Raw genomic sequence first — 115343 nt, 5'->3', positions numbered from 1 at the left:
GTACGCCGAAGGCATTTACTACCATGACGAAAACGGCATTTTTATAAACCTCTTTATTCCGTCGAAATTAACCTGGAAAGAAAAAGGAATCATATTGACTCAACGATCCCGATTTCCTGAAGAGGCTTCCACCCATCTCGCAATTCAAGAGATCAAGGACGGGAACGTGCCGCTTTACGTTCGTTATCCGTCATGGGCAACATCGGGGGCCGCAGTGACAATTAACGGGACCAAAGTGGAGATAAACCAAAAGCCGGGGAGTTACATCGTTCTGAAAAGAAATTGGAAGACTGGCGACGAAATTGACGTTACCTATCCGATGGCGTTGCATATGGTTGCAACAAATGACAATCCCAACCTTGCTGCGATCGAATACGGCCCGATCGTCCTGGCCGGAGCAATGGGGACTGAGGGAATGAACCCTCCGGCTCCATTTGCCAAAGATCAGCTCGATTATAGAAACGTCCCCGTTCCGCAAGATATTGATACGGCACTCAATGTTAACGGGAGAACAATAAACGATTGGCTGATTCCCGTGGACGGAAAGCCGTTGACTTTTAAGACGGTAAAAGCGGCTTCAAAAGAGATCACTCTGGTTCCCTATTACACAATCGATAAAGAACGCTATGTCGTTTATTGGAACCTGAAATAGCTCTTCTGCATTACGGCCTTTGTTCCATATATTATTTAAGAGAATCCCGTCCTTTGCGACGGAAGTTGTTCTTACGACGTGATAGCGAATGATATGATGAAGGGCGATGAGCGGCTGGAGCTGGTCTTGGATACCTGGCAAACGAATAATCGGGTGACGGAGTTTTTTTTCGAGCATCTGCCTCGCGAGTTATGGGAGATGAACATTCCCGGCGCGCCTCAAAAGTCCGTGCGAATGCTTGCCGGCCATATTCATAATAGCCGATGCATGTGGATAAAAATGGTCGGACGAAGGTACGGAATAAAACCCCCGGAAAGCGTTGACCGCCGTAGGGTCACCCGGCGCAACCTGCTCCGTGCATTAAAGAAGAGCAATGCCGTGGTCGTCGAATTGCTCAGGCGCGGCCTGAAGGGCGATGGAATATTGCGTATCAACGTGCCGTGGGCCAACATTCCATCCGATGTCGTGCACTTCATGACGTATCTTGCGGTCCACGAAGCCCACCACCGCGGACAAATTATTGTCGCGGCCAGAGCATCGGGCCTGCGGCTTCCGAAAGAAGTGACTTCCGGTCTCTGGCAATGGAAGAAATGGTCCAAGGAAATTCAAAGCCGTAGGACGGCCGGCGCCCGGCAGAGAAATAAACTGCAGTAATTTCCACCTTCGGAGTTCAGTTCTTTCGAGGATTTGCGTTTGCACAAAAAACCCCCGATAATGCACGCCGCGTTGTTCGGGTTGCTTCTGCTCCATGCGCAATCTTTGGCCAGCAAAAATCTCTCACTCTTGGTGATATGAGCCGACAAACCGTACTCAACTTCGTCGATGCAATTAACGAGCACAACGTTGAAAAGATCTGCTCGCTGATGACAGATGATCATAAATTCATTGATTCCCAAGGAATTGCTGTTGTCGGCAAGGTAAAAATGCGGGCCGGATGGACAGGATACTTCCAGCTTTTCCCCGACTATAAAATCGAGGTGACAGATATTTTCATCCGCGAAGACACGATCGCTGCTTTTGGATTTGCAGGCGGAACGTTCAAAGGATTAAGAGAGCAAAAAGGCAATTCCTGGAGACTTCCCGCTTCATGGAAGGCAGTCGTTAAAAACGAAAAGATTCAATTGTGGCAGGTTTACGCCGATGCAAAAATTCCTTATGACATCATCAGCAGATCGCAGAAACAGTGACCCCCCACATGCCGTCCGATGAAACCTTGGGGCACGACGTGCCGTTATACTGAGAAATGAAGTACTGCGCTGCTACCAGCCGCCGGCTTGCGCCCGTGCGAATCGCGAGGGGCGACAACAACTCAACAGGAACACACCATGTCCTTTCATCTCAGCGTTCTCCGAACACGCCTTCCGTTTTTTGTTCTGGCAATCAGTTCAATGACTATGGCTCAACGTCCGGTCTCTTCGCAATATCAACGTGACTCGCTCATTGCTGCAGCGAGGGAGATCATGGGCCTTCAAAAATACTGCGCTCTTATTACAATTGACTCACTCCATCGCGCCAATGTCAGAACAATGAATCCATTTCCACCGGAAGCCGACATGACGGTCTGGATGGCGACGAACAGCAGAAGCCGGAAAGCCGAAGAAATCCGTCGGAATCCTAACGTCTGTTTATACTATGCCGACCATGCCCAGGCACGCGGCTATGTGAACATGAAAGGGACGGCAATTCTCGTGGACGATTTGCAGGAGAAGCTTAAACGCAAAAGACAATACTGGACGCAAGCGTTTCCCGATTGGCAATACCTTCTCCTTATCAAAGTTATTCCCGAGGAGATCGAAGTCGTCAATTATTCAAAACATATTGTCAACGACAGCTTGACGTGGATGCCTCCGACGATCGGGTTCGCGAAGTAGCCGGAAAATTGCAGACATTCTTCCGGCATAATTGCCGGCCTGGACCATCCACGCCGAGTCTCCGGCGGCGAAACGAAGGACCTCTGAATTTGGCAGCTCTTATCAGACTTCACCTTCTCTTGCTGGCATCCGTTGCTCTTACAAGCTGTAAATTCGATTGGATGAGCGGCGATCCTTCAGTGTATGGAACCTGGCGGCTTGTCAAAAGGCAGGGAGCTTGGACGGGATCAATCTATGTTCCGGAGATTTCGGGTTATACCGCAAAAGTGATATTCCGGGAGAACGGCCTGGCTCAGTTCTATCGCAACGACACGCTTGTGAATGAAATACCATTTGCTCTCCTAAAGCAGAGATTTCCCGGGAGCAGAAGAGAGATCTTTATGATTCACTGGACACATAAAAATTTTCCCGACAGCCAATATGTTCTTTTCCCTGGAAACGACACGCTGCATTTGACGGGAAGAGAAAACGAGATCTCGCATTACTACTATGTCAAGGATGATCAATAGCTCTTCCAGACGGATATTGCGTCGCCGCATTGATGCGTGGCAGCGCACCGTATGAATCCTCTTCATTGATGCGGACCATTTGTTATCATGGGAAAAAAACAGCGGGCCCCACAAAATAGAACTATGACTCTCAGCAACCTCGAGCAACGGATGTACAAGAAACGCCTGCTCCGCCTGAATAAGCCGACGCCAGTGCATTCACTCGAGAACAAAACGATCAATCAGAATATCCACGAGGCGATCCCGTTTCTTCCATCCTCTTTTGTCGACCTCCTTTTTATCGATCCGCCGTATAACCTCACAAAGTCTTTCAACTCCAATTATTTTAAAGAAATGGCTCCGCAAGAATATGGTCTATGGTTTGAACCGTGGTTTGAGCGGATCCTTCCGGCATTAAAAACAACGGCATCGGTCTATGTATGCAGCGACTGGAGATCGTCGGGGATTCTTCAGCAAGTACTTCAGAAATTTCTTACTGTCCGCAACCGCATTACATGGGAACGGGACAAAGGCCGGGGCGCAAGGTCGAACTGGAAAAACAATACCGAGGATCTATGGTTCTGCACGGTGTCGGATGACTATACGTTCAACATCGATGCGGTCAAAATCAGGAAAAAGGTCATCGCTCCCTACACCGACGATGACGGGGAGCCTAAGGACTGGCAGAAAACCGGCAGCGGCAATTTTCGCCTGACCCATCCGTCGAACATCTGGACCGACCTTACCATCCCCTTTTGGTCGATGCCCGAAAACACAGACCATCCGGCACAGAAACCCGAAAAACTCCTGGCGAAAATTATCCTTGCAAGCTCGAATTCTGGCGACTTTGTTCTCGACCCGTTCGCAGGATCCGGCACGACGTCGGTCGTCGCGAAAAAGCTCGGGCGCCGGTATCTCGGGATTGAACTTGATGAATTCTATGCGTGTCTCGCAGAAAAAAGGCTCGCAAGGGCAGAAGCAGATAAATCGATTCAAGGGTACGCCGAGGACGTTTTCTGGGAACGCAATTCATTGCATGAGCAAAAATCTATTTCCGCCTCGGGTAAGCTTTCAAAAAATGGCAAAGCATCCGGCGGCCAAAACCTCAGACGAGCAAAGTAACGGTTCAATCCTGTCTACAGCGTTGGAACGAACGGGCCGATGAATGGACGCTTGGAACATTGCAGTGGCCTTTTCCTATGCTGCTTGGATAATATGAGTGAGCGAACCATGAACCCGTACACAAAGCACGATTCTTCCTCTACTCGTTTAGTGCGATGGATTGCAAGAGGAGTAAGCAGTGCAAGTGTGGGCGCCATTCTGGTCTTCGCCATTGGCGAGGGCTTTGACCCTCAACAGACCAGTCCGAAAGAATGGGTGCTTTTTCTTTTCTTCCCATTCGGCGTCGCTGCCGGGATGGTGATAGGTTGGTGGAGGGAAAATGTCGGCGCCGGAATTACATTCTTTAGCCTGACGATGTTCTATCTTACTCACTTTTTCTACCGGGGAATATTCCCTCACGGATGGGCATTCTTTGTTTTTTCGTCTCCCGGTTTGCTTTTCGTATTATGCTGGTATCGTTCGCGGAGAGACCATATTGCTCCCGCCGAGTGATTGCCAACTCTCCGCCAGACGGCCGGACCTTTCTTGATTCGTGCCATGCAAGAGGGATAAGATGAGCCTTCGGAATGCATCGTTAGCCGGTTATTTTATTCTGGTAGTGTCACTTGTCCTATTGGTGATCCAGAATGCCATTTTTGCTGCCGGTGTCATTCCAATATTCGTTCAGGGGATGGCTGTGATTATTATGGTGTGGGCCCGAACGACATTCGGCAGAAGAAGCTTTCATGCCGGCGCAGAACCTACCCAAGGCGGATTGGTTACTTCGGGACCGTACAAATACATTCGTCATCCCATTTACGCTTCAATTCTGTATTTCATGTGGGCCGCCATCTATTCGCATCCGGCAGACCTCACCATACTCTTGGGGATCATAGGTACGCTTGGGCTGTCGCTGAGAATCTATGCCGAGGAAAAGCTCGTCGTCGTTCAGTACCCGCAGTATGAGGAGTATGCAGCACGAACAAAACGAATTATTCCGTATCTCTTTTGATTGAATGATTGTTCTGAAAAGTAATATATTCAGTTTGTAGGGTCTCCATTCAACAAACATCGGAGGTGTTAATGTTTTATTTTTCCCTTGAAGTCATCGGCGTTTCAATTCTCGTATCATTATTTGCGACCTGGATAAAACTCGTCCCGCGGTATCCCGAACGAAAATACAACTTTCTACAACAAACACTCAACACAGGAATATTAAGCGTTCTTTTAACGGTCCTATTCTCATTCGAGATATATCCTTCCTGGACAATTCTCTTCGCTGCAATCCTTTTTGTCGTTTGGGTTTCAGTGAAGATCACCGGTGCGATAGTTTCGAAAGGGAGCGAACCTCTCGCAAAAACCAAAGATAGGAACGGATCTTCAATATAAAGCCAAAGCTATAACAGCCGACTTTGACGAGGCCGAGGTTCGATTCTTTAGCGGCGGCTTTTGGCGTGCAAAGGCAGTTCTTACCGCATGCAGGTAATGCCAGGCCCTTCCTCTATTCCTTTCCATTTTTTAAGAAGCTTCTTTTTTTTATTTCCCAAGTTGCAGAAGAAACTCCAATCTACTGAGATTGTCGTAAACTGTTAAAATTTTCAACACTCTTTTAGTTGAAAAATGAGAATATTCTAACAAATCATAGTTCCCCCCTACTTTGCATTGGGCACAGTTATTGCGTGATAAGTTCGTGCTTTTTGTATGAAAGCAAGTTATTTGAGAACATTGAATCATTTTTTGGAGGTTATCATGCGCAAGTTGAGACTAGAATTTATCTTGGCGCTCGTAGTGTTGGTTTGGGCCTTCCCCTTATACGGCCAGCATTCTTCAGGCGGCACACAGCCCACATATGTTGGATCCCCCGCGACAAATTGCCGGCCGTGTCACAACGGTACTACCGGGAAAATGGGGAAAGTTGACATTTGGTTGACGACCCTTCATGCAACGGCTTACGATTCGATCCCTGCATCCGAGCGTTCTTTTTTACAAAACTCCGTTTCGTGTCTCCCCTGCCACACAACGGGCTGGGACACCACGGTGACAATCGGCGGGTTCAGCGATTTCTTCCGCGACAATGCGCACACACATGCTGATACTCTCGGCATGCAGAATACCAAGAACGTCCAATGCGAAGATTGCCACAAGCCGTATTCGACCGGTATCGCGTACGATACGAGCTATGCAGCAGCGAAATGCGGACAATGTCACGGCGGCGATCCGCACACGCCGATTTACGAAGATTGGAAGAAATCAATGCACGCGATTTCCAAGTATACTTCAAGCGGCAAGCAAACGATGACCGCGACAAACACCCAATGCGCAGGGTGCCATACCTCCGAAGGAATGGTGCAGTGGTTTAACCAGACGACCATAACGCCGTCGATCGTTGTCGCCGATACAAGCATTTCGAATTCGATCGCTTGCGCGGGATGCCATGATCCGCACGGAAGCCCCAATGCCCATCAACTTCGCCTTCCCATCGCTCAGCTTTGCGAAAAATGTCATAATCCGGAATATCCGCAGGACAGCGTGGGTACGGCAGTCGGTAAAGCGGTCCATAATTCAACGGCGTACATGTTCGAAGGTAAAGGCGGATACGAATATCCCGGAAGCTTCTATCCATCTTCCGCACATACCACGGCACTCCCCAACAAATGCGTGACTTGCCACGTAGCAACAGTGACCCCGGCTTCCGTGACAGCGAATACGCCGGTGTATACGGGACACAGTTTTGTTCCGAGAAAAGAAGCCTGCGAGACGTGCCATGCCGATATCGACACAAGTTCCACGAATTTCGATTATCGAAGGACGCAGACAACGTGCGACAGTCTTGCAGCGGTCCTGGCGACCAAGCTTGCGACAGCGAAGAATAAAGCAGATTCATCGTCGCTCGGGTTCATGCATGCAAAATTCAACTACGACTTCTATACCGGCGACGGCAGCCATGGCATTCATAATGCTGACTACGCTAAAGGGTTGTTGATTTCCGCGATCACGAACTTCTCGCTTACCGGAGTTAGAATGACGGATCCGTCGGTTCCGGGAGTGTTCGATTTGAAGCAAAACTATCCGAACCCGTTCAACCCGTCAACGTTCATCGATTACGATTTACCGAAAGCATCGCATGTCACCCTGAAGGTTTTTAGCGTCACCGGACAGGAAGTTGCGACGCTCGTCAACGAGAATCATGAAGCGGGACATTTCACGGTCCAATTTAACGCCGGAACGCTTGCCAGCGGCATCTACTTCTACCGTCTGCAAGCCGGAGAATTCGTTTCGACAAAGAAACTCCTCCTGTTGAAGTAACGACCGAGGTCCCCTTATCGTCATTGTTCGTAGAGCAGTGATCGAAGAAGCCGCCTGAGCTGCATGAGGCGGCTTCTGTTTTTCTTGATTCTTCCTCCAATAAAAACTACATTCGTTGCACGTATCGACCGGTCGGGGGCGGACGTTCGAAGCCCCCTGTTTCGAAATTCGATGAAAGGGGCTCGTGGCTCTGTATGAGAGATTTTAACTGCGTACGATTGAATGTCGCTGCGATTCAATGACCTTTGAAGAGAAAAGACTTTATCACCAGATCCACCCGATAAAACTGTTCGTCGATCTCAGCACCGCCCTCGGCTCGACCTTCCTTTTGTGGCAGCGATCGGTCATTGCCGCAATTCTTCTCGGGTTCATTCCCTCCATGATGGTTTCCTTCGCGCTGATAAAATATGTCGATCTTGACTTTTACAAAAGCTCTATGATGGGACGGTACATCAACAGATATCTCAATTCTCGGAGCGTTGATGGATTAAGGTTCACCGGATTTTTTGTAATGTTGATCGGAGGATGGTATCACGATTTGCGAGTGCTTGCAATCGGATCGTGCATCATCGTTGCCTGCTGGTCGTACGGCCTCGTGATTCAACGTCTTCGCAATGCATTCAATAGACGACAAAAAGAACGTTAACTCCCTAAGATAATGGTCGCCATTGGGAAGACTCCATTATTAAAATTAGACCGCCTCTCCGAACCCGGCTGCGCGGAGATCTTTGTAAAATTCGAAGGGGCTAATCCCACCGGAAGCATGAAAGACCGCATGGCCCTCTCGATGATCGAGGGGGCGGAAAAACGGGGAGAGTTAAAAGCGGGGGGAACCGTCGTCGAATATACCGGCGGCAGCACCGGCAGTTCGCTTGCCATGGTCTGTGCTCATAGAGGCTATCATGCGCACTTTGTTTCGTCCGATGCGTTCGCAGAAGAGAAACTCCGGACGATGCGGGCGTTCGGGGCGATGCTCGACATCATTCCAAGCTCCGGCGGCTCGATAACGGCAGCGCTCATTGATTCGCTGGTCAAACGAGCGAAAGAGTTATGCAGGGAGCCGAACACGTTTCTGACCGACCAGTTCAATAACACGGACAACAAAAACGCCTATCACGCTATGGCCCGCGAAATATTGGACGTTCTTGGTAATTCGATCGATGAATTCATCACGGGCGTTGGAACGGGAGGAAGCTTCTCCGGGAACGCCGAAATTTTGAAACAAAGAATTCCGCACATCAAATGCATCGCCATTGAACCGCGAAGCGTTCGAGCTCTTTCAGGCGGGGATATTTCAGGAACCCATAAGCTCGAAGGAATCGGAGCTGGATTTGTGCCGTCAATCTGCAGATTAGATCTGGCCGATGAGATAATGCCCGTATCGGATGAAGATGCATACGAAACGGCCCGAGCACTGGCCCGGAAAGAAGGGATCTTTGGCGGAGCCACGTCGGGAGCAAATGTCTGGGCCGCAATTCAAAGGGCAAGGATCGTCGGCCAGGGGAAGAAGATCGTAACAATTATTTGTGATTCGGGCTTAAAATATCTTGACGGGGACTTGTATAGGGAATAATATGCATATTCACGATACCATTCGGGTGAAAGCCATGGACAGATTGAAGTCGATGAAAATGATGACGGCACTCATCCTTGCAATGCTGGCATTTTGGAATCCGGCATTCGGACAGCATGCTGGCGTTTCAAGTGAATCCTCCGGATTTGATTCGTCGCTGGCAAGAAGCCTCGGGGCCGACGAATACGGGATGAAACATTATGTGATGGCATTCCTGAAAGCAGGCCCTGTGAAGATCCAAGACCCTGCACAGAAGGCAGAACTTCAACGAGAGCATTTACGGAACATCATACGGCTGGCGAATCAAGGGACGCTGCTGATCGCAGGCCCGTTCCTTGACGACCAATCATTGAGAGGCATCTTCATTTTCAATGTCGAATCGATCGAAGAGGCGAAAAGCATCGCCCAAACAGACCCCGCCGTCAAGGCCGGCACATTAGTTCTCGAACTTCATCCATGGTACGGATCGGCCGCACTCGTTGAAATGCCAAGAATTCACAAACGCTTGGAAAAAAGGAGCGTCGCAGAATAGTATTCACTTTTCTCGGCACTTTTTTTATAGCGCAAACTGAGCGTACAATTTCCATCATAAAGGAGACTGAATGGCTACCATTACCGACGACTACATGCGAGAGATGCTGATGAAATCGCGGAATTACTCCATCGTCATTTTGAAAGCAACCGCGAAAAGAAGCGAACAGGGTGCGGAGAAAATCGTCTTTGAGCATGCCCGGAGGAATTTTTCGCTCCGCGCCGACGGCATCCTGCCAATCGTCTGTCCGATCACCGACGAGAGCGAAGTGCGGGGCATCGGCATCTTTAATGCGAGCCCTGCTGAAGTGAAACAAATTATGGACGGGGACCCGGGGGTGATGGCGGGTATTTTCACGTATGAAATTCATCCGGGTAAAAGCTTTCCCGGAGATGCCCTTCCGCGTTAACAACCCCCTGGTCTACCTTATCGGATGGCAATTCCTGACGCCTCAGCATCCACACATTTCTAGAAAATGGCGTAAATCACTCCCAGCTGAAGACCTTCTTTTGCCTGTGTTCTGAGCGACTGGTCTCTTTGATAGACCACCTGATAATCGAAGTGCACGTTCATGAAGGAATTGATCCTTGAATTGATCGTGTTGTCCCAGCGGACATCCCAAACGTCAAGACTTTCAAAACGTGAAAAGAGCCTTAAGCCGGTGTTCAGAATGACATTGTCGGCAACTTGAAGCTTCTCCTGAGTGACCGACTCAAAGCCAGTTTCAAATTTGAAGGCCTCTATTGTCTTCGTCGTTGAAGGATTGTCCGTGTATTGGCGAAACCGGTTCGTAAAGACCTCCTGGGAAGCGAAACCAAGCCTCGTCGTGAGCGATTGGAGTTTGTTGTACGTGAACCCTATGCTTTGAGTAACGTACCCGGGATCAAAAAAATCAGCCGTCGGCACCGGCGGGTTTGAGCTGTACGAATACCCCTGGGCTATCGTCGTAACGATGGAGTTGCTAAAGTATGGATCGGTCGCCCACCCGATGTCGAAGGACAACACGCTCTCCAAGTTAAAATCGTTATCGTTCGTGATCGAACCCTGCCCTCCTAATTTTGTTCTGCCATAACCGAGCTTCAACCGGTTGCGGACCGTCCACACCTCTCCCCGGTAGTCCAGTCCAAGATTGCCCGCCGCCGTCCAGGTGAATGCGTTTGACCCCCCCTGCGTCCAGTTGCTGAACGCGATCTGACTGATATTCAACCCAGTGATCACGGTCGGGATCCAAATGTTCATTGAGTCCCTTTTTAGGGCTTCGACCTTATTGACCATTTTGGTGGAATCAATTCCGTAAGCGTACACGGACGCGTTTATCATTATGAGAGAAAGGAACAATCTCACGCCAATCACCGCCTTTCGCGATTAGTAAAGAACCAGTTATTGTCAAGTTTGCTGGGATCTCGAAGGAACCTGGCCCCAACCCCTCGGATTCGGCAATCGGCACAAACCACAATTTCCATCGATGAAAAAAGTTACGGAATTTTATTTTCACCAGCAAAGAGCTTTTCCTGCTCTTGGAAAAACGGTTGCGTTTATCGCGGGGAACGACTAGATTTAGCACATCGATGGGGAAAAAGCATAAACTTCTTTTCCTGGTGTCATCCCTGAAATTGTCTGAACGGAATCGGTCAACTGTACGCCGAAGAGGCTTCTTTGATACTCACGAGAGGCTTCTCGAAAAAGAATATCTTTTGGCTCTCTTTTTATCTCATGAATAAGCAATCCGCATTCCATTTTCCATCACTATCGTGAGGAACGGTTTATGCCTGATATCCTGCATCGAGTTGGGATCAACGCGTCCCCGCAAAGAGTATTCGAAGCCCTTTCCACGATCGACGGGCTCCGCCGCTGGTGGACGACCGAAACCGCGGGGGACACAAACAAGGGATCCGTCATTGATTTCGGTTTCTGCGAAATGAAGGTGCTCGATTCCACGGCGGGAAAATTAGTGCGGTGGAGGTGCATTCGCGGCCCCGAGGGCTGGACGGGTACGGAGGTCAGCTTCAATTTGATTCGGAAGGATCAACAAACATTCGTACTCTTCAAGCACGCAAAATGGAAAAGACCTATAGAATTTATGCATCACTGCAGCACGAAGTGGGCCGTCTTTCTTCTGAGCCTGCGGGATTGGGTCGAGAGAGGCGAGGGACGTCCGGCTCCCTACGATATTAAGATCCACGTCGGCGATTAAAAGCGTCCGCTGGTTTCCCTATGAAGAAAATAATTGTGAGTATAGTTGTCGGTGGCATGCTCGGCATAGCGGGCGGGCGCTATGTATTCGTTGGTTCCGCATTAAGTCTGATTCCCTGGGGATTGGCCGGTCTCGCACTGGGATCTTGGTGCAGCAAGAAGGAATGGGCATATATCGGCGGATTCTACGGCTTCATTCTCTCGTTTGTCTTTATGGTCGCAGGGTACACGGGGGGCGAACCGTTGCTCGGTCGTTTGCCATTCTTTGCAATATTCGGCGGTGTCGGCGGCGTATGCGGCATTCTTCTCTCTTGGATCGGATTTACCCTTAGAAGAAAGTACAGTAAAAGTCCGTCGCGATCCTTCGCCAAATCATGACTGTTGCTATCCTCTTGCTGGCGGTGCTTCTCGGAGTCCTGCTCTTCGCTGCGCGAAAGCCCGATATCCTTGAATTCTGCCGCGAAATAGAGATCAACGCCCCGCCGGAGAAAATTTTTTCTCTGATCAACGATTTCCACTGCTGGCCGGAGTGGGCTCCTCAGGACACGGCGGACAGCTCAATGAAAAGGGCGTTCAGCGGACCGCCGAACGGCAGAGGTGCAGTGTCCCGGTGGACAAGCAACGGAAGTGCAGGCCGCGGGAAGATGGAAATTATTGAGTCTGCCCCTCCCGTGAAGGTCAAGGTGAACGTTGAGTTTGAAAAGCCGTTCAACGTCATCAACGTTAACGAGTTCATCATCGAGCCGGCTGGCAGTGCAACGAGGGTAACATGGAGAATGAAGGGGGCAATTCCTTTTCCTGCAAAAGTTATGAGCGTTGTCTTCCCCATTGATCGGATCATGGGGAAGCACTTTGAAGATGGGCTGCGTTCGTTAAAAACAGTCAGCGAGCGGCAAGATTTTGTCTCACAATAAACCGGGACCTTGAATCCGAAAGATGCAGAGATGTCGGTGCGGTGTTCAATGACGCCCTCCCTCTAACCATTTCTCTCGCAACAATGGCAACCATAATCAGAACGGACTCGGAAAATAAGGACTTCGTGAAATTGGTGCGCGAGCTCGACGCTGATTTAGCGAAGCGGGATGGCAAGGATCATGGATTTTATGCGCAATTCAATAAGATCGATAAGATCAAATATGTCGTGGTTGCGTATGAAGATGCAGTACCGGTCGGATGCGGGGCGATCAAAGAATATGCATCCGATACCATGGAAGTGAAAAGGATGTATACGCTCCCCAACCGGCGCGGGAAAGGAATTGCGACCGACGTTCTCAGGGAGTTGGAGCAATGGGCTGCTGAGCTGTCATACTCGAAGTGCATTCTTGAGACTGGGAAAAAGCAGCCCGAAGCGATCAGACTGTATGAAAAGAATGGATATTCCCGGGTACCAAATTATGGCCAATATGCAGGGATTGAAAACAGCGTCTGTTTCAAGAAAATGATCCTTCCGGAACAGCATTAGCTCCTTCAATGTTCAGATCGGACAGAAAATATCATGAGTAAAAAAACAGCATCGATTCTATTTTTAGCGGTGTGTTTACTCCTTGCGCTCCTTCTTCTCACGAAGACGATAACGACAACAGTCAGCGGATTTCTTTTTGCGATCGCTCTGGTGATATTCGGCGGATTGTCAAGAGGGATTCGATCAAAACAAGGATCTTTGTCTCTGAAGGAGAAGGAACACTCAAAGTGACGTGCGACTTAATTTGAACACTTCAATGTGCTCGATATCACCGTATCTTTCTTTGAAATACCCTTTCTTTAGCAGGGGTTGATGCTGCTGCGTGACAGGGAACTCACCATGTTATCCGCCGGACGGCCTAATATCAACCGGCCCCGCGGTTGCACCTCGAAAGGATCTCACTTCATGACGATGAATCGAACGCGTTCCGGCTGGTGCTTGCTAGCCTGCTTTTTGATGATATCTTCAATCTGTATGTCTCAACAGAAGTTTGATGTCGTCTATCTCAAGTCAGGAGGCAAGGTCATTGGAACTCTTGTCGAAAAAAAGGAAGGCATACCGGTCATCATTCAAATGCAATCGGGGGAACAGTTGACGATTCCCTGGGCCGATATAAAGTCGTTCGACGTTATTGTTGTCCATCCGCAGAAAATTGACTCTGCTGCAGCCACACAGGCGGTCGAGCTGCCGCCGGAGAATGCCTTGTATGCTGAGGCAGCCGGAGTAGGTCTGCTGTATTCGCTCAACTACGAGCGAATGGTCTCCGATAATGTCTCCCTCAGAATCGGATATTCCTCATGGTCGTTTACCCTTCCGTTCATTTTTGTGTCAGAGTCAGTTTCATTTACTGGTATTCCGATCATGGTCAATCTCCTCGAAGGCAGAGGAAATAGCAAACTGGAGATTGGAGGAGGTCTCCAGTTTTGCCAGGTGACCACAACAAGCAGTACCGTTGGTTTTTTCAACTCCGGGTCCTCCAGTACATCCGCAAGCACAGGGTTTACCCCTATCGGGGTCGCTTCCATCGCGTACCGGTATCAGCCGAACGGAGGAGGTCTACATTTTCGCGCCGCCCTGGATCCTCTGATAAGTTCCGGCGGAATCAAAATGACAATCGGTCTCAGCCTGGGCGCCTGTTTCTGATCTGCACGTGATGATCGAGGGGTTGGATAAACAAGCTTTCGTCAGCCGGCAGGATAAAAAAAGGTAATTTGTGCTTGTCGCCGCGTGTTATCCGGCATTCCTTTTTCTTCTTGATTCTGCCGGCGATTACCGCTACATTGCTCTGTGTGAATGAGCTTTGCAATTTGTCGGGGCTTTTGATTCTTTTCCGCTAGGAACTATCCTTTCTCCGCAAGAAAGTCTGGTAATGACGGCTCGGTGTTTCAGAAAACAAAATCCCAAGTTCTTCCCCTCGATCGCTGACATTTACAGTTCCATTCTCTCCTTCAGGTTCATCGGCCGCCTCTTGATTATCTCAAGTCCCATCCTGCTCTTCTTGTCGATTCCCCTCTTCGGACAAGCGGCCGGACCGCGCTTAGTGATATCGCATGTGACCGGCGGCTGTTACGTCTACACCACGTCACGGATGTTGGATGGAATCCTGATCCCTGCGAACAGCATGTATATCGTCACGGACAGCGGCACGGTGATGATCGACACGCCGTGGGATACAACGCAATTTCTGCCGCTGCTCGACTCAATCCGGATCCGGCATCGATCGAACGTTGTCCTCTGCCTGGCGACGCATTTTCACAGCGATAGAACGGCGGGGCTCGATTTCCTGAAACAAAAGAGAATTCCGACATTTTCTTCCAAATTGACGTTTGATCTGTGCCAAGAGCGTCATGAAAAACAGGCTGCGTACTTCTTCACAAAGGACACGACGTTCCTTGTGGGTGGTCATCGCTTCTTCGCCTACTATCCGGGCGAAGGACATACCAAAGACAACATCGTCGTTTGGTGCGATGATGAAAAGCTCCTTTACGGGGGATGTCTGGTTAAAAGCTCAGACGCAGGTGATCTTGGCAATCTTGCGGATGCGAATACCGCAGAATGGCAGGCCTCAATCATGAATGTGATTCATCATTTTCCGGAGGCGCGGTTTGTGATCCCGGGGCATTTTGGTTGGAAGGATAAACGGGGTCTTGAGCACACACTGAAGCTCCTGGAGGATTACAAGAAACAATCATCGAACTCACACTAACACCTCAGGGCACAATTATGGAAGACACGCACATGTTTGGACCATCATTCCTCGTCGGTATCGTTGTCATCTTGATTTTTATTATCGGGATCCGCATCATTCGGCCAACCCACCGGGGGCTCATCGAAAGGCTCGGCAAATATAAGAAATTTGCCGGCCCGGGGTTTCACTGGGTGATCCCGATGATCGACCGGATGTACTTGATCAACACGACAGAACAGATGATCGATGCCGAGCCGCAGGAAATTATTACGAACGATAATCTGAATGCGATGGTCGATGCACAGATCTATTACAGAGTGAAACCTGACGAAGAAAGCGTCAAGAGCTCGCAATACAATGTGAACAATGTCAATAACCAGATCGTGAACCTCGCCCGGACGACGTTGAGGAACATTATCGGCACTCTGACCCTCAAATCGGCCAACAGCGAGAGGGGGAAAATCAACGACGAACTGCACCGCATTCTGATCCAGGAGACGTCTTCATGGGGGATCGATATCGTCCGCGCCGAGCTTAAGGAAATCGACCCGCCGAAGGATGTCCAAGATACGATGAATAAAATAGTAAAAGCCGAGAACGAGAAGATCGCGGCGATCGATTTTGCCACAGCAGCAGAAACGACCGCCGACGGCGAAAAACGCGCGTCAATTAAAAAAGCTGAGGGGATCAAACAGGCCAAAATTCTCGAAGCTGAAGGAGACGCCGAAGCAATACGGCTGGTAAACGAGGCGGCCGACAAGTATTTTATCGGCAACGCACAACTGCTGAAAAGGCTCGATACGGTCCAGAGTTCCCTGGAACAAAACGCGAAGGTGGTGATCTCGGGAAATTCAGAGCTCGTGAACGTGATCGGCGACCTTGCGGGAGTGGTGCCGTTAAAACGTCTCCCGTCTGATCAAAAACCCGTGACGTAGCCGGCAACGAATGCCTCTGGCTGAAATCTTACATGAATGAGAAATCACAAATCGTAAGGCTGGTCAACGCGTTGGCGTGCGGAATTCTCCTTCTATCGTCCATCAGCGCGGCACAGACAGATTCGCTTGGAGTGCGCGAAGGGGTTCGCCGGATGGCTGATGCGATTGTCCGCGACCTGCACGGCGAAGGTCCGGCTGCATGGCTAAGGTATTTCTCCCATTCAGAGAATTTCTTTATGGCATCGGACGGACAGCTCTCATTTGCCAATACAGGCTGGAAATTGCGAAACGCCCACTGGTCGTCTCTGCATCACAGTCACTGACATCCATCTCCGTTGTCCTTAAAATAATATGCCAGGAATTTTTGCTGATAGATCGTTGAAGCCGACCGATAAGATGCTTTCGGAAACGCTTGGCAAGTCGTATGAATTGTGGCAAGCGATCAGAAATGCTCTTGCGGAGACATACGGACCGTTGACCGAGGAATGGAAATTCTACGGTTCAAATTCCGGCTGGACGCTCAAACTGCTGCTTAAAAAGCGGAACCTTTTTTTCTTTTTTCCCTCCAAAAAGTTTTTCAGGATTGCATTCGTCTTTGGAGATGATGCCGTGCGGCAAGTCGAGCACAGCAGTCTCCCTGCGGCGATGATTCAAGAGTTGAAGAATGCGAAACGTTACGCGGAAGGAAGAGGACTTCGGTTGGAGGTAAGAAAAAAAGCCGACGTCAACGATATTGTCACACTCACCGCAATAAAAGTGAGAAACTAGCGCACCGTACAGAAAAAGGGGAAGGAACGTCAATCGTATGGCAGCACATCAGGCCGCAGAACGATTTGAAGAGGTCATTGCAGTCCGACCTGAAGATATTGACCAATTCGATCACGTGAACAACGTTGTCTATGTGCGGTGGGTGCAGGAAGTGGCAACCGCCCACTGGAATGCAGCTGCAACTGCCGCCCAAAAAGAGACAATCGGCTGGGTTGTTGTCCGCCATGAGATCGACTACGTGAACTCGACCCGGCTGGGAGACAAGATTATTGCACGCACCTGGGTGGGGGCGGCCGAGAAGAACATTTTTGAACGGCACACAGAATTGCTTCGGGCCGCCGACATGAAAACGCTCGCGCGCGCCCGATCACTCTGGTGCCCGATCAACTTGAAAACATTTAAGCCGACAAGAGTCGACGCAGATGTTTATGAGCGATTTTCAATACCGGTCAATCATCCCTGACTGGCGGTAGTTCAATGTGTTCAGCTTGAGCTCTGGTTTGTGCCGTTCTCAATCCGCGCGCGGCGGCCATCTTCGATGCAAATGCGCGCACTTGAAAGGAATCATCATGAAGCAACAATGTCATATTTCATTTGTCTACGGAAGCTGGATCTTCGCCGTGTGCGGCCTTTGTTATTATGTGTACGAAAGGAGCTTTGTTCAAGCGGCCCTGTGGCCTTTATTCATTCTCTTTTTTCTTTGGCTCTACGTCCGGCTCTTCCCTTCTATTTCCCGCTACATGGGATACGGGTCTGTTGAAGATCGTCCCGCAGAACACGTGGCTCCTTCCGGAGTTAAAGTGACCCTCTATACGGGCCTTGGATGCCCCTTCTGCCCGATCGTCAAGCGAAGGCTGATCGAACTTCAGTCGCGAATGTCGTTTGAGCTTCGCGAAGCCGACGTGACCTTCAAACCGGAATTGCTCGTTTCAACAGGAATCCGCTCCCTCCCCGTTATTCAGATCGGCGAGGCACGGTGGATAGGAAACGGCACAAGCGCTCAATTGGCCGAGTTCATTACGTTGCATACCCCTCACCATGCGGAAGCGGCGTCGGTCCCTGCATAGCTACGATCAGCGGAGAGAACTTACCTGCTGTAACTGCGGCGGGAATATCAGATTGCAAACTCCGTAAAAATATGCTATCATAGTCACAGGGAATTTTTGCCGTTGAACCCAATGTCAAGAGGGAATGCGGAGCCGAGACGTACGAGGTTTCTTCCTGTTTTTCCTCAATGGATCTTTGATCAACCGCATATCTATTTGCCGCTATCACGCCATTTCGAAAGGACTGCGATGCGCCGCACTTTGCTTGCGCTGGCGTTGAGTTCACTTACGCTGATCTCACAAAGCGATGCCGATGATCTTTACTTCCAAAAAGACTCAACTATCATCCGGTGGTCGGAAGGAGACAACGAACAGGATACCATTTGGCAAGCGCCGTTCATGATCCAGGATGTCTCCGTGAGCCTGGATGGTTCCTTCATCTGTTTCACCAAATCTGCTGTTGCGGATGAATCCCGTCCAGAACGGGAAGTCGGGTATTTTTCGGTGAAGGAAGGATCGATTTCGATCATCCCGTCCGGCACAAAGTTCAACTTTGGGGCGATCATCTCGCCGTCCGATCGCCTGATTGCGTTCAGCTATCTTCCGGACAAAGGAGAGTGGAAAACGGCTGTCTTTGACCGCATCACGCGAACCATCGCGTATGACGTCGCTCCGGCAGCTGCGGGAAACAGCTATAATGCTTTTGCGTGGCAGACGGACTCCCTCCTCCTCTTTCAAACGATGAACAAGGTCATCGAGGCGGACCTTCACGGCCAGTTCAGAAGGGAGTTTACGCCTCCCGATAGTTTGATGGAGTTCACTGTTCCCGGCGCGCAAATGCTTTTTCTGGATGACAGCATCCGCGCGTTCGTCTGCGAAGACGATGGCCGTTCGATGTTCGAAGAATTCGAAGGACCTCCGACGAACGTGTTCATCTGCCGCCCCGGCAGAACCGCACGTGTGTTCAAGGAAAAGGAAGATGTCAACAGCTGCATTGCCCATGGGAGAAGCCTGTACATCGGATACACGGATTTCACGCATTCGAAAAAAGGAAAAGCCATGCTTATCCGGTACGATTGGGTAAAGGGAACGAAATATTTTCTCGCGCCCTCAGGAACGATTGTCGGAGTGCTCGATTGAACTTTCACTGCGTCGGCGGACCGAACATTCCCTTTTTGTGAAATGAAAACCATAGCGGCGCTATCCGATATCCACGGCAACATACTCGCCCTTCAAGCGGTTGTCGCTGATCTTACCAAAAGGCGTGTCGATGCGGTGGTTAATCTTGGCGACCACGTTTCCGGCCCGTTGTGGCCGGGGGAGACGATTCAATTTTTAATGAAGCAAGCATGGACCCAGATTTCGGGGAATCACGACCGGCAGCTGGTGAAGAACGATCCACGCAAGCACGGATTGTCCGACGCATACGCCTTCAAATCTCTGCATGCCGAAGAAAAGAAGTGGCTGGAACAACTGCCGCCGACAGCAGCGTTGGATAAGGAAGTTTTCCTTTTTCACGGAACACCGTCGAATGATACGGAATACATGCTGGAAACGATCAGCCACGGCAGAGCAGTCCTTGCCTCGAAAGATGAGATCAGCAAGAGGCTCGGCAGCTCACGATCCCGCATCATGCTCTGCGGGCATACCCATATACAGCGGGCAGTTGAAGCGGAAGAGGGTGTCCTTATCGTCAACCCGGGCAGCGTCGGGCTCCCCGCGTACAAAGACGAGCTTCCTGATCCTCATGTGATCGAATCGGGCTCGCCGCATGCCCGTTACGCAATCTTGCGATTCGACAAGCTATGGAGTGTGGAATTGATTGCCGTTCAATACGACTGGGAGCAGGCAGCAACGCGAGCGGCACACAACGGCCGCCAAGATTGGGCATTCGCTCTGAAAACCGGTTTCGTCGCGCAATAATCTTCGGACCTCAGCATGAACCAAGCCGCCGTGCAGGAAACAAAATTAACCAAGGTCGATTTTTCCAAACAAGGTCGGGTCACGGACAATTTCGAGGATTGCACGTTCGAACATTGTTCTTTTTCGAAAACAAACCTCTCCAACATTATTTTTTCGGAATGCACGTTCATCGGTTGCGATTTCAGCATTGCGGCGCTGGCGAAGACCGTGCTGCGGGGAGCGTGCTTCAAAGAATGCAAACTGCTCGGGCTCCATTTTGAACAATGCAATAACTTCATTTTCACCGTCGACTTTGAAAATTGCATCCTCGACCTCTCCTGTTTTTACAAGCTTAGCTTGAAGAAAACCCGCTTTCGGAAATGCTCCCTGCATGAAGTCGATTTTACCGAGTGCGACCTGACCGGAGCGCTCTTCGAACACTGCGACCTCAGCGGGGCAAAATTCGACAGGACCGTTCTTGCCAAAGCCGACCTCCGCACGTCATTCAACTATGCGATCGACCCTGAACGAAATCGGCTGACAAAGGCTAAATTTTCGGCTGCCGGAATTGCCGGCCTTCTGGGAAAATACAATATTGAAATCGACTAGAATGATCCATGGATAACTCAAACGACAATGAATACACGAACGCCGGCCACGCACTCAACTACCTGGCGAGAGCAGACACGTTTCCCCATCGGGCCGAAGGAGAGGCTGTCATTGTCGAGCTGTTGCCGCCTTCTCTCAGACGAGTGCTTGACGTAGGCACGGGAGACGGACGTCTGCTGGCAATCGTAAAAGAAGCGCGCCCCGGCGTCGAGGGTGTTGCGCTCGATTTCTCTCCCACAATGCTCGCAGCTGCGAGAGAGCGTTTCACCAACGACCCGGCCGTTTCTGTGATCGAGCATAATTTTGATTTTCCGCTGCCGAAGCTCGGGCTCTTCGATGCAATCGTTTCAAGCCTGGCGATTCATCATGTCGCCGACAAGAGAAAATATAACCTTTACAGCGAGATCTTTTTGATGCTCAAGCCAGGCGGAATATTCTGCAACCTTGAGCATGTCTCATCGCCAACGTTCTCTCTTCACGAAGATTTCTACGCTGCGATCGGAATGGATGCTGCAAATGAGGACCCGTCCAACAAATGCGCCAGCGTCGAACTTCAGCTTCAATGGCTGCGAGAGATCGGTTTCGATAATGCCGATTGTTACTGGAAGTGGCGGGAATTTGCGTTGCTGGCCGGAAAAAAGAATGTGTGACACATTATGAGAAAAGTTCTCGCTTGTGAGATTCCCATCCCTCCGAAACTCTATGAAACGAATTTGGCTGTATGCGGGCGTTGCCGGCGCTTCGATAGCTCAGTTTTCCGTTGAACGATTCTGGAACAGTACCGTCAGTGCTGATTCGTTTAGAGATCTTCATGCGGTCCTAGAAGATGCTCCGCACCTTCTCTCCATTTTTTTCTCTCAACTTGCTTTCGCCATCGTCATCGGCTTCTTCTACCTTCATGTCCCGCACCAAAAGCGAAGCGTAAAATCCGGGATTACCATCGGGGCGATTCTTGGACTTTTAACCGGATTATCTCAATTTCTCTCTTGGTATGCAATGTTCGATATTCCATTCCCTCTCGTTGTTAGAGAAGCAACAAGAATGACTTTGCTAGGAGTTGCCGGCGGGGGAATAATTTCATTTGTTGAACTCAAAATGAATACAAGGCATCCGCCGACGGGCGCATAAACTATTGCTCAACTTAACTTCTTCCTGCCCCATCTTTGAGAGAACACTATGAAGATGAAGCACAACGTTACGATTCAAGAGGCACAACAATCCGACGCTGAAGCGCTTGCGTGGTTATCCGGAGAACTTGGATATCCGGCGACAACATCGGAGATAGAACATCGGCTAAAGGCGTTATCCGCTGACCCGCGTCATACAATTCTCGTCGCAAAGGATGGCGCACTCCTCGGATGGATTGATGTTGCGGTGATTCACACACTTGAGAGCGACTCGTTCGCCGAAATTCGGGGCCTGGTGGTGACGGAGGCACGTCGCGGTACCGGTATCGGAACAAAACTTGTTGAAGCAGCCGAGAAATGGGCGAGCGCAAAAAAATGCGACAGAATCCGCGTACGGACGAACATCACACGTGTGGAAGCACAAGCCTTCTATCAACAGCGCGGTTACGTATCCAAAAAAACACAAAACGTCTTTGATAAGAGCATCCCATCCAATAAGTAAAAGTTTACAATCGGAGGGTTGGTTTGACATGTTCCGGCTCAAGGGCCGGTTCACACTGACCATGCGGGGCACCTTTTGGACCTTACTGCTAGGGAGGGTCACTGTTGTCATTCCATATTTTATCGAGCACGAAAAAGCCATGCATATCTTTGCGAACTGGAAATCCACAAGGTTTATTCCGGTCGGAAGAGGAGCATGAGTTCTTCTTTCGAGTAAACGTCATTTTCAAACTGTGGGGGCGGCACGATAGCCTCCGTTGATCCTCCACAATCTCCTGTTATTCGGTGTTTTTCCCGCGGCGTTGGTAGTCCGATGTACCTCGGTGTTGTGATAATCCTCCGGGGGGAAACGGTTTTATTTTGGCCGATCGGTTTGTTCTGTTATACAATCACCTTCTTCATCATCGCCGATCTTTTCATTCGGTACTTTGAAGAACCGAGGCTGAAACGTCGATTCGGAGGACCATACGACGAGTACAGCCGTTAAGCTCATCGATGACTCCCGCAAGTTCGAAAATACTTCCGCCGCCGATTCGCAGCCTGCGGCTGCGATCCCCGTTGGCATCCTCTTATCGTAAAAGAGATTGAGATTATAGATATTTTTTTGCACCTTCTCTTTGTCACACTCGCTGCATCCACGGCCTCCCCAGGCATTTCGGACTCATCGATCATCTCAAGGAGCGTTCAATGGAAAAAATGTTCCGCAATTTTTCGAATCCGCATCCCCTTTGGTTTGTTGTCATCCTCGCATTGATCACCGCACTTGTATCGCAATCGTTCGCCCAGACTTCGACCTCTGGCAGCGGCCGGGGGCACGTTCAATATGCGATCTACTTCACGTCAGAAGATGTCGACCATCTTCTTGCCGATTCCGTGCAATTTGCCAAGACTCTCGCGTATTTCGCTCCCATCAAGCCGTACAAGGTATACCTCGAGGGGAGAAGCGAAGGAGAGATCGACGTTGCAATGATGAAGAAAATATCGGACAAATTCCGTTCGATGGGGATTAAAACCTGGGGATCGATGGTTCCCGTCGGGCACAACGGACCGTCGGTCTACAATAATCCGGACGACATGGCTTCCCTTCAAAAGAGGATGAAGGCGTTGGCAAAAGTATTCGACTATATCATCCTCGACGATTGGCTTTTCACGACGGCGACCGACGAGAAGAGCGTGAAAGACCGCGGTGATCAGAGCTGGGGGGACTACCGCACCAGGTTGATTCTGCAGCAATCAAAAAAATACATCATTGACGCGGCGAAAGAGGTCAACCCGAACGCAAAGGTGATCATCAAATATCCCAACTGGTACGAAGGACATCGGCAGAACGGGTACGATGTGTACCATGAAACTTTGCAGTTCGACAACATGGCCGTCGGCATCGAAACACGGAACAGAATGACCCATGACCAGCATATTCCGATTTACAGCGGCTATATCTTCCAAAAATGGTTCTCGAGCGTCGACCCCTCCAAATGGGTCGGCTCGTGGCTCGACAATTACGATATGAAGGGGGACGACAACGATTACGTCGCGCAGGTCTGGCAGGCGGTGCTGGCCCAAACGCCGGAGGTCATCCTCTGGTGCGCCGGTCAACTGTATCCCGATATCCCGGCCAGCGACGTCTATCCCCACTTCATCGAAATGCTTCCGGAGTTCGACAGGGTTGCCGGAATGTTGAACGGACAATCGCGAGGCGTTCCGATCTACCTTCCGTATGGATCCACCGGCGAATATAATATTTTTGGCTATCTCGGTATGGCTGGAATTCCGTTGACGCCTGTCGCACAATTTCCGACCGAAGGTCAAAACGCCATCTTTACTCTTCACTCGCTGCAGGACCCGAAACTTGCGGAAGAGCTGCTCGGCCGCCTTAAGGACGGACACGACGTTTTTATGACATGGGGACTTTGGAAAAAACTCCAGGGAACAGAATTCAAAAACACTCTATGCCTCATGGAATCTGAAGGGAGCGTCGCATCATCCCAATTCCGTGTTCGGATCGGATGGGACGAACAGCTTTACAAAGCGGACAAAGCATTCTCATTTCCGCGCATCGAAACGTCAACGTGGCCGTACGTCCGCGATGTCGCGGTAGAACAGGACGACTACGATTACGGCGTGCTGCTCGAGGCGCAATATCTCAAGGGGACAATGTACGTCCTCAACATGCCGGAGAACAGTTACGATCTTCTGAGGTTTCCCGTTCCGGTCCTCAATGCCATCCGCCGTCCGTTTGCTAAGGATCTTGGCATGCAGCTGGACGGGCCGGGCGGAGTGTCGATGTACATGTTCGGAACAAAACAATACGCCCTCTATAACATGAGCGACCAGGCTGCGCCCCTGTCGCTCCGGTTCGAGAAAAAAATTCCGTCGGCCGGATGGATCGAATTGGTCCACGGCAAGCATCTTTCAATAAGCGAAGACACAACGTACGTTCGTTTCGATGGTCCGGTGATCAGTACCGTCGGATTGACGCTGCAGCCGTTTGAAATTGCCGTAGTCCAAGCACCATAATTACAATCCGCCTCTCCCCTTTCCGGGGAGAGGATTACAATTTTGATGAGCGGAAGATCCTTCACCGCATCGATGATGCAGTTCAACTTTTCCGGAGAAAGAATGGAAAAAGAGATACTCCTCTTGTTGTCGACATCCGTTGTTTTCCTCGCTTCGTTCACCCCTGCCGGCGCGCAATCCGCTAAACCAAAGAGCGAACCATTTCAGCCTCTTACATATGAGCAGGCGGATAAAAAGGCCGACTCGACGCTCGCGTTGATGACGACTGAGGAGAAAATTGCCTATGTCGGCGGAGACCGGTCGTTCTTCATCAGGCCCGTCCCAAGACTGCATCTCAAGGAAGTATATATGTCGGATGCCACGCAGGGCGTCCACATCAGGGACAAGTTCACCGACGTCGACCTTTCAAAATACCAACTGGAGAAATCGACTGCATTCCCCTCTCCCATCCTCCTGGCGTCGACGTGGAACCCCGATCTCGCCTATCAATATGCCGAAGCCGTGGGAGAGGAATGCCGCGCGGGGGGCATCGGCATTTTGCTCGGACCAGGACTAAACGAGTACAGGCAATCGCAATGCGGCAGGAACTTCGAATATTTCGGCGAGGACCCATACCTCAGAGCACGGATGATCGAAGAATTCGTAAAGGGCGTTCAGAGCACGGGAACTGTTGCCACGCTGAAACATTTTGTCGCCAACAACACGGAGTTTTACAGGAGGAGGAGCAACTCGGTTGTTGATGAACGAACACTTCACGAAATTTATTTGCCTCCCTTCAAAGCGGGAATCGACGCCGGCGCGATGGCAGTCATGACCTCGTACAATCAGTTGAACGGCGAATGGTGCGGGGAAAGCGAGACGGTGATCGGCGAGATCCTTAGAAAGCAGCTTGGATTTCGCTGGCTTGTCATGACCGATTGGTGGTCGGTCTATGACGGAGAGAAACTCGCGAAATCGGGGCAGGATTTAGAAATGCCATTCGCGATCGGATTAAAAAATGCGGACTCTCTGATTCATGAGGGGAAAGTCAACATCCGCGACATCGACAGGATGGCAAAAAGCATTCTGCGGACATATTTTGCGATGAAGTTCGATGTGTCGACTAAGGACACTACATTATACGCCAATTTCGAGCAGCATGAGCTTACCGCTTTGCAAACCGCCCGCGAAGGTATCGTCCTCCTGAAGAATGAAGGAAATATACTTCCCGTCGAAGATACGACCAAAACGATACTTTTGACCGGCGATTTTGTCGACACATTGGCTGTCGGCGGAGGAGCGGCAGAGGTCGAGGGATACAACAACAGACTGATGCTTCACGAACTGAAAAGAGAATTCGGCGAGAAACTGACGTTTGTCAAAAATCCGGCAATAGAACAAATCAAATCGGCCGACATCGTTTTGTGCAATGTAGGAACGAGGGACAGCGAAGGATGGGACAGACCATTTGCGCTCCCGAATGATCAGGAAGAAAGGGTTCAACAGTGCGTGAGCAATAACCCCAATACTGTCGTCATTGTGACTTCCGGATCGGGAATAAAAATGACCGATTGGAGCGGCAGAGCAAAAGCGATCATTTACGCGTGGTATGGAGGGCAGATCGGCAACCGGGCCCTTGCAGAGATCATTGCGGGCAAAGTCAATCCCTCGGGCAAACTCCCTATCACTATAGAGAAAGATTTCAAGGATTCGCCGGGCTACGGATATCTTCCTGAGGGAGAAGCTTTATACACAGGCTGGGGGAGCGACAAAGACCATCCGCTCTTCGACGTGAACTATAAAGAAGGAGTCTTTGTCGGCTATCGGTGGTACGAACACAATAACATCGAACCTCTGTATCCGTTCGGCTATGGTTTATCTTACACTTCGTTCGAGTACGGCGGCCTGTCAGTCTCGAAAGAGCTTTTCGGGGAAAACGATACGGTAACGGTAAGCTTCAACGTAAAAAATACCGGGAACATGAAGGGAGCTGAAATTGCACAGCTCTACGTCGAGGACGTTCAATCCTCCGTTCCACGTCCGGCAAAGGAATTAAAAGGCTTCAAAAGAGTAGAACTTGCACCGGGGGAAAGTTCAGAAGTGATTGTGCGATTGACGAAAAAAGACTTTTCGTTCTGGAATCCCATTACCAAAGATTGGCTCGCTGAAAAAGGGGCATTTATTCTTCATATTGGCTCGTCTTCGAAGGATATCAAGCTCAAAAAAGAAATAGCATTAAGGTAACCGTTGCGCGCTGGAAGCTGAAGCGCGGAATCCAATATTGGCGGAAGCCCTTTAAGAAAAAGATCCGGCCGTCCAAGACCAATTGTCACAACCCCGAAAATGGAAAGCATTATTCATACCGTCATAAATTATGCAGGAGGTTCCATGCTATTGCTCCCCCCCACATTTCTTGTCCTGTTAGGCTTATTCACTTCTTCCTCTTCAGAACCCGCTCCTCCACAGGATTCGGCTGTCGGGATCTTTGAAGGGCACGGCGATATAGGCCATGTGCTGCACACCGGTTCGGTAGAATACGACGCCGAAAAAAAGAGTTACCGCATCAGCGGAAGCGGCGAAAACATGTGGTTCACGGCGGATGCCTTCCAATTCGTGTGGAAAAAGATGTCCGGCGACGTTGTGCTGACAGCTGATATTGAATGGATCGGAACGGGTGGCAATCCGCACCGCAAGGCGTGCCTTTTACTACGCCAGAATCTCGAACCGAATTCTCCGTATGCCGACATTGCCGTGCATGGCGAAGGGCTGACATCGTTGCAGTACCGGGAATCTGCAGGCGCGCCGACCCGGGAGATTCAATCAAATATTTCCGGGCCGAAAAGAGTAAGGATAGAAAAAGAAGGGGACTATGTCTTCATGTCCCTGGCAAAAACAGGCGATTCGCTCCGTTCTGCAGGAGGTTCATTCAAATTTAGGCTGAGGGATCCATTTTACGTCGGGCTTGGCGTTTGTGCGCATGATGGCGACGTCGCCGAACAAGCAGTTTTCTCGAACGTCGAAATCACTGCGGGAAAGCCGAAATCCATAGGAGAGCCGGTTCTCGAAAGTACGCTTGAAACGATCACCGTTGCTTCCACCGACAGGCGTGTTGTCTACACCGCCAGAGAGCATTTTGAAGCTCCGAACTGGTCGCGCGACGGGAAATATTTCATTTTTAACAAAGACGGCCATCTCTATACTCTTCCTGTGACCGGCGGCGCCCCTCAGCTGCTTGAGACGGGGTCCTCCAATCGCTGCAACAACGACCATGGTATTTCGCCCGATGGCACGCAGCTTGCCATTAGCGATCAATCGAAGGATGGCAAGTCGCTCATCTATATTCTTCCCATCAATGGCGGGACGCCCCGTCAAATCACCCCGACCGGTCCCTCGTACTGGCACGGATGGTCGCCCGACGGAAAGACGCTGGCATTCTGCGGCGAACGAAACGGCGAGTTCGACATTTACACCGTTCCGGCGGCAGGAGGAGAAGAAAAACGATTGACCAACGCACCCGTCCTCGACGACGGCCCCGACTACTCTCCCGATGGAAAATATATTTATTTCAATTCAGAACGGACGGGATTGATGCAGATCTGGCGCATGAAGGCGGACGGAAGCGATCAGGAGCAGGTGACGTCCGATAACTACAATAATTGGTTCGCACATCCGTCCCCCGACGGAAAGTGGATCGTCTTCCTTTCTTTTGAAAAAGATGTTAAAGGACATCCTGCAAACAAAGACGTGATGCTGCGAATGATGCCGACCGCGGGGGGCGAGATCCAAGTACTCGCAAAACTTTTCGGTGGTCAGGGAACGATCAATGTCCCTTCCTGGTCGCCCGACAGCAAAGTTGTAGCGTTTGTCAGCTATAGATTGGTCGCACCGTAGCGATTATGAAGTGAAACAGACAACGTGCATCGTGTCAGCAATCTCAGGCCATCGGAGATTGCGTTCACAGAACACTTCCTCAAAGGAATGCATATCGAGACATTCGCAGAATTGTGCGTTAATATTTTTTTCCTAAAATAGAGCGCACTCCCCGTTGTGCCATATTGAGTTTTGTGGAGTTTTTGCCGATAATAAAAAAGGGGCGGACTGTTTCACTGCAGTTCCCCCTTTCATCGAGGTTTGAGTCACGGCAAAGACAACTCCGCGGCACAATTGTTTTTCTCCGTCCTCAAAACCAATTCTCCACTTTTGCGCTGCGGCCCAGGGGCTTTTGTTAAAGATGAGCCCGCTCTGTCGAATGACCAGGTTCCCTGTAAAATCAGTACTGTCTGGTTCACTCCTCTTTTCCTTGATCCTCGGCACGCCTTCGTCTCTCTTCTCACTTGACCCGCAGAAATCGATTGCGCAGTACGGTCACAACTTTTGGTTGAGACAAAGCGGTTTGCCTGCAAACGGGGTGAACGCAATTTTACAGACGCATGACGGCTATCTTTGGCTGGGAACGGCGGCAGGACTTTTTCGATTTGACGGCGTGAGCTTTACGAGCATCGCTATCGACTCCGCCGGTGAGACCACTCACGAGACCGTGTCAGCTCTGGCCGAGGATCAAGACGGCAGCTTGTGGATCGGCACCGCCTTCAGCGGCTTGCGCCGGATCAGGAAGGGAAAAATATTCCGGTATGGATTAAAGGAGGGATTTTTTGATACTCAGATTTTAGACTTGTTCGAAAGCCATGACGGACATTTAATGGTCGCCACCGCAATCGGCGAGTATATGTTCAGCGGCGAAAAGTTCCTTCCTGTATTGTTGAGCCCGAACTACACTGTTGATATCGCAGAGGACTCACACTCCAAATTTTGGATCTGCACACACCAAGGCGTACGAATCATCGGCGAGAATGATTTTTCCCGCCCCGTGAGCATTACAACAAAAGAAGGCCTGCCGAATGACGTCACGACATGCGTATACGCAGACCGAAACGATAATATTTGGATCGGGACGGTCGATGGGTTAGCCCGATATCATGATGGGAAAATCGCGGTCTATAAAACCCGGGACGGTTTGTCGGATAATCATATTACGTATATCTACGAAGATTCGGACGGAAACATCTGGGTAGGAACAAACAAAGGGGGAATTGACCGATTCAAGGGGGACATATGGCAGAGATACACAAAGACCAATGGACTTACGGACAATCAAGTACTTTCGATATCTGAAGACAGAGAAAGAAGCCTTTGGGTCTGCACCGCGGATGGGCTCAATCAATTTCGAGATGTCAGCCTCACGACGTATACGACGTATGACGGCCTCGGCAATGATTACGTTTCGACGGTCATCGAAACGCCGGACAGAAGCCTCTATTTCTTGAGCGACCAGGGCTCGAACGTGACACAAATGAAGAACGGCAAAGTCAGCACGTTCGACCTCTTTATCGGACCAGCCTATGTCGCGCATGACGGGAGCCTGTGGATCGGACAGAGCGGAATGCTCAATAAAATCAAGAATGGGCGGATCACACGGTACAACGTTACCATGGGCATGCAGCCACATTGGGTCTCTGCCATCACAGAGGACGATAAAAGTCTGCTGATGTACATCGACCATATGGGAATTTTCAGGCTTATTGACGGAAAGCTCAAGCCCTACCTGATCGGAGGCGGGCACGAGTTTCCTTCAAAAGACTACATTGTCTGTTTTTACCCTCAACGCAAAGATCTGATGTGGGTTGGCATGGCGGATTCGCTCGTAAAAATTGAGAATGGAACCGTTACCGGATACACCACGGCCAACGGCCTCGCCGGCAATTGGGTAAGCTCGATCTACGATGATCATCAAGGGAGCCTGTGGATCAGTTCGCCTCAAGGGGGGCTGACGCGCTACTTCAATGGGAGGTTAACCGCTTACAACACCAAGGCCGGGCTGTTCACCGACGAAATTTATTGCGCTCTGGGAGACGACAAAGGAGGACTCTGGCTCAGCAGTCCGAGCGGGATCGGACAGGTTCAACGGCAAGAACTCAACGATTTTGCCGAGGGACGAACAAAACAAATTCACTCAAGGGTTTTCACCACGGCAGACGGGATGAAAACAGACGAATGCTTTGGGTCCTGGCAACCTGCAGGATGGAAAATGCACAACGGCGATCTCTGGTTTGCGACAAAACGGGGAGCGGTCCTCATCCAGCCGAAAAAGTTTGAGCAAAACTCTCTTCCACCTCCGGTCTATATCGAACAGGTTGTCGTCGATCAAAAAAACCTCCCCACGGAACTGGCCGCCAGTTTGCAACCGGACGCCGACAAGCTGGAATTCCACTATACGGCGCTGAGCTATCTTGCCCCCGGTAGGGTTCGCTTCAAATATATGCTCGAAGGCTACGACAAAGTATGGGTCGACGCTGAGACCCGGCGGGTCGCCTACTATACAAGCCTTGCTCCGAACCATTATCGGTTCCGAGTTATGGCATGCAACAATGACGGCGTATGGAACGAAGCGGGAGCCAGTTTTGCCTTCGAACTTCAGCCTCACTTTTATGAAACGTACTGGTTCTATGGATTAGTGGTGATCGCGCTGGGAGCCGCTGGGTTCGGTGTCTATCAGATTCGTCTCGTGCAGCTGGTCCAAAGAAAGAAGGAGCTGGAAACGAAGATCCAGGAGGCAATGGCCAACATTAAGGTTCTGGGAGGACTTATTCCGATCTGCTCAAACTGTAAAAAGATTCGCAATGATAAAGGATATTGGGACCTGTTGGAGGGATATATCCAACAACATTCCGAAGCCAAATTCTCCCATGGTATTTGCCCCGATTGCGCGAAGCTTTTATACCCAAAAGTGTTCCCTTCAGACAAAGAAACATCATAAGGGGTACAATACCGTTCTTCTCCTTCAAGAGCAATTCCTGGCGCCGGCGGCCGATCGTTGTCGTCGCCGTAAGCATCTTCCCCCCTTTTGCATCTCTCTCGCTCGGTGGCTATATTAACAAGCAGATCGGAATTACGGAATTTTGTTCCGCACCATACCTCCTTTTTATCAGCGCTCAGAAATTACCGATAAGGATACTCCTGTACATGGCCGAAAAGCGATTGACTGCAACCCTGCTCTTGACGTGCCCCGACAGAAAAGGGCTGGTATCGTTGATCTCAAATTTCATTTTTGAACGAAAAGGGAACATTCTCGACCTGGTCGAGCACGTAGACGCGGAAGAAGGACGTTTTTTTATTCGCGTGGAATGGGACATGAAGGAATTCGCAGTCAGCCCTGACAGGCTAGGAGAAATGTTTGCTCCGATGGCGACAGAATTTGGAGCGGAATGGTCCATCCGCCTAAATCGCGAAAGGCACAGGTTGGCCATTTTTGTGTCAAAGTATGACCACTGTCTGCAGGAGATCCTCTGGCGGCACGAGCTCGGCGAATTTGACGCCGACATCGTGGCGGTAATTTCAAATCATCCTGATCTGCGGTACCTGGCGGAACGGTATCACCTCCCGTTCCATCTCTTCCCTGTCACGCCCGAAAACAAGACAGTTCAGGAACATGAAGAGCTTGCGTTGCTGAAAGCAAACAACGTTGACACGATCATTCTTGCCCGGTATATGCAGGTTCTTTCTCCGGCATTCCTTCAACACTATCCGAACAACATTCTGAATATCCATCATTCCTTCTTGCCGGCATTTGCAGGAAGCAATCCATACAAACAGGCCTATAAGCGAGGGGTTAAAATTGTCGGTGCAACGAGCCATTACGTGACGGAAGTCCTCGACGAAGGGCCCATCATCGAACAGGACATCATCCGCATTTCTCACAAGGACTCTCTGGAAGATTTGGTGCGGAAAGGGCGTGACCTTGAGCGGTTGGTTCTTGCGCGCGGCGTGCGGTTGCATTTGCAGGACAGGATTCTCGTCTACGGCGGCAAAACAATTGTGTTTGAATAACGCTGACGCCGAACATTACGTGGCGAAGAAAAATATATCAGCGGATCATTTCACTCAACCAAACGCTGCATCGTTCCTACGACCTGTCCGTAATACCCCTCGCCAAAAATGTTCAGATGATTGAAGAGGTGGTAGAGCTTATACAATTCCATTCTCTTCTGCCAGCCGGGCCTGAGCGGATACACCTCATGGTATGCCGAATAAAATGAATCCCCGAAGCCGCCGAACAGCATTGTCATGGCAAGGTCTGCTTCGCGATGTCCGTAGTACACCGCCGGATCGATGATTGCCGTTGTCTCCTCTCCAAGGATAAGAACATTCCCATTCCAGAGATCGCCGTGCAGCAGTGCAGGCGGCTCACCGTCATCAGGAATCAGCCTATCGATTCGCGAAGTAAGAGCCGCAAATAGTGCGCGCAACTGAGAATCACAATAGCCGTTTCGTTCTGCAAGATAATACTGAAACTGCAGGCGGCGGATGTGGTAAAACTCTTTCCATGAATCGGTGCGCGGCATATTCTGCTGAGGGGTCGAGCCGATATAATTATCTTCGGTAAACCCAAACGATGCTGCCGTACACCGATGGAGTCCGGCACATTGCCGCCCGAAGATCTCAAAGGTCTTTTTGCGATTGGATGGAGGCGATGTTGCAAGGAATTCAAGTATGAGAATGTGTTCGTCGGCGAACATTACTTCAGGGACCTTTATTGCACCCGCTTGGGCAAGCGCGCGCAATCCGTTCGCTTCTTTTTGAAACATGCCCGGCTGCTGAGGCGAAACCTTGACAAACACCGGCCTTCGCCCCGCGAGCGTCACCTTCATCGCGGTCGAAATCGACCCGCCTCCCACAGGACTGATAGAAATAACTCTTTTCCCCAATGCGCGCTCGACGAACAAACTAACCTGATCCATGTCCAAGTTTTTTCAAAAGACCATCGCATGCATCTTCGAGGATATCGAGAACGTATTCAAAACCTTCGGGGCCCTCATAGTACGGGTCGGGAACTTCATCTGCCGCGATCTTCTGACAATAATCCGTCATCAGGGAAAGTTTCCCGTCATATTTTCCATCCCCGTCCATGGAACGCAGGTCGCGCAGATTCTCTTTGTCCATCGCAATAATCATGTCAAATTTCTCGAAATCCTCGGCGGGGTTGAATTTTCGGCTCCTGCTGTTCAAAGGATAACCCCGTTTGCCCGCGTGGGAACGCATGCGGGCGTCCGGAAGCGAACCGATATGATAACCTGCGGTTCCGGCAGAGTCTATTTCAACCGGAAGGCCTTCCGCTTTCTTCTGCATGATCCCCTCGGCAGCGGGCGAACGACATATATTTCCGAGGCACACAAATAGTATTTTTTTCACTCGTCAGGGTAGTCTTATTAAAAAGGAATGCTTGTCAATAATCGTCATTTTTCGAATTTGTTTCAAGCTATTGAAGGGGGCTAAATTCGTTATTGAACATTTTTGCGCCGAGGGAAGAAATAGGCTCGAAAATTCTTTACATTGTATGCAAGGTTCTGAAATGTGACATTCAGGGTGACGCGCATGAACTATTTTGCATTGATCTACTATCTTGCCGACGATTATCTCGCACGGCGGACCGCATTCCGGGAGACTCATCTCGAATTGGCAAAAGAACTGCATCGTCGCGGGGAACTTCTCCTCGCCGGAGCTTTTGGCGGTCCAGCAGACAAGGCGCTTCTTGTCTTTCGCGTGAAGGACAAAAGTGTCATCGAAGAATTTATCGATCACGATCCGTATGTCAAGAACGGCTTGGTGACGCGGTGGGAAATCCGCCCGTGGGCGGTAGTCATCGGCGGCTGAGCCGGCAATTGCTTTACGGAAGCAGTTCCCCCTGGGCAGGATGTGCCGGCAGCGCATTTCCGGAAGAGTTCTTTAATTTTTCCTCAAAGGTGTCGAGTTTTCGCGCCGCCTCGTCATACTTGTTCTTTGCGTTGTTGAGATGTTTTCCGACAGTTTCGAACTCGTCCGCGAATCGCTGCAAATCCCCCTGAAGCCGCGCAAGATTTTGAATGATCTCCTTCGCGCTCTTCTCCACTTCCATCCCCTTGAACCCCAATGCCAGCACATGAAGCTGGGCATAAAACGTGTTCGGTGAGACTGAAAAGACCCTCCGCTGGACGCCGTAGTTATAGATATTCGTCTCGTCGTCGTAATTGTCGTTCTTGATGATGGTCTCATAGTAGATATTTTCCGCGGGGATATACATCAAGGCGAAGTCGAACGTTCCCTCATCCGGCGCGATATATTTTTGCGCAATGGCGTCGATATGCTTCTTTACGTCGCTGACGAAAAGCTTGTACGACGATTTCTTCTCCGCATCGCTGGCCGTTTCAACCATCTTCCTGAAATTTTCCAGGGGAAATTTTGAGTCGATGGGGATGATGCCATTGGCCGTCCTGACGATGGCATCGACTGTGTTGCCGTTGCGGAACCGGTACTGCGTTGCATACGAAGAGGCGGGGATCACTTGCTTCAACAGATCCTCTAGCATCGACTCGCCGAGACCGCCGCGAAGCTTCGGGGCCTTAAGCAGTCCCTCCAGCTGCGCCACACTGACCCCGAGCTGCTTCATTTCTTCCGTCGCCTGGAGCAGCTGTCCCTGGCTCTTTTGCAGGTCTCCGATGACTTTCGCCGCTGTATCGAGGCGCGTGCCGATGGTGCTGGTCTGCGCGGAAAGCTGCTGGTTGACCTGCTCGGTGGTCTTTTGGATCGATTGCGTCACAAGCGCTATTTGCTGATTCAGATTTTCCGACGTAGCGCGCATATTCTGGAACATGACGTCGGTGGCATTTTTTAAACTTTGTGAAACCTCCCCTCTCAGCGACTCGATCTGCTGCTGCACGAGCATTGACGATTGATCGGCGGACGCCGGTTCCTTCGTCTGCTTTCTAAGAATGGAGACGGCGACTAGGCCGGCGAGCACCACAACAGCAACAAGTGTTACAATTTCCATCGATGCGTTCTCAACATTTTAGGCATTAATATGGCTTCGTAAAGAAAACAAGCAGGACAATGCCGAGAATGGAATACTGCAGAACTCTCGCATAGAACATACTCTTTTTCTTCAATGAATTCCAGATGTATGCAAGCCCGGCCATCGCTCCGATAAGAAGAACCGCCATTCCCGCGACTTCCGGTACTGACCGTGTCGTCCCGATGATCAGCGACAAGCTCTCGCCGTGAATGAACAACCCATAAATAACGAGCAGGTGCGCCGTATACGTTACTAGGGATTCTGAGCCGATCAGACTGACGATCGACTTGCCCGAATGCGCGGCGCGTTCCCAAAACCAAAGGGTTGCAAGGATGATCAGAACGATGCCGAGTCGAATAAAGAGGAATTCCGGGCTTGCGGTCCAGAAATCGTGCGGAGGAAAAATTGTCACCGGCTGAACGTGGGCAGCGACTGCAAGAACGATCAGCAGCATACCGATTCCGAAGGTTCCAAAAAAGAACTTCTCTTCTACATTCTTCGACCTGAAAATCGCGAACAACTCCCCCGCCGCCCCACCGAACAGCACAAAGCTCATCCACGGAAACACGGGAAAAAGAGAGCCATGAAGGGCATTGACGTAATTAGAAAAAGGAAGCGAGACCATCCGGTCCACATTCCACGTCGACGCGAACGGGCTTGCGAATGCGACAGCACATGCGGCCACGCCCAGCAGAATCAGAAATGTCCGATGGGTCCTCGCGATCAAAACGAACGCCAGCATCAGCAGGAGAGAGACGGCTATGCACTGCAGAACGTCCACCGGCCAGAACGATCTCCATTCATCCCAGCCGATAAGAAAAGCGAGCTTATTGAATGAAAAGAACGGAAGATGAAGAGCGTACCCGACGGCCCAGATCTGAAGGATGCGGCCGAGCTGTTTCCACAATATACCGTTCAACGAAAGATAGTCCTGCCACTTGCGTTGACCGACGATCGCGAAAGCGTATCCTGCGACAAATAAAAAGGAAGGAGCAACAATCCCGTTGATAAAATTGAGAGTACCAAACCACGGCTGGAGACGGATCGTAGGGATGAGGAACGCGTTGGTCACATGCGTCTCGATCATCACCAGCACTGCCCACCCCCGCAGCAAATCAATGTACACATAGCGTTGTTTCGGCTGCAGCGACGGGAGTGATGAAGGAACGGGCTGAGACATTCGTCGATCGAAAGGGGGAGTGAATGATTATGAGAAATCCCTCACAAGCTACCGGAAACTTTAAATGACCTTCATCTTCTTCCCCACCGTTTCAAAAGCATCGAGGGCGCGGTCAATCTCCTTCGTTGACAATGCTGCCGAAACCTGCGCACGCAATCGCGCCTCCCCTTTTGGGACAACGGGGAACCACAGTCCTTTGATATAGACACCCGCCTTAAGCATCGCAGCGCTCATATCCTGTGCAAGCGATGCTTCGCCGAGCATGATCGGGACGATGGGATGATCGCCGTCGATGATCGTGAATCCCAGCGCTTTGATTTCCTTTCTGAAATACGCAGTGTTCTCGTGCAACCGGCGAACGATCGATCTGTCTTTTGTCAATAGATCGAAGGCCGCGAGGCATGCACACACAATAGCGGGGGGCAACGAATTGGAAAAAGTGTACGGACGGGATTTTTGACGAAGGTAATCGATGAGTTCCCTCTTTCCGCTCAGGTATCCGCCGGCGGCGCCGCCGATGGCCTTGCCAAGCGTCCCGGAGAGGACGTCGACTTTTCCGAGAACGTCGAAGTGTTCAGGCGTGCCTCTGCCCGTCTTTCCGCACACGCCGATGGCATGGGAATCGTCGACAAAAACAATTGCGCCGTGTTTATGGGCAACCTCGATCAGAGCATCGAGCGGCGCCAAATCTCCTTCCATGCTGAACACGCCGTCCGTAGCGACGATCCGAAGCCGATAGCCTTTGTCCTTGTCCTCATTCAGTAGTTGGTCAAGGTGGGAACAATCCGCATGATTATAGATCTTTTTATCCGTCGTTTCGGGCTTGCATAGCCGCATGCCGTCGATAATGCTGGCATGATTCAGCTTGTCGGTGTAAATGGCATCCCGGTAGTTCTCCATGCCGAGCTTTTCATTCACCAGGCTCGCGAAGAAGCCTTCGTTCGCTGCGAAGCATGAGGAGAACAGGATCGTCGCTTCGGTACCGACGAACTTCGAAATTTTCCTTTCAAGCTCTAGGTGGATCGTCTGCGTGCCGCAAATAAACCTGACCGAGGCAACACCGTAGCCGTACTCTTTGATCCCCTCGATCGCCGCTTTTCGAACGACGGGATGATTGGACATTCCGAGATAATTGTTGGAGGCCATCATGACGACATTACGGCCCTTGACTCTGACGACACCCGATTGCGCCGATTCCAGCGGAGTCTCGATCTTGAAGGTGTTTGCGTCGCGAATACGCGACAGTTCGGAAGCAACAAGCTCAATGTAATCCATAGGATTGAATTAGTTTTAGTTGATCACAACGATAAGCGTATCATGGCTTCAGCAACACTTTGAAAGCATCGCCGCGGCGGATCACCTCGAATGCTTCTTCGTATTTTTCCAGGGGGAACTGGTGCGTGATGAATCCCGTGGAAAGAAACTTCTTTGCAAGTCCCGACTTGAGGATCCTCTCCATTTGAGTCCACGTTTCAAAGACCCGGCGGCCGATGATCCCTTTGATAGTCAAGCCCTTGAAAATGACGTCTCCGGCAAAATCGACCGGCATCGTCCCTGCCGGAAGACCAAGAAGGGAGAACGTGCCCCCCATGCGGATCGCTTTGAAGGCATCTTCATACGCCTTGTAGCTCCCCGACATTTCAAAGACCGCATCGACGCCGGAATTGTTCGTTTCCTTCATGACAACGGAGTGGAACCGACTCCGCTCTTCAGGGAGCGCCATATCGAAACAATGCGCCGCGCCGTAAAGACGCGCCATTCGGAAACGGCGCATCTCGAGCTTGTCGTGGGAGAATTCTCCATGGGATGCATCGGTGACGAATATTTTTTTCGCCCCTGCGTATTTTGCGACGGCTGTTGCCATCAATCCCTGGACGCCGCAGCCGAGAACGACCACGGTCCGTCCTTTGACATCGACCGACATGACCGTGTGCGTCGCATTTCCGATCGCATCCATGAACGCGATGATCTCGAGCGGAATCTCCTTCTCGTGAAAAAGGACAAGGTTCCCCGCCGGCACCTTCACGTATTCTGCAAACGCGCCGTCGTCGTGGACCCCTTTAATGACGGTATTCCGGCAGACATGCTTTTCGCCGAGGCGGCATTGATAACATGTTCCGCAGGTCACATGCATCTCGGCGGAGGCATGGAAATGCTCGCCGACGACGGCAAGAAATTTCTTGCTTTTCGCAAACTTCGATTCGGTTTCACCGCGGAGGAGCCTCTTGACCTCGGCATTCGTTTTTGCCTTGCCGAAGAGCATTGCCGCGATATGCTTCCGCGCTTTCAGCCCGGCGTCGACGATGCGGCCGGAAAATTCGTGCCCCACTGTCACCGGTGAAACGAGCGCCCGCGACATCTCGACGCGAAGGGAATCCTTGGCGTTGTAAATCCCGACATCGGTGCCGCACACAGCTCCCGCAAATACCTTAATAATTACATCGTCGGGTGATTGCACCGTCGGAATCGGCTTCTCGATGAGTTGAAACCCGGTCCCCCATTCTTTTCCTTCAACAGGTTTTGGTTTTGTAATCGCTTTCATAATTGTACAGGCTATTTTCTCAATAATTGTTATCTGTTCTTCTTCAGCCGGATGCTGAACGAGCCATCCATACCATGTAGGTGGGGAAACGTCTCAACATACCCGTCGGCGTTCACAAGCGCAGGGGGAACAAACTGCGCCGCGGATTCGACATCGAAATCAGGGTGCTGTTCTAAAAGGAACCGTACGATCGAAAAATTCTCCTCCGGCTCCATGGTGCAGGTACTATAGACAAGAACGCCGCCATTTTTCACGAGGCTTGCTGCATTATGAATAAGAGCTTTCTGCATGGCGACAAGGTCGCGGATGTCCTCCGCTTCCCTTTTCAGTTTCACGTCCGGTTTCTTTGCGAGAACGCCGAGGCCGGAACAGGGGGCGTCGAGGAGAACTTTGTCCGCCGGTTCGGTCGAGAGTTCCTTGCTGTCGGCGGCGATGATCTTAACATTTGCAATCCCCAATCGCTCGCAACTCGATTTCACCAGATTCAACCGCGTCGAATATTTATCGACGGCGATCACCTCTCCGGTGCCATGAAGCATTTCGCCGATAAAGTTCGTTTTCCCTCCCGGCGCCGCGCACAGATCGATCACCCTGTCCCCCGGCTTTATGGCCAGCAACTGACAAGCGAGGCCGGCGCTCTCATCCTGAACGGAAAAGAAACCCTGTCGAAAGAGATCGGTCTGGGAGATGTTTGAGAGGTTCGTTGTTCTTACGAAGTTCGGCAGGTACTTCGACCGCTCAAACGAGACATTCTGGTTTCTCAGCCGCTCAAGAAAATTATCGACCGTCGTTTTGGAGGTGTTGATGCGGAGGCAGAGGCTGGGCCGTTCATTGTCGGCATGGAGCAGCTTTTCAGTTTCGGCAAAACCAAATCGGTTCATCCATCGGCGAACGACCCAGACAGGATGAGAATACATCACAGCGAGGTATTGAGCGGCGTCGATGGTGACATCGGGATAGTGAATTCCGTCGATGTTGCGGATGATGTTGCGAAGAACTGCGTTTACAAGATTTCCGGCTTTATCGCCGCGGATCCGTTTGACAAATTCCACTGCCTCATTGACGGCCGCATGGTGGGGGACCTTATCCAAGAACATGATCTGATAGAGCGCAGCACGAAGAGCGTTTTTGACAGTGACCTCTGCCTTCGTGAAGTTGCCGTGGAAGAATCCGTTAAGCACCCAATCCAGCTTCATCTGCCAACGAAGAACCCCGTTGACGATCTCCGTCAACAACGATTTATCGAGGTCGTTGATTTCTTCGGACCGGAGTTCCGATTCGAGAAGCTTGTCGAGATACGCATCAGCCCGTTCGACCCTGTTAAGAATCTTGACGGCGCTTCCGCGAACTCCGTGAAACAATAATTTCCTCTCTTCAACTTCCATGAGCGTATGAGAATTTAATGACGCGCATCGACGCGGCGGCGATCGGACTTCGCCAGCTCAAATATTTTCTCAAAAAGAGCAGCATCGACGTCGGAGAACGAGACTTTCCGGCGCGACATTACACGTTTGGCGACCTCCGCTGCCCGCGCCACGTCATAAACGGCGCTCGCTTCGCCCGATCCTCCCCAGGAAAACGACGGAATAAACTTTGGCGGGACTCCCTCGCCGAATACATTGCACGATACGCCGACAACCGTTCCCGTATTGAGCACGGTATTGATCGCAGTCTTCGTATGATCGCCGATCGTTGCACCAACGAACAGCGAACCGCTGTCCACTGACTCCCCGTTTATCACCACTTTCACAGAGCTATAGTTATTCTTCAGATCACTGTTCGTCGTCCCTGCCCCAAGGTTCACCCACTCGCCAAGGTACGAATGTCCCAGAAATCCATCATGCTGCTTGTTGGAATACCCATGGATGATCGATGCTTCGACTTCCCCGCCGATCTTACACATCGGTCCGATGGCGGTATCTTCATAAATTTTCGCCCCTACCCTAATTATTGAACCATCGCCGATATACACTGGGCCGATAATGGTCGATTGCGGGAGCACAGTGACATTGTTGCCGATGTAGACCGGGCCATTTTCGGCATCGATCACCACGCCTGGCTTCACGAGCGAGCCGCTGCCGATCATAATATTCTTTTTATTGATGAGGTGAACACCCGCCGAAATTTTCCCACTGATCTTTTTCCCTTTGGACGGAACCGAGAGCAGGGCCCAGTCTGCCCGCAGCTGGGCTGCATTATGATGAATCAGATCCCAAGGGTACTTCACGGTTACTGCATCAACTTCTTTTTTTGCGATCCCCTCAAAATCAACGGAAGAGAAGACCTCCGGCAGCTTGTTGTTCCAACGCGTCAGCACTTCCCCGGAAACGCGGGCTGCAACCACGTCCTTCCCGTTCATGTAGACAATATCGGAAGGACCTTTCAGAGCAACATTCCTCACAAAGTTCTCATCGGCGATCACTCGCCCGTTAATGAACAGACATTCCCCTCCCGAAAACTTGTTGACATCGGTTCTCGGATTTCGATGACGCACGAAGTCGGCAAGATATGACCGGCAATGGAGAGCAATGCGCGGGCTACGGTACCGCCGCTGGATTTTTTCCTTTAGGGAGAGCCCGCCGCATTTAAGATCATAGACCGGGCGGAAGTAAACGAGGGGGAGAAACCGGGAGAAATAATTATCTTCGAAAAGACAAATCTGCGGTGACATCTGCGTACGTCAAGCCGTCTGGTGAGAAAAGGTGCTACGGAATTAATTACAGCTTTGTGTCGAAAGATCCTCCCCGGGCAGGTATTCGCCCGGAGACAAAAAACGGAATGTATCGTTCATACATTCCGTTTGATGATGTGTCAACATAGACGCCTGCAAAGCTTATGCAGCCTGTTCCGGCACTGCAGCTTTCTTTGCGTACTTTCTGTTGTACCGTTCGACACGTCCCGCCGAATCGACTAATTTCTGCTTGCCGGTGTAATACGGATGGCAATTCGAACAAATTTCAAGGTGGATATTGCCGATGGTAGATCGGGTCTCGAACGTATTCCCGCAGATACAAGTGACGATTGCCCGCTTATATTCAGGGTGAATTCCTTTTTTCATCGCATCCTCCGGTATCTCAAAAATTTATATCGATAAGGTACTGATAAATCCGTTGAAGTGCAACTTCATTTTAGCGGATAAATATCCTGTCAGCGCGCTTTCGCGCCCATCATCTTTTCGTTGAGTTCCCTGGACTTTTTCTTCGGAACAGTCAAGTTCTGCCACTGCGCCGATCTGTACATTTTTGCAAGAAGAACGATCTGTCCCACATGATAGCTAATGTGGGCCAGAGAACGGTTCGTCGCCTCTAAGACGGAATGCGGTTCGCCCCGGATGGTGACAATTTTCCCGGTATCGTCACCGGTCAATGAACCGAGCGATGAGAAGAGGGCCTGCCAGCCCCGTTCCCAGAGCTGCATCAGCTGACGTCGATCCATTGTTTCCATCTCGAATTCGCCATCTCTGTTTCTCCATTCCTTTTCCCCGTCGGTCGTCAGAAAATCGGTCCACCGGCTGAGTAAGTTACCTCCGACGTGTTTGACGATAATCGCGATACTGTTCGACTCCGGCTCCGGAAGCCGGAAGAATTCCTCATCGCTGATCTGCGCCATTCCCTTGTCCGCGAGCTCTTTGTAGTGTTTGAAAATGGCCGAGGCCGATTCGATTGGATTTGTGCCTGTCCTCATTTTAGAACTTTGTGTTTGATGATCTCGCCGTTGAAAAAGGTCATTCTGGTGTCAGGTCCAGGAAACTGTCGCACCTGATCGATCATCGCTCTTTGATAAATGTTCCGTTATGTAGCTCGGCGTATGCTTGCCGGAGCTGCTCTTGGGTATTCATGACGATGGGCCCGCTCCATGCAACCGGCTCTTCAAGAGGCCTTCCAGAGACAAGCAGGAATCTGATCCCATTCTCTCCGGCCTGGACCGTCACCTCGTCGCCGTTATCAAAGAGGACAAGCGATCTGTTTCCCGCCACGGTCAAATTCGATCTGCCGTCCGAACCGACGATGTCGGTCTGTATAGAACGGGGGTCGGAAGCGGCGCGGAATGATCCCGTGCCATCGAACACGTACGCAAACACGTTCCGGTTCGTTTCAACGGGGAGCGTCTTTCTTTTTCCCGGCGGAACCCAGATATCCAGATACCGCGGGTTTGCGGCGATCCCGTCAACCGGGCCTTTCTTTCCCCAAAACTCACCGCAGACTATACGGACCGTTGTGCCGTCATCATCAACCACTACAGGAATATCCGGTGACGTCACATCCTGGTAGCGAGGCCTGGTCATTTTAAGGTCGGCCGGAAGATTGGCCCACAACTGGAAACCGTGCATCCTCCCGCGATCATCTCCTTTGGGCATTTCCTGGTGTAGTATTCCGCTTCCGGCTGTCATCCATTGAACGTCGCCAGCGCCAAGAGTCCCCTGGTTTCCGAGACTGTCGCCGTGATTCACCGTCCCTGCAAGGACATACGTGATCGTTTCGATACCCCGATGAGGGTGCCAGGGAAATCCGGGGAGATAGTCTTCAGGATGTTCATTCCTGAAATCATCAAGCAGCAGGAACGGGTCAAAATCGGCGGTTTTGCCGAAACCGAAAGCGCGGCGCAAACGTACTCCGGCCCCTTCGATGGTTGGTTCGGCTTGAATAATTTGTTTTACAGGTCGTATTGACATTTTGCCTCCTCAGCTCGCTGCCTGTCCTCGAAAAATGAGGGCAGGCCTTGACCATTAATATTGGTAAGTTCTTAAGAACGTACACGGTAATGTAACAATCCGATGCCGCGAAACGTTTCCGGGAGGTAGACCGTCAATATCTGGAAGTCAGTAATCCCCCTATCTCAACAGGATCAGTTTTTTTGTTTCTGAGTATTTGCCCGCTTCTAGCCGGCATAAATATATGCCGCTTGAACAGCCTTTCGCGTTCCACGTCCTTTCGTGGCTCCCTGCTTCCATCTCCTCATTCACAAGCAGGCCAACCTGTCTACCGAGAATGTCGTAAATCTTGAGCGTAACAAACGATCGCGAAGGCAGAACAAAAGAAATAGTCGTTGACGGGTTAAACGGATTTGGATAATTCTGATCAAGGGAGTATGCACCTGAAGTATTTGCCCGCGCCTCACGCACCGCGACAAGCGATCCACTTACTCCCTGAACGAGAAAACCGCCGGCCCCGGCGACAAAAATACTATTTGGAGTTGCTATTTCGATCCTTGTCCATGCAGCCGAACCGAGCGAGACGGGATTCCATGTCGAACCGCCGTCGATGGTGGAGGAGATATAACCATTGTCTGCGACGACGAAACCGATCAACGTGGAGAGAAATTTGATTTCGTTTATTTTACTTCCATTAACCTTGGGGTCCGCTGCGGCGAAATTCTTGCCCCCGTCTGCCGTTGCGTACAGCATGCCGCTGGAACTGCCAATCCAGGCCCTTTTGTCGTCAAAGGCGAAAATCGCAGACCTATTTCCACCGAGAGAGGCTGCTGCGGGATTGGACCATGTCGTTCCTCCGTCAGTGGTCACAAGCACATTGACCCCGTCAGACCATTCCGTGAGCCAAACAGTACCTGCATTCGGAATGGAGAAACCGCCCAAAATGTCCATGTAACTGCTTGGAGTCTTGTCAGTCCAAGACACGCCGCCGTTTGTTGTACGCCACGTCCCCGCACCGCTCGTGCCGTTAAATGCGTATCCTGTCAACGCGTCCAAAAAGTCATATTTGGGGAAATTCGTACCCGACGGCTCACTCCCGCCATTGGCTGTCCATGCCGCGCCAAAGTTAGAGGTTGTTTCAAAATGATTGGTACCGTTGGCTCCCGAGAGCCGAATCCCTGTTCCGTCATGAAAGATCTGCACATGTTTCACTGCACCGGCATTTGGTGTTTGCCGCCATGTCGCTCCGCCATCAGTGGTGCAATAGGCAGTATCAGTCAACAGGCATCCGCGGAGAGAATCCGAAAAGGAGAGAACGGATGCATCACCCGTAGTAAACCCGTGCCGTAGAGAAGTCCAGCTGTTGCCATTGTCAGTTGTTTCATAAAGAGCGCCCCCTTTGCCGCACACGATACCGGAAACGGAAGATGAAAAGCATGCACAATAAAAATCCCCGGTAATCGTTTGACCGTTGTCAATGTTCCCTCCGATCCAGGGATTCTTGCTGGACCATGTTCCGCCGCCGTCGGTGGATTTATAGACCGTATTTCCCAAGCCTACGACCCATATATTATTTGCATCGACGACTGAAGCATAGCGGATGTCGCCCGAGAGTCCGCTGTTCGAGGATGACCACGTCGCTCCGCCGTCCGTACTTTTTAATGCGGTGCCCCCATCTCCAAAAACAAATAACGACGAGCCGGCCGCACAGATATATTTCAGAGATTGAGTAGTGTAAGAATTTTTGGTCTGCCATCCGGCTCCGGCGGTTGCGGTCTTGAGGATTGTACCCCCGTCTCCTACAACATAGCCTACCATGGCGCTCGTGAACCAAATGCTGTGAAGGTCGTTTCCCGTTCCACTACTTTCGATCCCCCACGTAATGCCGCCATCTGTTGATTTCAATAGAATGCCCTCCGACCCGCATGCCCACCCCGTATCATTTCCGACAAAACAAATGTCAACAAGCTTGTCGGGAGCCGTTACCCAGCCTGAATTATTCCAACTCCACGACCGCCCGTGGTCGGTCGTAAGTCCGACATTTACGCTGCTGCAAACCCATCCGTGGTTAGCGTCCGTAAAAAAGCCTCTGGTCCCGCCAAATTCTGAATTCACCGGCGACCACGTCATACCGGCATCCGTTGTTCTCATAATGTGATCATCAGTGATCGCCAAATATTCTGAAGAAGAAAAAGAAGAGATATCGCTGATGTCCTCCCCGGTGGGTGAAGGGTTGCGCCAAATCCAACTCCACTGGGCCTCTGAAAGATTGACAACTGTCATAACGAGTGCCATCAACAAAAGCAATAGTAATGTGTTTCTCATATGATCCTCCTTGGGTGAGATAGTGAAGCCCATGCGCTCCTAGGTCGGTCATAGCAAATGAAGAAACCTTCCCTTTCTGTACGATCGAAAGAAGGGGGACGAACTGCTTCGAATGTTAATGATGAAGCACTAATCTTCGTGTTGAACAGTGCGAGAAACTACGGAATCCCTTTTTTTGCCGTGGGTAGTGAAAGGGGGATAGTAAGCCAACAGTGAAAGTTGGACTGTGACGAGAGAAGCTTTGAGGTGTGAAAATCTGACCTAAATATCTCTGTAGCGACTTCCGGGAAATGCCCATAATTCCCACCGATCGGCAATTAATTCGTCCGCCCTGCCCACAGGTGAAAATGCGTATCGCTCGGAGGAATTGTAAAGATAAAAGGGTTGGAAATCAAGCCCGATGATCGTCTTCAGAATCTTTCCATTATATCTTGTTCAGCCGCCTGGAGTTGAAGATAATGAACACGCTGCTGATAATCATCGCAAATGCCGCCAGAATTGGATCGAGCAATCCAAAAGCCGCCAGTGCGATGCCAACAATATTATAAATAAATGCCCAAAAAAGGTTCCATTGAATAATTCTGTGGGTCCTTTTTCCGAGAACCATCAGCCACGGAATCTTTGCCAGCTGGGTACCGATAATCGTGATATCGGCATTCTCCTTTGTCAAATCTGTCGCTGAACCGAGTGCAATGCCGACGTCCGCCGCTGCTAATGCCGGGGCGTCGTTGATTCCATCCCCAACCATAACGACCTTCCTGCCCGAAGCTCGGATGTCGTTTATCTTCTGCACCTTTTCGCCCGGCATCAATTCTCCAAACGCAAAATCCACCTGAACTTCCTTCCCAATTCTCTCTACCACGGCTTTTGAATCACCGGACAAAATTCCAACCTCTATTCTATCGTTTCTCAAACTGCCCGCGGTTGGAATTGCATCTTTTCGGAGAGTGTCGGATACTTGGATGAGCCCCTGAACCTTTCCGTCCCAAGCCGCAAATAATAGACTTCTATTATCAACGGCCTCTTCATTAATATTTGTATCAGTTCTCAAATCAGCGCCAACCTGCGCCATCAGATCTTTTCTGCCAACGGCAACTTCCCTCCAACTTCCATCCATCTTCACTTCCCCCTTAATTCCTAACCCGGGAAGCGTCCTAACATTGCGGCATACAGCAAGAGGAATCTCCTTATCCGAAGCATATTGGGCCACGGCCTTTCCCATAAGATGTTCCGAATTACGTTCGAGGGATGCGACCGTCGAGAGAAACACCTCAATGGGACATCCTCCCGGTACGATCTTCACCACTTGCAGATTCCCTTCCGTCAAAGTCCCGGTCTTGTCAAAAATGACCGCGCTGACCAAAGGAAGCTTCTCCAGAATTGCCGTCGATCGGATGAGAATGCCTTCTTCCGCTGCACGGGCAATGGCGATCGTTGCTGCGAGCGGCGTTCCAATTCCCAATGCGCACGGGCATGAGACGACAAGGACGGTGAGCGAATGGAGCAAAGCGTTCGCGAATGTTCCTGCGAACATCCAACCTGTAAACGTCGCTGCGGCGATTGTGATGACAGCGGGAATGAATATGTACGATATCCTGTCGACCAATTGCTGGATCGGCGACCGCGTCCTTTGTGCTTCTTCCATGAGCCGCACGAATTGCGCATGAAGAGTATTGTTTTCTGCCGATGTTACGTTGACCACAATCGCTCCGTCGCCGTTCACAGTTGCGGCAAAGACTTTTGCTCCCGGTTCTTTCGACACCGGCAGCGGTTCCCCCGTGAGGAACGATTCGTTCACCGAGGTCAATCCCTCGACAACAGCGCCGTCGAGGGGGACATGCTCGCCGGGAAGGATCTTGATCTTTTCTCCAACGGCGATCTTCGAAGTTTCTACCTCAAGTTCGCGGCCGCCGCGAATGACACGTGCAACATTGGGACGAAGGTCAAAGAGCGAGTGAAGCGCCGAAGACGTGCGGATTTTGGCGGTTGCTTCAAGATACCTTCCGGCCGTCACAAGCACGATCACCATAGTGCCAGTATCGAAATACAGCGCGCTGCCGCCGGTGAAGACCTGGAACGTCGAAAACCCGTACGCGGCAAGGGATCCAAGGGCGATAAGGCTGTCCATAGAAAGCCGGAATCTCCGAACCTCGCCGACGGCGTTCTTGAAATAGGGATAACCGACGAGGAACATGATCGGCGTGGAAAGGACGAACAACAGTTTGTTCATTGCCGGCAGGATATCCCCTTCGATGCCGAGCCAGGTTCCCTTGCCGGAATACATGGCCCAGCTGAGGATCATGATATTCATGGACAGGAAAGCAGAAAAGCCGAGCCGGAGCAAAAACAGCGAAGCCGTCCCCCCTTCCCCTTTTTCTCCGGTCACCGAATGGGTAAACGAGCAGCCGTAGCAGCAAAAATGAAATTCCGTTTCACCTTGCCGTTGCGTTACTCCCCCCTTCCCCTTTTGGGACCTGCTGTACGGCAATCCGCATTGATCGCAGAGAACGGTACTCGCTATGGAATCTGACACAGGCATGCGTTAAGGCCGCGAACGGAAAAATATGGAGGGGAAAAAAGAAACGACAACTTTGTGCTGACGCACGCTCAACTTTTGCACGTCACGCTTTTTTCCCGGCGAGAGGGACCATCGAAATAAATTTGAACCATGCCAGGGCAAACCCGGCTGCGAACGCCAGAGAAACGAAGAGTTCCATCACGCCGAACGGAAAATCCTGTCCATGCCATATGAACGGGGCAACTGCAAGAAATCGTTCTATGAACAACGATGAAAGAATGATCGAGGCCACGGTCAGAAGAACCGCCGGTCTCTCTTTTGCACGCTTACTGAGGAAAATGGCGAGGGGGAAAAAGAAAGCAAAGACGATATAATACCAGGTGAGAGGCGTCCACATCGGATCGCGGAAACGGGCGAGCAGATAAGGGATCTCCTCCGAAAGGTTTCCGTACCAGATCACTAAATACTGCGACCAATAAAATCCGCCGGAGAGCATACAGAACCCCATCACAAGCCTGCCGAGGTCGTGGAATTGACTCGTTTTGAAATCGCTCTCAAGCTTGAATGCTTTTCGTGCAGCAATAGAAAGGATCGTTATGACAGCAAGTGCGCCGTAAAACCCATGCAGGAAAAAGAGCCAACCGTAGAGCGTGCTGTACCAGTGAGGTGCAAGCGACATCAGGAGGTCGAACCCCAGCAATGAATAGAGCATCGCAAAAGAAATGAGTACTGCGGGCACAAGCTTGGTGATCGCTGATTTGCTTTTGGCCGCTTCATGCGCGTCCCCCTCCCAATTCCTGGTCCATCGACCAGCGAAGCGTTGGAAATTTTCGGGAAGATGAATCCGATAGCGCCCCAGCTCCGGCCGAAGGGATGTCCGGACATATTTGAAGCTCAGCCACATCATAAAGAGAAAGACGACGGCATCACGCGCAAAGAAAAACGGAGTGTTGAGCCAGTTTTCTTTCCCCGTCGCTTCGTGGAGCCACGGATAGATCTCAGACCTCCCGAAGAAAACGCCGATAAAAAGAACAACGCTGACCGGCAGAAAGCTGACCATCGCTTCGCCTGTGCGGCGGAACGGTTCGCCCCATGTCCCGTTGGTCATTCTGTACGCGGCGGAGAAGACCACGCCCCCTTGGGCGATGGCCGTCCACAACACAAAATTGATGTAATAGATCTGCCATGCTCGATGTTCTGATCCCATCACAAGCGCAGCTGCGAACGCGACGGCGCCGATAACAACGAGCGCCCAGAGAATAGTTCGCGTGCGCCGGGGAAGTTCTTGAGAAGGAAATGCTGTCGGTGAATCGTTCATTGCTCCTGAAGTCTCCGTAAGTGCGCAATGATAAGCCATCGCTCGCGCTGGGTTGTATGCTCGTAATACGAGGGCATGATGTTATGCCCTTTGCGGATGACAAAATAGATATAACCGTCCGGCGCTTTCTTGTAGAGCGGCGCGGTAAGATCCGGAGGCGTTTGGAATTTCGGAGCCACCAGCCCATCCCCTTTCGCCGCCACACCATGACAGACCGAGCAATAGGTGTTGAACAAAAATTTTCCAGTATCCTCTGAGGTCCGCGTAAAGACAAATGGATTCTTCAGATGGGTGGCCTGAAGAGAGTCTTTGATCGCCGGCTCGTACCCCGACATCGGAACAGTCCCGGCAACATGCGGAATCGGATCCTTCTGCGGCTTAAACGACGGCTGATAATACATGTCGGTGCGGTATTCGGTCTGTTCCCCGGGCTGCTCGCTTTCACATCCAGCGATCAAAAGAGCCGCGAGGCAGAGAAGGGAAAGAACATATGGAGGATAAGCCTTGATCATCTATAATCCCTGGGATCTCGTCACCGTTTCAGCACCGAGCTGTTTCAACAATTGTTCAAGCTTCATTACATCTTCTGGCAGGCAATAGGCGAGAACGCCGTAATGGTCGGAAGAAAGCCGCTCATCGTACCCTTCGACAATTTTGACCTGCGGCATGCGGGCATTGACCAAAAATCCGATAAAGGTCGCGATCGTACCGAAAAGAATCGTGGTGATATAAGCAACAACGCCGAACGGCGGAATTGAAATGATCGGCTTTCCGCCGACGATGATCGAATAGATCATTGTCGAGCCGATCGTCATCGCCCAGCCTGCTGCAAGTCCGGTCAACCCGCCGACTAGCGTGAAGACGCGCACAGGACTCGGCTTCCGCTTAAGAGCGTGAGCGATCTCATGATGGGGCGTCGGAGAGTAGACTTCGATCTCCTTGAACCCCTCAGCCGGAAGGCGCTTGATGACCGCAAGACACGTGTCAAAGTGAGCAAAGATTCCGAAGCGGTATGTTCGTGTCGGCATCGGCATTATGCTTGTTCCTTCATCGGCGGTTCGATCTGTTCTTTTACCTCCCACATCGATACGACGGGAAGCGTTTTTGAAAAGACCATGAAGAGGAAGAAGAACCAGGCGAAGCTGCCGATCACGATGAAGCTGTCGACGAGGGTCGGCTTGTAGATCCCCCAGGCGTACGGAAGATAATCGTGCGCAAGAGAGGTCACGATGATGATGAACCGTTCGAGCCACATCCCGATCTCAACTGAGATGCAAATTCCTACAAGCCACGGTATGCTCGTCCTGATCTTCTTCGACCAGAGAAGCATCGGTACGGCGACGTTCGTTGTGATCAGAAGCCAGAACGCCCACGCATAATCGCCGGTCATGCGATAAATGAAGATGGCCTGCTCAAATGGGTTGGCGCTGTACCATGCGATGAACAGTTCGATCGAGTATGCAAAGCCGACGACAAGCGCCGTAAAGATCATGAACTTGGCCAGGCTTTCGAGGTGATGTGTGGTGATATATTTTTCGATCTTGAACGCTTTTCTCATCGGGATGAGAAGAAGCACGACCATCGCCAACCCGGAGTGGATCGCTCCTGCCACGAAGTACGGCGCAAAGATCGTGCTGTGCCATCCGGGAATAACGCTCATGGCAAAATCCCACGACACGATGCTGTGGACGGAAATAACCAGGGGCGTCGAAAGCGCGGCGAGGAAGACGTACGCGGCAGTGTAGTGCCGCCATTGATTGTCGCTCCCCTGCCAGCCCATCGCGATCATGCCGTACACTTTCTTTCTCCAGCCGCTCGTCTTATCGCGGACGATCGCAACATCGGGCATCATCCCCAGCGTAAAGAAGAGCGTGCTCGCGGTCAGATAGGTCGTTATCGCAAGTACGTCCCAGGCGAGAGGCGAACGGAAGTTCGGCCACAGGCCGCCAAAGTTCGGGATCGGCAGAATCCAGTGGGCGACCCATACCCTGCCGAGATGAATGAACGGAAAAAGCCCAGCCGTGGCCAGACCGAAGATCGTGACGGCTTCCGCGCTGCGGTAGACCGCCGCACGCCACTTCACACGGAACAGAAATAAAATCGCTGAGATCAGCGTTCCAGAGTGGGCGATACCGACCCAAAAGACAAAGGTGGCAATATACATCGCCCATCCAACCGGATTATTTTTTCCGGCCTCGCCGATGCCGTTCGCGATCTGAACTCCCCACGCATATCCGCCGGCGCAGATCAGCATGAAAAGAACGAGCAATAAAATCCAATACCCTTTGCCCGGCCGTTCCAAAGACTGCATCAGGTCGACGTCCGTCTCCGTGTAATTCAATTTGTACTCTTCATTCATAAGGTATTACGCCTTGATCGCTTTCAAGTATGTCACAGCCGGACGCGTGTTCAATTCTTCAAGCACTCTATAATCGCGCCGGTCCTCTTCTGCGATCAGCGTCGAGACCCTGCTCTTCGGATCTTTCAAATCGCCGAACGTAATGGCTTCCGCGGGACACGTCTGTGCGCAAGCAGGGATGATCTCGCCGTCCCGCACCGGCCGCCGTTCATTCCGCGCCGTATTTTTTCCGTCAACGATGCGCTGGACGCAGAAGGTACATTTTTCCATAACGCCCTTTGAGCGGACGGTAACATCCGGATTCAATTGCCAATTTAGCGGCTCGATCCATTTTGCCTCGAACCAGTTGAAGCGGCGGACCTTATACGGACAATTGTTCGCGCAATATCTTGTGCCGATGCAGCGGTTGTAGACCTGGCCGTTCAATCCTTCCTCTGTATGATAGGCCGCATACACCGGGCAGACCGTCTCGCACGGCGCGTTGTCGCATTGCTGGCAGAGCATCGGCGCAAAATCGGCATGCGGCGCAGAGCTGTGTTCGTCAAAGTATCGCTCGATGCGGATCCAGGCCATCTCGCGCCCATTGGCCACTTCTTCCTTGCCAACGACAGGAATATTATTTTCCGCATAACACGCCGTGACGCAGGCGCTGCAGCCCGTGCACTTGTCAATATCGATCGTCATCCCCCAGCGATGGTTCGGATGTTCATGGTCGGCATACATCGAAGGCGCTTCTTTTTCTCCGCTTTCCGCCTTCTTCGCATGAGGATCAACCAAATCCGCCAGAGGAACACTCTGCACGATTCCGCGTTCATGTTGAACGTCGCTTCCCGAAACCGTAGCCAAAACGAGCTGGTCGGCTTTCTTTAACAACTCGACTTTCATTCCCGCCCATTCAAGCCCCCCTGTCCGTTCCGACGGCTTTGGATCAAGCAGATCGATGGGGTTTTTGCCAACATCGCTTGCATATCTTCCATACTGCGTATGTCCCTGTCCGATTGGAATTGCAACGCTCCCCGGTTTTACGGCCGTGGTTACATGGGCTGGAAGGTCGAACTGTGCGTATGGAGATGAGACCTGAACAGCATCGCCGGTCGCTATTCCTGAAGCGGCTGCATCCTGCGGATGAATCTCCACCCACGAATCCCAGACATTCATCATCATCGGGTCGGGAAGCTCCTGCAGCCAGGGGCGGTTTGCGCCGCGGCCGTCAAAGTAGCTGAGCGACGGATACACGGTCAGTGCAAAGTTCTTTCCCTGTTCGCTATCGACTTTTTTCATCCGTGAAAAGACCGCTGCGCTGAAATTTGCCGCCAGCGCAGTCTTCTTTCCCTGATGTTTTGCCGGTTCCCAATAACCCCCGCGAGCGAGGCTTTCGATCCAAAAATTTTCGAAATCGGATTTGTCCCCTGCTTTGTGTTGAATTCCTTTCCATCGTTCACGAATGTAATCGTACATCGTTGAAGGAATAAATTCCGAGGATTTGCTGATCTTTCTTCCTGTCTCGAGAAGAATATCTCCGAACATTTTAGTCTTGAAGACCGGACGCATCGCCGGCTGCATCAACCCGTACATCCCGGGAGAAGTTTCAACATCCCCCCAGCTCTCGAGCGGAGTATGCGTCGGGAGGATGAGATGAGCGAGCGCCGATGTTTCTGTCATGAAACTGGAGAGGCTGACGGTGAAAGGAACTCTCTTTAACGCTTCGCCAAAATCGAGTCCCTGCGGAGTGCTGAACACCGGATTCGCGTCGGCGACGATGAACGCCGGCACTTTTTCCAGATTGATCTCGTCGACAAGGTTTGCAACCTCATGGTAGGAATTCAATCCTGAAATGCTTGAGTCGTTGAAGGTCACTGTCTTCCCGATGTTGCCGCAGACGTAATTGAGCAAATTAACGGCAGCAACGATTGCCGCTCCGTCTCCCCCTTCAACAGTCGCCCCGCCTGCAACCGCAATGCTTGATTTTGCCCTCGCAAACGCGAGTCCTGCTTTCATGATCTTTTCGGAGGGGATTCCCGTCGCCTTTTCGACCTCGTTGACGGGATACGCGCTCACCATCCCTGCAATGCGCGACGATTCCGCGGGAGACAGACCGCTTGCTGCCTTACTGTCAAGGATAACTTTGACCAACCCGAGAGCAAGAATTCCTTCGGTCCCAGGATAGACCGAAAACCACTCGTCCGCATTTGTGGCCGTCATCGAAAGGCGGGGACCGGCAAAATACAAGGTCCCCCGTTTGCCGTTCTTAAAACCGCGATGCTGTGTGAATCCTTTCGTGAATTCAACGGGTGAAATCCAGGTCTCAAGAAAATCGGCTCCGAACGCAAACACCGTGTCCGCATCCGCAAAATCATATGCAGGCACCTGGCTGATGCCGAACATCAGCTCGTTGGCTTTCTTGATCGATTCATGGGCGAAAGCTTCGTAGCGAAACCGCTTCTTTGACCCAACTGCGCCGAGCCATTTGTCGACCAGTCCGTCGGCAGCACCGCTCATATGCCCCGTCATGAACACGACATCTGCCCCGCGGCCGTTCTTTTGAATCTTCCCCAGCTGGTCGATAAAATATTTTTCCGCTTCATCCCAGCTGATCGTTTCCCATGCTCCGTCCGATTTTTTCCGCAGCGGCTGTTGAAGTCGATCGGGATTGTACAAACCATGCAGCGACGCCTGACCGCGCGCGCACAAAGCTCCCTTGTTGATCGGATGGAGAGGGTTTCCTTCAACCTTTACGGCCCGGCCTTCGCGAACACGTACTGATACGCCGCACCCGGCCGGACATTCCTGGCAAACGCTGGCATACCACACCGCCTTTCCGGGAGTGATATTCTCTTCCGGAATGACATACGGTATCAACGACTTCGGACGTTTAATGCCGCACCCGGGGAGCGCCGTCGCAACGGTTGTCGCTCCCACGATCTTTAGAAAATCTCTTCGCTGCAATTCCATGAATTCTGATCTTACTTTTTAGAGCGTCTGCTTTCTTGGTTCACGATCTTTTCGATCTGCGCCATATGGTTGAGATCGTGTCCGGCCATCATTTCGGTGATGCGTGTTACGGTCTCTTTACCCCGCTCAGAATGGACGCCGTAATTATCCCACAAAGGTCCAGGGATCGATTTCAGCAGCGCCAGGTTATGTTCCCGCAGCACCTGAAAGACCGCGAAGGACTTTTGCGGATCCCGTTTTCCGTAATTGAACTTTTCTGCCCACACATCCTGGTCAAATCCTTGGATCGGCGTCCCGTTCATTCCTATCGTAAGCCGCATCCGAAAACCGCCGACGAGTTCCGTGTCCGCAAGGTGGGCGAGGATCTCAGCGATCGACCACTTCTTCGGCTCCGGACGCGTCATCAGCTTCGTTCGCGGAACACTCTTGATGAGGCGGTTGATCTTACGGGGTGTACTCGCGAGGATCGCCAGCGGCTTTTTCCCCCGCTGGTATCCAAGAATCCTTGCCGTATATTCCTGCGGCGTCTCCTGCATCTCCTTGCTTCATTTATTTTTTCATGATTAATTCTTAATTCCTAATTCATCATTCCTAATTATCTATGGCATGTCCAGCAATCGATGCTCGCATTATTCTCCCTGTGGCATCCCACGCAATACGACATGTCGGCAAGTTTGAACGGCGGAGCAACTTCGCTCATCGTTTGAATCTCGCCATGGCACCGCTGGCATGGAATGTTTTTCATGATGTGAGGCTGATGGTTGAAATAGACAAAATCCGGAAGGACGTTCACCCGTGTCCACCGAATCGGCTGTTTTTCATCCCATGCCTTGCGGATCTTCTGAATTTCTGGTTTCGTTGCTGCGACAAGCTGATGGCATCCCATGCAGGTCTGCACGGAGGGAATCATCGCGGCCTTCCCTCGGCGCGCACCACTGTGGCAATACTGGCAGTTCATCTGGTAATCGCCGGCGTGTATTTTGTGGCTGAACGCGATCGGCTGGCGGGGCTCGAGCGCCCGTTTTTCACAGCCGGAAATGACCACAAGGAGAAACGTCGCGGCAGCAAAAATAAATTGTACTCGGGGAAAACCCATTACTATTTCTTTCTTAAACTTTCCAATGCTGCAGCGCTCCACGGGCCTCTGCCGTTATACAATTTTCTCATGCTGTCAACTTCTGCCGGTGAGACCGCATTTCCTTTATTCCCAAATGATGAACGGGCATACGAAATTGCAGCAGCAATTTCTTCGTTCGAGAGCTTATCCTGAAACTGGGGCATTTTGTTGTTGAACCCGTTCCCTTTTACCCTGATCTCTCCTTCCAACCCGTAGAGAACAATGCGGGCAGGGGTAAATCCGTCCTGCATGAGCCACTCGGATCCCGCCAGCGGCGGGTATTTTCCTTCAACGCCTTTCCCGTCCGCCTGATGACATGCCTGGCAGACGCCGGCGAAGACCATGTCTCCTTTTACTTCGGCCTTGACTTCGCCGCTTCCGGAGATCAGAGGCTGCTCAACTTCGTGGGCGATCGTCCCGAACGTTCCGCCGTATTTGCCGAGATAGTAGCCCATCGCGAACAGAAGGATCACTGAAATCGCCCACACCCAGGAAGGGGTCGGCTCAAAGCCTTCTTCAGGTTCCCCCTGTTCCCGCGAGACGATGCGAAGGTGAATTTTATTGACGTCGGAGGCGTCGGAATCTGCAAACGTACCGTTGTCATCCGAAAATGGAATCGGCATTCCTTGCGAAACGCCGGTTACCTCCGGGGTTATTGGTTCGGAGGTCTTCTTTTTCCGGGAACCCCGTCTCGTTAAGACAGATTGTTTATTTTTTCTTCGTGGAGTCATTGCTCGCCGAAACTTGGCTGACGGGATACGTATGGTTCAGGCCGATAAGGTAGGCAATCAAGGCTCGTCCTTCCGGGGTCACAACGACAACTTTTCCCTTCGGGGCAACGGAGTCGGGAAGGGCGACGACTTTATCGTCGGGTCCGGCCGTGATCTTTTCCTCGAACAGCCATGGAAACGGAGGCATCACCGAACCGGGTGAAACGATCCGCGGATTATAAAGATGAATCATATGCCACTCTTCGCTCGACTGCCGTGCACCGATATTGAACAGATCGGGACCGGTTCGCATTGTTCCCAGCAAATGCGGCTTGTCATACACATAGTCTGCGGGAACCGACGGACGTCCCCAAAATCGTTCCTGGTCCGCGCCGAAACCGACCGGACGTACCTGTTGGCTGTGGCAATAAAGGCATCCTTCACGGATGTAGATGGAACGGCCGTACGCCTGCTCGTAGGTATAACGCTCAAGACCTTTTGGCGGCTTCACTTCAGAGATCATGATGTTCGGAAGTCCAACCAGTCCAGCCCAACCGAGCACGAGCGCGGCGAGGACGCCGAGGAAGAAAATAAATGAGCGAATGAACATCATACAGGCTTGCTCTCCTCAGAACCCGATGCCTGACGCAATTCAAACCATGCGGGAACGTACCGGGTCGGCCCTGAACGATAGATGATAAGGATGAATTGATATGCGAATGCGAGATGTCCGATCAACATCATTGTTCCTCCAACGGACCGCGCCCAGAGGTACGGTTTCGTTGCATTCACGGAGGCGATGAATGGAAGCGATGGGTCGTTCATCATCGTCCCCTGGATCCATCCTCCGGTGCACATCGCAATAACGTAAAGAGCGATACCGATCGCGCTCATCCAGAAATGGAGCTTGATCAGCTTCGGATACGGCCATTCCCATTTGGCGATGCGCGGCATAATGTAATAGATGGCGCCGAAGAGGATCATGGAGAGGAATCCATACACACCGAGATGCGCATGGCCGATCGTATAGTGAGTAAAATGGGCCACCTCGCTGAACGACCGGAGCGATTCGATCGAACCTTGAAAACTCACTGCAGTGTAACTCATCGAGCCGAAAACGACGAACCGGAGCGTCGGGCTGTATTTCAACATTCTGAAATGGCCGATCGTCGTGAGATGGTGGTTCACGGCGACGGCCATCACCGGGACGAACATCATGACGCTCGCGACGATCGACACGGTGACGAGCCAAGTCGGCAGCGGCCCGCCTACGAGATGGTGGATGCCGTTCCAATTGTAGAAGAGGGCGAACGCCCAGAAGCCGAGAAGGCCGAGATAGTAGCTGTAGATAGGACGGCCGATGACTTTAGGAATAAAATAATACGCCCCTGCAAGACCGACCGGCGTGAACCAAACGGCGAGCGCGTTATGCGCGAACCACCAGTTCATCGCCGCTTCGGTGACGCCGTCATAAATGCCAAGGTTGGCAACGACATACAGGATCGGAAACCAAAGCATTGAGGCAAGAATATACCACATGCTCACATAGAGATGCTCGACCTGGCGTTTCCGAAACGTCTCGATGATCGAGTACGCAAAGAATAAAAAACCGAGCGCGATCAATCCGCCGGCGGGCCGGGGAAATTCAAGCCATTCCATCCCCTGATTATACCCGAACAACAACGCCACGACCCCGAAGAGAACGCCGATATTCCAGAGGATCGCAGAGACATACAGTGCCCACGTCTTCTGAATCGGCACTCTGCAAAGCCTGCCGGTCAGCCAGACGACCATGCCGGCCCCGGCCAGCGATGCCCAGCCGTACATCACTGCGTTGAGATGGACGGGGCGGATCCTTCCGAAGGTCAAGAACGGCGTGCCGCCGAGCCAGTCCGGGAGGTTGAATTTTACTGCGGCCCCCAGCCCTGCAAGCGATCCGAGAACAAGCCATGCAATTCCGGTCGCAAAATATAGAACGACCGGACTTGTCACAGAGTCATCGATGTGGACGCGATGCTGTCGCTCGGAGACATCCTCAACGGCCTCCGACGCGAACGAGACGAATTGTTCCTTAGCGGTGGTTTGCGCTGCCATTGGAAGGTTTCTGGAAAATCATATCTTGCGGCGTGCCAATCGGTTCTTCGTCGTCAAAGATCAATTTGGCCCCTTCATTCAACTGCTTGATGGAAAATTGCTTTGTCCGCACCGCCCAGACAAAGCCGGCAAGCGTCAACGCTCCCGCAACGACAACGAAAGAAATGATGATGATGATCGCAACCGGCAGGTTCATAAAATTGTCTTCATATTCGCCGCCTTCGAAAAATCAGATTTTGAATGTGGGAAGATACCACAATGTTTCTACTATTTCAATATACCGCGTGATTTTTTATAGGAATGAATACCGCGAGACTGTCATGAAGCCGGGACAACAATTATTGCCGGTATTGAGTGAGAAGAATAACCGGGGTCGGTTAAGAGGGAGGAGAAAGGACAGCGGGGTTGCTTAAGAATTGTTTTTCAGCCTTAACGAATTGCTTACGACGCTTACCGAGCTGAACGCCATCGCCCCCGCGGCTATCGCAGGATTCAGCATTCCGAAGGCGGCCAGCGGAATGCCGATGATATTATAGATGAAAGCCCAAAATAGATTCTGTTTAATGATCCGCACGGTGCGGCGTGATAACCGGATGGCCTCAACCACGCCTGCCAGGTCCGACCTCACCAAGGTAATGTCGGCGGATTCCATTGCAATATCGGTCCCGCTCCCCATCGCAATGCCGACGTCAGCTTGTGCGAGCGCCGGTGCATCGTTCACGCCGTCTCCTACCATCGCCGCGACTTTTCCCTCGGCCTGGACCGCTTTTACACAGGCAGCTTTCTCCTGAGGCATAACGCCGGCGATGACGCGATCGACACCAGCTTGAGAGGCAATAGCCCGTGCGGCATGTTCGCTATCGCCCGTCATCATGATCGTTTCAATTCCCATTTGCCTCAAGCGCGAAATGACTTCCTTTGCATTGTTCTTGATCGTATCGGCAACGGCAATGACGCCAGCCAATTTTCCATCTGAGGAAACAAAAATCGCCGTCTTCCCGTCCGCCGAAAATTTCTGAACGACGGCATCCGCCTCAGCTGAAGAGACCGAACGGCTCTCCATTTGAGCCCGGTTTCCGACCGCCATATCCTTGCCACCGACAACGGCCGTCACGCCTTTCCCTTCCGTATTGCGGAAAGAATGGATGTCTTCTCCGATTGAGATGTTTTGCATCTCCGCGAATCCGACAATTGCGGCGCCAAGAGGGTGTTCGGATTTCTTCTCAAGAGCAGCCGCGTGCCCGATCAACTCCCGTTCATTGAATCCGTTAAACACCGCCACGTCGGTTACCGAGGGTTTCCCTTCGGTTATCGTACCGGTCTTGTCGAATATAATCGTCTGAATCTTCAGTGCCCGCTCAAGGCTTTCGGCATTTTTTATCAGGATGCCGTTTGCCGCCCCCTTCCCTGTTCCCACGATGATTGCGGTCGGTGTCGCGAGACCTAGCGCGCACGGGCAGGCAATAATCAACACTGCGATAAAATTGATCATGGAATGGGTAAACCCGATCCCCCCGACGAGATACCACATGCCAAACGTCAACAGCGCAGCGCCGATGACAGCCGGCACAAACACCGACGCAATTCTGTCGGCCAATCTCTGGATCGGTGCCTTCGAACCTTGCGCTTCCTCTACAAGCTTGACGATCCGGGCAAGGAGCGTTTCTTTCCCGACAGCCGTCGCGCGGAACTCAATGCTGCCATTCTTGTTGATCGTTCCACCGACAACCAGATCCCCTGCTTTTTTTTCAACCGGAAGACTTTCTCCCGTTACCATCGATTCGTCGATCGTCGTGAAACCGTTTGTAATAACGCCGTCAACCGGAATTCTTTCTCCGGGACGCACCCGGATAGTATCTCCAATCGCCAGGAGATCAATTTCAATTTCCGATTCAACGCCACTTCGGATCACAGATGCTTTTCCCGGTTGAAGCCCCATCAGCTTCTGAATAGCGTTCGAAGCCCGCTGCTTGGCGCGGGATTCGAGGAGCCGTCCCATCAGAATGAGCGTGATAATTGTCGTCGCGGTATCAAAATACACCGCCCGCATTCCGTCCGGCCGCCTGATCCATTCGGGGAATAACACCACCAACATGCTATAAAGATAGGCGGTACCGGTTCCGACGGCAATGAGGGTGTTCATGTCTGCAGAGAAATGTTTTCCAACCTGCCACGCCGCGGCAAAGAACCGTTTACCCGAAATGAACATCACCGGTGTTGAAGCGACGAAAAGCAGCTTATTGATGTCGTCGGATGGCAAGGGCAGCCAGTGCTTAAACCAATCCGTCATGCTCAGCATGCTCACCAGCATGATCGGAATCGCGAGCGCAGCGCTGACGATGAATTCTTTCTTTAATTGCTCGTACGCTTTTTGCTGATAAGATGTGGCATCGGGAGCAACAGTTCCGAGCCCGCCGGTGCTTTGAACTTTTGTTTCGGGGAGAAGCAGCGTATATCCGGCTTCGCTTACCGCCTCGGAGAGCGCCTGCAGGTTTGTCTTCGCATCGTCGAACGTCAGCGCGACTTTCTCCGTCGCAAGATTGACATTGGCCTCGAGAACGCCGTCGACCTTTTTCAGCGCCTTTTCAACCCGCACGACGCAGCTTGCGCACGTCATTCCTTCGACGGGGAGGCTTACGATATAGGGATGAGCGCTTGGCATTTTCAAAAAGTACCGTTGCTCAATTCGCAGCGACTAATCTATATCCTGCTTCATCGAGCGCATCGGCTATTTTCTGCTGAGAGATCTTGGAATCGTCGTATTGGATTTTTGCCCTGCCGATCTGAACATCCTCCACCACAACACCGTTCAGCTTGCTTAACTGTTTCTTCACGCTCATAACGCAATGGCCGCACGACATGCCTTCGATATTCAACTCTTGTACTTTCATTGTCCGCCTCTTTTGTGTGTGCTTTCGGAATAACAAACCTTCTTCTTCCCATAAATTACAACAAAAAAAAACTACAAACAATTTCATTCCCCCCGCACATCGTTTTCCTTGCTTCCGTTGAATCTCTTTCTTATTTTCATTTACAATTTTCAAGGGAGCCGTTCAGCATGCCATTGATGGTAAGCATTTCAGGGATTCGCGGAGTCGTCGGCGAGAATCTAGTTCCCGACGTCGTTGTCAGATATGCCGCGGCGTTCGCCGAATACTGCAACCGCGGAACGATAATTATCGGACGGGACGGACGCATCACCGGCTCCAGCATTGCCAGCATTGTCAGCTCCACGCTCCTCCAGATGGGATGCGACGTCATCGCGATCGGGATTTGCCCGACGCCGACGGTCGCCCTTGGGGTCGAAACATTGAACGCGGCCGGAGGGATCGCCATTACTGCAAGCCATAACCCGATGCAATGGAACGGGATGAAATTCTTTGCCCCCGGCGGGATGTTTCTCAACGGCGACGAAAATAGAAAATTCTGGCAGATCGCCGACCGCGGAAATTTCTCGTTCGCTCCATGGGACAAGCAGGGAAGACATTCGACCGACACAACCCGCATCGACGCCCATATTCGATCGGTCCTTTCTCTCCCCTATATCCACCTTGACAAAATCCGCAGGAAAGGCGTAAAAGTGGTCGTCGATTGTGTCAATGCTGCCGGAGGAATCATCGTTCCGAAGCTCCTGCGGGAGTTTGGCTGCACGGTCGTAGAAATGAACAGCGAGGTGAGCGGCATTTTTTCTCATACGCCGGAACCGATCCCCGAGAACCTCGCAGACCTCGCGCAGCGGGTACTTTCGGAAAGGGCCGATGTCGGCATCGCCGTCGACCCGGATGTCGATCGGCTTGTGTTCATCGATGAGCAGGGAAAACCTTTTGTGGAAGAATACACCATTGCTTCCGTCGTAAAGTTCGTGCTCGATGCGGAGAAGAAATTAGGGAGAGGAGACCATTCCGTCGTTGTCAACCTTTCCACCACGAGGGCCGTTGACGATATCGCTTCGGCATACGGCGCGAAAGTATACCGAACGCCGGTCGGCGAGATCAACGTGGCCTCAAAAATGAAAGCCCTTCAAGCGGTTATCGGCGGAGAAGGCAGCGGCGGAGTTATTTTGCCCGAGGTCCATTACGGCCGTGATGCAGTCGTCGGCATCGGCCTTTTCCTGCAGCTATTAGTGGATTTTGGAGGAAAAACTTCCGAACTTAAGGCCAGCCTCCCCCAATACACCATCGTAAAGGACAAGATCGAACTAGGCTCCCTGAAACCGGATTCCATTCTTCAGTCGCTGTACCAAAAATATTCCAAGACCGAGCGGACCAACATGGACGACGGACTGAAGATCGATTTTGCATCCTCGTGGGTCCACTTACGAAAATCGAATACGGAACCGATCATCCGCGTTATTGCGGAAGCTCGGACACATAACGAAGCCGCCGCCCTTGTGAAAAAATTCAAGACGGAAATCGTCGGCTGAGCTCTTCATCATGGCAACGACACAATTGTTCAGCAAAAGGACGCGATAGCGTGACGCTTTGCAAAGTGACAGGGACGATCGTCTCGACTCAAAAGAATCAGGCGCTGAGAGAGTATAAGCTCCTCATCGTGCAGCCCGTCGACCTGGCCGGAGAGTTGTTCGGCAAGGAGGCTCTCGCCATCGATACAGTCGATGCGGGTGTCGGCGATACGGTCTTGATCATTCAAGAAGGAGCGGGCGCACAACAGGCCTTGAAACGTAAAGATGCACCGGTTCACACCGTTATCGTTGCTGTCGTTGACGGGATCGATGTCGCGGGTCAATAGGGGACCTCGCCGTTAAGCATATTTTCCAATGCAAACTCCACCGAAGGAAAGCGGGATCGATATTTCCGACTTGCTCCGGCTCTCTGCAATTCCCGGGGTAGGGACAAATCGTCTGCGGCTTCTTGTCACGCATTTTGGATCGCCGACGTACGTGCTCAAAGCGTCGCCGCGCGATTTGATCCATGTGGAAGGGATCGACAAAAAGCTCGCTGCCACCATCGCTCACTTTGGCGATGGCAGCGCATTCGCGGAAGAGCAACTTTCCCTCATCAACAAGGTCAACGGGCGCATCGTGACATTTTGGGACGGCGAATATCCCGAATATCTCCGTAAGATCTACGACCCGCCTCCTTTCCTTTTTGTTCTCGGCGCTTTTCGAAAGGATGATAAATACGCCGTCGCTATCGTCGGCACAAGGCGTCCTTCGGCGTACGGTAAGCTGATCGCCGAACGGTTCGCAAAAGAGCTTGGGGAAAAAGGGATCACGATCGTCAGCGGCCTCGCACGGGGAGTCGACACCGTGGCGCATCTCTCTTCGTTGAAATCGGGGGGAAGGACTATTGCGGTGATCGGCTCGGGCATCGATATCATCTATCCAGCCGAAAATAAGAAACTTGCCGAGCAGATCGAAGAGAACGGAGCCGTCGTTTCGGAATTTTTTATGGGGACAAAACCCGACCCCGGAAATTTTCCCCGGCGCAACCGCATCGTCAGCGGTATGGCGCTGGGGACGCTCATTGTCGAAACCGGGGAGAACGGCGGCGCAATGATCACCGCATCGACCACCCTGGACCAGAACCGCGAGCTGTTCTGCATCCCCGGCAACATTACTGAGAAATTCAGCGCAGGGACGAACAGGCTCATCCGCGACGGACACGCGAAGCTCGTTCAATCGGTCGACGACATTCTTGAGGAGCTGAAGAGCTCGCTCCGACCGATCTTGAAATCCCCGCAACCGGCGCCTGTTACCCTTACCGTCTTCGAACAAAAGATCCTCGATCTCCTCGTTTCTAACCCGTCGCACATCGACGACATTGCAGAGCGATCCGGCCTCTCCATCCCCGACACCTTGGTGAATCTTTTGAGCCTTGAATTCAAGGGGCTCGTCCGCCAGCTCGCCGGAAAAATGTTCCTCCGGCTGTGAATTTCCTCCCCCGCACTTGACAACAATTTCGGCTCTACAATAATCACGCCAAAAAAGTTTGCCTTTTCAGCAAAATTACCTATCTTTATCTACGCGTATGTTTACCATAGACGAAATAAGAGTAGAGAGCCGGATCGCCGATGTTCAGTTCGCGTGCGACCTCGACCAATGTAAAGGGGCCTGCTGCACCCTCAAAGGCGGTCGGGGCGCGCCGGTCACGGACGAAGAAGTCGATGAAATTTACAACGCATATCCAATCGTAAAAAAGTATCTTCCGAAAGAACATCGGGAATGGATCGAACTTCACGGTCTGGTCGAAGGCGGGCCGGGCTTTTACGCGACCCAATGCAGGGATGAGGAGGCGTGCGTTTTCGTTTACTATGACAACGGCATCGCCAAATGCTCGTTCGAAAAGAGTTTTCATAACAAGGAGATTCAGTGGCGCAAGCCGCTGTCGTGCCATCTCTTCCCTTTGCGTGCCAGCTACAATTCTCCAGAACAACTGCGGTTTGAATATTTGCACGAATGCGAGCCGGCATTTCAAAAAGGAAGTTCGGAAAAAACACCGCTCTTCAAATTTCTGAAGGAAGTCCTCGTCCGCTCATACGGCGGGGCGTGGTACCGGCAATTCGAAGAAGAATGTGAGAAACGTTCGAGCATTTCCCCACGAGGCGATTAGGATCTATGCTACAAATCTCACAGCAGCAACGGCTGCTTCAAAAACTTACTCCGCAGCAGATCCAGTACCTCAAGCTTCTTCAACTCCCCACCGTAGCTCTCGAACAGCGAATCAAAACCGAACTCGAACAAAATCCCCTTCTTGAAGAGGGCATCGAGGACGAGATCGAACTCGCTCAAGAAGACGCCGAGAACGAGACCGCCGAGGCCGATGATGGAGCAGAGACCGAGGTAAAGAAAGAAAAAGACGAAGAATTTACTTTTGAGGATTTCGTCAACGACGAAAATGCGTATACCCCAAAGAGCAGCGCCCCTCAGGACGATGAAGATCGCGATGAGATACCGATGTCGGCGCCGGAACCGCTCCTTCAAAAACTCAAGGCGCAATTGCAGCTCGCCGACCTTACCGAGACCGGCATGCTTGCCGCCGACGAGATCATCGGCAACATCGACGAGGACGGTTACCTGCGCCGCGACCTAAGCCTCATCGTTCAGGACCTCAACCTTTCGCACGGACTCCAACTGACCGTTGCGCAAGCAGAGCTTGTCCTGAAGCGTATCCAGCGCCTAGAGCCGGTGGGCATCGGTTCGCGAACGCTCCAGGAATGCCTCCTCTTGCAGCTGGAGGCGCTCGAATGCGAGCCGCGGCTGAAGAAACTCGCCCGCGTCATCCTCGAAACATATTTTGACGAATTCACGAAAAAACATTTCGAACAGCTTTCCAAACTCCTCAATATTTCCCTTCCCGAGGTCAAAGAAGTGCTCGACGTCATTTCCCATCTCAACCCGAAGCCGGGGGAAGGGGAAATCTCGACACAGGAAAATTACATCACCGTCGATTTCATCGTTCACTTCGAGGACGGGGAGTTTATCATTCAGCTCAACGACAAGAACATTCCGCCGCTTCGGATCAACAAGGATTACCGGGAGATGATGTCGCGGAAGAAAAAGAACGGGGTCAATGCGGAAACGAAGACATTCATCCGGCAGAAGTTTGAAGCGGCAAAGTGGTTCATCGCGTCGATCTACCAGCGGCGGGACACGATGCTGCGCGTCATGCGGACGATCGTCGACAAACAGCGGCAGTTCTTCGAACTCGGCGACGGTCTGAAACCGATGATCTACAAAGATATCGCCGCCGTCATCAAGATGGACATTTCCACCATCAGCCGCGTTGTGAACGGGAAATATGTCCAGACCGATTTCGGAGTCTACGAACTGCGGTATTTTTTCAGCGAAGGGATCAGCACGCAAAACGGCGAGGACGTTTCTAACAAGGAAGTGAAGCTTCGCATCAAAGAGATCCTCGAAACCGAGGACCCGCACAAGCCGCTGAGCGACGACCGGATCGCCGAGATCCTGAACGAGCGGGGCTTCAACATCGCGCGCCGGACAGTCGCCAAGTACAGGGAATCGATGATGATCCCGGTGGCCCGCCTCAGGAGAAAGATCTCTTAATCATTTAACGACCGAAAACACTATGGAAACGCTTCATTCTACAACGATCATCGGCCTTTCAAGGGACGGCAAAGTTGCGCTCGGGAGCGACGGCCAGGTCACTCTCGGAACGACCGTCGTCAAGCATACTGCGAAAAAGGTCCAGCGACTGTACAACAATTCGGTGCTCGTCGGCTTTGCGGGAGCCTCTGCCGACGCATTCACGCTCATGGAACGCTTTGAAGAGAAGCTCCAAAAGCACCAGGGGCATCTTGAACGCTCCGCCGTCGAGCTCGCGAAGGATTGGAGGACCGATAAATATCTCCGCCGACTCGAGGCGATGATCGGCGTTCTGGATAAGGAGCACGCGTTCATCATATCCGGAACGGGCGACGTCATCACCCCCGACGACGGCATCGTTGCGATCGGGTCGGGAGGACCGTACGCGCTCGCGGCCGCGCGGATGCTTGTAGCGTATACCACACTTTCCGCGCGGGAGATCGTGACACAGTCTTTGAAAACCGCGTCGGAGATCTGCATTTACACTAACCAGAATATTACCGTCGAAGAGTTGTGAACACATGAAAACAATTGTCGCCACAGAAAAATCGACCCCGCCAAGTTCGGGGAAGGCGGAACGCCAGCATGGATCGCGGGAACTGACACCGACGCAGATCGTCCGCGAACTGGATAAATACGTCATCGGCCAGCATGAGGCAAAAAAATCCGTTGCAATCGCGCTGCGGAACCGGTGGCGCCGGCTTCAGGTTCCCGAGAATCTCCGCGAGGAGATCATGCCCAACAATATTATCCTGATCGGACCCACCGGCGTAGGAAAAACCGAGATCGCCCGGCGGCTTGCCAAACTGTCGAACGCTCCTTTCATAAAGGTCGAAGCGTCAAAATTCACCGAAGTCGGATATGTCGGCCGCGACGTCGATTCCATGATCCGCGACCTTACCGAACTCGCGGTCGTCATGGTCAAATCGGAAAGGACGGAGGAGGTGCAGGAGAAAGCGGAGCATCTTGCCGAAGAACGCATTCTCGACATCCTCATCCCGTCGGTCCGGAAATCGAAGAACGATGCTAACCCTCCGGCTGAGGCCCCATCGGACGAGGAGCTGAACGAAAAAACGCGCGACCGGTTCAGGGAAAAGATCAAAGGCGGGCAACTCGACGACAGGATCATCGAACTCGACGTCCCGAGCGACCAATTCCCTTCCATGCAGATACTCGGGCCCATGAATCTCGAAGAGATCGGCGTCAATCTGCAGGACGTCTTCGGTAACCTGATGCCGAAAAAAATGAAGAAGAGAAAGCTCTCGATCGCGGACGCAAAAAAAATTCTCATCCAGGAAGAAGCGCAGAAACTGATCGACCAGGATGCTGCCGTAAAAGAGGCGATCCACCGGGTCGAGAATTCAGGGATCGTTTTTCTGGATGAAGTGGACAAGATCGCAGGGAACCGGGGAGCCGTCAACGGACCGGACGTTTCGCGCGAAGGAGTCCAGCGGGATCTCCTCCCCATCGTCGAGGGCTCGACGGTGGCGACCAAATACGGCATGGTCCGCACAGACCATGTGTTGTTCATTGCTTCCGGGGCGTTCCATGTTTCAAAGCCGTCAGACTTGATCCCGGAGCTGCAGGGACGATTCCCGATCCGGGTAGAGTTAAAGAGTTTGAGCGAAGACGACTTCGTCAAGATCCTCACTCTTCCACAGAATGCGCTCATCAAACAGTATACTGCCCTGCTGAAGACGGACGGCATCGAAATCGAATTCACGGACGATGCCATCAGGGCGATAGCGCGCATTGCAACGCAGGTGAATGAAGAAGTGGAAAATATCGGAGCCAGGCGCCTTCACACGATCATGACCTCGCTCCTGGAAGAAATACTTTTCGAGGCCCCTGAGAAGATCTCCGCCGGAAAACTTGCGGTGACAAGGGGAATGGTAGAACAAAAGCTGAACACTATCGTGAAAGACAAGGACCTGAGCCGTTTCATCCTCTGACCGTCCCATCGACGGCGGCAGCAACCTCATCAAACAAAAAAACCCGTCCACGAGGACGGGTTTTTTTGTCGCATACTCCGGCCGGCTTAAATCCGGAATCGCATCCCAAGCGTGATCGAGCCGGTATGAAAGCTGTTCGGGCTCGTGAGCAGACCGATGCTTTCCGTCCCCAGGTCCAGGTCCCAAATCGGCGTGTTGATGCCGAAGCCCAGCGACCAGTTGAACCGCTCCCGACCGCCAACCGTGATTCCCGTTCGGATCGGGAACGCCCCGATCGGACGGTACTCGGTACCAATAGAGAAACGCGGAATCGTCGTATTGCCGGGCTCATTATTAAAGCCGACATTCAGATCGGCCGCAACGAGCAGCTGCCCCGGGAAATATGAAACGAAGGGCGCCTTGTCGACCTGCAACTCGCCGCCTATATGGAGGGCCGTGGGGAGACTTGTTTTGAAGGAAGTGGTATCGTATTTTTCGCCTTTGAAATAATTCTTTACCGAATCTTTGTTGCCGATGTCTGCGACCGTGAAATTCGAGTTTCCTGTGATGACCTTCGTGTTCTGCGACCAGGTGATCTTGCCGAGGTCGGTCAGACTTGCCGCCACTCGCAATGCCGGAAAGACCTCGGCCGAGAAGCCCAGGTCGACACCCATTCCGCGCCCTGCCGGCTTGCCCAGGAATTCTGAAGCGCTGGAAGTGCTGTCAAAATTCACCCCGGACATATATTGGAGAAAATTGACGTTGCCGGAAATCGCCTGAGTATTCAGGACGTTCCCGGGGTAATAGGTCGGCAAAATCTGGATCGCGCCGGTATAGTGGTCCGTACCCAAGTACGCAAAACCCTGCACGTACTTCAGCCCGACCCCCACGGCGATGTTCTTTGCCCAGCCAAGTTTCACTGGCAGCATCCGTGCATACGAAAGGTTGAATTCCCTGGTCCACGAAGCCTTCACTGAAGTGCCGTCAAGACTGTAAACGGCGCCGTTCGCAGGAAACGCCTCCAAGAGCGTTTGCAGATATCCCTGCGGAATGTCCAAGTTGATCGCCGCATGGTCGCTCACTGAAAGGCCGAAACTGCCGATGGTGTTAGAACGAACGGTCAGTCCGAATTCGGTGATGTTGAAATTAGCCTGCGTGTGCGAAATGCCGCCGGGGAAGAGTCCCAGGATTTCCTGCTTGTCTGCCTCCGAGAGGGTCTTCCCGATCCGTATCGCCTTCCCATTCTTGTCCAGCGCCGGTTGACCGTCAGCCCCGAGGCTGTCGACGCCGGTGAAATCGTCCTGATAGATTTTGTAATTGATAAAATCACTCCCCGCGAGGACGCCGATTCCCGTGAACGGCGGAATCTGGAATGTGACCGTGCTTCCACGGTCGTCGAGTGCAAGATTCGCGGGGTTGAGACCAAGTGCGTCGATGCCGCGCGAGGAGGCCGTGTATGTCCTTGCCATGGCGACCGTCCGGCCCGACGAAAGGTCGTCGCCGGCAGCTCCGATCGAAGTGGTCATCACACCGATCACCAGAACGGCGGTCAAGCGAGCGGAGCGGCGTGTTTTGAAAATGCTCTTCATCGTACTCTCCTTGGAATCGTAGTTCATGGTCGGTGTGATCATTTCATTTGGTCAAAATTGACGTTGAACCTGACGCTGAGAAACGCCTTCAACTCCACAGAATAGGTGGTGTCGAATTTGACCGGTTGATTACTCCCTGAGGTGTTCAGCCGGATGGTCACTGCAGCAAAACTGGCCGGGTTTATTTTGGAGACGTCAGCCGTGTCGAGTCCGATGACCGTACCGGTGATTCCGAGCGGAGAATTTGGTTTCGAGGCATAGCGGGCGCTGTCAGCCGTGATCAGCCCAATTTTGGGGAAGCTGAGAAGCACCGTGGTATCCGGCTGGGACCTGTTGGTCTTAAGAGCGGGAAGCAAATTCATTCCTGCCGTAATCTGAAGGGGGAAACCGTTCACGATCGTAAATGACACTTGTCCGCTGTCAATCTGTGTCAGGTCCTTCTTGTCGACCTTGTTCCCGGAACTGTCCTGCATGACAACGGTATCTTTGAAAGTACCGTTGATGATGCCGATCGTGACCGGGAACGAGAAATCGAGCGACGTATAGACGCTGTCCCCCTGCTTCACCGTGCCTGTGCTGTCGGGGTACTGGTAATATGAAGCGGGATCGACAACCGCCTGGCCGATCACCTGGAATTTGGTCGGCAGGCTTCCGTTGCCGCCGCTAAAGAATGCGGAGAGGAACTGATCGATGCCGTTGCCGGGCTGGCTAGTCTGCTTGTTGAAAACGATTTTTTTCGTCTGTCCCGGATAGATCCGGAGCGTGTCGGTGAGTCCGCCGCCTTGCTTCGGATCCATGGCGGTCAATGTGGCCCGTTGGTTTCCGTTGTTGTCGATACCGATCACCTTCATCGTCAGGTCCGTGGGGAACAAGCCGGTGCTCAGGATATTGAGAGTGATCGAAACCGAATCGAATTTGATGCTGTCAGCCGTGAACTTGTTGCTGATATCTCCGATCAGCGAAGGGACGGTCGTGTTAATAGCAACTACCGTCGGTTTTACTTTGCCGATGACCTTGGAGATAATATACGTCGGCCTTGGAGGCACTTGATTATTATTCTGCGGTGTGATCTGAACTTGTACCGAGTCGGTCTTGCGGATCACCACCCGCCCCTGGGTCGCAGCAAGCGTTCTGATGCGCAGCGAGAAATGCATATTGGCGACCGACAGCGTGTCCAGCCTTCCGTTGATCGTTTGAAAACTCTGAGACTGGATGGCATAATTGGCCATCGAGACCGTTTGCAAAAATTGCCCCGGCGCTGCGCCGGCGGCTGGGACCGTATCCGAAAGGGTTCGGTCGTCTTTCAGCACAAAAGGAACGCCCGAAGTTTTGTCGACAAATTCCTGGAAAGCAAAATCGACGGCGATCTTTGTGGGGATGTTATTGGTGATGCTGACCGTAAATTTACCGTCCTTAAACTCAGCGCGTTTGATCAACGTCGAGTCGTCGACGATTTGAATGGACGAATCGGGGAGGTTCTTTACGTCGTACGGAGTGTTCAACTGCACCTTAGCGCTGTCCATTGCGGGGGATGTTCCACTGGAGCCGCCGTCCACAGTCATGCTCGCAGAAAGATCGTCGCTGGCATTGATGGTCTTCCCCTGGATGTCGTTCGACTGCACTGTGAACCGCAAAATCAAATTAGAACTCATCGTCAACCCCGATACCACCGCGGTGGCTGTACCGGTTGTTCCCGGAGCGATACCCCCCGGGAACAAAAAGGTCGCAACGACAGAATCGTTCGGCTGGGCCGCCAGCATGTCGGTGTTGATGAGCTGAACTCCGGGATTTGCAAAGTTGACAGTGAACTGAAAATTGTTCTGAACGGTCAGCGTCATTCTTCCGTTCTGAAAGGAGATCCAGTCGTAGAGCGCCGAAGGGTTGCTCACCGGCTGCTGCATCGCAAGCGAAAAATTCGGGCCGAATGAGGGATACGTAAACGGGAGGGTATTTCCGGAGAACAACTGGCTCGCGCCGACATTGACGCCCGAGATCGTGTTCACAGGCAGCTGCAGCAATCCGATCTTATTGCCGACCTGGGCCGGATGCGGTGTCAACTCCGGGAGGACGATCGCATTCGGCTGGTTCACCAGCGACGAAGGTTGGTATATGATCGACATCGTGGACGAGTCGTAGATGAATTTCTTGTCCTTGGCAATCATCTGCGCGAAGGTGAACGTCCTGTCGATGATCTGGATGTTCAACGGGATCTGCCACGACGGCGCCTTCGGTTCGAGCGGCGCCTTGATGCATTGGTACGACACCGGCAGCGTCAGGAGCAGAAGGAACAGCAACACGAGTTTGTGTTGTTCCGCTTTCATCCTGAAGAAAAACTTCATAGAATCCTCCAGACTAAGGTCAAACGAAAATTTGTATCCGGCATGTGGGTGGAAACGGGCCGCTGATGCGGGCCTTCAGTATCATCAATGTACAGCACCCGCACGTCGTACATGTTGATGGGCGTCATACAATATGCGGCGGCAACGGCGAGGAAAAGCGCCGAACGCCCGGTGTGAGCGTCCGGCACTCGTAAAAAACTATGGATCAGTGTATCTTCTCTTCTTTGGCGGGGAACTGAAAACCGAAATTGTGCGAGGGCGGCTCATCTCCAAGAATTTTGATCTCGCCAAATTTCGACTCGTACTTCTCGATGTTGTCCTTCAATGCATTCAACAGCAGCCGCCCATGCTGCGGCGTCATAACGATCCGGGCAAATACCTTTGCCTTCGGAACTCCCGGAAGTATTCGGGTAAAATCGATGACAAATTCGGCGGGTGAATGAGTGATGATCGCCAAATTAGAATAAATTCCTTCAGCTTCTTTTTCACCCAACTCGATATTGATTTGCTGCCCTTGCGGGGGCTGTGGATTGCTCATGAATGTTCCTCTTCGTGGTGATACCGGCTGCGCTCAGCCGTGCGAAAAACTCCAGCGCGGCAAAAACCGCCACGCCGGTCTCTCTTGTTGCTTCTCCCTAATTTTTCCCCTGGCGGATCTTATCAGCCTTGTCGTAGGCCTCGAGCGCCTTGTCTTTCATGTTCAAATTTGCGTAGACCTGGCCCAGCAGCTCCCACATCAACACGTCGTTGTTCTTCATCACGACGACGCTTTCAAGATACGGAAGGGCCATTTTGTATCTCTCCTTATAGGAGACGTCATCGTCTTTACCTGCGGCTTTCAATTTCACCTGCTCGGCGACACCCCAGTTCACATACGTTGCGGCGATATTATAGAGAGCATCGGCGAACGACGAGTCAAGCTTGAGCGCAGTCTTGAACTCCGTGATCGCGTCTGCATACGCCGAATCCTTCAGCAGAAAAACGCCGAGGTTGTAGTGGTCGATCTTGCTTTCAGGATACTTTTTCACGCGCTCGACCAACAACGCTCGTGCTTCTGCTTCTCGTTCGGAGCCGATAAGCGCTTTCATCAGGCTTTCGGAGATGTCGGGATCGCCCGGGAACATCGTCTGCGCTTTTTTCATCGCATCGACCGCTTTATTGAACTGCTCTTTTGCTGCGATCAGATCGGTCGAATCGATCGCCGGAGCAAACGGTCTGTCTCCGTCGTACTTCACGCTCTGGACAAGGCCGCTTTCGACCGCGAGCGTCAGATGATATTTTTCGATCCGCCACGTTTCTTTCGTGTCGCCTTTTTTCTGCTTCGCCGGTTTGGAGATCTTGATCAGCGAATCACCGAGCAAATAACTGACATCGGCGGTTTTGATCCTCTCATGAATGCTCGCCAAATTTTTCATCGTCTCGAAATCATCACGATACGTGGACATAAAACGAACTTTCAATGCATTGGCGCTGTCAAGATAGATCTTCCCCAGAAGCTTGGCCGAAAGAGTGTCTTTTCCCTGTTCGAAGGCGATTGTAAATTGCTCTGCGGCATGCGCCATTTCATCGTTGCGCAGGTACGCAAGGCCAAGCGTCCGACGTGTAAGAAGGCTTTCCGGAAGAATATAAACTGCCGTCGAGAATGTCGCGATCGCTTTCGGCAAATAGGATGCCGTGTCGATCGCCCGGTTGATCTCGTCTACCCCCTGGTTGTATAATTTGCCCCATGCATTCAGTGTCACCACCTGAATATCCTGCTTATGGGTCGGCGCAATGGCCAGGGCTTTATCGAACGACTCTTTCATCCCCCTGAAATCTCCCTGGACATACTGGATTTCCCTGCCGAGGAGGTAATATGCTTCCTCGTTCTTCGGGTTCTTCTCGACCTCCTTTAAAAGCTGTTTCTTGGCGTTGTCATATTCTTTCCGCTGCAAATACAATTTCGCACTTGTCATTTCGGATGAGGCGCACTCGAAGCCAGTGGTGAAGATGGCGGCAAGCACGATGCTGATGATACCCAACTGAACTAGTAGTTTCATACGATGTTCCTTAGCTTATTCGCTTTATAGTAGTTGATGGAGACAAAAAATTCCTGAAAATATATAAAAAATAGGCTTGATAGTCAATCTCACGTTCGCGCCGAAAAATGGCCGGAGCAGCCATGTTATTCTCATCAGCCAGGTAAATGCTCTGCGAATTCAGCTCAATATTTCTGCCGCAGAAAAGCTCTTCCTGATCGGAAAGCCCCTCGTTCCGCTTCGAGGTCGAACGGGTTTTCCTTCCGCTCCTTCGCGGAGGAATACTCTCCTGAAGCCCCCCTTTTCAAAAGAAACGTTCTCCATTGATGGAGTACCGCTGCCCGCGATCCGCCAACATTGCTTTCCCCCTTCAATTTCAGTACTTTGAGAAATCAATGCTGCAGTGTGAATATAGCTTGCCGAAGAGTATGAAAAAACTCGCCCTATGTCTCCTCCTCGTAATTTTTCAAACAGCATTTGCCGGGAACGGCACCGTTCTTTTCCTTGCGGTTGACGGCTCCATCAACCCCGCTTCTTCCGACTATATCCATGAGGGAATCAAACGCGCCGAAGAACATAACGCCTCATGTGTGGTCTTGGAATTGAATACGCCGGGGGGCTTGCTGAAATCCACCCGATTGATCGTAACGGATTTTTTAACGTCGTCCGTTCCGGTCGTCGTGTATGTCTCCCCTTCAGGCTCTCAATCGGCGTCCGCCGGGGTTTTCATTACCCTCGCAGCGCACATCGCCGTCATGGCGCCGGGGACGAACATCGGGGCGGCGCATCCGGTCAGTATGCAAGGTGGAATGGATTCGACGATGTCCGAAAAGGTCACAAACGACGCGGCCGCCTTCATCCGGACAATCTCTGAAAAAAGACACCGCAACATCCTCTGGGCCGAAGAGGCGGTCCGCAAGAGTTTGTCCATCACCGAGACCGAAGCGCTGAAGAAAAATATCATCGACTTCATCGCGAGGAGCCGGGGTGCGCTCATGGACTCGCTGGATGGAAAGGCCATCGCCATGAACGATAGGACCGTCGTCCTCGCAACAAAAGGAGCGGCGATCGAATTTTGGGAAATGGGCTGGCAATACAAGATTCTCGACGCGATCAGCGACCCAAACGTCGCATACATTTTCATGATGATCGGCATCTATGGGTTGTTGTTCGAACTCTACAACCCGGGGGCGGTGTTCCCCGGCGTTGCGGGAGCTATTTCATTGCTGCTGTCATTCTATACGATGCACACGCTCCCGATCAATTATTCCGGCGCAGCCCTCATTGTACTGGGGATCATTCTTTTTCTTCTGGAATTAAAGATACACAGCTACGGGTTGCTCACCGTCGGCGGATCTCTTTCACTTTTTCTGGGCTCGATCATGCTTATTAATACCGATGTATGGTTTGAATTCCAGGACATCTCTTTGGGTGTCATCCTTCCGACCGTCTTGCTGACGGCGGCGTTCTTTGTGTTCGCTATCGGAGCCGGTTTGAGAGCCCAACGCCGCAAACCTGTGACGGGGGCCGAAGGGATCGTCGGCGAACGCGGCGTAGCATTGACCAAATTGAACCCGGAGGGACAGGTGAAAGTTCATGGCGAGATTTGGAACGCCGAAAGCATCGACGGGCCCTTGTCAAAAGACGCGCCGGTGGTCGTCTCGGAGATCCACGGATTGTCGATAAAAGTCAAAAAGGATACTTTAAAGAAGTAACCCTTTGACGAGATCATTTTTCTTTCAATTCTTCACCATTATAAGGAGTTTGTCATGGAGCCGATCGGAGTCCTCTTAATCATTATCATCTTTTTTGGAGTGATCATACTCTCGAACGCCATCCGTATTTTGTCCGAATACGAACGGGGCGTCATCTTCCGGCTTGGAAGGATGATAGGCGTGAAAGGGCCGGGATTGATCCTGCTCATCCCCATTGTTGACAAAATGATTCGCGTCAGCCTTCGGACCGTGGTGCTGGATGTTCCTCCGCAAGATGTCATCACGAAAGACAACGTGTCGATCAAAGTGAACGCAGTGGTCTACTTCCGCGTCGTCCAGCCGGACAAGGCGATCGTGAGCGTGGAAAACTACATCTACGCCACATCGCAGTTGGCGCAGACAACGCTCCGCAGCATCCTCGGACAATTTGAGCTGGACGATCTGCTCGCCCAGCGGGATAAGATCAACCATGAGCTTCAGATGATCATCGACCAGCATACGGAGCCGTGGGGGATAAAAATTTCAACGGTGGAAGTGAAGCAGATCGACCTTCCCCCGGAGATGCAGCGAGCCATGGCGAAACAGGCGGAGGCGGAACGCGAACGGCGGGCAAAAGTTGTCCATGCCGAAGGAGAATTGCAGGCAAGCGCGAAACTTGGCGAAGCAGCCTCGATCATCCAAAAGAATCCGATCGCTCTCCAACTGCGGTATCTTCAAACATTGACCGAGGTCGCGTCGGAAAATAATTCGACGACCATCTTCCCCTTCCCGATAGAGCTGCTCACTCCATTCATTGAAGCCTATAAGAAAAAATAGAGCCGGAGATCAATAAAAAAAGGGAACGCATAAACGCGTTCCCTTTTTTATTGCGCCGATCATTGCTGCGGAGCAGACGGCGAGGTCGTTCCTGAGTTACACGTTCACTTTTTCCGCATTGCAGTACTCGTCAAACGCACCCGTTAAATCTGCGGCGATCGAATCCGCATCGCGGTTTTCAATCCTGAAACGGGGGATGAAATGCACAAGCTCTCCGTCCTTGAATAATGCCACGGAGGGCGACGATGGGGGAATTGGACCGAACCACTCCCTCGCCCGCGCCGTCGCTTCCATATCTTGGCCTGCAAAGACGCTCGTGAGCACATCGGGTTTATTCGGATGCCGGAGAGCCTTGGCGATCGCCGGCCGCGCTTTTCCTGCCGCACATCCGCAGACAGAATTCACAACGACGAGCACTGTCCCTTTTTTCTGGCTCAGTGTCTCGTCTACCTCTGCGGCATTCCGCAATTCGCGGATTCCGATTGTGGTTAACTCATCGCGGAAAGGCTGAATCATGACTGGATCGTACATTGATGCACCAAATAAAAATTATGAATTAGGAATTAGGAATTAGGAATTGAAACCACAGAATCATGTTGATCGCAGGGTTTTCAAAATTGATCCGATAATTCGTAATAACTCTGTACATTCATCCAACAAAGTTTGAGCTATGTTTTGTTCCAAATAACCGGAATCTTTCAATAAACGGAGCCAAAAGTGAGTTTCTCTTGCTTCTTTATAGGCAATATTCAACTTTGCGTAAAAGTCTCTTCGTGACTGAGCGCCAATCGCTTCCTCTACATTGGCGCCAATCGATGTCCCGCTCCGGAAAAGTTGATCGAAAATATTCCGATTTTTCTTCTCCTCCGATTTATTTTGAAATAGCCGAACAACATGAAGTGAAAATGCATAACTCTTAACCTGAACAACATTCCCCTCTTTCATAGCCTCCCCCCAAATATTTGTTCTTTTATTCCTAATTCATAATTCCTAATTCTTCATTGCATTTAACGCGCTTCCCGCTTTGAACCATTTGATCTGCCCCTCGTTGAAGGAATGATTCACGAGAATGGTATCGACTTTTCCGTTGCTGTGTTTCGCTTCAAGCTGCAACGGAACACCCGCTGCAAATGTTTGCAGGCCTTTGATGGCAAGAACATCATCCTCTTTGATCAAATCATAGTCGGCCGGATTCTTGAACGTCAAAGCGAGCATCCCTTGTTTCTTCAAATTTGTCTCATGGATCCTTGCAAAGCTCTTCACGATGATCGCCCGCCCGCCGAGAAAACGGGGCTCCATCGCGGCGTGTTCACGTGAGGACCCTTCTCCGTAATTCTCATCGCCGATCGTCACCCAGCCGATTCCTTTCGACTTGTAATCGCGTGCTACGGCTGAAAATTCCTTTACTTCGCCCGACAATACATTTCTCCCTTTGCCGGCCTCTCCCGAAAAAGCATTGACCGCACCGCTGAACATATTGTTGGAGATGTTATCGAGATGACCGCGGTACTTCAGCCACTTTCCCGCGGGAGAAATATGATCGGTCGTACATTTTCCCTTCACTTTCACCAGCACGCGGAGGTTTTCCAGATCCTTCCCCTCCCATGCCCTGAACGGCTCCAGCACCTGAAGCCGATCGCTTTTTGGATCCACGTTCACCTGGACGGAGGAACCGTCTTTCACGGGCTCGACAAATCCCCGTTCCCCGGGCGTGTATCCCCTTTTCGGAAGCTCATCCCCCTTGGGAGGATCGAGCTTCACCACTTCCCCTTTTGCATTGACAACGGTATCGGTGAGCGGATTGAACGTCAATTTTCCCGCCAGCGCGAATGCGGTGACGATTTCGGGGCTCGCAACAAACGCATGCGTGGCCGGGTTGGCGTCATTGCGTCCGGTGAAATTCCGATTGTAGGAAGTGATGATGGAATTTTTTTCTCCCATCGCGACGTCGTGCCGTTTCCATTGTCCGATACATGGACCGCATGCGTTGGCGAGGACAAGTCCGCCGATTTCGGTCAAAGTTTTGAGCTGTCCGTCGCGTTCGATCGTCGCTCGAATCTGTTCGCTGCCGGGTGTAATCGTGAACTCCGATCTTGCCTTCAACCCCTTTTGGAGGGCCTGTTTTGCGACGGATGCCGAACGCTCGATATCTTCATACGAAGAGTTGGTGCAGCTTCCGATGAGCGCTACCTTTAATTCTTCGGGATAATTGTTCTTTCTCACCGCAGCGGCAAACTCAGAGATCGGCCATGCCAGGTCGGGCGTGAACGGACCGTTCACATGCGGTTCGAGTTCGCTCAAATTAATCTCAATGACCCGGTCATAGAATTTTTCGGGACCGGCAATGATGTCTTTGTCCGGCATCAGGAATTCGGCGACCCCCTCGGCGAGCGAGGCTACCTCACCCCGCTCCGTCGCGCGAAGATAGTCCGCCATCCGGGAATCGAACGGGAACACGGAAGTCGTCGCTCCGATCTCCGCCCCCATATTGCAGATGGTTCCTTTGCCGGTGCACGAGATCGATTTCGTTCCTTCGCCGAAATACTCGATAATTGCGCCGGTTCCTCCTTTTACCGTAAGGATCCCGGCCACTTTGAGAATCACGTCTTTCGCTGATGTCCAGCCGTTCAGCTTTCCCGTCAAATGAATGCCGATAATTTTTGGGAACTTTAATTCCCACGGCATTCCCGCCATCACATCGACCGCATCCGCGCCGCCGACGCCGATGGCAATCATGCCCAGCCCTCCGGCGTTCGGGGTGTGCGAATCCGTGCCGATCATCATGCCGCCGGGAAATGCATAATTTTCCAGCACCACCTGGTGGATGATTCCGCCTCCCGGCTTCCAGAAACCGATCCCGTATTTGTTCGAAACGCTCGCAAGGAAATCATACACTTCCTTGTTGTCCTCACTCGCCCTCAACAAATCTCCTTTTGCGCCGACCTGCGCCTGGATCAGGTGGTCGCAATGTACCGTCGAAGGCACTGCGACTTTTTTCCTTCCTGCCGACATAAACTGGAGAAGCGCCATCTGCGCCGTCGCGTCCTGCATTGCAACTCTGTCCGGAGCAAAGTCGACGTACGAAACACTTCGTTCCGCCGCTTTTGGCGGCGTTTCAAAATAATGAGCATACAATATTTTTTCCGTCAGCGTCAGCGGACGCCCGACGAGTTTTCTGGCGGCTTGAACTTTTGCCGGCAGTCCGGCGTACACGCTCTTGATCATTTCGAGATCGAAAATCATAAGCTCTTTTCCTTATCGACGGGGTTAACGGGGCAAATTCCTAGTATAATATATGAATCCGCGACTTCCCCCGCAAGAGAGCGTGTTGCACGGGAGTCGTTTTTTCGTTATTTTTCAACGATCGGGTGAAGAAGAAAGAAGCAATGGACGAGAAACCTCAGGCAGATTCCGATGTCCTGGAAGACGTCGTTGACGAGACAAAGGTAAAGGATCCTGTCCGGGCGATCCTTTTTAATGATGAGGTCCACACGTTCGACGAGGTCATCAACCAGCTGATCAAAGCGCTGCGATGCGACCACGCAAAAGCAGAAGCGTTGACGTGGGAAGTCCATAACACGGGCAAGTCGTGCGTGTACACCGGAGAGTTGAGGCGCTGCCTTGAAATCACGCGCATCCTCGAAGAAATCGAATTAATGACACAAATTGAAGTATAGAGAGAATGACATGAAAAAAACGACATCAATGATATTCATGGCGCTGGCGTTCCTTGCATCCAGCGGAACCGCCGGAGAGTTGATCCATTTCAGAGACACGACCACCTCGTGGGATAACGTTTTGATCATCGCCGCGCAGCAGAATAAGCTCGTCTTCGTGGACGCATATACCGATTGGTGCGTCTGGTGCAAGGTGATGGACAAAGAGACATTTTCCGACAGTGCGGTCGCGAAATTCATGGATGAAAAATTCGTTCCGGTGAAATACGAGATGGAAACCGGCTTCGGGCTGGTGATGTCCGAGAAATACCGCGTCAACGGATTTCCTTCGTTTCTCATTTTCACCACGGACGGCAAGCTCGTCTATCGGATCCTCGGATATCTGAAGCCGAAAGAGTTCCTGGAAGCCCTCAACGCGGCACTCGATCCCTCAAAACAAGAACATCTGACCGGTGTCTCGGCCTCCCTCGAACCAGGGTTCCCCCAATTCTATAAAGATTCGTTTCTGAAAGGGAGCCTCAGGAAGCGTCCCGACAGCGCGACCGTGAACTCGTTTTTGGCTTCTTCCCCCGAGCTTGCAAGCGAAGTCGCCTGGTCTGTTCTTTTTCGGTTCAGCTCGCAAGTGAACGATAACTACCGGGGGTTCGTTTACGACAATTTTGAGATGTTGAAAAGGATGTACGGAGCCAACGATGTTCAGTCGACGGTCGGCACGTTCCTTTCTTCGGACCTGAACCGTGCCATCAAGGCGGACGACGAGCCGGCTTTGCGGAGAATCATGGCGGCTGCGGAGAAATATTCTATCGGGCCGATCGCCCAGATCAACTTAAATTACCAGCTCCGTTTTTACAGCGGGACAAATCGCTGGACAAGATACGCCGACCTCATCGACAGCGCAAAACGCTCAGGCAATGCGCTCGATGAAAATGCGATGAACAGCTACAGCTGGACGGTCTACCTGAAGTGCGACAACAAGGACGTTGTTGCCCGCGCCGCAAAGTGGATGGGAGCGGCGGTCGAAACTCGGCCGGAATATATGCTCCTCGACACCTACGCTGCCCTCCTCTATAAGAACGGAGAGCTGAAGAAAGCGAAAGAATATGCTGAGCGGGCCATCGCGAACGGCAAACAAGGCAAAGAAGATGTTCAGGAAACCGAAGAGCTTCTGAAGAAGATCAATGCATCACTCGAAGCAAAACCGTAACACCCGATGAACTCTCGCGATATACGACAATCCTTTCTCGACTTCTTTGCATCGAAGGGGCACCGCATCGTTCCGAGCGCGCCGGTGATACCGCACGGAGACCCGACACTGCTTTTCACGAACGCGGGAATGAATCAATTCAAAGAAGTTTTCCTGGGAACGGGGAAACGGGATTACACCCGCGCAGCCGATACACAAAAATGCATCCGCGTCAGCGGGAAACATAACGACCTCGAAGAAGTCGGCCGCGACACATATCATCATACGTTCTTTGAAATGCTCGGCAACTGGTCGTTCGGCGATTATTACAAGAAAGAAGCGATCGGATGGGCGTGGGAATTGTTGACGGGTGTTTGGAAACTTCCCAAGGAACGGCTCTGGGCAACCGTCTATAACACTGACGACGAAGCCTTCAACCTGTGGAAGAACGTTACCGACATCAATCCGTCACATGTTCTGAGGTTCGCCGAGAAGGATAATTTTTGGGAGATGGGGGAAACCGGTCCGTGCGGTCCATGTTCTGAGATCCATATGGACCTGACGCCCGAAGGGAACGCGCCGGCGTCGCTCGTCAACGCCGGTTCGCCGCAGGTGATCGAGATCTGGAACCTCGTCTTTATTCAGAACAATCGAACGGCACAAGGAGAACTCGAAAACCTGCCGATGAAACACGTCGACACCGGCATGGGATTCGAGCGTGTCTGTTCGGTGATGGTGGCGATGAAGAACAATTTCAAGCGTCCGGCCTCGAATTACGACTCGGATGTTTTCACTCCGCTCATCGATACAATTTCAGCATTATCGGGAAAGCCGTACGGCAACGATGGCGACGCCGATGTCGCGATGCGCGTCATTGCAGATCACGTTCGCGCACTCACATTTGCGATCGCCGACGGGGCCATTCCTTCAAACGAAGGACGCGGGTACGTGCTTCGGAGAATTCTCCGCCGGGCCGCAAGGTTCGGAAGGAATCTCGGATTCCGCGAGCCGTTCCTGTTCAGGCTGGTCAACACCCTCGTTCAGACGATGTCGCATGTCTTCCCGGAAATTCAAGAGCAGCAGGAGCACATCGAGAGGGTCATCAAGGGCGAGGAAGAAGGATTCAATCAGACGCTGGACAGGGGGTTGGAAATTTTCGGGGAAGCGGCACAACGAGCTGTGAGTTCAACGTTGAAAGTGATAAGCGGCGAAGATGCATTTAAATTATACGATACCTTCGGATTTCCGCTGGACCTGACAGTCCTCATTGCGGGCGAAAAGGGATTGCATGTTGATGCGGGAAGATTTCAGGCGCTCATGGAAGAGCAGCGCCATCGTTCAAGAAGCGGCAGCCGTGCAACAATGGCTGAGATTCCGGGGGCGACTGAAGAACTATCCAAGAAAATTCTGACCGCAAAATTCGATTATGACTCGCTTGAAGAAGATGTCAATGGCATCGAGGAAATTTGGATCAATCGCGTCCGATCAAATGCGGCTCGAGAAGCGGATTATTTTCTCATCAATAAGCCTGTCACCCCTTTTTATGCTGAATCGGGCGGGCAGGTAGGCGACACGGGCAACGTGTATGTTGGAGAAGCTGTTTTTGAAATTGTCGACACGCGCAAAGAATCCAATTTTATCGCCCATTACTTAAGAAATTTTGCTTCGCTTGCCGAGATGCATAATAGGCTGTCAAAGGAAAAGAAAGCAAAATTACGGGTCAATAAACCGCGCCGCCTTTCCATCATGCGCAACCACACTGCGACGCATCTCGTCCATGCGGCGCTGCGGAAGGTCCTCGGCACGCATGTGCACCAGGCGGGCTCGCTTGTTGCCCCCGAACATTTGCGGTTCGACTTCGCACATTTCGCAAAAGTGAGCGAACAGGAGCTGGCTGAGATCGAAAATATCGTCAACGAGAAGATCAAAGAGGGCGTTGAACTGACGCATTGGCGCAATATCCCGTTTGAAGAAGCGCAGAATATGGGGGCGCTGATGTTCTTCGGCGACAAATACGGCGACAGGGTGAATGTCGTGCAGTTCGGAGACTTCAGCAAGGAGTTCTGCGGCGGCACGCACGTGAAAAATACCGGGGAGATCGGGTTCTTCAAAATCCGCTCGGAGTCGAGCAGCGCCAGCGGCGTGCGGCGCATCGAGGCAATCACGAGCAATTTTGCGGTCGAGTATCTGAAAATTCAGAACATTTCATACAAAGATCGCGTCGAGATGGGATACCAGCTTATCCACGAGATCCAATCCCTCCAGAAAGAAATTATCCGGCTAAGCGGCGGCGCTTCCCCGCTGTCTAAAGAAAAGACGCTGAACCTCGACATTCAGCTCCGCGCGATGGAGCAGATCCCTGAAGTCCCTGCGGCTGTGATCACGGCAGAATTGACGAAGGAATTTGTCGACCTGCAGGCCCGTTTCCGTGCCCTGGAAGACTACTTGTTGAAGCTGTCGGAAAGAAAGAAATCGTTCGAAAAAGAACTGGCGAGATACAACCTGAAATCAGCGGCGTCGGACGTCGAAGCTCTTGTCGGAAAAGCGGGGGCAGTGGACGGATTCAAACTGGTTGCATCAAAAGTCACAGCGGCCGACATGGAAACGCTGAAGTCGATCGGCGACACGCTCCGCTCCAAGATGGGGAGCGGCGTCGGACTTCTCGCCTCGGTCATCGACGATAAGGTGGCGCTCGTCTGCGTTGTGAGCGACGATCTGATCAAGACAAAGAACATCCAAGCGGGAAAGATTGTCGGAGCCGTGGCAAAGATTGTCGGCGGAGGGGGAGGCGGGAAGCCGCATCTCGCGACGGCCGGAGGCAAAGATGTCGCAAAACTCGATGAAGCGCTGGGAAACGTCGCGGCGGTGGTAGAAGGAATGCTGTAAAAGGTCAAAAATCAAACCTAAAAAATGAAAAACCTTAACCTCCTCTCATGTATCGGGAACGATCATGTCGGTTTATCAAAATCTGATCTCTGCGGCAAGAACTAAAGGAGCGGGATATTTCATTCTCGTCGATCCCGACAAGATCGATGAAAAGAGTTTCCCTAAATTTATCGAGCAGGCCTCGGAGGCAGGCGTTGACGGATTCCTCGTCGGAGGAAGCCTTGTCCTTGCCGATACGTTTGAAGAGTGCATCAAGACTCTCAAGAAGATCGCGAACGTGCCGGTGGTGATCTTCCCCGGAAGCGTTCAGCAGATATCGAAAGAAGCCGATGCAATTCTGTATCTGTCGCTCCTGAGCGGGCGCAACGCCGAGCACATTATCGGAAGCCAAGTGACCGCCGCGCCGATCATCAGGAAAATGAACCTCGAAGCGATCTCCACGGCATACATGCTTGTGGAATCCGGACGAACGACGTCGGCGGAATTCATGAGCAACACCAAGCCGCTTCCGCGCAACAAGCCGGATATCGCGGTGGCCCATGCTCTTGCTGCTGAGCTTATCGGCTTTAAGTTCATCTATCTTGAGGCCGGCTCGGGCGCCGAGCAGCCCGTTCCCGATGACATGGTTGCCGCGGTATCGCATCATTGCTCCGTCCCCCTCATTGTCGGAGGAGGAATCCGCACCGCCGAAGCGGCTTACAAGAAAGTGAACGCGGGAGCACAATTTATCGTTACGGGAAATGTTCTGGAGCAAAACGGAACGAATGGATTAATGAAAGAGTTCGCTTCCGCAATTCATCATCGCTGAAACTCAAACGCCGGACACGCAGAAAGTACGAGTATGGCTCACCTTCCGCTGACGCTCGTCTATCGACAGAGCTTCATTCAGGATTCACTCAAAGCAAGCGCTGAAACGAAGTTGAAGATCGCCGAGCAGTGCAACGCCGATATCTCAAAAGCGATCGATATCATCATTGCCGCTTTCAACAATAAAAAGAAGATCCTGCTTTGCGGCAACGGCGGCAGCGCGGCGGATGCCCAGCATCTCGCGACCGAATTTGTGGTCCGCCTCTCCCCCTCAATCAAACGCTCCGGACTCCCCGCCATTGCCCTGACCACCGATTCGTCGACCTTGACCGCGGGCTCAAACGATTTCGGCTATGACAAGGTCTTTGCGCGATCGGTAGAAGCGCTCGGCACCGAAGGGGACGTCCTCATCGGCATCAGCACAAGCGGCAATTCGGCGAGCGTGAATGAGGCATTCAAGAAAGCCCGGGAGAAAAAAATGGCGACGATCGCCTTCCTCGGCAAGGACGGCGGTGCGTCGAAGGAGCTGGTTGATCTCGCGATCATCGTCCCTTCAAACGACACTCAAAGAATCCAGGAAGGACATATAACGATCGGGCATATTATATTTCAGGAGGTCGAGCAAGAGATGTTCGGGTGAGAAGGACCGAGCAGATGGTTGAAGGAAAGAAATTTTTCAATCACATTTTCCCAAGGCAGATACTATGAAAGGTTTTCCGGGAATGGGCGGCAATATGCAGGGAATGCTGAAACAAGTGCAGAAGATGCAGGAGAAAATGGCGCAAGTCCAGGCAGAGCTTGAACAAAAGACCGTTACCGCCGAGTCCGGGGGCGGGATGGTCAAGGTCACCGCGAACGGGAAGCAGCAAATACTGAAGATCACGATCGAAAAGGAAGTGGTCAATCCGCAGGAAAGCGATATGCTTGAGGATCTGATCGTTGCGGCGGTGAACAAAGCGCTGGAGGAATCGAACAAGCTGGCGCAATCGGAGATGGCAAAAGTGACGAACGGAATGCTGCCGAATATTCCGGGGCTTAATCTTCCGGGAATGTAATGCGCTATACGTCCGAATCGGTCGAACAGCTCGTCGAAGAATTTGCCCAGCTGCCGGGAATCGGAAAGAAAACGGCTCTCCGGCTGGCGTTGTTCGTCCTGAAAATGCCGCGTGAAAAAGTCGCAAACTTTGCCCGCGCCCTGCTGAACATGAAGGACAAGGTGCGGTATTGCTCCGTGTGCAGCAACATTACCGAGAGCGACCCGTGCAACATCTGTTCGAGCGAAAAACGAAACCGTCGGGTCATTTGCGTGGTCGAAGAACCAAACGACGTGATGGCGCTGGAAAAGACGAACGAGTTCCACGGATTGTACCATGTGCTCGGCGGGGCGCTGTCGCCCCTGGATAATATCGGTCCGGAGGATTTGAAGGTCAAAGAACTGCTCGCACGCATTACGGACGACATCGAAGAGATCATCCTTGCAATGAACCCGAACATTGAAGGTGAAACAACCACCGTGTACCTCTCCCGATTGCTCAAGCCGCTGAATGTGAACGTGACGCGCATCGCCCGCGGCCTCCCGATCGGGGGAGAGCTGGAGTTTGCGGATGAGGCGACGCTGTCGCGCGCATTGGAGGGACGCATTGCGCTTTAAGTACCTTCTTCCGGCTTGTTTTCTCCTCGTCTTTGCGACAGGATCGTGCGATCTGTTAAAAACGCGCGACCCGCAGCCGCCGAGCCAGGGAAATACCGCCAACCCGCCGGCTGCCAGCCCCCAGATCCTCATCGCGAACTTGCAGGCGTGCTTTGCAAACAAGAACTTCAGCGATTACGAAAAAATATTCGCCGACCTTTCCACCGATGGCAGAACGTACGTCTTCGTTCCGACGCAAGAAGCGTCTGCAAGCTACTCCGCCATTTTTTCTCGGTGGACGACCGAAGCCGAACTGAATTATTTCAGGAAGGTCATGGCGAGTGTCAGTTCCGGATTTACCCCGACCGTCTCGTTCACCAACAGCGTCACGACAACATTCCTGTCGGATTCTGCTCTCTATGAAGCCGATTATTCGGTGTTCATTACGCCGACGACGTATTCCGGCCACGTCCGTTTTTCAACGTTGCTTAACAAGAACACCGGAACGTGGGTCCTTGACCGCTGGGAAGATTTGCAGTCGTCGAACAGCGCGGCGTTGACCTGGAGCGATTTGAAAGGGCAATTCAGCCAATGAAAGCGGCAGCTGTGATTCTCGCATGCTCGTTGTCTCTGTGCGGCTGTCTCAATCCGTTCGCCCCGGCACTGGATACATCGAACCAACTGAACAACTCGGTGCTGGGAGACCAGAAGACCATCGACGGCGTCTTTCAAAATTTCAAGCAGGCGTATCTCTTCAAGGACACGACCGTGTACGGACAATTGCTCGCGCAGGATTTTATTTTCGTCTACCTCGATTACGACATCGGCGCCGATGTTTCCTGGGGGCGCGACGACGACATGCGCACCACGAACGGATTGTTTCAGAACGCACAGAGCCTCGACCTTGTCTGGAACGGTTCCGTCCCCGTTGAGGGGGACACGGTTGACCTCTCCGTGAACGTGACAAGAAATTTCAACCTCACCGTCACGTTCAGCCCGACGGATATCGTCAACATCGACGGTTATGCAAGCCTGACGCTCGAGCGGCCGAGCGTGAACAGCGAGTGGAAGATCTCGCGCTGGAACGATGAATCGAACTTCTAACGATGACCGAATGCCTTCACAGCTAAAAATATCGTACCAAGGGGAGCCCGGCGCATTCAGCGAGCAGGCGGCAAAGGCGTTTTTCGGGAATGCCTGCCGGACCATCGCGCGCGAAACATTCCACGAAATTTTTGAGGACGTGGTCCGGAACACATCTGCGTTCGCCGTCGTCCCGATAGAAAACTCGCTTCACGGCAGCGTCCATCAGAATTTCGACCTTTTGTGGAAATTTCCCGTTGTTATCACCGGCGAGATCAAGCTCCGGATCAAAATGAACCTGCTTGCTCTTCCCGGAGTGAAGATCAAAGACGTTCGCGCCGTTTTTTCGCATCCGCAGGCCCTCGGTCAGTGTGAAAAATATCTTCGGTCGATGAAGCGGATCACAGTCAACCCGTTTTACGACACCGCGGGAGCGGCCAAAATGATCGCAGCCGAGCGCCGCCGCGATGCCGCTGCGATCGCCAGTCTCCAGGCGGCTGAAGATTATGGACTGAGCGTTCTCCGTGCTGGAATTGAAAGCGACCACAGAAATTTTACCCGCTTCGTGATCATCGGAACAAAGCAAATACGGCCGAAAAGAAACGCAAAAACGTCCCTGATCTTCACGACCAAGAATATCCCGGGGGCGCTCTTCAAATGCCTCTCCGTGTTCGCGCTCAGGAACATCAATCTTCTCAAAATCGAATCGCGGCCGATCATCGGCGCGCCATGGGAGTATCTGTTTTATCTGGACATTGAAGGGGATGCGCGAGAAAAGGAATGCGCCAATGCGTTCAACCATTTGCAGGAGCTCACGTCCTATTTCAAAAGCCTTGGTTCGTATGAAACCGGAACTATCGTCAACCCTCAATGATCGACCGATAAGAGCCGCCGCATGAACATTTTTTACATCCTCAAAGAAGGGATTTCGGGCTTCAAGCGTGCCCGTCTGTCGATGATCATCTCGATCTTTACGATCACGATCTCGCTCATTCTCCTCGGACTCTTCACCATCGTTTTCCGCAACACGAATCAGATCGTCGAATCCCTGCGAGACCGCGTCGAGATGGAGGCATTCCTCGAGGAACCGGTCACGGAGGAGTCTTCCCCCGTCATCGAAAAAAAGATCCTTGCGATCGCAGGAATCCAGCAGGTGAAATACATTTCCAAAGAACAGGCGGCGAAGATCTTCAAAGAGCAGTACGGTGAAGACATCCACAACATCCTCGATTTCAACCCCCTTCCCCCGTCGTTCAAAATATACCTCGAGAAGGAATACAAGAATACCGACAGTGCGAAAGTCGTGTACGCTAAGCTGAAACAAGTCCCCGGCGTCGACGATGTGATCTACCGAAAGACGCTGCTCGAATTGCTCGACCGCCGCGCGCAGATCTTCGCGGTCGCCAGCTTCGCCGCCGGCATCGCGCTTCTGATCACTGCGATCTTCCTTGTTTCCAACACCATCCGGCTCGCCATCTACGCCAAAAGAAAGATCATCGCGACGATGAAGCTTGTCGGAGCGACACGAACATTTATTCGCCTCCCTTTTGTCGTCGAAGGGATCATTCAAGGCCTGTTGGGAGGGCTCTTTTCTTCGGGGGTCATTTATCTCGTCGTTGCATACGCTTCGAGGATCTTCGGCGGAGATTTGGCGGCGATCGTGTTCGTCGAGCCGGCCTTCTATCTCATCATCCTTACGGCGGGAACGCTTCTCGGACTCATCGGAAGCGTGATTTCTGTGCGGAAGTTCATCAGCGAGAGCGTTGCGGTCACGAACTGAACGGCCGCGGTTCGAGTTGTGATTTTCACTATTGTTTTTTACATTGGTACGGTTCTAATCCCACTGAGAAACACCTGTGGCGATGAACGGATGCCGTTATCATCACCATCATTTTGCAGCAATACATAGGAGCGTAATTCGCATGTCAAGCAATTATCCTGCCAGCGGCTGGGCCAAGGTCCTCCTAGCATACCATAAGTTCTCCGGAAGTTGGGCGTGGGCTCTTCACCGCATTACGGGGCTCGTCTTAACCGGCTACATCATGCTGCATATTTTCGCGTTGATGTCCCTTCAAAAAGGGAAAGAAGCCTTCGACACCGAGATGCTGATGTTCAGGACTCCGCTGTTTCTTTTCCTTGAGTGGTTCCTGTTTGCGTTCCTCCTCTTTCACGCGCTCAACGGCATCCGCATCGTGCTGGTGGACCTGGCAGAAGGGGCCCGTTACCATAAGAAATTGTACTATGCCGCGGTCATCGTCGGACTCATCCTCTTCTTCGGCATGGGGTATATCATGTTCTCGCAGGACGCGATCCACTCCGTGGCTGCGGTGAAGTAACATCATTTTTCCCAAAAGGGATCGACACTATGTCTTCTAAATATTATGGATCGCGGGGTTCGGGAGCGCCGGCATGGTACCTGCAGCGGGTCTCGGGCGTAGCGTTGTTTGTGGTCGCTATCGGGCACTATATTCTCATGCATTACCATCTCGATTCCGGTCATACGTACGACGCCGTACTTGCACGGATGCAAAATCCGCTGTATAAGGCGCTGCAGATTTCCTTCGTTGTGCTTGGACTATACCACGGGCTTTCGGGCACATGGAATATTTTTCGCGATTTTAAAATGCCGGCGTGGCTGAGCTGGACTCTTCTCGGACTTCTCTATCTCGCGGGAATCACGTTCGGCAGTTTAGGCATCGCAACGATCCTTTCATTCTAATTCACTCGGCGCCTTCGGAAGCGCACAAATCTACGAAGGCTTATTTCAGCACCTGAGCTCTTTATCGGAGTTGTCAATGGTTCATACGTTTGATGTCGTTATCGTCGGGGCAGGCGGAGCGGGGCTTCGTGCCGCGCTGGAAATTCCGCAGGGACGCACCTGCGCAGTCTTGTCGAAGGTCTATCCGTCGCGCTCGCATACGGGGACGGCGCAGGGGGGCGTTTGCGCAGCGCTTGCGAATGAAGAAGAAGATTCATGGGAATGGCACATGTTCGACACGGTCAAAGGGAGCGATTATCTCGGCGACCAGGATTCGATCGAGATCATGTGCCGCGACGCCATCCGGGCGATCATTGAACTCGAGCATATGGGGCTCCCCTTTTCGCGTACGCCTGACGGGAAAATCGCCCAGCGGAAGTTCGGAGGGCATACGCGTCCCGAAAATCCCGCCGACCCGAATTCGAAGCGAGTCGCCGTCCGCCGCGCCTGTTATTCTGCGGACAGGACCGGGCACGTCATGCTTCACACGCTTTTCGAGAGCTGCATCAAACAGGGAGTCCATTTCTACAGCGAATTTTTTGTCACCGACCTTATCATGAACAAGGGCGTTTGCTGCGGCGTCGTTGCGATGGAAATTGCCACGGGCGAGATCCATATCTTCCACGCCAAGGCAGTGATGTTTGCAACGGGGGGATACGGACGGGCCTTCCGCATAACGTCGAATGCACTGATAGGAACCGGCGACGGGTGCAACATTGCCTACGAGAACGGAATCCCGATGGAGGACATGGAATTCTTTCAGTTCCACCCGACCGGATTGTGGAAGCTGGGGATCCTTATCTCAGAGGCCGCACGCGGCGAAGGAGGGATTCTGCGCAACAGCGCGGGCGAACGGTTCATGGAGCGGTACGCCCCGACGGTGAAAGACCTTGCGCCGCGGGATATGGTCTCCCGCGCGATCTACACGGAGATCAAACAGGGACGCGGCATCAAGGGGAGCGACGGAACATACTACGTCAATCTCGACCTCACGCATCTCGGCGCACAGGTCATTCATGACAAGATTCCGGAGATCACGGGGTTTGCCAGAACGTACCTTGGCGTCGAGCCGTTGAAAGAGCCGATACCAATCCAACCAACGGCGCACTATGCGATGGGAGGGATCCCGACGGATAACGATGCGCGTGTCTTCCTTGACGCGAAAGGAAAGGTCCTGCCGGGTTTTTATGCCGCCGGAGAATGCGCCTGCGTTTCGGTTCACGGCGCAAACAGGCTGGGGACGAACTCGCTCCTCGATATCATCGTCTTTGGCAGGCGTGGCGGCAGAGCGATCGCAGAATATTTGGACGACGCGGACCTCACCCCCCTTCCGAAAAACCCGGACGGGAAAACGCGTGAAATGATCGACGGAATCCTTTCGAGCAAAGGGAGCGAGAATGCAGCGGCGATCCGGATGGAGATGCAGGAAAAGATGATGGACAAGTGCTCGGTATACCGCGAAGCAAAGATGATGAAAGAATTGGCCGGCGAGATCCACGATCTGAAGAGCCGCTACAAACATATCTCCATCGCAGACCACGGGAAGAAATTCAACACGGAACTCATGGAGGCGATCGAACTACGGCATCTCCTTGGCACGGCCGAAACCATTGTCGTCTCTGCGCTCAACCGGCAGGAAAGCCGCGGCGCGCATGCCAGGGAAGATTTTCCAAAGCGCGACGATAAGAAATGGTTGAAGCATACGTTCATCGATTACAACAACGGCGGAAAGCCGAAGATCACCTACAAACCGGTGGTCATCACAAAGTTCCAGCCGAAAGAACGTGTTTACTAACCTCATCGAGGGACGTTCTGCACTCTTTTTCACCTAATTGAGGATGGTCCAATGCAGGTAACATTTCGCGTTCAAAAGTATAACCCAGAGACCGATACGACTCCTTATTACAAAGAGTACGTTGTCGACGGTGTCGATGAAACCTGGCGTGTCCTGGACGTGCTCGAAAAGATCAAGGGTTCGATGGATGGATCACTCACGTACCGGCGCTCGTGCGCGCACGGCGTCTGCGGCTCGGACGGGATGCGCATCAACGGACGGAACCGGCTTGCCTGCTCGATCCTGCTCGGGGTGCTCGATTGCACAAAAGTGATCACGCTCGAACCGCTCCCTTCGATGCCGGTCATCAAAGACCTCGTGGTCGACCTGACAGATTTTTACAAGAAGTACGAACTGGTAAAGCCGTACCTTATCTCCAAAACGAACCCCCCGGAAACGGAGCGCCTCCAAAGCAACGAGGATGCCGAAAAGCTCTTCGAGTCGGCGAAATGCATTTTATGCGCATGCTGTTCGACGTCGTGCCCTTCGCTGTGGACGAACGAAAATTATCTCGGCCCAGCGGCTCTGCTGAAGGCGTACCGGTTCACGTTCGATACGAGGGACGAAGCCGGAGACGAACGCCTCGACATCGTTGACACTCAGGATGGGGTCTGGCGGTGCCATACGATTTTCAATTGCATTGAAGCCTGCCCAAAAGAGATCAACATTACCTGGCACATCTCTCAGCTGAAGAAGGCATTGGTCAGCAGGGAATTGTAGACTAGAGACCGACGGTAAGGACGTCGATTTCATTCAATCGTGAGAAAAGCCGGACTGCCGTCGCAGCCGGCTTTCTTATTTTTTGAGGTTTACTCGTTTTCCCGCCGAACCTCAACCTGAGGAGAGCCGTCCTCCGCCTGAGCCACCGAGACAGAGATCGGCCGGCAGCATACCTCACAATCCTCGATGTACTCTTGAGGTATCACAGAACAGTCAATGACCAGCTCAATCCTTTCCCAACAGTAAGGACATTCTGTTTCCACGGTTTTCACGTACTCCATAGGATACTCGCTATCACAATCTCTCAAATTGAGGCTTTTTAATGTATACAAGGCTTAACAAAGCCTGCCCATAGCAAACTCCGATCATTATTTCAAAGAAACATTGGTCGGTAAAAATGACCTGGTGGTGGTAAAAAATCTCTATTCCTAAAGAAATCGATCAGATTACGGGCCAAAAATCAAGGTAAAATTTTTGGCACGAGTAATGCAAGTATATTGACCATTACACTTAGACAATAGAAAACCAACATCACTCAACCATCAAACAATAACAATAGGAGTTTACCATGGGCCAGCAACAGTTGCTTCTGATCATCTTGGGCGTCATCATTGTCGGTATCGCCGTGGCAGTCGGTATCACGATGTTCCAGGATAACGCCGTCGATCAAAACCGCAGCGCGGTGATCGCGGACTTAACAACCTTGGCTGCCAAAGCGCAGCAATATTATGCCAAGCCGACAACCCTCGGCGGAGGCGGAAATTCGTTCGTCGGCTTGACGGCAGATGCAACGGGTCTCGGCATTCTCGCGTCGACGGCATTCACAAATAACGCGAACGGAACCTACACGGTGAAGACGGCAGGAACCGCGACGACGGTAGTGTTGCACGGCGTTGGCAAGACCGCGTTGAGCGATGGAACGTTCCCGTCATACGACATGACAGTGACGAACCAGACACAGACCCCGACCAAGCTTAACTAGCATTAAGCATCTTTCGGCATCATCCCCTGCCTGGAAGGCGGGTGAGGTAAAACCGCAAAGCCCCGATGAACGTCGGGGCTTTGTTTTGTACTGACGTGCATTAACCCGCCTACTATTTCTTTGTCATAACAAAAACGCCATTCCAGTTTTCAGGGGGCGGAGCATCGATGAACATCGTCGACCGCTGGATGTACAGGTTAGACACGATATCATCTCGGCGGATCTGGAGCGCCTGCTGGAACTGATCGATGGCGCTTTTCCATGCCCGCTTTTTGTACGCCTCGAGGCCAGCATGATAATAATCGAGAAATTTTTTCGTTGAGTCGTTTTGCACTTCGTCAGCCATCCCTATTAATTCATAAATACGGACGGGCTCGGTTTTCCCCACAACAACCACAAGGTCCATTTCGCGTGCGAGCACCGATTGGGAAACGCGCCGGTAGGTGAACTCGCTCATCAGCAGCCGCGTGCCGTATTCCTTATTGACTCCCTCGAGACGGGACGCAAGATTCACTGCGTCGCCGACCGCGGTGTAGTTGAATTTTGTCTCGGCTCCCATGTTGCCGACGACCGCCTTGCCTGTATTCAATCCGATCCGTTGATTCACGACAGGCCGCCCGAAATGAATCCATTTCGTGTGAAGTCCCTCCAACCTTTTCTGCATCCGCAGTGCGGCAGCGCAGGCGTGCACAGCATGGTCAGGATCGTCAAGCGGCGCTCCCCAGAATGCCATGATCGCATCGCCGATATATTTGTCCAGCGTCCCCCGGTCCTCGATGATGATATTCGTCATCTCGCTCAAATAGGTATTCAGAAGGCCGACGGTGTTCTGCGGACCGAGCTTCTCAGCCATTCTTGTAAACCCTTCAATGTCCGCAAACAATGTCGTGATCTCGCGCTCCTCGCCGCCGAGCTTCAGCAGGGAAGGATTGTCGATCAGCTGCTCAACGACCGATGCATCGACGTATTTCTGGAACATTGCTTTGATCTGCGTCTTCTGCTTCCCTTCGGTCGCTGAAATGTAGCTCATCGCTCCCGCATAACTGAAGAAGATCGCAAAGATCGGTTCCGTAAGGCTGTACATCGTCCCCGTGTTTGCGAACGCCGAGTACGCAAACCACAGGTATCCTCCCAGCAGGAATATTCCTATAGGAAGACTCCATCGCAGTTTCAACAGCATGGACGAAACGGCGACGGCGAGCGTGAGGATGATGAGCAGGATCAGCTGCGCACCGAACGACGCCGTGCTGATAAAGTGATCCGTCATGATCTGGTCGTAGACATTCGCATGCACATAACAGTTCGGAGACTTTTCTGACACCGGGGTCGCGCCGATGTCCGCGATGGAGCGCGCAGTCGGTCCGATGATGACGACGGCCCCCTTGAACATGGAAAGCACCTGCGCATCGCCGCGGGTGAAGGCGTCGAGAACATCATAAAAAGAGATCTCCTTGTAGATGCTGTTCTTGCCTGCGTAATCGACGAGGATTTCGCCGTGCTGGGTCACCGGAATTTCCAGCTGTCCGGCATGAACCATCATGCCTTCCTCGGAGGGTGTGACTGTCACGGACTTGAGGTCTATATTCAACGCATGGAATGCAAGGGCCGCGCCGAATGCCGGATAATAGTCGCCGGCGTACTCTACAAGGAACGGCATTTTACGGATAATGCCGTCGACGGAGTCGGGATTGAGCAGCACATGCCCTACACCGCTTCCGAGCGAAGCGAGCGAATCGAACGGACGTTCGTCGATATACGTAGCGCGCGGAAAATTCAATCGTGCCCCTCTGGTCGGGATAGCGAACGGGTGAAGAACGGCGTACGCCTCTCTGTCAACGTCCTTCGCCTTGAGTTCCCCGATGTCTTCACTGGGAACAAAAGGACCGACGGCATGGATCACGTGGTTCGACAACGCCGCAAGCCGCAGAAACAAGCTGTTCTGAAACTGCGAGGCGCTGTCCTGCTTGACGGTGGGGAAAAAATAGTCGACGCCGATCGCTTTCGCGCCGCTCGCGGAAATAATGCCGAGCAGCGAGCCGAACTTATCGCGAGGAACGGGATAGTCGAGTTCCTTCAACGTATTCTCATCGATCTTCACAATGACAACGTTGGAGGTATGAGGCCGTTCACCCCGGGCACGGATGAGTGCGTCATACGATTTGCGCTCCAGCGCCGGAAAGAAATTGGACCCGAACGTATTTTCTATCGAGTTGGTGTGAAAGAGGTAAAGAGAAAATGCCATCGACGCGGCCGCAACAAGAATCCCAACCGCCAGCTTCATCAATGTTCTTTTCATTCGGCGTGACCCTTTGTGGTAGAGGAGTGGTTCGGCAACAATTCAGCGAGCCCGATGCAAGAAAAAGGGCTGCCAGACACCATTCGATGTCGGACAGCCCCAATATACTGAATTTCGGATTATATTTTCCAATAGAGAAAATCTTTGATGTTCGAAAGCTGCGTCGGGTCGATCCCGCGGCGCCCTCCAAACACGAACTTATTTTCTCCTTTTCTGATCCGGGCAGTATTCGGCCGCGAAGCGCTTTTGGCTGCGACATCCTGCAGGGCCGCGAACAGAAGGCTTTGCAGTTCGTTCCGGTCTACTGTCGCCCCTTTTTCGGCGCCGCGCGTTTTATTCATCTCGGCGACAATATGGTCGATCCCCAGTTCGGAGAACGCTTTTTCCTGAGAGGGGAATTTTGCAATCGCACTGGCGAAGGAACTCACCGTCCCCTCCTGGTCGCCGCCAAGATATTGGAGCAGCCCTATGTTGAGGTCGATGCCGCCGTCGCTTTTATCGGCGTCGAGCGCCGCCGAATAGTTCTTGCACGCATTGGCGGAATCTCCCTGCATCAGATAAATATTGCCGAGATTATTTTTTGCCATCGGGGATGTGAACGTTTTGATCATGGCAGCCGCTTCGGCGTACCGTCCCGCGTTGGCAAGATACATCGAGGCCCGATTGCACGATTGTTCATCCCCCTGGTTCTTCAGTTCCGCTACTTTCCGGTTCAACATCTGGGCGGAGATCTGCGACACATTCTTCATGTCGTCGTTCATCAGGGAAGAAACTTTATCCGCCGCAGGCGGTTCGGCGGCTTTCACGTTGACGGCGAGGTTCGCCGGCGGGAATTGTTCCCATGCAGCACGCACGTCGATAATGTCCAGCCGCCCCTTCGAGTCGGCGATCTTGTAGTACTCGTCGGCGGCAAGCTTCCACGCTTCGGCGAACGGATGATTGATGATGGTCGTCTCCAGCGGGATCCAGACCGTGTTGTCCCTGACGATGTAATCTTTTTCGTCGAGGCTGATCCGTGATGCATTCTTTTTGTTCACGCCCGAATCAAAAATGATGAAGACATGGTCCGACGTGCCGACCAGCGCCGTCCGAATCCCGATATTCTCGAGGCAGGCGGCGAGGAGCACGGAACTGCCGCTGCAGTTCGCCGTGTGATTTGCCAGCGTCTCTCGCGGGAACTGAACGTCGTCAAGAAGGTCGGCTTCCGCGACTCTCCACGGCGCGCTGACATAGTTGATCGAGAGGGCGCGAATGCCTTCCCAGACGGTCATTGCATTCAGCAGATTGCGCGGCGCCCCTTCGAGGATCGATTGGTCGTATTTTACCGAGCCTAGAACATACCTGGAAAAATTCTTCACTGCATCGTCGTTCGACGTAATAAAAGCGCCCACCGAATTCGGCCGCGACCAGGTGATCGAAGTTCGGCTGTAGACCGTGACCGGCTTGACAAGGCTGCGTGACTTCGCCTCTCCCCCCGCGGTGTACGACAGCTCCGCCTTGATCTGGGCCACCGTATTCTCGCTGACCATGAGGAGCTGCTTTGAATCCAGCGTCACCGAGACAGGGAACGACTCTGTCGCACCGGCTTTGAGGAGAGGGATCATCTGTTCGGATGGTAATTGCATGTATGTTGGAATAAAGAAACTCGCTTTGACGTTGCCAACGTCCGTCTTTCCCGTATTGTGAATCGTAATTTGCCCGATCGGATTATAGGCGTAATAGTTGTATGCAGCAGGGAATATATTGTCGACGTTGAACTCGGAGATCTCCAGCGCTCCGGGAAGCGTGTAGCTGACCCTCGTTTTCGTCCCTGTCACCTTCGTATTGACATCAAGGCGGTTCCCGGTGAACGATTCGACCTTATAGTCGGACATCGAAGAGAATTGTTTCCGCAAATCGTCGATCGAGCCGCGGATCCAGACATCTTCCACTGCCGCGTCGCCTTCCATGTACCGCAGCTTCATTTTTTGAATCATCGGAATCTTGCCCGGAAGTTCCTGCTCGATCTTCATGAGCGAAGCATCGGTCACCCCCAAGAGAGCAAGCTGAACGGCGACCGGCCGCTCTTTCATGTCCTTCAGTTTCATCTGCACTTTTGCCAGGAGGTCCGACGCCAGCGAATCCCCGAGTTCATCGAGGGCTTTCGACGCTGCCTGGGACCTTCCCTGCGACGCTTTCTTGGATGTCGCGCTCGACACAGCAATGATGTCTCCGGTGTCGGTGATAATGACTTTGACTTCTCCGTCGGCAGTATACTCGACCGTTTTGATGCCGTACGTCTCCCGTTCCTCACCGAACACGGCCTGTGCGCCTCCGGCAATGATCAATTCTGCGCCAAAACGGCGGCCGAGCTCTTTGGCCTTTGTCGGATTCAGATCGCCGAGCGAAAGGTCGCGCGCGCGGACGGTCTCAAACTGAGATTTGTCGACAAGCCGGTAGCCTTTGGCAAGGAATGCGCTCTCAATCTTTCCGGTCACTTTTTGCGCCGTAGCATCCTTGTCGTCAATTTTTTCGTCGACAACAACCATGATCCGGGGCATTTCCGAATCTTGCGCACAAACGCGGACCGCCGCCGTCATTACCGCCGCAAGAGCAGTCCACAACATTATCGTTACTCGTTTCATACGTAGTTCTCCTCGAATCGTGAACAGTTCGTGAATGCGATTTCCGTTAACATTCTTCACGACGTTTCTCATTTAGTTTCTTTCTTTAATTTTCCGACAAGCGCGGTCATCTCTTCGACCTTCTGCCTGGCCGGTTCATATCCGCTCGATTCATCCCATGCTTTCTGGTACATCGATTTAGCGTTCTCATACATCGCGGCAGCCTCGGCGATTTTTCCTTCTTTTTCCAGTTTATGGCCGTTGTCTTCCAGATTGAGCGCTTGTGCGTATGTCACATAGCCGTTGAATTTTCCGTCCTTCGCGGAACCAAGCTGGTCTTCTTCTGCCGAACTGAGCTTTACTTCAAGGTCGTCAGAGATTTTCTTCACGAGCGAGTTCAACATCGTCAGGAACTGATCGAGGTCGCCCGTTTCTTCCTCGGCCTTGAGCGTCAAACCGGTTTCCGTCGCGACGATGCGCGCATCGATGCGAAGCTTGTCGCCGAACAAGTTCGAAAACCCGCCGAACAGGAGCACTTTGGCCCCGAGCAACTTTCCCATCTTCTGTGAGGTCCCCTTGTCGACCAGGTCCGATTCGCCGAGGTTCAATTCTTCGACGACCGATTGAATCCGCTGCCGCTCGACGACCTTGAGCCCCTTGATCTTCGACATCTCCGTGATAAGCATATCAGCGAGCCCTTTTTTCAACGGATCGAGTTTATCTCTATCGACAACGCTGTTGTTCTCAAAATAAAGGATCGCAATCGTCTGCGGTGCTGCCTCCTGTGCGCGGGCGAACGGAACGGCCAGGGACCACAGCAAGGCAATGGCTATCAGCCACGATACGCGGCCGCGATGTAGACGTTTATTCATGACGGTGTCCTTCCTTTTATGATGAAATAATCAAGATCTTTTTCACTTCAAAATTGGATGCGTCCGCGGGCCCCGAATTCAGTCCCCGTGGCGTCTTGCGTCACGTTATTGATCACAACGCTCCCGGTGCCGTACTTGGCGTTGAACGCAATGCTGAACCACGATGCAGGCGAGAATCCGGTCTCAACGCCGGCGGATGCGAGCTGGGCTTTGCCAGTCTCGAAAATTCCGACACCGAACGGAATCTGGTCGCCGGTATGGAGCTTCCCTTCTGCAAGCCCGGCAAGAGAGAACCACTCGACCGGAGACCATGTTGCGGTATACTGACCCTCGTAGTGCTGCGAGCTCTTGAACATTTGCCCCGTTCCAGAATTAAAAATTTCGCTCTGTGTTCTGAGACGCGTCCTCAGGAGCAGACGGTGCGTGACCGGTCCCGTCTTCACCGAATAAACGCCGAGCACCATAAACCGGAGCCCCGACTGGATGAAATTTTCTCCACCGAGTTTGTCGGGAAAATAATTTGTGACCGTGATGTCGGCCGAGAGGCGCGACAATTTCGAGAACGACGTGTAATCGAGACCGATGTTGGCGGAAATTTCATCGCCCGGCTTATACATCTGGTTAAACCCCTCGACCGAGACAGGCTGGTACTCTCCTTTATAGACATACGAGGCACCGCACCCAACGATCAGCCTCCGTTGAACCGGGTAGGCATACGCAAAGCCGAGGTTGGCATTCGTTCCCTGACCAAAGACCGGTACATTGTAGTCGAGCGAAGATTCGGAGATCAACGTGGCGATCGTTAGCTGATCATCAGTCAGTTTTGTGATACCCGTCGGCAGACTGACGCCGCCGTTGATCCACCAAGCGTCTCCAGGAAGGACATACGAAAAACCGACCCGCGTATCGGCAACGCCTTGAAGCGTGAGCGTGTCCAGCTTGGAAATTGCCGGGGAATTCGCCACAGAGATCAGAATACGATTGGAAAGTGGAATGGAGATCATCGCGGGAGCAGATTGTTCGACGACGTTCCCCTCTTCCTTCAGATTCCATGCTTGCTGAGAAGCCCCGACGGTAACGCCCGTCATTCCCTGGAAAAGAAGCCGCTCATCGTATGATGGAGCTGTGCTCTGCGCCAAAAGGAGACGCACCCCCAGCGGTAGCGCCACGGTTAAAAAGAGTGCTCTTCTGTATGTGAGATTCGATTTCAACTCAGAGTGAAAAAGCCAAATATTATTTCAAAAACACCATCTTTTTGGTGAAGCTGAATGCCTCTGTTTTGATTCTGTAAAAATAGATCCCGCTCGCCGCCCCTGCCCCGTTGTCCCCCGTACCGTCCCACACAACAGAATAATTGCCGATCTTTTGATCCCCGGTGAAGAGTGTTTTGACCTTCTGCCCGAGAACGTTGAAGATCTCCAGGGTGACATACCCGCTGTGAGCAAGCGAGTATCCGATCGTCGTGGTTGGATTGAACGGGTTCGGATAATTCTGATCGAGTGAATATCCGACCGGAACCAAAGGGATCCCGTTCGTATTGCTCCCGATGTACTCTTTTGTTCCGACGATCAACCGGAACAAGCGGTCGCTTTCATTCTTCTCGTACGCAAAGTTGTACGATAAAGCTGAGCTGATGTCGTATGCCCTCTCTGTCGTCATATCGACGAGATACATTTCAAATTGAGCCGGCATATTTCCGCTCTTGACGAATTGAACCGAAACTGACGCTTTGGAATTCGACGATGCGATATCGAAGTCCCAATAGTTTCCTTCGGGATGAATTGGACGGTAGTCCCCTGCGTATCTCCCGGGATTCGTTTTCCAATTTGGATGATTGAAGGAGAGGGTGACATAGTCGGTCGGCGCCGGAGGAGGCTCTGAAAAATCTTCGGCATCCCATTCGTCGCTCGCCGAGCGTAGTACGCCCGCAACATTATCGTTATCCGCCCCCGTGCCGTTCGCCGCGCTGATCTGCACCTGCCATTCCCCTTGCGCAAACTGCCGCTGCACTTCGGCCTTCTTCGCGAGAGATGCCGACGACACTTCATCGGGATTGATGTAAACGGTAACTCCGTTGCGAAGGCTCTTCAGAAAATATCCGGCAAATGGCTGCATGATGTCGGTGACCTGCTGAAATCCAGCGCCGTCAAAGCCCCACAGCCACGATTCGACGGAATCCGGAGTTGAATGGAGCGAGTTCGCCCAACTGACGGGGTAGGGAAAAGGATTTCCGATCAAATTATATCCCGAGTCGAGCTGAATCGGGAAGAAGCCCTGCGCCGTCGAGACGTTCGCCGATCCAAGCGACAACGATTGCGATCCCTTCGTGATAAGCCAATATCCTTCCCCCCGCTTGAACGTAAGGAAATCCGGACTCGGATACTCTTGATACTCCGAGCCGTCCCATCTGCCGTAGAGCCGCCATTTTGTTTTATCGGCAGCTCCGAGGTCCTTGAGGACGTCGCTGATGTTGAAATCCAACAGGTCGAACGGAATGCTGATGATCTGGTACTGGTCGCTCAACGTCGGACTCGGAATTTTTACGGAATAGCTTCCCGTAAAGCCGAAGACGTTCAATGCAAACTGGAGATTGTCTCCTGCAAGAATGCCTGTCGGGAGTGGCGACAGGGTGTCCTTTCCCCGGACATTAGACCAGATATCGACATCTCCGATCAAAAGGATCGTCCCCTTTCCAACCTGGCTCATGGCCATCACGACGGGCTGTGCTGTTTTCTTTTGCAGACTGTCGCTGGTCGTGGCCACCGTGGTGAGGTTCCCGCGCAAAAACGGCGATGCCTGTGCCGAAAGTGCGATGCTCGCGCATCCAAAAGGAATGATCGTGTGAACGCCCTTCACGAACGGATGGGTCGTGTCGGTGAAATTGGAAAGAAGCGGCGCGGCGGGATTGTTCGAATAGTTCCTTACGCCATCGGTCACCGCATCGCTGTTCATCGCAAGTCCTGTTGGAGTATTCGGAGCGTCCTGCACCCACTGAAAATTCGAGAGGATGCCGTTCAGACAATTGTTGGCGTCGGAATTGCCCGAGTCGCCGAGCATCACGACAAAGCCGCCGTTCGAAACATACTGATGCAGCTTATTGATCTCCACCAGCGAGAACGTCGTTTTCGGCGCTGCGATCATGACGGCATCAAACGAGGAGGCCAGCGGGTCGAACGCTGTCTGGCTGCTCACCGTGATGCCGCTTCTTTGAAGTGCCTGAATGAACTCGGAGAGAAACTGCGTGATCGAACCCGTTGCAAGACTTGACGACACACCGTGCGTCGTATCGAGCAAGACCGAACGGTTGACCGCAGTGACCGGAACACCGGTTCCTTTCAAGGTGACTCCCACAGTCGGATACCCTGGATCGGTCGTGGCAAAGGTCAGCGTGGCCTGGGATGGACCGGTCAATTTCGGAATGAATTGGATCGTCAACGTCCCAGAGGATCCCGGTTTCACGACAAGGGGTGTGGCGCCGGGCGGTACGATATAGGCCGACGGGCCTGCCAACGGTACTGTCAAAGAAGCAACCGTGATCGTCACACTTTGAGACCCGTTGTCGCTGAAGGTAATATTTTGCCCCGAAACGCTTCCGATCGGAACGGTCCCGAAATCAAAGCTGACCTGGGAAATGCCGAGTGCATTTCTTGTATCGACAGCCGTGATTCCCCTGTTGCTGCCGACAAACATCGTCGTGTCGTTCGCCGTCGACTGACCTATGGAATAATATTGCGTGGAAGGGCCGCCGCCGATTTTCGTCCATGTGAGGCCGTCGTCCGGACTTCGTAAGACCCCGTTCACTGCAGTACAGTAAAGAGTGGAAGGATGAACCGGATCAAAAGCGACATCGATTCCCGCGGCGTTAAGCTGAGTCCAGTTTGCTCCCCCATTCGTTGTTCTATATTCATTATAGATTGCGCCGCCTGTTAGTGTGGAAAGGAAGATCTCGCTTGTGTTCACCGGATCAATCCTTGGATGAAAACCGATGAGGGGCGCTGTCGTCCCATTGACGGTTGCATTCAACGGCAGATTGCCTGAGATCGAATTCCAAGTTTTCCCCAAATCGGTCGACCTCCAAACGCCGTTGGCAGAGAAATACATCGTCGAGGCACTGACGGGATCGAACTCGATGTTTCCGACGACCGACGTCGGTATCTGTTGGGGAGGAGCAACGGCATACCACGTCCCTCCCCCATCCGTGCTGACCATGAACTCGCCGGTAAGTGCAGAGATGAAAAGATTCTGCGAATTGACGGGAGAAATTCTCAGCGTCCCGTCCTCAAGATTGTTGTTAAAGGGGGAGAGAGAATCGTGGGGGATATTCTGGGTCTGAATCTTTTGCCATGTACTCCCGGTATCGACGCTCTTGTAAAGTCCGTACACGTTGCCCGCATAGAGAACAGCGCTGTTTTTTGGATCAGCGATGACGCCGCGAACGTACGGGTTGTCAATTCCATTGTTCGACGGTATCCATGTGCCGCCGCCGTTGGTTGATTTAAGAATTCCGCCCCCATAAACGCCGGCGAACAAATACCCCGAAGCGGAATTCTGGACAGCAACCGTGCGCGCAATGGAATTCATCATCCCCGAATTCTGGCGCGCCCAGCTCGAACCGTCGTCGCTGCTTTCGTAGACCCCGTCGGATGTTCCGAGATATATTTTTTTAGGATGAGAAGCGGGGATGAAAATTGAATTGATGTCGATCGTCGCCTTGAAGATCAGCGTCCATCCCAACCCCAGGTTTGACCTGCGGTATACTCCTCCGTTGTCGGGCCTCGTCGGGAAAAATTCTTCGTTCCCTTTCGTTCCGACGTAGAACGTGTCTGTCGCTGCGCTGTCGCCGACCGTCAGCGAACATTGCACGACAGAGTCGGCAATCGAGGTCCCTGTGAACGGAATCCACTGAACTCCTCCCGGACAAAAATACTCTCCCGATGACGTTCCCGCCCTCAGCCCTAAGCCCTGAATGAGCGAAAGCGAATGAATGCGAAGTCCCGATCCTGCAAGTCCTGCATTTGTCGCCAACGCGCTCCACGTCGACCCCCCATCGCTCGTCGAGTACACGCCCGCGGCATCAGTTCCTGCATAGACAGTCATCCCTGATAGAGATCCAGCGGGATCGATGATCAGCGCTGTTATCGTCCTGCTGACCGTAAGACCGGTCGACGACGCTGCCCACGTTAAACCGCCGTCGGTCGATTTGAACACTCCAGCAGCCCCTTGCAGCGTCGGACGTGCGTCGCCGGCAAACATCAGTAGCGGGAGCGCAACATCGATCGCGATCGTCGAGACCGGTGTTGTAAGAGGCGTCAGACTCCAGGAGGCGCCCGCGTCGTAGCTGACGTACAAGCCCGCCTGCGTCGCTGCATACGCCGTGAGGGGCGTTGTAGGATGGAAAACAATATCGTTGACGGGAAAAACACTCAACGCTTGGGTCCACGTCGCCCCGCCGTCGAGTGAACGATAGATGCCGTCATTTTTTGTCCCGGCGAGAACAACGCTGTCGTTTGCGTCTCCCCGGACCACGTTGACAATGCCGCCCCCCGGTCCGATCGGATTCACCTGCGGGTAAAGCCGTTGGGCCGCAACGGAAAACAGAAAGAGTGCAATGATTGTTCGTAGTAACGAATGTCTCATTCGCTTCGGAGATTACTTGGGCGGCTTCGGCGGTTCCGGTAGCGGAGTGACGACCGAAGTCGGCTGAGGCGAGGAACTAGGACCCGGCACAAAGCCGGAATTGACATTTGTCGACGTCGACGACGCCCGTTCGGACATTCCGCCGATGCTTTCTTTCGCCAACGAACTGCTCGGCGGCGGGGGAACAGATTGCGTCGGCACGGCATTGCTCCCCGACGTGGACGCACCGCCTTTCATCATTTCTCCCGTTTTTTTAGCCGTGCTCAAACTTGATCTGGCCTGCGAAAAATTTGGATCGGATTGAACTGCGGAGGTGTACGATTGCACTGCCTGATCGTACAATCCTTTATCTTCGTAATCGATCCCCTGAGAGTATTGCAAGAATGCAAAAAAATTCTCCGTCGGAACCTCGAGAATCGATACACGTTCCTGATTCGTTATCGGAATTTTGAGCTCGTCGAGTATCTTGAACACCAGTTCTTTCTCGAGCCGGAAGAACTGCTTCATGTCCCCCGAAATATCCGTCGTGCCGTCGACTTGCCCGCTGCGGGTCTGGGCGACAAGAGCGTCGATCCTTAATTTGTCGGAAGTCAGGTCAAAAAAGGTTCCTTTGACAAGCCGGTATGCGCCAAGTAATTTCCCCACCCGCGGCGCGGTTCGTTCATCCACCAGCCCCGACTCGCCGAAGTTCAGTTCCTCCACCAATTTTTGAAGCCGGACTCGTTCAACAACCTTCACGGAATGGATCTTTGACAAATCCGTGATCATCATGTCGGCAATCCCCTTTTGGAGCGGGTCAAGATTGCGCATGTTCCCTTTATTCTCAAAATAGAGGACGGCGAGAGTGTTAGGCGGCACGCTTGCTACGTCGAGATGCGATTCCTCAAGCAGCGCTTTCTTGGCCTCAATCTGCATTTCCTGGCGGTAAAGAATCTTGACCCGGGCATCCACAATATCCCGATATTCTCCGAAAACGGTCATTTCTCGATAACGCCTGTAATATTGTATCGCCTTTTCGTATTCGACGCTCGCCTCGTAACTCGATGCGAGATAGTACACGGCCTGGTCGTCTTCAGGATCGGCGGAAAGAGACCGTTCAAAATACGCTGTCGCATCGCCATAGTATTTCTTATTGTAGAGGCCGATGCCGAGATACTTCAAAAAAAGGGGGTCATTGGGATTTCGCGCGAGGTTCGCCCGGGCATTCGCGATCGCGTCATCGTTCTTCCCCTGGTCAAGCAAGCCGGACGTTACTTCATACGCCGTTGGAGCGCACGACGATAGCGCTAGGGCAAAAATAATAACCGGAACTTCACCAAAATGTGAAATACAAAACCGTCTGATGGTCATTATCGGGAGATCGATGCTGCGCTAGTAGAGTAACCTTGAGTTTGCGATGAGATGTGTGTGTGAATATTGTGAAAAATCGATAGGATGTCAAGGCGATGAGTGCTGTGGCTTGTCGAGAATCACCCAATATTATCGAGTGAGAATTGACTTCATAAGCGAAATTCGTAATATTCAACCGATAATTCACGACAAATCTACATTTTGCCGCGATGACGAATAAGATCGTATTTCTGACAGGTTCGACGGGATTCATTGGCTCAAAGGTTGCCCATCGCTTGATTACGGACGGGTGGAAAATCAGGGGAGTGGTTCGCGATCCCGAAAAAGCCCAAAGAATGTTAAGCGCATGGGGGGGAACATCCGGAAACATTGAACTTGTTAAAGGGGATCTATTCGCCGGATCGCCAGCTGATCGAAGAAAGTTCTTTGCGGAATGGCTTACTGATGTCCATGCTGTCGTTCACCTTGCTGAAGCTAAGAAAAATGAGAAAGATTTTGACGTAAAAAACATAAAGTCATTGGGTTTGCTTCTTGAAGCCGCAACGGAGACGCCTAAATTAGAGCGATTCGTTTTCGTGTCAGCGTTTATGGCCGGCGGACTTCCCCGGCCGCTTCCTAAAATGCTGACAGAAGAAATGACGGGAATAGAGTTTCCTGACCCGTATTATCAATGGAAGAGGATGGCTGAGCGGCTGTTGATAAGATCGGCCACCAAATCCCGTTTTTCCTATGCGATCGTTCGCCCTGCCCTGGTTTATGGCCCGAATGCCGAGTGGCTCGTTCCAATGCTGAGCCTGATCAAAAGAATGGGATCATTTTTCGTCCCCCTCGCGAACGGGGGAAAAGCTCAATTGGGAACAGTTCATGTCGACGACGCGGCGTCAACGATTGCGTCAGCAGCATCCAGCAACCATGCGGAAAATCAGATCATTCATGCTGTGGATAACGGCGGGACAACGTATGTTGACTGGTTTGAATCCATTTGCAGCGTTTTCGGCCGTAAGCCACGCCTGGCTAAAATCCCGGAAGCAGTCCTTTATCCTGCCGCTAAGACCATTGATGGGATAACATCGCTTGTTAATCGCCACTACGGCGTTTATCAATGGGCCCTGGTTTTAAGCCGGGGGTGCGGTTACTCAAACGAGAAGATGAGAAAAATTATCGGGGAGCTTAAATATCCTTCAATCCGCGACGGGATTCCGGGGATGATGGAATGGTTTCGGCAAGCTCACGGATAGCTCTGCCGCAAAAAAAACGGGCAGCTTTTGCCGCCCGATGTTCTGCTGTACTTAATTCTAGTCCTATTTCTCTATCGGCGCATTAATGAGGTTGCCCCATTCGGTCCACGATCCGTCGTAGTTGCGCACTTTCGGGTAGCCAAGAAGGTACTTTAGGACGAACCAGGAATGCGACGAACGTTCGCCGATGCGGCAATAGGTTGTCACCTCTTTCAATCCCGGTACAATTCCTTTTCCTTCATACAGCGCTTTCAGGTCTGCGGCTGATTTGAATGTTCCATCTTCATTCACCGCTTGCGACCAGGGAATATTTTTTGCTCCCGGAATGTGCCCGCCGCGAAGCGACAGCTCCTGCAAGCCGGGAGGCGCCAGAATTTTTCCGGTGAACTCGTCGTTCGAACGGACATCCACAAGCCCGTGCGTCGAATCGGTGAGACGATTGGACACGGATTCTCTGAGCGCGCGAAGATCCGTCTCAATCTTGGAGACTTTATATGTCCTTGCGGCATAGCGCGGAACATTCGTCGTTAACGGCTTCCCTTCGGCCGCCCATTTTTTCCTACCGCCGTTGATCAGCCGAACATCGGCATGCCCGTAATACTTCAACAGCCAAAATGCGTACGCGGCAAACCAATTGTTATTGTCCCCGTACAAGATCAATCCCGTTTCCGGTCCGACTCCCGACTCACCGAGAAACCGCTCGATCTGTTCCTTGCTGAGTATGTCGCGCCGCGTCTGGTCCTGAAGCTGCGTCTTCCAATTCCAGCCGATCGCCCCTTCGATGTGTCCTTTGTCGTACTCGGTGGTGTCGACATCCACTTCGACGAACCGCAAATTCCCGTCCTTTAAATGCTCCAGCGCCCAATCGGTGCTGACAAGCACTCCGGGATTCGCATATCCGTTGTTTGAAGCCATACCTCCTCCTCAATGATAATGATTAATAGTTGGTAACGCGTTTCAAGAATATCTTCGTAAAGTACGACCAACGCCGCAGGCGGAGGTAGAGGACACATCCGAGGCAGAAATTAACGGTAAGATTGACGAGAGCAAGTGCCGCGACAAGAAATGCAATCCCCCATCCGAGCACCGGATAATTGCTTTCGATCAGCAAGGCAAATGCGGCGATCAGAAAAATCCCGCCGAGGCCCTGAGCGAAGAGGTGCTGGACATTGTCCTCTTCGACAACATCCGGGCGCAAGATTCCGAGCGGACGAAGAATTTTGGCGTAGAAGAGCTTGAACGCTCCCGCAGACGGCACGGCAGTGCCAACGAGCAACACCAGTGCCAGTGCCGCGAGGAGCCAGGGGAGCTGGGACACAAAAGCGGCAGCGACGATCGTGATGATCGATGCCTGATTGAATTTGAGCGCCGTCCGGTCCACGCGAGTAATTCCGTTTGGCATATCTGTGATTCCTTTCGATAATTGGTAATAAATAAAAAACCCTCTTCTATGTTGATAGAAGAGGGTTCGTTCCTTGAAACTTATTTGCGCCTTTTACAGCCGCACGGCCATCCTTCCAATTCCATCAACAGCATTGCTCGGAGTACAGCAACAACACGCCGCATTACAACAGATGTTTAAGCGGATGCTTGTTGAACGGCTATTGAAATTGATCGACTTCATTACGTCTTAATATAATGATGTTTGGTTCATTGTCAAGTGGCCACCGGGGCGTCTGCCATCCTTACCATCCCCATGTAAATGCCGCCGACATCCCGGCGGAAATTTCTCCAAAGCCTTTCCCTCCAAAAAATTTGTTGTAACGGTACGTGATGGCGAACGTGTGTTGAGGAATGAAACCGAAATACGAAAGCCACGGCGTCATTACCCACGATGACGCGCCAAGCGAATAGCCGGTGGACGGAAAATTCGTTATGATCCCCGCAGAAGGACTGACGCCGAGGAGGAAAATTTCCCGTCTATCGACAAACGTCAGATGAATATCTCCCGTGGCTTCACAGCGGACAAAATCTTTCTGCTCCTCGCTGAAAATATGCGTATATCCAACCGTGAACCGCATATCCGAAAACCTTTTCAGATCGATCTTCTCGCCGAACCCGACCCCCGTTTCGAACGCCAGGATACCGTGTCCTTTGCCGTTTTCGACAATAATTCCGCCGCTGGGGGGAACAATGCTGATGGCTGTGGAACCGATGGCAAGAGGGACCAGAACGACGGTCGACAGAATTTCCATTGCGTTGTCGTAGGACGTTGTTTCTGTACTTTGAAACTCGGTGGACGTGGAATCCTGCCCGTGTGCGCACAATGACGATGAGAGCACAAGCATTAACAAAAAAGAGAGACGCCGTCGCATGTCCTCAACACTCCAAGAGATGCTCATCTTTTTGCAGTTTAGCGTGCGAGCTCTTTTGCAAGAAATTCTCCGGTGAAAGACTTCGCATTCCTGCTTATTTCTTCGGGGGGCCCTTCTCCGACGATATAGCCCCCCTCGTTTCCCCCTTCCGGTCCAAGGTCAATGATCCAATCAGCAGTTTTGATCACGTCAAGATTATGTTCGATGACAATGACCGTATTCCCTTTGTCCACGAGCTTGTTCAGCACGGAGAGCAGCATCTTGACGTCCTCAAAGTGAAGCCCGGTGGTCGGCTCGTCGAGGATGTAAAGCGTTTTTCCCGTTCCGACCCGCGACAGCTCCGTTGACAGTTTCACGCGTTGAGCTTCGCCCCCCGAAAGCGTGGTCGCCTGTTGTCCGAGCCGGATATATCCCATGCCGACATCGAACAAGGTCTGCAATTTGCGCCCGACGCGGGGCATTTCGCTGAAGAATCCGAGCGCCTCTTCGACCGTCATCTCGAGAACGTCGGCGATAGATCTCCCTTTGTAGTGCACCTCGAGCGTCTCCCGATTGTAGCGCTTCCCTTTGCATACGTCGCAAACGACGTAGACATCCGGCAGAAAATTCATTTCGATCTTTCGGACGCCGTCCCCTTCGCAGCTTTCGCACCGCCCGCCTTTGACGTTAAAGCTGAAGCGCCCGGCTTTGTATCCGCGGATCTTTGCTTCGGGAAGCTGCGTAAACAAATCTCTGATCATCGTGAACATGCCGGTGTAGGTGGCCGGATTTGAGCGGGGCGTCCTTCCGATCGGCGACTGATCGATGTCGATGATCTTATCGATCTCGCCGATGCCCTGGAGGCCTGCATGCGGGAGCGTACTGATCTTTGTCTTATAGAATTTTTTGGAAAGGACGGGAAAGAGCGTCTCGTTGATGAGCGAAGATTTTCCCGAGCCGCTGACCCCCGTCACGCACACGAACAACCCGAGCGGAATTTTCGCCGTGATATTCTTGAGATTATTCCCGGAAGCCCCTTTGATCACCAAAAATTTTCCGTTCCCTCCGCGCCGAACCGCCGGCACTTCAATCTTTTTTTTCCCCTGCAGATACTCGATCGTTGCCGATACGCCGTTCTCCCCGTGCTTCATTTTTCCTTTTTCATTTTTCCTTTTCAATTTTTCCGGCTCACCTGCTGCCACAACTTTTCCCCCGTGCTCGCCTGCTCCCGGGCCGAGGTCGACGACGAAATCGGACTGTTCGATCATCTCCTTATCATGCTCGACGACCAGCACGGTGTTGCCAAGGTCGCGAAGCTCTTTCAGGGAGTCGATCAGCTTCACGTTATCGCGTTGATGAAGTCCAATGCTCGGCTCGTCGAGAATGTACAGCACCCCGACGAGCTGCGACCCGATTTGCGTCGCGAGCCGGATGCGCTGTGCTTCCCCTCCTGAAAGCGTTCGCGCCCCCCTGTCGAGCGTGAGATAGCCGAGGCCGACATTCACCATGAATTCGATCCGCTGGCTGATCTCTTTCATGATTTGCTTCGCGATCTCGGTCTGTCTCGGGGTAAGCCGCAAGGTTCTTATGAATTCCCGCGCATCGCCCAACGGCAGCGCGACAACGTCGGCGATGCTGACCCTTTTCCCTGACACCGCATCTTCAAGCTTAATCGCAAGACTTTCTTTTTTCAGCCTCCCGCCGCCGCAGACCGTGCAGCGCGTCGTGCTCATGAACCCCTCCACCCATTCCCGTATTTTCGGCGACGCCGTTTCGGCATAATAATTTTTCATCATGCCGACAACTCCGCTGAACCGGTGCCTGTAAATGATCGGCTTCCCGCCGCCGTGAGCATATTCGATCTCAATCTTTTCCTTGCCCGTGCCGTACAACAATTCTTCGCGGGCAATTTTTGAGAGCGATTTCAGCGGGCTGTCAAAATCAAATCCGTGCCGTTTGAGCACCGCGCGCACCTGGCTGAAGAACCATGTCTGACGCGGCTTCCCGAGAGCGGCAATGCCTTCCTGATTGATTGATAGCTTGTCGTCGGGAATGATGAGCGACAGATCGAATTCTTTCTTTTCTCCCAGACCCTCGCATGAGGGGCACGACCCGTACGGCGTGTTGAAGGAAAATGAGTTCGGCGCTGGCTCCTCGTAACTGGCCCCGCAATTCGGGCAGGAATAGTGCTTGCTAAAAAGATGGTCCGAGGAGCCGTCATTTACAATGAGGACGCCGGCGCCGAACCCGAGCGCAACTTCAACCGAATCGGCAATGCGGCTCCTGCTCTCTTTCTTCACCGCGATCCGGTCGACGACGATCTCGATATCGTGGACTTTATAGCGGTCTACTTTCATCTCCTTTGAAATTTCTTTGACCTGTCCGTCAACCCGGACACGGAGAAATCCGTCTCTGACAATCTGTTCGAACAGCTCCCGGTAATGCCCCTTTCGCCCTTTGACCACAGGCGCGAGAATCAGGATCTTCGTCCCCCCCGGCAGTTTTACTATCGCATCGATGATCTGGTCAACACTCTGCTTCTGGACCTTCGTCCCGCAGTTGACGCAAAACTGGATGCCGACGCGAGCAAACAACAACCGCAGAAAATCGTAGATCTCCGTCACCGTGCCGACGGTCGATCGCGGGTTATGGCTGACGGTCTTCTGCTCGATGGAAATCGCCGGACTCAACCCTTCGATGTAATCGACGTCAGGCCTTTCCATCAAGCCGAGGAACTGCCGTGCATAAGCGGAGAGACTCTCAACATACCGGCGTTGTCCTTCCGCGTAAATCGTGTCGAAGGCAAGGCTGGATTTGCCGGAACCGGAAAGCCCGGTAATGACAACAAGCTTATCGCGCGGAATTTCAACGTCAATGTTCTTGAGGTTGTGCTCGCGCGCTCCTTTGACGATCAGAAGGTTTTGATCCGGCATAATGAGGTTAGATCGGACAGGCGGTTTTGCCCGTTCAATTGAAAATTTTTTGAGTTCAGAAATGAAAGATATTCAATGAGGCGGGGAAAAGCAAAACAAATCTCAGCCAACTTTTAGTCTTGCGATGGTACGACTTCTTACCTCTGCGTAATCTGCAATCAGCGATAAATCTGCGCTATCTGAGCAATCACTTGACAACGCGCAGTTCGAACGTGAGGTTCCTCAACGGAAAAACGTTCGCCAGGCGATTCTCGTACAGGTCCTTATACGAGTTCGCAAATGCAACGATTTTCTTGTCGATCCAATGCAGCTGCGCCAGCCCTTTCTCGAACTCAACTGACTTCAGCGCAAACCGGGCGTATGAATATCGGAACCCCGCGTTCGCCGTTCCTTCGATAAAATAGTCAAACGAATGAACCCCGAAAAAATGCTTGTGCGTCGGGTCGGTATTAGCGTGGCGATGCGGATAGAACGGCACGATGATCGTGACAAGCGCCGATGGCTTTGCTATGCGATGGACCTCTTCCATCACTTTGACAAGATCGGCGAGATGTTCGAGGACATTGTCGCAGATCACTTCATCAAAATGATCATCGGGGAACGGATACGGGAACCGGTCGAGGTCGTGGATGATGTCGGCGTCGGATCGCGGGTTGATATCGATGCCGACGGCACCGGGACGCTTT

109 protein-coding genes (2 of these 109 only partly in view) are annotated in these 115343 nt (G+C 52.2%); 63 read left to right on the top strand and 46 right to left on the bottom strand.

What is annotated here, in order from left to right:
* The 13 genes from VMF88_15330 to VMF88_15270 all read left to right on the top strand — a co-directional run.
* On the top strand, positions 1–652 hold the final stretch of the coding sequence (locus VMF88_15330) for a beta-L-arabinofuranosidase domain-containing protein (protein ID HTY12434.1). The gene continues 1253 nt to the left of window position 1, outside the view; 652 of the gene's 1905 nt are visible here — the last part of the coding sequence; the start codon falls outside the window, past its left edge; it ends in the stop codon at positions 650–652.
* Between the two features lie 93 nt (positions 653–745).
* On the top strand, positions 746–1306 hold the full coding sequence (locus VMF88_15325) for a DinB family protein (protein HTY12433.1): 561 nt from the start codon (positions 746–748) through the stop codon (positions 1304–1306).
* Between the two features lie 137 nt (positions 1307–1443).
* Complete coding sequence (locus tag VMF88_15320) at positions 1444–1839, top strand: nuclear transport factor 2 family protein (protein HTY12432.1); 396 nt, start codon at positions 1444–1446, stop codon at positions 1837–1839.
* 207 nt (positions 1840–2046) lie between these two features.
* On the top strand, positions 2047–2523 hold the full coding sequence (locus tag VMF88_15315) for a pyridoxamine 5'-phosphate oxidase family protein (GenBank protein ID HTY12431.1): 477 nt from the start codon (positions 2047–2049) through the stop codon (positions 2521–2523).
* An 89-nt stretch (positions 2524–2612) separates the two neighbouring features.
* Positions 2613–3032 carry a hypothetical protein gene (locus tag VMF88_15310; protein ID HTY12430.1) on the top strand — a complete coding sequence of 140 codons (420 nt, stop codon included), beginning with the start codon at positions 2613–2615 and terminating at the stop codon, positions 3030–3032.
* Between the two features lie 123 nt (positions 3033–3155).
* Positions 3156–4133, top strand: coding sequence for a site-specific DNA-methyltransferase (locus VMF88_15305; protein HTY12429.1), 978 nt, complete (start codon positions 3156–3158; stop codon positions 4131–4133).
* Positions 4134–4319: 186 nt separating this feature from the next.
* Positions 4320–4625: a hypothetical protein gene (locus VMF88_15300; GenBank protein HTY12428.1), complete on the top strand. Its 306-nt coding sequence runs from the start codon at positions 4320–4322 to the stop codon at positions 4623–4625.
* 61 nt (positions 4626–4686) lie between these two features.
* The gene (locus VMF88_15295) at positions 4687–5124 is read left to right on the top strand and encodes an isoprenylcysteine carboxylmethyltransferase family protein (GenBank protein HTY12427.1); all 438 of its coding nucleotides are present in this window, start codon (positions 4687–4689) and stop codon (positions 5122–5124) included.
* Positions 5125–5861: 737 nt separating this feature from the next.
* On the top strand, positions 5862–7418 hold the full coding sequence (locus tag VMF88_15290) for a T9SS type A sorting domain-containing protein (protein HTY12426.1): 1557 nt from the start codon (positions 5862–5864) through the stop codon (positions 7416–7418).
* Positions 7419–7656: 238 nt separating this feature from the next.
* Positions 7657–8064: a hypothetical protein gene (locus tag VMF88_15285; protein HTY12425.1), complete on the top strand. Its 408-nt coding sequence runs from the start codon at positions 7657–7659 to the stop codon at positions 8062–8064.
* 12 nt (positions 8065–8076) lie between these two features.
* Positions 8077–8991, top strand: coding sequence for a cysteine synthase family protein (locus VMF88_15280; GenBank protein ID HTY12424.1), 915 nt, complete (start codon positions 8077–8079; stop codon positions 8989–8991).
* 34 nt (positions 8992–9025) lie between these two features.
* Positions 9026–9523: a YciI family protein gene (locus tag VMF88_15275; GenBank protein HTY12423.1), complete on the top strand. Its 498-nt coding sequence runs from the start codon at positions 9026–9028 to the stop codon at positions 9521–9523.
* 70 nt (positions 9524–9593) lie between these two features.
* Complete coding sequence (locus VMF88_15270; protein HTY12422.1) at positions 9594–9932, top strand: hypothetical protein; 339 nt, start codon at positions 9594–9596, stop codon at positions 9930–9932.
* Positions 9933–9991: 59 nt separating this feature from the next.
* On the opposite strand, the gene VMF88_15265 is transcribed toward VMF88_15270, so the two are convergent.
* Positions 9992–10762, bottom strand: coding sequence for a DUF3078 domain-containing protein (locus VMF88_15265; GenBank protein HTY12421.1), 771 nt, complete (start codon positions 10760–10762; stop codon positions 9992–9994).
* Positions 10763–11288: 526 nt separating this feature from the next.
* Here VMF88_15265 and VMF88_15260 point away from each other — a divergent pair.
* From VMF88_15260 to purU, 23 genes are all read left to right on the top strand, one after another.
* Positions 11289–11717, top strand: a complete 429-nt coding sequence (locus VMF88_15260) for an SRPBCC domain-containing protein (GenBank protein ID HTY12420.1) — start codon at positions 11289–11291, stop codon at positions 11715–11717.
* Positions 11718–11737: 20 nt separating this feature from the next.
* Positions 11738–12094 carry a hypothetical protein gene (locus tag VMF88_15255; protein HTY12419.1) on the top strand — a complete coding sequence of 119 codons (357 nt, stop codon included), beginning with the start codon at positions 11738–11740 and terminating at the stop codon, positions 12092–12094.
* Positions 12091–12630, top strand: coding sequence for an SRPBCC family protein (locus VMF88_15250; protein HTY12418.1), 540 nt, complete (start codon positions 12091–12093; stop codon positions 12628–12630). The genes VMF88_15255 and VMF88_15250 overlap by 4 nt, the downstream gene beginning before the upstream one ends.
* An 83-nt stretch (positions 12631–12713) precedes the next feature.
* Positions 12714–13178: a GNAT family N-acetyltransferase gene (locus VMF88_15245; GenBank protein ID HTY12417.1), complete on the top strand. Its 465-nt coding sequence runs from the start codon at positions 12714–12716 to the stop codon at positions 13176–13178.
* A 33-nt stretch (positions 13179–13211) separates the two neighbouring features.
* Positions 13212–13409: a hypothetical protein gene (locus VMF88_15240; protein HTY12416.1), complete on the top strand. Its 198-nt coding sequence runs from the start codon at positions 13212–13214 to the stop codon at positions 13407–13409.
* 243 nt (positions 13410–13652) lie between these two features.
* Complete coding sequence (locus VMF88_15235) at positions 13653–14321, top strand: hypothetical protein (GenBank protein ID HTY12415.1); 669 nt, start codon at positions 13653–13655, stop codon at positions 14319–14321.
* A 226-nt stretch (positions 14322–14547) separates the two neighbouring features.
* Positions 14548–15384, top strand: a complete 837-nt coding sequence (bla, locus tag VMF88_15230) for a subclass B1 metallo-beta-lactamase (GenBank protein ID HTY12414.1) — start codon at positions 14548–14550, stop codon at positions 15382–15384.
* A 32-nt stretch (positions 15385–15416) separates the two neighbouring features.
* Positions 15417–16301, top strand: a complete 885-nt coding sequence (locus VMF88_15225) for an SPFH domain-containing protein (protein HTY12413.1) — start codon at positions 15417–15419, stop codon at positions 16299–16301.
* Positions 16302–16333: 32 nt separating this feature from the next.
* On the top strand, positions 16334–16624 hold the full coding sequence (locus tag VMF88_15220; GenBank protein ID HTY12412.1) for a hypothetical protein: 291 nt from the start codon (positions 16334–16336) through the stop codon (positions 16622–16624).
* A 55-nt stretch (positions 16625–16679) separates the two neighbouring features.
* Positions 16680–17069 (top strand): DUF3788 family protein, encoded by a 390-nt coding sequence (locus VMF88_15215; GenBank protein HTY12411.1) that lies wholly within the window; start codon positions 16680–16682, stop codon positions 17067–17069.
* A gap of 37 nt (positions 17070–17106) precedes the next feature.
* Entirely contained in the window at positions 17107–17532 is a 426-nt protein-coding gene (locus VMF88_15210; protein HTY12410.1) for an acyl-CoA thioesterase, read from the top strand.
* A gap of 106 nt (positions 17533–17638) precedes the next feature.
* Positions 17639–18136 (top strand): hypothetical protein, encoded by a 498-nt coding sequence (locus VMF88_15205; GenBank protein HTY12409.1) that lies wholly within the window; start codon positions 17639–17641, stop codon positions 18134–18136.
* Positions 18137–18364: 228 nt separating this feature from the next.
* Positions 18365–19255, top strand: coding sequence for a hypothetical protein (locus VMF88_15200; GenBank protein ID HTY12408.1), 891 nt, complete (start codon positions 18365–18367; stop codon positions 19253–19255).
* A gap of 42 nt (positions 19256–19297) precedes the next feature.
* Positions 19298–20038 carry a metallophosphoesterase family protein gene (locus VMF88_15195; protein ID HTY12407.1) on the top strand — a complete coding sequence of 247 codons (741 nt, stop codon included), beginning with the start codon at positions 19298–19300 and terminating at the stop codon, positions 20036–20038.
* Between the two features lie 15 nt (positions 20039–20053).
* Positions 20054–20626 (top strand): pentapeptide repeat-containing protein, encoded by a 573-nt coding sequence (locus VMF88_15190; protein ID HTY12406.1) that lies wholly within the window; start codon positions 20054–20056, stop codon positions 20624–20626.
* Between the two features lie 8 nt (positions 20627–20634).
* On the top strand, positions 20635–21276 hold the full coding sequence (locus VMF88_15185) for a class I SAM-dependent methyltransferase (protein HTY12405.1): 642 nt from the start codon (positions 20635–20637) through the stop codon (positions 21274–21276).
* Positions 21277–21328: 52 nt separating this feature from the next.
* A complete protein-coding gene (locus VMF88_15180) occupies positions 21329–21754 on the top strand; it encodes a hypothetical protein (GenBank protein ID HTY12404.1) in 426 nt (141 codons plus the stop codon).
* 48 nt (positions 21755–21802) lie between these two features.
* Entirely contained in the window at positions 21803–22255 is a 453-nt protein-coding gene (locus tag VMF88_15175; protein ID HTY12403.1) for a GNAT family N-acetyltransferase, read from the top strand.
* Positions 22256–22941: 686 nt separating this feature from the next.
* A complete protein-coding gene (locus tag VMF88_15170; protein HTY12402.1) occupies positions 22942–24771 on the top strand; it encodes a hypothetical protein in 1830 nt (609 codons plus the stop codon).
* A 102-nt stretch (positions 24772–24873) separates the two neighbouring features.
* Positions 24874–26994, top strand: coding sequence for a glycoside hydrolase family 3 C-terminal domain-containing protein (locus VMF88_15165; protein HTY12401.1), 2121 nt, complete (start codon positions 24874–24876; stop codon positions 26992–26994).
* Positions 26995–27138: 144 nt separating this feature from the next.
* Positions 27139–28641: a hypothetical protein gene (locus VMF88_15160; GenBank protein ID HTY12400.1), complete on the top strand. Its 1503-nt coding sequence runs from the start codon at positions 27139–27141 to the stop codon at positions 28639–28641.
* Between the two features lie 340 nt (positions 28642–28981).
* A complete protein-coding gene (locus VMF88_15155; GenBank protein ID HTY12399.1) occupies positions 28982–31564 on the top strand; it encodes a two-component regulator propeller domain-containing protein in 2583 nt (860 codons plus the stop codon).
* A gap of 206 nt (positions 31565–31770) precedes the next feature.
* Entirely contained in the window at positions 31771–32634 is an 864-nt protein-coding gene (gene purU, locus VMF88_15150; GenBank protein ID HTY12398.1) for a formyltetrahydrofolate deformylase, read from the top strand.
* Positions 32635–32684: 50 nt separating this feature from the next.
* On the opposite strand, the gene VMF88_15145 is transcribed toward purU, so the two are convergent.
* Both VMF88_15145 and VMF88_15140 read right to left on the bottom strand, forming a co-directional pair.
* On the bottom strand, positions 32685–33545 hold the full coding sequence (locus VMF88_15145) for a fructosamine kinase family protein (protein HTY12397.1): 861 nt from the start codon (positions 33543–33545) through the stop codon (positions 32685–32687).
* Positions 33532–33996, bottom strand: a complete 465-nt coding sequence (locus VMF88_15140) for a low molecular weight protein-tyrosine-phosphatase (GenBank protein ID HTY12396.1) — start codon at positions 33994–33996, stop codon at positions 33532–33534. Before VMF88_15140 ends, VMF88_15145 begins: the two co-directional genes overlap by 14 nt.
* Before the next feature lie 183 nt (positions 33997–34179).
* Between VMF88_15140 and VMF88_15135 the strand changes: the two genes are divergently transcribed.
* Complete coding sequence (locus tag VMF88_15135) at positions 34180–34458, top strand: YciI-like protein (GenBank protein ID HTY12395.1); 279 nt, start codon at positions 34180–34182, stop codon at positions 34456–34458.
* 13 nt (positions 34459–34471) lie between these two features.
* Here VMF88_15135 and VMF88_15130 read toward each other — a convergent pair whose 3' ends face one another.
* The 24 genes from VMF88_15130 to VMF88_15015 form a co-directional block, all read right to left on the bottom strand.
* Complete coding sequence (locus VMF88_15130; protein HTY12394.1) at positions 34472–35611, bottom strand: DNA recombination protein RmuC; 1140 nt, start codon at positions 35609–35611, stop codon at positions 34472–34474.
* 25 nt (positions 35612–35636) lie between these two features.
* Positions 35637–36812: a heparan-alpha-glucosaminide N-acetyltransferase domain-containing protein gene (locus VMF88_15125; GenBank protein HTY12393.1), complete on the bottom strand. Its 1176-nt coding sequence runs from the start codon at positions 36810–36812 to the stop codon at positions 35637–35639.
* Positions 36813–36872: 60 nt separating this feature from the next.
* The gene (locus VMF88_15120) at positions 36873–38087 is read right to left on the bottom strand and encodes a glycine C-acetyltransferase (protein HTY12392.1); all 1215 of its coding nucleotides are present in this window, start codon (positions 38085–38087) and stop codon (positions 36873–36875) included.
* A 40-nt stretch (positions 38088–38127) separates the two neighbouring features.
* Positions 38128–39354, bottom strand: a complete 1227-nt coding sequence (locus tag VMF88_15115) for a zinc-binding dehydrogenase (protein ID HTY12391.1) — start codon at positions 39352–39354, stop codon at positions 38128–38130.
* 29 nt (positions 39355–39383) lie between these two features.
* Positions 39384–40739 carry a 16S rRNA (cytosine(967)-C(5))-methyltransferase RsmB gene (gene rsmB / locus VMF88_15110; protein HTY12390.1) on the bottom strand — a complete coding sequence of 452 codons (1356 nt, stop codon included), beginning with the start codon at positions 40737–40739 and terminating at the stop codon, positions 39384–39386.
* A 14-nt stretch (positions 40740–40753) separates the two neighbouring features.
* The gene (locus VMF88_15105; protein ID HTY12389.1) at positions 40754–42025 is read right to left on the bottom strand and encodes a putative sugar nucleotidyl transferase; all 1272 of its coding nucleotides are present in this window, start codon (positions 42023–42025) and stop codon (positions 40754–40756) included.
* 162 nt (positions 42026–42187) lie between these two features.
* A complete protein-coding gene (rpmE, locus tag VMF88_15100) occupies positions 42188–42412 on the bottom strand; it encodes a 50S ribosomal protein L31 (GenBank protein HTY12388.1) in 225 nt (74 codons plus the stop codon).
* A gap of 89 nt (positions 42413–42501) precedes the next feature.
* Entirely contained in the window at positions 42502–43038 is a 537-nt protein-coding gene (locus tag VMF88_15095; GenBank protein ID HTY12387.1) for a DUF1572 family protein, read from the bottom strand.
* An 82-nt stretch (positions 43039–43120) separates the two neighbouring features.
* Complete coding sequence (locus VMF88_15090; protein HTY12386.1) at positions 43121–44026, bottom strand: pirin family protein; 906 nt, start codon at positions 44024–44026, stop codon at positions 43121–43123.
* 159 nt (positions 44027–44185) lie between these two features.
* Positions 44186–46330, bottom strand: coding sequence for a YCF48-related protein (locus VMF88_15085; GenBank protein HTY12385.1), 2145 nt, complete (start codon positions 46328–46330; stop codon positions 44186–44188).
* Positions 46331–46754: 424 nt separating this feature from the next.
* On the bottom strand, positions 46755–48869 hold the full coding sequence (locus tag VMF88_15080; protein HTY12384.1) for a cation-translocating P-type ATPase: 2115 nt from the start codon (positions 48867–48869) through the stop codon (positions 46755–46757).
* 82 nt (positions 48870–48951) lie between these two features.
* Entirely contained in the window at positions 48952–50166 is a 1215-nt protein-coding gene (locus tag VMF88_15075; GenBank protein ID HTY12383.1) for a hypothetical protein, read from the bottom strand.
* On the bottom strand, positions 50163–50678 hold the full coding sequence (locus VMF88_15070) for a cytochrome c (GenBank protein ID HTY12382.1): 516 nt from the start codon (positions 50676–50678) through the stop codon (positions 50163–50165). Before VMF88_15070 ends, VMF88_15075 begins: the two co-directional genes overlap by 4 nt.
* Positions 50679–51194 carry a DUF3341 domain-containing protein gene (locus tag VMF88_15065; GenBank protein HTY12381.1) on the bottom strand — a complete coding sequence of 172 codons (516 nt, stop codon included), beginning with the start codon at positions 51192–51194 and terminating at the stop codon, positions 50679–50681. It abuts the gene before it with no gap.
* Between the two features lie 5 nt (positions 51195–51199).
* Positions 51200–52525 (bottom strand): NrfD/PsrC family molybdoenzyme membrane anchor subunit, encoded by a 1326-nt coding sequence (nrfD, locus tag VMF88_15060; protein ID HTY12380.1) that lies wholly within the window; start codon positions 52523–52525, stop codon positions 51200–51202.
* 6 nt (positions 52526–52531) lie between these two features.
* Complete coding sequence (locus VMF88_15055) at positions 52532–55477, bottom strand: molybdopterin-dependent oxidoreductase (protein HTY12379.1); 2946 nt, start codon at positions 55475–55477, stop codon at positions 52532–52534.
* Between the two features lie 11 nt (positions 55478–55488).
* On the bottom strand, positions 55489–56013 hold the full coding sequence (locus VMF88_15050) for a DinB family protein (protein HTY12378.1): 525 nt from the start codon (positions 56011–56013) through the stop codon (positions 55489–55491).
* 59 nt (positions 56014–56072) lie between these two features.
* Complete coding sequence (locus tag VMF88_15045) at positions 56073–56573, bottom strand: cytochrome c3 family protein (protein HTY12377.1); 501 nt, start codon at positions 56571–56573, stop codon at positions 56073–56075.
* A 2-nt stretch (positions 56574–56575) separates the two neighbouring features.
* Positions 56576–57217 (bottom strand): cytochrome c, encoded by a 642-nt coding sequence (locus VMF88_15040; GenBank protein HTY12376.1) that lies wholly within the window; start codon positions 57215–57217, stop codon positions 56576–56578.
* Positions 57218–57302: 85 nt separating this feature from the next.
* Entirely contained in the window at positions 57303–57917 is a 615-nt protein-coding gene (locus tag VMF88_15035) for a cbb3-type cytochrome c oxidase subunit II (protein HTY12375.1), read from the bottom strand.
* Entirely contained in the window at positions 57914–59398 is a 1485-nt protein-coding gene (locus VMF88_15030; protein HTY12374.1) for a cbb3-type cytochrome c oxidase subunit I, read from the bottom strand. The genes VMF88_15035 and VMF88_15030 overlap by 4 nt, the downstream gene beginning before the upstream one ends.
* Positions 59376–59594, bottom strand: a complete 219-nt coding sequence (locus VMF88_15025; protein ID HTY12373.1) for a hypothetical protein — start codon at positions 59592–59594, stop codon at positions 59376–59378. Before VMF88_15025 ends, VMF88_15030 begins: the two co-directional genes overlap by 23 nt.
* A gap of 213 nt (positions 59595–59807) precedes the next feature.
* Positions 59808–62060, bottom strand: coding sequence for a heavy metal translocating P-type ATPase (locus VMF88_15020; protein ID HTY12372.1), 2253 nt, complete (start codon positions 62058–62060; stop codon positions 59808–59810).
* Between the two features lie 19 nt (positions 62061–62079).
* Positions 62080–62289 (bottom strand): heavy-metal-associated domain-containing protein, encoded by a 210-nt coding sequence (locus tag VMF88_15015; GenBank protein ID HTY12371.1) that lies wholly within the window; start codon positions 62287–62289, stop codon positions 62080–62082.
* A 167-nt stretch (positions 62290–62456) separates the two neighbouring features.
* Here VMF88_15015 and glmM point away from each other — a divergent pair, with 167 nt between their 5' ends.
* From glmM to hslU, 7 genes are all read left to right on the top strand, one after another.
* Complete coding sequence (glmM, locus tag VMF88_15010; GenBank protein HTY12370.1) at positions 62457–63821, top strand: phosphoglucosamine mutase; 1365 nt, start codon at positions 62457–62459, stop codon at positions 63819–63821.
* A 50-nt stretch (positions 63822–63871) separates the two neighbouring features.
* Entirely contained in the window at positions 63872–64147 is a 276-nt protein-coding gene (locus VMF88_15005) for a EutN/CcmL family microcompartment protein (protein HTY12369.1), read from the top strand.
* Positions 64148–64175: 28 nt separating this feature from the next.
* Positions 64176–65291 (top strand): DNA-processing protein DprA, encoded by a 1116-nt coding sequence (dprA, locus tag VMF88_15000; protein HTY12368.1) that lies wholly within the window; start codon positions 64176–64178, stop codon positions 65289–65291.
* Between the two features lie 97 nt (positions 65292–65388).
* The gene (locus tag VMF88_14995) at positions 65389–65970 is read left to right on the top strand and encodes a DUF3109 family protein (protein ID HTY12367.1); all 582 of its coding nucleotides are present in this window, start codon (positions 65389–65391) and stop codon (positions 65968–65970) included.
* 5 nt (positions 65971–65975) lie between these two features.
* Positions 65976–67427: an RNA polymerase factor sigma-54 gene (rpoN, locus tag VMF88_14990; GenBank protein ID HTY12366.1), complete on the top strand. Its 1452-nt coding sequence runs from the start codon at positions 65976–65978 to the stop codon at positions 67425–67427.
* Between the two features lie 22 nt (positions 67428–67449).
* A complete protein-coding gene (hslV, locus tag VMF88_14985) occupies positions 67450–67983 on the top strand; it encodes an ATP-dependent protease subunit HslV (GenBank protein HTY12365.1) in 534 nt (177 codons plus the stop codon).
* Positions 67984–67987: 4 nt separating this feature from the next.
* A complete protein-coding gene (hslU, locus tag VMF88_14980; GenBank protein HTY12364.1) occupies positions 67988–69418 on the top strand; it encodes an ATP-dependent protease ATPase subunit HslU in 1431 nt (476 codons plus the stop codon).
* Between the two features lie 86 nt (positions 69419–69504).
* Here the strand turns inward: hslU and VMF88_14975 are convergent, their stop codons facing one another.
* The 4 genes from VMF88_14975 to VMF88_14960 form a co-directional block, all read right to left on the bottom strand.
* The gene (locus VMF88_14975; protein HTY12363.1) at positions 69505–70986 is read right to left on the bottom strand and encodes a DUF5723 family protein; all 1482 of its coding nucleotides are present in this window, start codon (positions 70984–70986) and stop codon (positions 69505–69507) included.
* A 38-nt stretch (positions 70987–71024) separates the two neighbouring features.
* Entirely contained in the window at positions 71025–73325 is a 2301-nt protein-coding gene (locus tag VMF88_14970) for a hypothetical protein (GenBank protein ID HTY12362.1), read from the bottom strand.
* Positions 73326–73530: 205 nt separating this feature from the next.
* On the bottom strand, positions 73531–73863 hold the full coding sequence (locus VMF88_14965) for a DUF3467 domain-containing protein (protein ID HTY12361.1): 333 nt from the start codon (positions 73861–73863) through the stop codon (positions 73531–73533).
* Positions 73864–73960: 97 nt separating this feature from the next.
* Positions 73961–75364 (bottom strand): tetratricopeptide repeat protein, encoded by a 1404-nt coding sequence (locus VMF88_14960; protein HTY12360.1) that lies wholly within the window; start codon positions 75362–75364, stop codon positions 73961–73963.
* A gap of 407 nt (positions 75365–75771) precedes the next feature.
* Here VMF88_14960 and VMF88_14955 point away from each other — a divergent pair, with 407 nt between their 5' ends.
* Together VMF88_14955 and VMF88_14950 are read left to right on the top strand one after the other, a co-directional pair.
* A complete protein-coding gene (locus tag VMF88_14955; GenBank protein HTY12359.1) occupies positions 75772–77058 on the top strand; it encodes a nodulation protein NfeD in 1287 nt (428 codons plus the stop codon).
* Between the two features lie 54 nt (positions 77059–77112).
* Complete coding sequence (locus tag VMF88_14950) at positions 77113–77874, top strand: slipin family protein (protein HTY12358.1); 762 nt, start codon at positions 77113–77115, stop codon at positions 77872–77874.
* 96 nt (positions 77875–77970) lie between these two features.
* Here the strand turns inward: VMF88_14950 and VMF88_14945 are convergent, their stop codons facing one another.
* The 3 genes from VMF88_14945 to VMF88_14935 form a co-directional block, all read right to left on the bottom strand.
* Entirely contained in the window at positions 77971–78390 is a 420-nt protein-coding gene (locus tag VMF88_14945; GenBank protein HTY12357.1) for a BrxA/BrxB family bacilliredoxin, read from the bottom strand.
* A 75-nt stretch (positions 78391–78465) separates the two neighbouring features.
* Positions 78466–78819 carry a four helix bundle protein gene (locus tag VMF88_14940; protein ID HTY12356.1) on the bottom strand — a complete coding sequence of 118 codons (354 nt, stop codon included), beginning with the start codon at positions 78817–78819 and terminating at the stop codon, positions 78466–78468.
* Between the two features lie 45 nt (positions 78820–78864).
* Positions 78865–81117: an aconitate hydratase gene (locus VMF88_14935; GenBank protein ID HTY12355.1), complete on the bottom strand. Its 2253-nt coding sequence runs from the start codon at positions 81115–81117 to the stop codon at positions 78865–78867.
* 143 nt (positions 81118–81260) lie between these two features.
* Between VMF88_14935 and VMF88_14930 the strand changes: the two genes are divergently transcribed.
* From VMF88_14930 to VMF88_14860, 15 genes are all read left to right on the top strand, one after another.
* Complete coding sequence (locus VMF88_14930; GenBank protein HTY12354.1) at positions 81261–81551, top strand: ATP-dependent Clp protease adaptor ClpS; 291 nt, start codon at positions 81261–81263, stop codon at positions 81549–81551.
* Between the two features lie 10 nt (positions 81552–81561).
* Positions 81562–82755: a thioredoxin fold domain-containing protein gene (locus VMF88_14925; protein HTY12353.1), complete on the top strand. Its 1194-nt coding sequence runs from the start codon at positions 81562–81564 to the stop codon at positions 82753–82755.
* 6 nt (positions 82756–82761) lie between these two features.
* Positions 82762–85620 (top strand): alanine--tRNA ligase, encoded by a 2859-nt coding sequence (alaS, locus tag VMF88_14920; GenBank protein ID HTY12352.1) that lies wholly within the window; start codon positions 82762–82764, stop codon positions 85618–85620.
* A gap of 64 nt (positions 85621–85684) precedes the next feature.
* Positions 85685–86428: a geranylgeranylglyceryl/heptaprenylglyceryl phosphate synthase gene (locus VMF88_14915; protein HTY12351.1), complete on the top strand. Its 744-nt coding sequence runs from the start codon at positions 85685–85687 to the stop codon at positions 86426–86428.
* Positions 86429–86461: 33 nt separating this feature from the next.
* Complete coding sequence (locus VMF88_14910; GenBank protein ID HTY12350.1) at positions 86462–87067, top strand: D-sedoheptulose 7-phosphate isomerase; 606 nt, start codon at positions 86462–86464, stop codon at positions 87065–87067.
* 64 nt (positions 87068–87131) lie between these two features.
* A complete protein-coding gene (locus VMF88_14905) occupies positions 87132–87482 on the top strand; it encodes a YbaB/EbfC family nucleoid-associated protein (GenBank protein ID HTY12349.1) in 351 nt (116 codons plus the stop codon).
* A complete protein-coding gene (gene recR, locus VMF88_14900) occupies positions 87482–88078 on the top strand; it encodes a recombination mediator RecR (GenBank protein ID HTY12348.1) in 597 nt (198 codons plus the stop codon). The genes VMF88_14905 and recR overlap by 1 nt, the downstream gene beginning before the upstream one ends.
* Positions 88068–88652: a hypothetical protein gene (locus VMF88_14895; GenBank protein HTY12347.1), complete on the top strand. Its 585-nt coding sequence runs from the start codon at positions 88068–88070 to the stop codon at positions 88650–88652. The genes recR and VMF88_14895 overlap by 11 nt, the downstream gene beginning before the upstream one ends.
* On the top strand, positions 88649–89161 hold the full coding sequence (locus tag VMF88_14890; GenBank protein HTY12346.1) for a hypothetical protein: 513 nt from the start codon (positions 88649–88651) through the stop codon (positions 89159–89161). The genes VMF88_14895 and VMF88_14890 overlap by 4 nt, the downstream gene beginning before the upstream one ends.
* A gap of 10 nt (positions 89162–89171) precedes the next feature.
* Positions 89172–90014, top strand: a complete 843-nt coding sequence (pheA, locus tag VMF88_14885; GenBank protein HTY12345.1) for a prephenate dehydratase — start codon at positions 89172–89174, stop codon at positions 90012–90014.
* A gap of 21 nt (positions 90015–90035) precedes the next feature.
* Complete coding sequence (locus VMF88_14880; GenBank protein ID HTY12344.1) at positions 90036–90920, top strand: permease-like cell division protein FtsX; 885 nt, start codon at positions 90036–90038, stop codon at positions 90918–90920.
* Between the two features lie 142 nt (positions 90921–91062).
* On the top strand, positions 91063–91476 hold the full coding sequence (gene sdhC / locus VMF88_14875) for a succinate dehydrogenase, cytochrome b556 subunit (GenBank protein HTY12343.1): 414 nt from the start codon (positions 91063–91065) through the stop codon (positions 91474–91476).
* 29 nt (positions 91477–91505) lie between these two features.
* Positions 91506–91859 (top strand): hypothetical protein, encoded by a 354-nt coding sequence (locus VMF88_14870; GenBank protein HTY12342.1) that lies wholly within the window; start codon positions 91506–91508, stop codon positions 91857–91859.
* Between the two features lie 76 nt (positions 91860–91935).
* Positions 91936–93693 (top strand): succinate dehydrogenase flavoprotein subunit, encoded by a 1758-nt coding sequence (gene sdhA / locus VMF88_14865; protein HTY12341.1) that lies wholly within the window; start codon positions 91936–91938, stop codon positions 93691–93693.
* Between the two features lie 51 nt (positions 93694–93744).
* Entirely contained in the window at positions 93745–94452 is a 708-nt protein-coding gene (locus VMF88_14860; GenBank protein HTY12340.1) for a succinate dehydrogenase iron-sulfur subunit, read from the top strand.
* A gap of 89 nt (positions 94453–94541) precedes the next feature.
* Here VMF88_14860 and VMF88_14855 read toward each other — a convergent pair whose 3' ends face one another.
* Entirely contained in the window at positions 94542–94733 is a 192-nt protein-coding gene (locus VMF88_14855) for a CPXCG motif-containing cysteine-rich protein (protein HTY12339.1), read from the bottom strand.
* 287 nt (positions 94734–95020) lie between these two features.
* Here VMF88_14855 and VMF88_14850 point away from each other — a divergent pair, with 287 nt between their 5' ends.
* Positions 95021–95434, top strand: a complete 414-nt coding sequence (locus VMF88_14850) for a hypothetical protein (protein ID HTY12338.1) — start codon at positions 95021–95023, stop codon at positions 95432–95434.
* 112 nt (positions 95435–95546) lie between these two features.
* On the opposite strand, the gene VMF88_14845 is transcribed toward VMF88_14850, so the two are convergent.
* The 6 genes from VMF88_14845 to VMF88_14820 form a co-directional block, all read right to left on the bottom strand.
* The gene (locus tag VMF88_14845) at positions 95547–97730 is read right to left on the bottom strand and encodes an adenylate/guanylate cyclase domain-containing protein (GenBank protein HTY12337.1); all 2184 of its coding nucleotides are present in this window, start codon (positions 97728–97730) and stop codon (positions 95547–95549) included.
* A gap of 119 nt (positions 97731–97849) precedes the next feature.
* On the bottom strand, positions 97850–100354 hold the full coding sequence (locus VMF88_14840) for a hypothetical protein (GenBank protein ID HTY12336.1): 2505 nt from the start codon (positions 100352–100354) through the stop codon (positions 97850–97852).
* Between the two features lie 68 nt (positions 100355–100422).
* On the bottom strand, positions 100423–101205 hold the full coding sequence (locus tag VMF88_14835) for a CsgG/HfaB family protein (GenBank protein HTY12335.1): 783 nt from the start codon (positions 101203–101205) through the stop codon (positions 100423–100425).
* Between the two features lie 47 nt (positions 101206–101252).
* Positions 101253–102374 carry a hypothetical protein gene (locus VMF88_14830; protein HTY12334.1) on the bottom strand — a complete coding sequence of 374 codons (1122 nt, stop codon included), beginning with the start codon at positions 102372–102374 and terminating at the stop codon, positions 101253–101255.
* Positions 102375–102438: 64 nt separating this feature from the next.
* Complete coding sequence (locus tag VMF88_14825) at positions 102439–106842, bottom strand: DUF4350 domain-containing protein (protein HTY12333.1); 4404 nt, start codon at positions 106840–106842, stop codon at positions 102439–102441.
* 12 nt (positions 106843–106854) lie between these two features.
* Positions 106855–108192 (bottom strand): tetratricopeptide repeat protein, encoded by a 1338-nt coding sequence (locus tag VMF88_14820; GenBank protein HTY12332.1) that lies wholly within the window; start codon positions 108190–108192, stop codon positions 106855–106857.
* Between the two features lie 209 nt (positions 108193–108401).
* Between VMF88_14820 and VMF88_14815 the strand changes: the two genes are divergently transcribed.
* Positions 108402–109430 carry an NAD-dependent epimerase/dehydratase family protein gene (locus tag VMF88_14815; GenBank protein HTY12331.1) on the top strand — a complete coding sequence of 343 codons (1029 nt, stop codon included), beginning with the start codon at positions 108402–108404 and terminating at the stop codon, positions 109428–109430.
* Positions 109431–109493: 63 nt separating this feature from the next.
* Here VMF88_14815 and VMF88_14810 read toward each other — a convergent pair whose 3' ends face one another.
* From VMF88_14810 to VMF88_14790, 5 genes are all read right to left on the bottom strand, one after another.
* On the bottom strand, positions 109494–110345 hold the full coding sequence (locus tag VMF88_14810; protein ID HTY12330.1) for a sulfurtransferase: 852 nt from the start codon (positions 110343–110345) through the stop codon (positions 109494–109496).
* Between the two features lie 22 nt (positions 110346–110367).
* The gene (locus VMF88_14805) at positions 110368–110832 is read right to left on the bottom strand and encodes a DUF4395 domain-containing protein (GenBank protein HTY12329.1); all 465 of its coding nucleotides are present in this window, start codon (positions 110830–110832) and stop codon (positions 110368–110370) included.
* Positions 110833–111115: 283 nt separating this feature from the next.
* The gene (locus VMF88_14800) at positions 111116–111745 is read right to left on the bottom strand and encodes a hypothetical protein (protein ID HTY12328.1); all 630 of its coding nucleotides are present in this window, start codon (positions 111743–111745) and stop codon (positions 111116–111118) included.
* Between the two features lie 38 nt (positions 111746–111783).
* Entirely contained in the window at positions 111784–114657 is a 2874-nt protein-coding gene (gene uvrA, locus VMF88_14795; GenBank protein HTY12327.1) for an excinuclease ABC subunit UvrA, read from the bottom strand.
* A gap of 187 nt (positions 114658–114844) precedes the next feature.
* Positions 114845–115343: the 3' portion of a class I SAM-dependent methyltransferase gene (locus VMF88_14790; GenBank protein ID HTY12326.1), read on the bottom strand. It continues 128 nt past the right edge of the window; 499 of the gene's 627 nt are visible here — the last part of the coding sequence; the start codon falls outside the window, past its right edge; its stop codon occupies positions 114845–114847.

Source organism: Bacteroidota bacterium (genome assembly GCA_035506275.1).
Lineage (GTDB): Bacteria > Bacteroidota > Ignavibacteria > UBA10030 > UBA8401 > JAGVPT01.
Note: the sequence above shows the minus strand (reverse complement) of the source record. Positions and strands in the feature narration are given on the sequence as shown.

What these genes read in the sequence shown, in the direction of transcription:
- VMF88_15325 (HTY12433.1), top strand. Translation starts at nt 746, where the DNA reads ATGATGAAGGGCGATGAGCGGCTGGAGCTGGTCTTGGATACCTGGCAA.
- VMF88_15320 (HTY12432.1), top strand. Translation starts at nt 1,444, where the DNA reads ATGAGCCGACAAACCGTACTCAACTTCGTCGATGCAATTAACGAGCAC.
- VMF88_15315 (HTY12431.1), top strand. Translation starts at nt 2,047, where the DNA reads ATGGCTCAACGTCCGGTCTCTTCGCAATATCAACGTGACTCGCTCATT.
- VMF88_15305 (HTY12429.1), top strand. Translation starts at nt 3,156, where the DNA reads ATGACTCTCAGCAACCTCGAGCAACGGATGTACAAGAAACGCCTGCTC.
- VMF88_15295 (HTY12427.1), top strand. Translation starts at nt 4,687, where the DNA reads ATGAGCCTTCGGAATGCATCGTTAGCCGGTTATTTTATTCTGGTAGTG.
- VMF88_15290 (HTY12426.1), top strand. Translation starts at nt 5,862, where the DNA reads ATGCGCAAGTTGAGACTAGAATTTATCTTGGCGCTCGTAGTGTTGGTT.
- VMF88_15285 (HTY12425.1), top strand. Translation starts at nt 7,657, where the DNA reads ATGACCTTTGAAGAGAAAAGACTTTATCACCAGATCCACCCGATAAAA.
- VMF88_15280 (HTY12424.1), top strand. Translation starts at nt 8,077, where the DNA reads ATGGTCGCCATTGGGAAGACTCCATTATTAAAATTAGACCGCCTCTCC.
- VMF88_15275 (HTY12423.1), top strand. Translation starts at nt 9,026, where the DNA reads ATGGACAGATTGAAGTCGATGAAAATGATGACGGCACTCATCCTTGCA.
- VMF88_15270 (HTY12422.1), top strand. Translation starts at nt 9,594, where the DNA reads ATGGCTACCATTACCGACGACTACATGCGAGAGATGCTGATGAAATCG.
- VMF88_15265 (HTY12421.1), bottom strand. Translation starts at nt 10,762, where the DNA reads ATGAACATTTGGATCCCGACCGTGATCACTGGGTTGAATATCAGTCAG.
- VMF88_15260 (HTY12420.1), top strand. Translation starts at nt 11,289, where the DNA reads ATGCCTGATATCCTGCATCGAGTTGGGATCAACGCGTCCCCGCAAAGA.
- VMF88_15255 (HTY12419.1), top strand. Translation starts at nt 11,738, where the DNA reads ATGAAGAAAATAATTGTGAGTATAGTTGTCGGTGGCATGCTCGGCATA.
- VMF88_15250 (HTY12418.1), top strand. Translation starts at nt 12,091, where the DNA reads ATGACTGTTGCTATCCTCTTGCTGGCGGTGCTTCTCGGAGTCCTGCTC.
- VMF88_15245 (HTY12417.1), top strand. Translation starts at nt 12,714, where the DNA reads ATGGCAACCATAATCAGAACGGACTCGGAAAATAAGGACTTCGTGAAA.
- VMF88_15240 (HTY12416.1), top strand. Translation starts at nt 13,212, where the DNA reads ATGAGTAAAAAAACAGCATCGATTCTATTTTTAGCGGTGTGTTTACTC.
- VMF88_15235 (HTY12415.1), top strand. Translation starts at nt 13,653, where the DNA reads ATGTCTCAACAGAAGTTTGATGTCGTCTATCTCAAGTCAGGAGGCAAG.
- bla (HTY12414.1), top strand. Translation starts at nt 14,548, where the DNA reads ATGACGGCTCGGTGTTTCAGAAAACAAAATCCCAAGTTCTTCCCCTCG.
- VMF88_15225 (HTY12413.1), top strand. Translation starts at nt 15,417, where the DNA reads ATGTTTGGACCATCATTCCTCGTCGGTATCGTTGTCATCTTGATTTTT.
- VMF88_15220 (HTY12412.1), top strand. Translation starts at nt 16,334, where the DNA reads ATGAATGAGAAATCACAAATCGTAAGGCTGGTCAACGCGTTGGCGTGC.
- VMF88_15210 (HTY12410.1), top strand. Translation starts at nt 17,107, where the DNA reads ATGGCAGCACATCAGGCCGCAGAACGATTTGAAGAGGTCATTGCAGTC.
- VMF88_15205 (HTY12409.1), top strand. Translation starts at nt 17,639, where the DNA reads ATGAAGCAACAATGTCATATTTCATTTGTCTACGGAAGCTGGATCTTC.
- VMF88_15200 (HTY12408.1), top strand. Translation starts at nt 18,365, where the DNA reads ATGCGCCGCACTTTGCTTGCGCTGGCGTTGAGTTCACTTACGCTGATC.
- VMF88_15195 (HTY12407.1), top strand. Translation starts at nt 19,298, where the DNA reads ATGAAAACCATAGCGGCGCTATCCGATATCCACGGCAACATACTCGCC.
- VMF88_15190 (HTY12406.1), top strand. Translation starts at nt 20,054, where the DNA reads ATGAACCAAGCCGCCGTGCAGGAAACAAAATTAACCAAGGTCGATTTT.
- VMF88_15185 (HTY12405.1), top strand. Translation starts at nt 20,635, where the DNA reads ATGGATAACTCAAACGACAATGAATACACGAACGCCGGCCACGCACTC.
- VMF88_15180 (HTY12404.1), top strand. Translation starts at nt 21,329, where the DNA reads ATGAAACGAATTTGGCTGTATGCGGGCGTTGCCGGCGCTTCGATAGCT.
- VMF88_15175 (HTY12403.1), top strand. Translation starts at nt 21,803, where the DNA reads ATGAAGATGAAGCACAACGTTACGATTCAAGAGGCACAACAATCCGAC.
- VMF88_15170 (HTY12402.1), top strand. Translation starts at nt 22,942, where the DNA reads ATGGAAAAAATGTTCCGCAATTTTTCGAATCCGCATCCCCTTTGGTTT.
- VMF88_15165 (HTY12401.1), top strand. Translation starts at nt 24,874, where the DNA reads ATGGAAAAAGAGATACTCCTCTTGTTGTCGACATCCGTTGTTTTCCTC.
- VMF88_15160 (HTY12400.1), top strand. Translation starts at nt 27,139, where the DNA reads ATGCTATTGCTCCCCCCCACATTTCTTGTCCTGTTAGGCTTATTCACT.
- VMF88_15155 (HTY12399.1), top strand. Translation starts at nt 28,982, where the DNA reads ATGAGCCCGCTCTGTCGAATGACCAGGTTCCCTGTAAAATCAGTACTG.
- purU (HTY12398.1), top strand. Translation starts at nt 31,771, where the DNA reads ATGGCCGAAAAGCGATTGACTGCAACCCTGCTCTTGACGTGCCCCGAC.
- VMF88_15145 (HTY12397.1), bottom strand. Translation starts at nt 33,545, where the DNA reads ATGGATCAGGTTAGTTTGTTCGTCGAGCGCGCATTGGGGAAAAGAGTT.
- VMF88_15135 (HTY12395.1), top strand. Translation starts at nt 34,180, where the DNA reads ATGAACTATTTTGCATTGATCTACTATCTTGCCGACGATTATCTCGCA.
- VMF88_15130 (HTY12394.1), bottom strand. Translation starts at nt 35,611, where the DNA reads ATGGAAATTGTAACACTTGTTGCTGTTGTGGTGCTCGCCGGCCTAGTC.
- VMF88_15125 (HTY12393.1), bottom strand. Translation starts at nt 36,812, where the DNA reads ATGTCTCAGCCCGTTCCTTCATCACTCCCGTCGCTGCAGCCGAAACAA.
- VMF88_15120 (HTY12392.1), bottom strand. Translation starts at nt 38,087, where the DNA reads ATGGATTACATTGAGCTTGTTGCTTCCGAACTGTCGCGTATTCGCGAC.
- VMF88_15115 (HTY12391.1), bottom strand. Translation starts at nt 39,354, where the DNA reads ATGAAAGCGATTACAAAACCAAAACCTGTTGAAGGAAAAGAATGGGGG.
- rsmB (HTY12390.1), bottom strand. Translation starts at nt 40,739, where the DNA reads ATGGAAGTTGAAGAGAGGAAATTATTGTTTCACGGAGTTCGCGGAAGC.
- VMF88_15105 (HTY12389.1), bottom strand. Translation starts at nt 42,025, where the DNA reads ATGTCACCGCAGATTTGTCTTTTCGAAGATAATTATTTCTCCCGGTTT.
- rpmE (HTY12388.1), bottom strand. Translation starts at nt 42,412, where the DNA reads ATGAAAAAAGGAATTCACCCTGAATATAAGCGGGCAATCGTCACTTGT.
- VMF88_15095 (HTY12387.1), bottom strand. Translation starts at nt 43,038, where the DNA reads ATGAGGACAGGCACAAATCCAATCGAATCGGCCTCGGCCATTTTCAAA.
- VMF88_15090 (HTY12386.1), bottom strand. Translation starts at nt 44,026, where the DNA reads ATGTCAATACGACCTGTAAAACAAATTATTCAAGCCGAACCAACCATC.
- VMF88_15085 (HTY12385.1), bottom strand. Translation starts at nt 46,330, where the DNA reads ATGAGAAACACATTACTATTGCTTTTGTTGATGGCACTCGTTATGACA.
- VMF88_15080 (HTY12384.1), bottom strand. Translation starts at nt 48,869, where the DNA reads ATGCCTGTGTCAGATTCCATAGCGAGTACCGTTCTCTGCGATCAATGC.
- VMF88_15075 (HTY12383.1), bottom strand. Translation starts at nt 50,166, where the DNA reads ATGAACGATTCACCGACAGCATTTCCTTCTCAAGAACTTCCCCGGCGC.
- VMF88_15070 (HTY12382.1), bottom strand. Translation starts at nt 50,678, where the DNA reads ATGATCAAGGCTTATCCTCCATATGTTCTTTCCCTTCTCTGCCTCGCG.
- VMF88_15065 (HTY12381.1), bottom strand. Translation starts at nt 51,194, where the DNA reads ATGCCGACACGAACATACCGCTTCGGAATCTTTGCTCACTTTGACACG.
- nrfD (HTY12380.1), bottom strand. Translation starts at nt 52,525, where the DNA reads ATGAATGAAGAGTACAAATTGAATTACACGGAGACGGACGTCGACCTG.
- VMF88_15055 (HTY12379.1), bottom strand. Translation starts at nt 55,477, where the DNA reads ATGGAATTGCAGCGAAGAGATTTTCTAAAGATCGTGGGAGCGACAACC.
- VMF88_15050 (HTY12378.1), bottom strand. Translation starts at nt 56,013, where the DNA reads ATGCAGGAGACGCCGCAGGAATATACGGCAAGGATTCTTGGATACCAG.
- VMF88_15045 (HTY12377.1), bottom strand. Translation starts at nt 56,573, where the DNA reads ATGGGTTTTCCCCGAGTACAATTTATTTTTGCTGCCGCGACGTTTCTC.
- VMF88_15040 (HTY12376.1), bottom strand. Translation starts at nt 57,217, where the DNA reads ATGCCGATTCCATTTTCGGATGACAACGGTACGTTTGCAGATTCCGAC.
- VMF88_15035 (HTY12375.1), bottom strand. Translation starts at nt 57,917, where the DNA reads ATGATGTTCATTCGCTCATTTATTTTCTTCCTCGGCGTCCTCGCCGCG.
- VMF88_15030 (HTY12374.1), bottom strand. Translation starts at nt 59,398, where the DNA reads ATGGCAGCGCAAACCACCGCTAAGGAACAATTCGTCTCGTTCGCGTCG.
- VMF88_15025 (HTY12373.1), bottom strand. Translation starts at nt 59,594, where the DNA reads ATGAACCTGCCGGTTGCGATCATCATCATCATTTCTTTCGTTGTCGTT.
- VMF88_15020 (HTY12372.1), bottom strand. Translation starts at nt 62,060, where the DNA reads ATGCCAAGCGCTCATCCCTATATCGTAAGCCTCCCCGTCGAAGGAATG.
- VMF88_15015 (HTY12371.1), bottom strand. Translation starts at nt 62,289, where the DNA reads ATGAAAGTACAAGAGTTGAATATCGAAGGCATGTCGTGCGGCCATTGC.
- glmM (HTY12370.1), top strand. Translation starts at nt 62,457, where the DNA reads ATGCCATTGATGGTAAGCATTTCAGGGATTCGCGGAGTCGTCGGCGAG.
- dprA (HTY12368.1), top strand. Translation starts at nt 64,176, where the DNA reads ATGCAAACTCCACCGAAGGAAAGCGGGATCGATATTTCCGACTTGCTC.
- VMF88_14995 (HTY12367.1), top strand. Translation starts at nt 65,389, where the DNA reads ATGTTTACCATAGACGAAATAAGAGTAGAGAGCCGGATCGCCGATGTT.
- rpoN (HTY12366.1), top strand. Translation starts at nt 65,976, where the DNA reads ATGCTACAAATCTCACAGCAGCAACGGCTGCTTCAAAAACTTACTCCG.
- hslV (HTY12365.1), top strand. Translation starts at nt 67,450, where the DNA reads ATGGAAACGCTTCATTCTACAACGATCATCGGCCTTTCAAGGGACGGC.
- hslU (HTY12364.1), top strand. Translation starts at nt 67,988, where the DNA reads ATGAAAACAATTGTCGCCACAGAAAAATCGACCCCGCCAAGTTCGGGG.
- VMF88_14975 (HTY12363.1), bottom strand. Translation starts at nt 70,986, where the DNA reads ATGAAGAGCATTTTCAAAACACGCCGCTCCGCTCGCTTGACCGCCGTT.
- VMF88_14970 (HTY12362.1), bottom strand. Translation starts at nt 73,325, where the DNA reads ATGAAGTTTTTCTTCAGGATGAAAGCGGAACAACACAAACTCGTGTTG.
- VMF88_14965 (HTY12361.1), bottom strand. Translation starts at nt 73,863, where the DNA reads ATGAGCAATCCACAGCCCCCGCAAGGGCAGCAAATCAATATCGAGTTG.
- VMF88_14960 (HTY12360.1), bottom strand. Translation starts at nt 75,364, where the DNA reads ATGAAACTACTAGTTCAGTTGGGTATCATCAGCATCGTGCTTGCCGCC.
- VMF88_14955 (HTY12359.1), top strand. Translation starts at nt 75,772, where the DNA reads ATGAAAAAACTCGCCCTATGTCTCCTCCTCGTAATTTTTCAAACAGCA.
- VMF88_14950 (HTY12358.1), top strand. Translation starts at nt 77,113, where the DNA reads ATGGAGCCGATCGGAGTCCTCTTAATCATTATCATCTTTTTTGGAGTG.
- VMF88_14945 (HTY12357.1), bottom strand. Translation starts at nt 78,390, where the DNA reads ATGATTCAGCCTTTCCGCGATGAGTTAACCACAATCGGAATCCGCGAA.
- VMF88_14940 (HTY12356.1), bottom strand. Translation starts at nt 78,819, where the DNA reads ATGAAAGAGGGGAATGTTGTTCAGGTTAAGAGTTATGCATTTTCACTT.
- VMF88_14935 (HTY12355.1), bottom strand. Translation starts at nt 81,117, where the DNA reads ATGATTTTCGATCTCGAAATGATCAAGAGCGTGTACGCCGGACTGCCG.
- VMF88_14930 (HTY12354.1), top strand. Translation starts at nt 81,261, where the DNA reads ATGGACGAGAAACCTCAGGCAGATTCCGATGTCCTGGAAGACGTCGTT.
- VMF88_14925 (HTY12353.1), top strand. Translation starts at nt 81,562, where the DNA reads ATGAAAAAAACGACATCAATGATATTCATGGCGCTGGCGTTCCTTGCA.
- alaS (HTY12352.1), top strand. Translation starts at nt 82,762, where the DNA reads ATGAACTCTCGCGATATACGACAATCCTTTCTCGACTTCTTTGCATCG.
- VMF88_14915 (HTY12351.1), top strand. Translation starts at nt 85,685, where the DNA reads ATGTCGGTTTATCAAAATCTGATCTCTGCGGCAAGAACTAAAGGAGCG.
- VMF88_14910 (HTY12350.1), top strand. Translation starts at nt 86,462, where the DNA reads ATGGCTCACCTTCCGCTGACGCTCGTCTATCGACAGAGCTTCATTCAG.
- VMF88_14905 (HTY12349.1), top strand. Translation starts at nt 87,132, where the DNA reads ATGAAAGGTTTTCCGGGAATGGGCGGCAATATGCAGGGAATGCTGAAA.
- recR (HTY12348.1), top strand. Translation starts at nt 87,482, where the DNA reads ATGCGCTATACGTCCGAATCGGTCGAACAGCTCGTCGAAGAATTTGCC.
- VMF88_14890 (HTY12346.1), top strand. Translation starts at nt 88,649, where the DNA reads ATGAAAGCGGCAGCTGTGATTCTCGCATGCTCGTTGTCTCTGTGCGGC.
- pheA (HTY12345.1), top strand. Translation starts at nt 89,172, where the DNA reads ATGCCTTCACAGCTAAAAATATCGTACCAAGGGGAGCCCGGCGCATTC.
- VMF88_14880 (HTY12344.1), top strand. Translation starts at nt 90,036, where the DNA reads ATGAACATTTTTTACATCCTCAAAGAAGGGATTTCGGGCTTCAAGCGT.
- sdhC (HTY12343.1), top strand. Translation starts at nt 91,063, where the DNA reads ATGTCAAGCAATTATCCTGCCAGCGGCTGGGCCAAGGTCCTCCTAGCA.
- VMF88_14870 (HTY12342.1), top strand. Translation starts at nt 91,506, where the DNA reads ATGTCTTCTAAATATTATGGATCGCGGGGTTCGGGAGCGCCGGCATGG.
- sdhA (HTY12341.1), top strand. Translation starts at nt 91,936, where the DNA reads ATGGTTCATACGTTTGATGTCGTTATCGTCGGGGCAGGCGGAGCGGGG.
- VMF88_14860 (HTY12340.1), top strand. Translation starts at nt 93,745, where the DNA reads ATGCAGGTAACATTTCGCGTTCAAAAGTATAACCCAGAGACCGATACG.
- VMF88_14855 (HTY12339.1), bottom strand. Translation starts at nt 94,733, where the DNA reads ATGGAGTACGTGAAAACCGTGGAAACAGAATGTCCTTACTGTTGGGAA.
- VMF88_14850 (HTY12338.1), top strand. Translation starts at nt 95,021, where the DNA reads ATGGGCCAGCAACAGTTGCTTCTGATCATCTTGGGCGTCATCATTGTC.
- VMF88_14845 (HTY12337.1), bottom strand. Translation starts at nt 97,730, where the DNA reads ATGAAAAGAACATTGATGAAGCTGGCGGTTGGGATTCTTGTTGCGGCC.
- VMF88_14840 (HTY12336.1), bottom strand. Translation starts at nt 100,354, where the DNA reads ATGAAACGAGTAACGATAATGTTGTGGACTGCTCTTGCGGCGGTAATG.
- VMF88_14835 (HTY12335.1), bottom strand. Translation starts at nt 101,205, where the DNA reads ATGAATAAACGTCTACATCGCGGCCGCGTATCGTGGCTGATAGCCATT.
- VMF88_14825 (HTY12333.1), bottom strand. Translation starts at nt 106,842, where the DNA reads ATGAGACATTCGTTACTACGAACAATCATTGCACTCTTTCTGTTTTCC.
- VMF88_14820 (HTY12332.1), bottom strand. Translation starts at nt 108,192, where the DNA reads ATGACCATCAGACGGTTTTGTATTTCACATTTTGGTGAAGTTCCGGTT.
- VMF88_14815 (HTY12331.1), top strand. Translation starts at nt 108,402, where the DNA reads ATGACGAATAAGATCGTATTTCTGACAGGTTCGACGGGATTCATTGGC.
- VMF88_14810 (HTY12330.1), bottom strand. Translation starts at nt 110,345, where the DNA reads ATGGCTTCAAACAACGGATATGCGAATCCCGGAGTGCTTGTCAGCACC.
- VMF88_14805 (HTY12329.1), bottom strand. Translation starts at nt 110,832, where the DNA reads ATGCCAAACGGAATTACTCGCGTGGACCGGACGGCGCTCAAATTCAAT.
- VMF88_14800 (HTY12328.1), bottom strand. Translation starts at nt 111,745, where the DNA reads ATGCGACGGCGTCTCTCTTTTTTGTTAATGCTTGTGCTCTCATCGTCA.
- uvrA (HTY12327.1), bottom strand. Translation starts at nt 114,657, where the DNA reads ATGCCGGATCAAAACCTTCTGATCGTCAAAGGAGCGCGCGAGCACAAC.